Here is a 115,343-nt window from a genome sequence, read left to right on the forward strand (position 1 = left end):
ATTCATGAAAAAAAATGATTTTTTAAATATTGAAACTCCTTTATTAACTAAATCTACTCCAGAAGGAGCTCGTGATTATTTAGTTCCTAGCCGTATTCATGTAGGAAAATTTTATGCTTTACCTCAATCTCCTCAAATATTTAAGCAATTATTAATGATTTCACATTTTGATCGATACTATCAAATTGCAAGATGTTTTCGAGATGAAGATTTACGATCAGATAGACAGCCAGAATTTACACAATTAGATATGGAATTGTCTTTTGTAAATGAAACTGCAATACGTCAATTAACAGAAAGAATGATAATTGAATTATGGTGGTATATCAAAAAAATTAAATTAGACGCTTTTCCAACTATTTCATTTAAAAATGCAATTAAAACTTATGGAACAGATAAACCTGATTTAAGAAATCCATTAAAATTAATTGATGTAAGTAATATTTTTATTTCGTTATTAGAAAAAAAACAATTAAAAAATAAACCAAAAAATAAAAATGTTATTACTGCCATTCAAGTTCATGACTATATTTCAATTAGTCATAAAAAAATAGAATCATATGCTAGATGGTTACAAAATAAAAATATTGATATTTTTTTTTATGTTCAAATAAAAAAAATATCAATTGATCATATACAATTCGCTACAAACCTCAAAGAAAAAATTTCTAAAAAAATGATACATGATTTAGTTATTACAAATAAATCTAAAGAAGGTAATATATTTTTTTGTAGTTATGGGGAAAAAAATACAGTTATTAATACTATGGGGATATTAAGAAATATTTTAGGAAAAGATTTTAATCTTATTAATATGTTAGAATATAAACCGTTATGGATAGTAGATTTTCCTTTATTTTTTAAAGATTCTAAAGAAAAAAATTATTCTAGTATGCATCATCCTTTTACTTCTCCTAAAGAATCTACGATTCAGCAAATTGAATCAAATCCATTAAAAATATTAAGTAGTGCGTTTGATTTGGTGATTAATGGATACGAAGTAGGAGGAGGTTCGTTAAGAATTCATGATGTTAAGATTCAAAAATTAATTTTAAAAATTATTGGAATAAATAAGGATAAACAAGAGAAACAATTCGGTTTCTTCTTAAAAGCATTAGAATATGCACCTCCTCCTCATGGTGGAATAGCATTTGGAATAGATCGTATTATTATGCTATTAACATCTAGTAAAACTATTAAAGATGTTATAGCTTTTCCAAAAACTACTAAAGCTATTTGTACTACAACTAATGCTCCTAATACAATTGATGATGTTACATTAAATAATTTATCTCTTCAAATCTTTAAATAAAATATTGAATCTATCAATTTTTATAATTAAATAGTATATATATTTATAAAAAAATTGTATTTTTTTATAAATATAATTCTTGAAATTGAATTTAATAAGGTAAGATATATGGCAGGTCATAGTAAATGGTCTAATACTAAACATAGGAAAAATATACAAGATACAAAACGCAGTAAAATATTTTGTAAATTAATAAAAGAATTAACTGCTGCTGTTAAGTTAGGAGGTAGCAATCCTTTATATAATTCACATTTAAAAGCCGCAATTACTAAATCGCTTAGTTATAATATGCCTAAATTAACAATTAAGAAAGTTATTACTAGATGTTCAAATAAAAAAAATAAAAAATAATTAAAATTTTTCTTTATTTAATTATTTTTATTAAAATAACTAATATAATATACAAATGATAAACATAAGACAATTACAGGAGTCATTAAAAAATTAAAATAATTTGAAATAATTACTCCAATCATAATTGAAAAAATACTAATTATTATAGATACATACACAGTTTCTTCGGGTGATTTGGTTAGATTAATCGCAGTAGAACTAGGTATTGTTAGTAAAGAACTAATTATTAATCCTCCTACTAATTTAATTGATACGCCTATTATAAAAGCAGCTACTAAAACTATTTTTAATCGCGTTTGTTTGACATTAATACCATATACTTTTGCTAATTTAGGATTAATAGACATAAATATAATATCGTTCCACCAATAATAAACCATTATTAAAAATAAAATCATAATTAAAAATAAAATTTCTATATCGGAAATAGTAACACTGTTAAAATTTCCAAAAAAATATTTTTCTACACTATCTTCATTAACATTATTATTATAATGCAAAAGAATCGCTCCAATAGAAAAAAAAGTGCTAGTCATAACATTAAGAATTGTATCTAATGATAATGAAGAATTATTTTCTAACCAAACAATAATATAACCTAACAATAATACTAAAATAGTAATAGAAATTAAAGAATTAATATTTAATATTAAGCTAAATGATAAACCTAATAATGACGTATGTACTAATGTATCTCCAAAAGAAGACATTTTCCGCCATACAATAAGTACCCCTAAAGGACCAGTAATACAAGATAATATAATTCCAGCCATCCAGCTCACAAAAGGTAAATTGTTCATTTTTTTTATTTTTATTATTTGAATTATTTATATTAGAGTTAATTTTTAAAATTTATGATAATGGTTATGATCATGATTATATAATGTTAATTCAGGATGAATAACATCTCTAAACATTTTATTGAATTCTGCATTTTTAGAGATCACTTTTGGAGTTCCAAAACAACAAATATGATTATTTAAACAAATTACTCGATCTGTTTTTGACATTACTAAATTTATATCATGAGAAACAATAAGTACAGTACATTTCAATTCGTTTTTAATTATACGAATCAAATTATATAAATAAATTTGACCAGCAAGATCGATTCCTTGTGTTAATTCATCTAAAATTAAGAAATCTGGAGAAATAATCAATGCTTTAGCTAATAGTACTTTTTGCATTTCTCCTCCTGATAAAGTAGTCATTTGTTTTTCTTTTAAATGTAATATATTTATTCTATTTAAAATATGGTTTACAATTTTATTAGACATATTTTTAGATAAAAATAAAAAACGATTAACTGTAATTTTAAAATAGTTGTCAATGAAAAATTTTTGAGGTACGTATCCTATACGAATATTTTTTTTTAAAAAAATAACTCCTTTTTGTGGTTTAATCAATCCTAAAATAACTTCAACTAAAGTTGATTTTCCAGCTCCATTAGGACCGATTAAAGTTACAATTTCATTTTTAAATAATTGAATAGAAATATTAGTTAAAATAGTTTTGTTTGATATTTTAACAAAAACATTTTTTAATCGAACAATAGATTTCATAATAGTGAATACTTTTTTGAATAAAAAAATTATAATTTATATATAAAATGTGTATATTAAATTCTTTGAATAATAAAATTATTTTTGTTGCATAAATAAAAATATTTTTTATAAAAATAAAACGACTAAATTATATTAATTTTTGATAAAATGGTTTTTTCTAATTTAATTTTATTGAAATTAATAATTTTAATACAAATAAAAAACGTATTATTAATAATTTATATTATTAATAATACTAAATATATAACAACTAATTTTAAATATTTAATAATTAATTTAATAAACATTAAAATTTATATTTTTATAAAAAATGCAAATTTTTTGTTTCAAAATAACATAATAAATAATTAAAGTAAAAAAATATTTTTATTAAAATAAAATATTTATTTTATTTGTAATATACGACTAGAATTTGTTTTTCCTTGAGTTCCCATTATATCTCCCTGAGTAATAATCACTAAATCCCCCTTAGATAAAAAGTGTTTTAATAGTAATGTTTTAACTGCTTCCTGAGCTGCTTGCAATCCTGACAATTTTGTATTGAAATAAATAGGGGTAACACCTCGATATAAAGAAGATAGATTTAACGTTTTATAATTTTTTGATAATGCAAAAATAGGTAATCCAGAAGTAATGCGTGATGTTAATAAAGCAGTTCTCCCTGATTCTGTCATTGTTATAATAGCTTTTATACCTTTTAAATGATTTGCAGTATACATTGCAGACATTGCAACTGCTTCTTCTATTGTATTAAATATAATATCTAACCTATGTCTTGAAACATTTATGCTCGGCATTTTTTCAGCCCCAATACAAACTTTTTTCATTGATGAAACAGTTTCTAATGGAAATTTACCTGTAGCAGTTTCAGATGATAACATTACTGCATCAGTGCCATCTAATACAGCATTAGCTACATCCATTACTTCAGCTCTTGTTGGAAATGGATTAAAGTTCATAGATTCCATCATTTGAGTAGCCGTAATAACAATCCGATTTAACTGTCTTGCTTTTCTAATTAGTTTTTTTTGCATACCTACTAATTCTGGATCACCTATTTCTACGCCTAAATCTCCTCTTGCCACCATAATTCCATCGGAAGATAAAATAATTTTTTCCATAATAACATCGTTATAAACTGCTTCTGCTCGTTCTATTTTTGCAATAATTTTTGCATTACTATTCGATTCTTTAATTAATTTTTTTGCATAATCGATATCTTTATGAGATCTCGGAAAAGATATTGCTAAGTAATCTAAATCCATATTAGATGCTAATTTAATATCTTGTTTATCTTTTTCAGTAATAGCTTTAGCAGACAATCCTCCTCCTAATTTATTTATACCTTTGTTGTTAGATAACCATCCTCCAATTAAGACTTCAGTAATAATTTTTAATTCTTTTGTTACTTCATTTACTTTTAATTGAATTCTTCCGTCATCTAACAAGATGATATCATGATTTTTCACATCTTGAGGTAATTTTTGATAATCAACTCCGACTACATTAATGTTTCCGTTGTCAGGATCATGGTTGATATCTAAAATAAAAATATCATTTTTTTTTAGAAAAATTGATGAATTTTCAAATTTAGTTATACGAATTTTAGGTCCTTGTAAATCTCCTAGTAATCCAATATGCACTCCTAATTTTTCTCTTAATATTTTAATTTTTTGTATTCTTTCTTTATGTTCCTTTATTGTCCCATGTGAAAAATTTAATCGAAATACATTTACTCCTAATTGAATCATTTTTTCTAATATATAATTATCATCTGTAGATGGACCTAAAGTTGCAACAATTTTTGTTCTTCGATAGCGTTTTTCCATATTTTTATTCCAAAAAAAAAGTTAATTAGAATTTAATTTTTTAATTTTAATAATAAAGAAATTATTTTTTATAAATTTTATTCATATTTTAATTTTTTTTTAATATAAAATAAAAAATATATTTTAATAAAAAATAGTATTTATTATAATTTTAATTGTTTTATTATAACACTTTATATATATGAAAATTGAAAATATTTTTATATAAGTAATTGCAACCATATAATTAAAATTTTTTATTAATAAAATAATTTTATTATTTATTATTATTTTAAATAAATGTTCATTTTTTACCAAATGTTTTATTTAAATAAGTTTTTATTACTAATTAAATAAAATTTAGTTGTTTTTTTATAACATTCTATCGTAAAAAATAATTATACTATTTGACTTATTATTATAAATGTTTAAAATACATACCAATTAAGAGAAAAATATATGAAAATTAAAAAATCAGTTACATGTTGTCTAATTATTTTTGGTGCTAAAGGAGATCTTACTCGAAGAAAACTATTACCAGCATTATATAATTTAGAAAAAATTGGGCAATTAAATAAAAATTTCCGAATTATTAGTGTTGGTCGTGCATCGTGGAATAATCAAGACTATTTAAAAATAGTAAAAAAATCATTAGTAAATTTTTTAAATAGTGAGATAGATATAAATATATGGAAGAAACTAAAAATAAGATTTAATTTTTGTAATTTAGATGTAAATAAAATTTATGATTTTGTAAATTTAAAAACTTTTTTGACAAATTCTGATGAATTAATTATTAATTATTTTGCTACTCCATCGAGTCTTTTTGAATCAATTTGTAGAGGATTAGCATATATATCATTAAACTCTGATAATTCTAAAATTGTTATAGAAAAACCAATAGGAAATTCATTAATAACTTCTAAATTAATTAATAACAATATAGGAAAATATTTTAAAGAGCATCAAATTTTTAGAATCGATCATTATTTAGGAAAAGAAACAATATTAAATCTTTTATCATTACGGTTCGCTAATAGCATTTTTTGTAATATTTGGAATAAAAACTATATAGACAATATTCAAATTACTTTGTCTGAAGAAGTGGGTATAGAAGGAAGATGGAATTATTTTAATCAAACTGGTCAGATTCGTGATATGATTCAAAATCATTTACTGCAAATTTTAACTATTATTACTATGGAAAATCCTAATAATTTAGAATCGAATAGTATTCGTAATGAAAAAATAAAGATTTTAAAATCTTTAAGATTTCTCAATAAAAAAAATATTAATAATAATATTATATTAGGGCAATATGGTACAGGTTTATTAAAGGGAAAAAAAATTCCTGCTTATAGAGAAGAAGATGTGTCAATATCATCTAGTAATATAGAAACTTTTGCAGCGATGAAGATATTTATTGATAATGAATCATGGAAGAATGTTCCTTTTTATATACGTACAGGTAAGCGTTTAAATAAAAAATATTCAAAAATAGTAATAGTATTTAAAAAATCAATAAATCATTTAAATTTTGATGATTTTCATCATGTTATTAATAATAAATTAATTATTCATTTAGAACCTAACGAAGGATGGGATTTAGAAATATTTAATAAAATACCTAATATAGGTAGTCAATACGAATTAAAAAGATGCAAATTAAGTTTGTCTTATAATCATGAATTTAGTAATTACAATATAATTGATGCATATACACGTTTATTATCAGAATGTATTCAAGATAATCAATCATTATTTGTTTGTAGAGATGAGATTGAACAATCATGGAAGTGGATTGATACTATTATTAATTTATGCAAGGAACAAAATGTTCCAATACACCAATATCAACCAGGTAGTTATGGCCCAATAGAATCAAAAAATTTGTTATTACAAGACAACAGAAATTGGATTTAGTTTTTAATGATATAGTAATTATTATACATAAATAAGATATATATTTTTATTTTTAAAATACTTTAAATCTGATTTAATTTAATTTTTATTAATCACATTTATGCTTTTAATACATTAGTACAGGATTTATATATGTTAAGAACTCTTTTATTCTCATTAACTAATATTTCAATTGTATTTATGCTAGGTGTAATATTAACTATTACTGGAATAAAATCACAAAGTTTATATGGGATATTAATTTATGCATTAATATTTGGATTTTTCAGTTCTATAATATCATTATTTATATCTAAATGGGTTGCTATGCATTCAGTAAATGCGCAAATTATTCAACCTCAAAGGAGTGCAATAGAAGAATGGCTATTAGAAACTGTACGTAAACAATCTAAAAAAGCAAAAATTAATCTTCCAGAAATAGCTATTTACTCATCCTTAGATATGAATGCTTTTGCAACTGGAGCAACAAAAAATTCTTCTTTAATTGCTGTTTCAACAGGTTTAATTAAAAATATGTCAAAAAATGAAATTGAAGCAGTATTAGCTCATGAAATTAGTCATATTTCTAATGGTGATATGGTAACTATGACTATGTTACAAGGGGTTATTAATACTTTTGTCATTTTTGTATCTAAATTAATAGCTCAATTTGTTAGTAAAATATTTTCTTCTAATAATAATGAAGAAGAAAATAATTTTTTTTCCATAGATCATATTCATAATTTTATTTATTCAATTTTATCTATGATTTTAGAGTTAACATTAGGTTTAATAGCAAGTATGATTATTTTATGGTTTTCAAGAAAAAGAGAATTTTGTGCTGACAAAGATGCTATTTACTTATCAAGTAAAGATAACATGATTGCTGCTTTAGAAAAATTAAAAAAAAGTCATGAAATAGAAATAAGTAGTGCTATGTCTGCTTTTTGTATTAACAATAAACAAAATAATAATTTTTTTTCTTCAAAACTTTTTATGAGTCATCCTTCTCTTTCTGAGCGTATTCAAGCTTTAAAAGAGTTATTATAAAAAATTTTTATATAAACTAATTTTTATTATGGGGTTTGTAATATTCTTGTATATTTAATACACATAATGTTGTATATACCAAAATATTTACATGCTTATATCGATTTAAAATTTTTAATTTTAAATTAGGATTTTTATTAAAATAATTATTTTTTAATAAAAAATTTTACTTGTAAAAATTAAAAATTCGATATAAAGTTATGATAACTGAATATTTTTATATTGAAACAACATACACTAACAAATTCAGCCCTATTTTTAACGGAGTTTCTAATGGCTTTTTTTTTAGACCCGTCGTTTTGGGTTGGGCTATTAACACTAGTATTATTAGAAATTATTTTAGGATTAGACAATTTACTATTTATAGCGATTTTAGTAGCAAAATTACCTCCAACACAACGCGATAAAGCTCGCATTTTAGGGTTAATATCAGCTCTTTGTATGCGATTAGTATTGTTATTTACATTTTCACATTTATTGAAAATGCAAACTATAGTCATAAAAAATTATTTTTTTTCTATTTCTTCGCGAAGTTTGATTCTTTTAGTAGGAGGGATATTCTTACTATTTAAAGCTACAATGGAATTACATGAGCGAATAGGAGCAAAAGAAAAAAATCCTGCATCAAAAAAAAAAAATTATGCTAGCTTTTGGATAGTAGTACTACAAATAATAATATTAGATGCAATTTTTTCTCTTGATTCAATCATTACAGCATTAGGTATGGTTAACAAATTATTTGTAATGATAGCTTCTATTATTATCGCTACATCTATTATGTTATTAATTTCTAAAGAATTGACTAAATTTATTAATTTACATCAAACTGTTGTTGTATTATGTTTAAGTTTTTTATTAATAGTAGGGTTAAGCTTAATAGCAGAATCTTTTGGATTTTTTATTCCTAAAGAATATTTGTATGCAGCTGTTACTTTTTCTATCTTCATTGAATTTATTAATCAAATGTCTCATCGTAATTTAATGAAACATCAAAATCGCATACCGTTAAGAGAAAGAACTGCAAGTATGGTTCTTAGATTTATATCTAGACAATCTAAATTTAGACCAAATTTAAAGAAAAAAAATAATCAATATATATTATTAGAAAAACCAGATGCTGCATTAGACGCTTTTCAAGATGAAGAAAAATATATGATAACTGCAGTATTAACTTTATCAGGAAGATCTATTCGAAGTATGATGACCCCAAGAGGTGATATATCATGGGTAAACGCAAATCATTCTAATACAGAAATTAAATCTCAATTATTAAAAAGTCCACATAGTTTATTCCCTGTATGTCAGGGTGAATTAGATGAAATAATTGGTGTTGTCAGAGCAAAGGAACTATTAGTAACAATAGAAGAGAATAATGATATTGTAGAATTTGCAAAAAAAATACCTCCTATTATTATTCCTGATACAATAGATCCTATTAATTTACTAAATTTATTACGTACAGCAAGAGGTAATTTTGTAATTGTTACTAATGAATTTGGGATAGTTCAAGGATTAGTTACGCCTTTAGATATATTAGAAGCTATAGCAGGTGAATTTCCTGATGCTGACGAAACTCCAGATATTATATTTGAAGGTAATAATAGTTGGTTGGTTAAGGGATCTACAGATTTACATTCTTTAGAACAACATTTAAAGAATGATTTATTTCTTAATAAAAACAAAATTTTTACATCACTTGCTGGTTTATTAATAGCTCAAAAAGGTCGGTTACCAGTAACCGGAGAAGTAATTCATATTTCTCCTTTTTCTTTTCATATTATTGCAGCAACAACATATCGTATTAATTTAGTACGAATCATAAAAAATAATTTTTAAAAAAATAATTATTTTGTTTAATCAAATAGAATCTTGTTTGAATTATAAAATTTAATTAATTTCATGAGATATAACTTAATTTGAAAAGTAAAATCAAAATTCTTACAATAGATGCTTCTTTTGAAGAATGTTCAGTTGCATTATTTAATTGTGGAATATATCAACAAATTAATCAAATATGTATAAAAAATCATACTAAAATTTTAATTCCTATGATTGATACTATTTTAAAAAACAATACAGTTACAGTAAATCAATTAAATTTAATTGCTTTTTCAAGAGGACCTGGAAATTTTTCCAGTATAAGAATTGTAAATAGCATTGTTCAAGGGTTATCCATAGCTTATGATATTCCTATATTAGGAGTATCAACATTAAAAATTATAGCAGAACATTATTGGAAAAAAAAAAATCAAACAGTAAGAAAATTTATTGTTTGCATGCACGCAAATTCTACAACAGCTTATTTAGGAAAATATATTCGATCAGAATCAAATGTATGGAACACATGTTATTCCGATCGATTAATAAAAAAATGTGATATTAAATCAATTATTATCAATAATAACGCAAATTTTTTTTATATCGGAAATGTATGGAGTAATAATTTTTCTGACATACATTCCATGAATAAAGAAGTATATACAATTAAACCTTATGCAATTGACATTATTCCAATTGCATTATTATATTTTCAAAATAATATAACATCATTGATGTCAAAAAATATATTCCCTAATTATATAAATAATTTCATTTAAAATATTTTATTATTAATGATTACATTATTCTGGTAATACTATATTTAATTCTAATATAAAAATATCTTTATTTTTTTTATCAAATTGTATTTTTACCATATTGGAATCAATTTTTACATACTTACATATCACTTTCATTATTTCATGTTTTAATTGAGGAAGGTATTTTGGTTCAATATTATTTTTTCTATTTTCTGCGACAATAATTTGTAATCTTTTTTTAGCTATACTTGCAGCTGTAGTTTTTTTTCTTGATATAAAAAAATCTAACAATGACATAAATTATCCTCCAAATAATCGCCTTAAAAAACTTTTTTTTTCTTCTTTAATAAATCTAAGAGGGCAATTTTTTCCCAATAATCTATTAACAGTATCAGAATAAGCTTGCCCTGATTGAGATGTCTTGTCTAAAATTATAGGTATACCCTGATTGGAAGATTTTAAAATAAAATTATCTTCTGGAATTACTCCGATTATTGGAGTATGTAAAATATCTGATACATCTTCTATACTTAACATTTCTCCTTTTGCTACTCTAGTAGGATTATATCTTGTTATTAGAATATTTTCTTTAACTGGTAATTCATTATTTTTTGCACGCTTTGTTTTAGAAGAAAGCATTCCTAATATTCGATCTGAATCACGTACAGAAGAAACTTCAGGATTAGTAGTAATAATTGCTTCATCTGCAAAATAAATAGCTGATAATGCTCCATTTTCAATTCCTGCCGGAGAATCACATATTATAAATTCAAAACCTTTATCTAATAATTCTTGTAATACAAAATATACTCCAGACTGTGTTAAAGATTCTTTATCTCGAGTCTGAGATGCTGGTAATATAAATAAATTTTCTGTTCTTTTATCCTTAATCAATGCTTGATTTAAAGTAGCTTCTTTTTGTATAACATTGACAAAATCATATACTACTCTACGTTCACACCCCATTATTAAATCTAAATTACGCAAACCTATATCAAAATCAATTACAACTGTCTTTTTTCCCTTTAAAGCTAGACCTGTTGCAATAGATGCGCTAGAAGTTGTTTTTCCTACTCCTCCTTTACCTGAAGTAATCACTATAATACGAGATGAATCCATAAACTGTTCCTCTTACTTATGCATCTATTTTAATGAAGTTTCGCAATATTTAATATTTTACTATTTAAAAAAAAACGAACACCTTTACCAATTAATTCTAATGGTATTTTATCCATTAACCAATATTCTCCGGCAATAGAAACTAATTCTGCGAAAATTTTTGTACAAAAAATTTGACAGTTTTGATTTCCGTCAGCTCCTGCTAATACTCTACCTCTCAACGCCCCATATATATGAACATTGCCATTAGAAACAATTTCAGCGCCAGCACTAACATTATTTATAATAACTAAATCAGAATCAGGGGCATAAATTTTTTGACCTGATCGTATTGGAGTATTAATGATGCATTGTTTTTTTTTTATTTTAATATTATCGGTTGTGTTGTTTAAATGATAGAAATCAGTTTTTTTTTTTTCGTTATAAAATGAAAAAAAATTATTTTGATAATATTTTTTTAATTTATTTATTTCAGAAAATATCGGAATTCCTGAATTGATAATTTTTTTTGTTAAATTATCGTCAGTAGAACCTAAAAATCCTATTATTTTTAACTGAAACGATTGAAGTATTTTTTTTATTTTTAGCCAATTCACTGTATGAGATAAATAATTTACATTCAATACAACAGCAGAAGAATTAAAGAAATATGGAAATTTTTTAATTTTCTTCTTTAATTCTATATTTACTAATTCGGTATTTTCACTGTATATACACAATACTAACAAAGTAAAATTTTGTCCTTTAAATTCAATAATTTTATTATTCATAATTTATTAACTCAAAAATTTTTAAAAATATTTAAATTTAATTTTTAAAATATTAAATATATTGTACAGGAATATTTTTTATTAATAAAAATAATTATTTTTAAAATAATTCATTTTTATTACAATTGATATATTATTATTAAATAATATTATTATAAATTTTTTATTATTAAATTATAAACTTTTTTTATGAATTGTTAAATCTGCTATTATATGATTATTTAATAAAAAAGATAAGGGTAAGTGCGTGATTTTTAATTTAAATAGTACTAGTGAAGTGATTTTTCATGTAAAAAAATATTTTTTTAATAAAAATATTTTAATAACTGGTTTTATAGAAGATGATATTAGTAATTATTTAACAGCAAATAACATAACAATTTCTGTTGCAAAGTATGATTTATGGCTGTTTCATAAAAATAATTCTACAGGATCAATTTATTTTAGAACAAAATTACATAAAAATTTTTTAAAAAAAAAAAATGTTGTAATCTATTTTTGGAATAAAAATAAAAAAGAATCTATTTTTGATTTAATGTACTTATTATCTAATTTATCAATTAATACACAAATATTTTTAATAGGAAAAAATACTAGCGGTATTAATACTTCAATTAATATTTTCAATAAATGGATGACGTTAAAAAAAATTAAATTTATGCGGAAATGCTCTCTTTTTTATGGAAAAAATTTTAAAAAATACGAGTTCCATTTACATAATTTTTATAGTAAATATTGCTGGAAAAATATTTTTATTTATTCACTTCCAGGAGTTTTTGGATATAGCAAAGTAGATGAAGGAACAAAATTATTAATTGATTCATTACAAAATATTAAAAAGAAAAAAGTATTAGATTTATGTTGCGGATCTGGAATAGTTTCTATTTTTATTTTAAAAAATTTTAATAATATACAATTAACAGCTTGTGATAATCATAAAAATGCTATAATAAGTTGTAGAATAAATTTTTGTATTAATAAAGTTTATGGGAAGATTATATCTAGTGATCTATATTCAAATATTAAAAGTAAATTTGACTTAATTATTACTAACCCTCCTTATCATACAGATTTATCATATAATTTGTTAATGATTCGTAAAATTATTTTAAAATCTAGTAATTATTTAACATCTACTGGTCAATTAATGGTTGTTTTAAACAAAAGCATAAATATAAAACCAATACTACATACATTTATTCAAAACTATGTAATAACAAAACATAATAATAATTATATAGTATATACTATACAAAAAAAATTTTTTTTATACCCAGAGCGGGAATTGAACCCGCAAAGCTGTTAAGCCGAGGGATTTTAAGTCCCTTGTGTTTACCAATTTCACCATCCGGGCATATATCATAAATACAATTATTATAGTTTGTAACAAGGCGCATCCCGGAATTGAACCGGGTTAAACGGATTTGCAATCCGCTGCATAACCATTCTGCCAAAGCGCCAATAATACTTTAAATTAATATTATAATTATAAAATTTTTTTATAAAATTATCAATAAATTTATTACTACTTTATAAAAAAAAATTATGTTTTATGTAAAAGTTTATATATTACTTAAGAATAAAAATTATTTCTTGTTTTTTGATATTATATATATTATTATTTAAATATAATATTTAGAATTTCCTAAATATAAAGGAGGAGTGGCCGAGTGGTTTAAGGCAGCGGTCTTGAAAACCGCCGATGATAACATCATCCGAGAGTTCGAATCCCTCCTCCTCCAATAAACTTTAATCTTAAATAAATTTTTTATTAATAATTTTATTTAATTATATTATTTTATAATAAATTTTTTTCATTTAAATTAAAATTAAAGCTCTTTTTCCAATAATTACTTCTCCTATAAATGTTTTACCATTTTTTAAAGTTACAACCACTTTTTCTCCTAATTTTGCATTATTTAAAGCTTTTCCTTCTAAAACAATGCTAAATGAAGATCCTTTTATTACACATAATAATTGTTGATTTTTGTGAACTGATTGATCTTTCCCCATAATTTTATTAAAAATTGGAGCGAAAATATCAGGTATATAATTACTTATTTTATTTTCAATAATACTTTTATCTAAATTTAATTTAGAATCCAAAAATTTATAATTTGTGTGCTTATCAATACCAATTTTTTTTAAATCACTTTCTTCTGTTAATTTACTGGTATTCAAAAAATCATATTGTTTAAAGTGATTAAATGCAATTTGTGCATTCTCATTAAAATAATAAAAATTATGTGTTTTTTTATAGAAATTATCATAGTGCAGATTTTGATTTATTACAGAATCATTTGAATGATAAGAATTTTTCCATTTATGAACCAATGAATGAAACATTGATTTCATATTTTGTACATAATTAATAGTTTTATCCTGTGAAGGAATTAATGCTTTTTTATTAATTACGTTAAATCCTACAATTAATGTAATTATTATAATTAAAAATAAGAATACTTTTTTATATTTCATACGTTAAACTCGATTTAGTCTTTATATTAAGAATAAAAAAATGTGTTTTAATGATGTAAAATATGCACTATTAATAATACCAATTATTATATCTAAAAACTAGTAATGTACACAGACTTATTATTTTAATAGAAAATTATTTTTTATTTTTTTATAAATAAAAATAAAAATATAAAAAAAATTAATTTTTTTGTTTACAAAATAGTTTGTTAATGTTAAATAAAAAAATAATATTTATTAATTATGTATAAATTACATACGTTTATTACTGCTATTTTATTTTAAAATAAAAAAAAATAAAAATAAAATTTTATAAAAATTTAAATTGAAAGAGGTGAATATGTCATTATTTGGTATTGAAAAAGAACTAAATTTTTTACAACAAAAATTAAATTTAAGAAGTTTACAAGAAGAACTAATTGCTTCAAACATAGCTAATGTCAATACTCCAGGTTATAAAGCACGTAGAATAGATTTTAAGCATGAATTAAAAAAAATTATTAATAATAATATTAAATTTAACAAACCCTTAAATACAATAAAACCAAAAAAATACTGTAATTTGAAAAATATTCATGATTTAATAAAACCCGATATATATTTTTCAAATCAAAATAAAAATCAAATAGGAAATACAGTTAATATGGATGAAGAACGTATAAATTTTGTTAAAAATAGTTTAAAATATCAAGAAGAAATTGCTATTCTAAATAAAAAAATAAAAAATATACAGTTAGTATTAACATAAAATAAATTTTTAATTAAAATAAAATAAGTAGAATAATTTTATACTTTGTTAAAAAGGTAATTAACTTTATGTCTTTATTTAATGTAATGAATATTGCAAGCTCTGCATTAAAAACACAATCTAATATTATGAAAATTACTGCAGAAAACTTGGCTAATGTTAATACTATTATTCAACAACATGGAAGAAAAATACCATATAGATCAAAAAAAATAATTATTAAGTTTAACCCTAGTTACGAAGCAAAAATAATTCAAAACAATTATAAAAATATAGGAGGTATAAAATCACACATAGTAGAAAATCCATTATCGAAAAAATTAGTATATAATCCTCATCATCCATTATCAGATGCAAAAGGATATGTTCTTAGTTCTGACGTAGATATTATAGCTGAAAACATTAATGCTATGGAAGCAGCTCGTAATTATGAATCAAATATAGAAATGTTAAATACAGTAAAAACAATGATACTTAAAACTTTAACCATAGGTCAGTAAAAACACGGAGTAAAGTAATATATGGTTATTAATATAGCAGATTATTTTCCCCTATTAAGCTCTTTCCCTATACCTCAAAACCCTTATTCTAAAAATTATAATTTTGGTATTCCTTTTATTGACAATAGTAATATTGTTGTAAAATCGTTATTTGGTTTTATAAATGGAGGAGGAAGTAGGCTTCCTAATCCTACTTCGCCATATTTTGTATTAAATAACCGAGAAACATCATTTAAAAAAAAACATCGTGATATAAAAAAAACGTTACAAAATGTAAAAGATTCTATTAAAGTTATGGAACAATATATAAAAGTACGAGATAGTCAAAATATTAATACAAAAGCTACGCTTCCTATATATAATAATTTTTCAACAAATACAAAAATTATAATGATGCCTAGTGACGAGGTCATATTCAAAAAAGCTGCTAATTTTTTAAAAATAGGATACCAATTATCAGATTCAGTAGATTCTATTTTTATTAGAATAGCAAAAAAAAATAATGAAGCTATAGTTTACAAAAAGATAAAACCACTATATATTGGAATGCATTTTTTTAATTGGGATGGAAAAGATGCATCAGGAAACGTCGTCAATCCAGGGTTATATAATATAAAAATTTTTGCTAAAAAAGGTGACAATATTTATTCAATACAACCCCTTGTATCAAAAGACGCAATGCGATTAAATTAATTATTGTTATTTTAAACCAAACATTATTATAAAAAATTTTGTGTTGTATGTTTAATAAATCATTTAAATTTTTTTTTAAAAAAGGATAATATATGTCATATTTGTCAAATGCAAGCGGCATAAATGCTGCCATGTCTAGTATAGATACGATTGGTAAAAATTTATCCAACATTGACATTCCTGGATTTAAAAGTGAAGTATTGCCATTTTATGATCTTGTTCCGAATGATTATGAGCATAATTCATCGGTTGGAATGGGTTCTATGACTGGAGAAAAAACTTATAATTTTGATACAGGTCCGCATTTTAAAACAAATAGAGCATTGGATTCTGCTATTGTTTCAAACGGTTTTTTTAGATTAAAAGATGCAAATAACAAGTTGTTTTATAGTAAAAATGGACACTTTTTATTAGATAAAAAACAAAATCTAGTCAATTCAAATGGTTTATATGTCACTGGATATGATTTAACTACTCCAGTATTAAATTTTAAAAAAACAAATCCTATTAACTTAAGTAAAATGATCAAACTTCCTGGTGAGCCTACAAACGTTATTGCAGTAAAAACCCAGATTAATGCTTCTGATCCTATAAAATTTACTGATAAATTTGATCCCTTTGATTCGACAACGTTCAATAGAATGTTGCCTATGTCTGCTTATGATGAAAATGGAGAAAAATATGATTTTAATTTATATTTAATAAAAAAAACTCCAACAATATGGAAAATACATTCTGTATTAAAAAATCATCGTGTTTATAATAAGGAATTTATAGTACAATTTAACCCAAAAGATGGAAAAATTATTTCTAAACCTTATGATACAATTTTATTTAATAAATTTGGATCGCCAAAAACTCAACAAATTGTTGTTGACTTAAGACAATTAATTTGTGAATCATTTGATGATGATGCTGTAAATTTTCCAGTTTCTTTTAAAATTAATGGAAAACCTTCTACTATAATCAAAAAATTATCTTTAGATCAATACGGTATTTTATATGGAATTTATAGTGATGGATCAAGAAAAATGTTAAACCAATTAGCATTATCTGATTTTACAAAAACATCAACTTTAGTAGAAAGCGAACCTGGATTGTGGATAAATGCTGAAACTGCTAATGATATTAATCCAGAAATTATTGGACCTCCAGGTTTAGGTATTTTTGGAACGATAACTCCAGGAGAAATAGAAGGTTCAAATGTTAATCCTGAAAGAGAAATCATTAACATGATTATGGCTCAAAAAAATTTTTTTGCTTCTAAAAAAGCATTAGATATACAAGATAAAATCAATCAAACACTAATTAATTTAAAATAAATTAACTATGAAAAATTTTAAATAATTAATTACTCATTTTAATAAGAAGAACCCTATGGATTATGCAATTTATAAAACTGGACAAACAATAAATAGAATATTAGAAAATCAAAATTTTATTGCTAATAATATTGCTAATATATCTACACCTGGATTTAAAGAAAAATTTATTTCGGTATTGTCCTGTACTAAACAAAAACAATCCAATCAGCAAGGTCAAAAAGATTTTCTAGTAACAAATAAAAAAGAGTATATCAATACATCTATAGGGTTTTTTAAAAATACTGGAAGATCTTTAGACCTTGCGATATCAAAAGAAAATTATTGGTTTATTGTTAAAAGAAAAAAAAATAGTAAAACAAAATATTTCACAAGAAATGGAGGAATTAAATTAAATAAAAATAATGAATTAACTATTTTAAATAACTTTCTAATAGGGACAAATAATAATATTATTACTATTCCAAAGGATAGTAATGTAACAGTCGAAAAAGATGGAACCATTTATTGTTGTAAAAATAAATCCTTATATACATTTAAAAAAAAAATAGGAAAGATAGCAATAAAATATATCAAAAATGATAATATTATTACTTCAAAATATGGAAATCTATATTTAGAAAACATACAAAAAAATAATACTAACAATAAAAAATTATTCTATTCTAATTCAAGAAATTTAATTCTATCTGGAACTATAGAAGAAAGTAATGTATCTCCAACAACAAGCATTATCAATATGATTAGTAATGCTAGAGAATTTGAAATGAATCTAAAATTAATAACATATTGTAATGAAAATCAAAAAATTGCTAATCATTTTATGAATATTAATTACTAAATTAAGGAATAAAAAATAAATATGTTTCCCTCTCTTTGGATTGCAAAAACAGGTTTGGATGCACAACAAACTAATATGAATGTTATTTCTAATAATTTAGCTAATGTAAGTACAAATGGATTTAAAAAGTCTCGTACTGTATTTGAAGATTTAATTTATCAAAATTCACGTTATTCTGGCTCTAATTCTTCTCAGGAAACTATTTTACCTTCCGGATTTCAAATAGGTACAGGAGTAAGACCTGTTGCAACAGAACGCATTCATATACAAGGAAATTTATTAAAAACAGACGCTAGTAAAGATATAGCAATCAATGGTAAGGGTTTTTTTCAAGTATTATTACCTAATGAAAAATTTGCATACACCAGAGATGGATCATTTCAAGTAGGTAAAGACGGAAAATTAGTTACAAATAGTGGATTTGCTGTTCAACCTGATATCATCATACCTCCTGATACAAAAAAAATTAGTATAGGACGAGATGGAACAGTTTCTGCAACAGTAAGAAATAACAACCAATCCAATGAAATTGGACAGTTAAATATTTTTACATTTTTTAATGATACAGGTCTAGAAAATTTAGGAGAAAATTTATATCAGGAAACTGATTCTTCAGGTACTCCAACAGAAAATATACCTGGAACTAATGGATCTGGATCATTATATCAAGGGTATGTGGAAACTTCTAATGTCAATGTAGCAGAAGAATTAATTAACATGATTCATACACAACGTGCATACGAAATAAATAGTAAAGCAATAAATACATCGGATCAAATGTTACAAAGATTATCTCAAATTTAATTAAATATGCATGTAAAAAACCATCTAAAGGAAGCAAATGTTATGATTTTACATTTTTTTTTAAAATGTAGAGAATTAACTGTTATTACAATATTAATGTTATCATTAAGCGGATGCCTTGTATCTAATCAGGAAGATATAGATCCTAATAAACATTTCGATAATTCTTCTATCATAGCTCCTATGATACCAGATTTATTAAAATTACAGAATTTAATGTCGACACATACAAAAACTAATAATTTTTCATTATTTGAAAATAAAGAAAAATATCAAGTAGGAGACGTGATTACAGTAATTTTAAAAGAAAACATTACCACTATGAACCATTCTTCAGATAAAATTAATACTAATAAATCAATTTATTTTAATTCAAGTATTATACCTAATATAATTAATAAAATTATAGGATTATATCAAAATAAATCTGTATTAGATGAATCGTCTAAATTTTTTTCTTCTAATAAAGGAGTTATTAATAATAAAGAAAATTTTGAAGGAGCTATTAGCGTTATAGTTACAAAAATTATGAATAACGGCAATTTAAAAGTAGTAGGAGAAAAACAAATAGGTGTTAACCAAAATGTTGAATTAATTCGATTTACAGGAATAATTAATCCAAAAAATGTTCACTTAAATAATTCTATTGAATCTAATAGAGTAGCAAATGTTTACATTCGTTATACTAATGTTAAAGACATGCATCATGATGATTCTTTATGGGATAAAAATTGGATAATGAGTTTATTACCATTTTAAAAAAAAAAAATAGTTTAATTAATATTAAATATTTTAAATTTAAAAATATCACTTCAACTAATAAACTTTTATTATAAAGGTATTTATGTATAAATTTTTATTATCCAGGATATGTTTAATAATATACATATTATTTGTTCCATTTTTTGCTCAAGCAGAAAAAATTGGAAAGATTTCTGATATTCGAGGAATTAAAGAATATCAATTAATAGGATACGGTTTAGTGATTGGTTTAAATGGAACAGGAGATCAAATGCCATCTAAATCTTCTTTTTCTACTAGTTCTTTACAATCCTTATTAAATAATTTAAATATAGATATTCCAGAAATACAAAATACTCGTATAAATAATATAGCGTCAGTAATTGTCATAGGAAAGATGAATGCACTATCTCAATTAGGAGAAACTATTGATATTACTGTTTCTTCTATAGGTAATGCAAAAAATTTAAATGGAGGGGTATTGCTTATGACTCCATTAAAAGGCGTTAATAATGAAACATATGCTACTGCACAAGGAATATTAGTTCCTCATAATCAACATAACATTGAAGATAATTATTATCTTCATAATAATATTAATCAAGATAAAAAATCTCTTGCGTTCAATACAGGATTTATTCCAGATGGAGCAGTAATACAGAAAGAAATTAACAATAATCAAAATGCACCTTTAGAAAATATTCGTTTAAATTTAAAAAAAAATGATTTTTCATTAAATCAAAAAATTGCTAATATTATCAATAACAATTTTCCCAATATTGCTAATCCAATTAATTCTCGGGTTATTCAAATTACAACTACATCTAAAAATATTGCAGATCAAATTAAATTAATTGCTAATATACAAAATTTAGATGTACCTTTATTCCAAAAAGATAATAAAATATTATCTGCTAATACAAATTTAAAAAACAATACTCCTATTAATTTAAATAAAGATAGCATAATACATCCATGTTTTATAAAATATAAAAATATTTTAATTATATTTAATAATCATAATTATTATCAAAATAATATAAATAAAAAAATGTTTTTATTAAAAAATAAAATCAAAAATCATAGATATGATAATAATTCTAAATCAAATGAATTATTATATATCTTAAATAAGATAGGTATGACAGATATTGATATATCTTCTATTATAGATTCTATGAGCCATGTAAAATGCACATTATTACCTATTGGAAATATTAAATAAATGAATGAAAATTATTTTTTATTGAAAAATAGTCAATTAAATAATTTATTTGAAATGGATTCATATCTAAAAAATAAAAATAAATTAATTAATGATAATATTTTATCAAAAAATATAGAAAGTATTTTTATTAAAATTTTAATAAAAAGTATGAATAATACATTAACAGAACAAAGTTTATTTGAAAACAATCAATCTAAAATGTATTCAGATATGTATAATGAATATCTATCTGATTCAATTAGTAATAAAGGAATTGGTTTATCTTCAATAATTGAAGCACAACTTAAATATAATAAAATAAAAAATATTTTTTAAATGACAATAATTTATTATTGTTAAAATTTATTTTATAAAATAATAAATATATATTTATTTAAATAATTATTCATAAATAATTTTTTTTAATAAAAAAGTTATTTATGATAATATTTTATTTATTTAATTCTATAAATTAGAAATATTTTTAAATAAAAAATATATTATATATACAATATTTTAAAAAAAAATAGAAATTTATTAAAATGATGACAAAATTTTTTTATAAATATACGTATAAATAAAGTATTTAATAATAGATGTTTATTTTATTTTTGCTTAAATTGATTACATATTGGGCATATTTCTTTATCGGAATCTAGTATATTTAAAGAAGTATTTAAATGTTGTCTAGACATTTCTAATAATCCAAATTTAGATATATTACCTATTTGAATACGCGCACGATCATTCTGTATTAATTTTTTTAATTTTTTTTCAATAATTTTTTGACATTCAATGGACTTCATATCAATAAAATCAATGACGATTAATCCACTTAAATCTCTTATTCTTAATTGTCGTGAAATTTCTTCTATTGCTTCTAAATTAGTATTAAATGCAGTTTCTTGCATCCCTATACCTGTTCTGTCTTTAGATGAATTAACATCAATAGCAATTAATGCTTCAGTGTTTTCTAAAATAATTGATCCTCCTGATGGTAATTTAATATATTTTTTAAATATAGACAAAATTTGTTCTTCTATATGAAAATAATTAAATAATGATTTGCTATTAGTAAAAAATTTTATTTTTTTTTTAAAGCTTATTTTTCCTAATCTAGTAAAATATTTATGAGCTTGTTCAAATATATAAAAATCATCAATAATAATTTCTTTTATTTCTTGATTTAAGTAATCTCTAAAACATTTTAAAATTATATTACTGTCTTTATAAATTAAAAAAGGAGCTTTTTTTGTTTGTGAATATGATTGTATAGCTTTCCAATGCTCTATTTTTCGATTTAATTCTTGTTCTAAACACGTTATTGATTGTTCTGAACTAGCGGTTCTAATAATTAAACCGATATTATGTAATATACTTAAATTAGATAAAAAATTTTTTAATTCAGTTCTACGTTTTCCATGAATTTTACGAGATATACCAATAATTCCAGGATTATTAGGCATTAAAACTAAATAATTGCTAGTTAAAGTAATAAAATTCGTAAGCGCAGCGCCTTTATTTTCTTTTTCTTCTTTTCTTATTTGTACAATAATTTCTTTATTTTGTTTTAAAAATTGTTTTATTTGTTTCAATTTTATAAGTTTTTTAACTTGGTTAAATAAATTATAATCTGAAATTTCTTTAAAAGGTAAAAATCCATGTTTTTTACCCCCATAATCAATGAATAAAGCTTCTAAACTAGGTTCAATACGATTAATTATTCCTTTATAAATATCAGATTTTTTCTTTTTATGTCCTATTTTTTCAATATATAAATCATATAATTTTTTATTATCTACAATTGCAATTCTGATTTCTTTTTTTTGATATACATGTATTAATATTTGTTTCATTAGGTATAACTCTTATATAAAATATGAAAAAAAATAAAAAACAGAAAAAACAAATTTATTAGTAAGTAATAAATTTTAAAAAATAGTTAATTAACTTATAAAATAAATAAAAAAAATTTATATATGAGTCATTTATTTTTTAATATATTGTAATTATTTTCTATTGTGTAGGAAAGTTTTTATAAAATATATTATCATGTATTGCATTCATGTTTATAAAAATAATTATTAATTTAATTAACAAATTTAATTAAAAATTTTATATATAAAATTTATTTTTATTTTTAAAATAAAATAAATAAATATATATATTATTTTTAGAGAAAATAAATGAAATCAACTAATGAAAGAATTATAAATTGTCCTTCATACATTACATCAATAATAAAAAACCAAAGAATTGATAACTTTTTGTTTAAAAAATTTAATAATATTCCAAAAAGTTTAATTTATAAAAAAATTAGAACAGGTAAAATAAGAGTTAATAAAAAAAGAATTAAGCCTAAATATAAGTTGAATAAAAATGATATAATTAAAATACCTTTTTTTCAACATCAAAAAAAAAATGATATTAAAGAAATTTTAAATAATGTTAATATAATTACAAAATTAAAAAAAAATATTTTATTTGAAGATAAAAATTTAATTATTTTAAATAAACCATCAGGTATAGCTGTACATGGTGGCAGTGGAATTCGATTTGGTATTATTGAAATTTTTAGAAAAATTTATTCTTCATTACAATTTTTAGATCTTGTTCATCGATTAGATCGTAATACATCTGGAATATTAATTCTTTCCAAAAAAAATTCTTCTTTAAGAAACCTACATGAACAAATTAGAAATCGAACAATAAAAAAAAAATATATCGCTTTAGTTCATGGAAAATGGAACGTAAAACATACAGTAGTTAAAGCCCCATTAATAAAAAAATTTTTATATAATGGAAAAAAAATTATGTCCGTACATCCTAAAGGAAAAGTATCAGAAACTCGATTTCAAGTAAAAAAACAATATAAAAACACTACTTTAATGAATATTTTCCCTATAACAGGTAGGACTCATCAAATTAGGATTCATGCATCATATGCTGGCCATCCTTTAATATTTGATCCAGATTATGGCGATAATATACTAGATTCACAATTGCCAGTTACTAATCATGTTAAAAAAATATTATTACATGCTAATGAAATTAGTTTTATACATCCTAACAATAAAAATAAAATAACTATTAAAGCGCCTTTAGAAGTTAGGTTTGAAAAATATCTAAATTTATTGGAAGATTGTAATTAAATTTATTTTTTAAACAAATATTAAATATCAATATAATTAATTATTAATAAGGAATTTAAAATGGCTGTTCAAAAAAGTAAACCATCTCGATCCAAAAGAGGAATGAGACGATCACATGATAGATGTTATATTCCAATGTTATCAAAAGATAAGCAAAGTCATGAATATCATATTCGTCATCATATTACTAAAAACGGGTATTATAAAGGAAAATTAGTTTTATTAAATAAAAAAAATAAATAATTTATATAAAAGATATGTTCTTATATTGAATGTATCTTTTAGATAAAATAAATAAATTAATTAAATAATTAAAATTATTTTAATTAAAATATTAAATTGATTTTATGATAAAATAAAAATATTAAAACATTTTTATAAATATACACAATATATATCACAATATGATTATTGCAATGATGTTTCCAGGGCAGGGATTTTATTCCCCTAAGTCTATTTATCAACTTAATTTATCTTTTCCTATAATTAAACAAACATTTATAGAAGCATCAGAATATGCTGGAATTAATTTGTGGAATTTAATACAAAATAATGTTAATAAAAATTTTAAAATTAATAATCCAGTCATGAATTTAACTATTTCAATTGCAATATATAACTTATGGAAAAAAATAAAAGGAATTATACCAACCTATATGATAGGACATAGTTTAGGAGAATATTCCGCTCTAGTTTGTGCTCAATCAATTAGTTTTGCAGATGCGATCAAAATAATTATAAAACGAAATGAATTAATGTTAAGTAGTGCAAAAAAAAAACCTGAAATGATGCAAGCAATTATTGGATTGAATAAAAAAAAAGTATTACAAGCATGTAATAAAATTAATAATCATAATAATGTTGTTTCTATTGCTAGTATTAATTCAAGTAAACAAATTATTATTTCAGGAAATAAATCAGCAGTAATACAAACGGTTAATTTATGTCAAAAATATGGATCATGTAATTCAATTCAACTACCTATAAAAATTGCTTCACATTCTATATTAATGTATAAAGCTGCTAAAAAATTTAAAATGTTTATCCATGACAAAAAAATTTGTACACCAATTTGTAAAGTTATTAACCCTCTAACTATATCGTGTTATTTAAATTCAACCGATATAAAAAATGCTTTAGTAAAGCAATTAATATCTAATATTAATTGGAAAAATAGTATTATTTATTTACAAGAAAAAAAAAAAGTATCATTATTTTTAGAAATAAGCTCAAATTGTGTTTTAACCCAATTAAATCGAAGTATTACAACAATAACAACATTACCTCTTAACAACTATTCGTTTTTTATTAAAGCTATGAACAATATTAAAATAAAAAAAAAATTGCTGTGATTACTGGAGCTAATACTGGCATCGGTAAAAATATTGCACAGTATTTTGTACAAAAAAATATTATAGTCATAGGAACTGCTACTTCTATGCAAGGTGTAACTATAATAAAAAAATATTTACACAAAAAAGGAACTGGTATTATTTTAAATTTAAAAGACTTAAAATCAATTAAATTAACAATAAAAAATATTTATAAAAAATATGGGTCAATAGATATATTGATTAATAATGCATCAGTTAAATTTGATAAATTATTATTTAATATGACCGAAAAAGAATGGATTGATACTTTAACAATTAATCTAACTTCTATTTTTTATACTTGTAAATCTGTAGTTAGATACATGATAAAAAAGAAATATGGCCGTATTATTAGTATTGGTTCTGTCATAGGAGACATCGGAAATATTGGACAAATAAATTATTCTACTACTAAAGCTGGTCTAATTGGATTTAATAAATCACTTGCATTAGAAATAGCACGGTTTGGAATTACTGCAAATATTATTTCTCCTGGTATTATTAATACAGGAATGTTACAAAAATTAAGTTTCAAACAAAAACAAGAATATTTATTTAAAATACCGTTAAAAAGATTTGGATCACCTCAAGATATTAGTAATGCTGCATTATTTTTGTCATCAAATAAGGCATCGTATATTACAGGTCAAACAATACATGTCAATGGAGGAATGTATTTAACATAAAATATTAAAAATAAATATTTTATAAATTTTTTAAGAGAAAATAATTATGACATCCATTGAAAAAAAAATAAAAACAATTATTTCTAAACAATTTGGAATAAAAATAGAAAATATTTTAAATGAATCTAATTTACGTACTGATTTAAAAGCAGATTCATTAGACAAAATTGAATTAATTATGGAAATAGAAGACATTTTTAATATTGAAATTCATGACAACGATGTTGATAAATTTATTAATGTGCAATCTATTATTGATTATGTAACAAAAAAATTAAATTTTATTGAATAAATATACTGTTGTAGCTATAAAAATAATTAATTTTTGTAATAAAGAAAATAAACAATTTTATTTTAATTTAAAACATCTCATACAATATGATAAATAATAAGTTTATTGCAATAGAAGGAATTGAAGGTTCAGGAAAAACAGAATCTTGTAAAATAATTTATAACATATTAAAAAATTATGGCATAAAAAATATATTAATAGTTAGAGAGCCAGGCGGAACATCTATAGCTGAAAAAATTAGAAAAATAATTATATCATTTAATAAAAATGAAAAATTAAATAAAAAAACTGAATTATTTCTTATTTATGCATCTAGGATTCAATTAGTAGAAACTATTATTAAACCCGCGCTAAAAAAAGGATATATAGTAATAGGAGATAGACATGATCTTTCTTCATTAGCATATCAAGGAGGAGGGTTAGGAATTGATTTAAATATCATTCGTACTTTAAAAAAAATAGCAATTGATAATTTTTCACCTAGTCTAACTATTTATTTAGATATTGATCCTATTATTGGATTGCAAAGAATAAAATCTAGAAAATACTTAGATAGAATAGAAAATAAAGATATTTCTTTTTTTATTAATACTAGGAATAGTTATTTAAAACTTATTAAAAATAATCCTAAAATAGTAACTATCAATACATCACAAAAAAAATCTATTGTACAAAACCATTTAGAGTTAATAATAAAAAAATGGATAAAAGAACAAACTGTATACAATGGTATCCGTGGTTAACTAACCACTATAAAAATATTATTAAAAGGTATAAAAATAATAAATTTCATCCAGTTTTGTTAGTGAAAGGGGTACAAGGGATAGGTATTTCTTCCTTAATATGGATAATTAGTCGTTGGTTATTTTGTTCTAATAAAATAGCTTTTAAAAGTTGTGGAATATGTTTAGATTGTTCCTTAATGCTTTCTCAAAATCACCCAGATTATTATTTTTTAAAAAAAAATAAAAAAGATATTGGAATTGAAGAAATTAGAACAATATTAGATGAAATTTTTAAAACATCAAAACAAGGAGGTTTAAAGATTGTATGGATTCATGAACCTACAAATTTAACAAATGCAGCAAATAATGCAATTTTAAAAACACTAGAAGAACCCCCAAACAATACTTTATTTTTTTTTACACATACTCATATTTTTAATATTATTAGTCATACACTATATAGTAGATGTTGTATTTATCAATTACATTCTCCTAATTATCAAGAAAGTATAGAGTGGATGATACGCAATACTAAATTTAAAAAAAAAAAGTGCGAAGTAGCTTTAAATATTAGTAATAATCTACCTATTCATGCATTAAAATTATTAAATAGTAATTTATGGAATGAAAGAGTTATTTTTTTTGAAAAAATATTGCTTGCATTAACACAAAAAAATTTTTTATTTTTACTTACTGAATTTCATGAAAATAATAAAAAAATAAAAATTGAATGGATATGTTCGATTTTGTTCGATGTTATTAAATATAATTTTAATGCATTTAACTTTATATGTAATCATGATCAGATAAAAATTATTAAAATATTTTCTCAATTAATTCCTAACGAATATATTGATGAAATAATTAGATCTTGGTTACATTGTAGAAAACTGTTGTTAACTGTTCCGGGTATTAACTTGGAATTAGTTATTGCAAAAGAATTAATAAAATGGACAGTGCGAGTATTTTAATTATATTAATTTACATAACACAAAAAAAAAAGGATAACTAATTAATGTTGCTAGTTGATTCCCATTGTCATTTACATCATTTTAAAAACAACCAACCAAGTAAACAAGTAATTAATGAAATCATTCACTCTGCTGAAAAAAAAAATGTTAAATATTTTTTAAATATTTCTGTTTCTATAGAAGACTTTAATACAATGATTAATGTTGTTCCTAAAAAAAACAATATATTTTATTCATGTGGCATACATCCATTATATGTAAAAAAAAACTGTTTTAAAGAAGATATAATTACAAATTTAATTTTAAAAAACACACAAGTTATTGGAATTGGTGAAACAGGATTAGATTTTGTTGATTCGAAAAGTGATCAAAATATTCAAAAAAAAATATTTGAAAAACATATTAAATTAGCTATAAAAGTTAATAAACCTATAATAATACATATGAGAAATGCTGGATTAGAAACAATACATTTGCTTAAAAAAAATAATGCAGAACAATGCTCAGGAGTATTACATTCGTTCACAGATAATATTAATATCGCTAAAATGATTCTTGATTTAGGTTTTTATATATCTTTTTCTGGAATTATAACGTTTAAAAATGCAGATATATTAAGAAAAGTAGTGAAATATGTTCCATTAGATCGTTTATTAATAGAAACAGATTCTCCTTATTTAGCTCCTGTCCCTTATAGGGGTAAATTAAACCAACCTGCTTATTTATATGAAATAGCTAAATGCGTTTCATATATAAAAAAAAATAATAATATAACACAAGTTATTGAAAACTTATTTTTTAATTTTAAAAATTTATTTAATATTAAAAACTAAAAATTGTATATATCTTATAAAAATAATTTTATATTAAAATAATTATATTAAATATATATAATTATATATTTTAATATTTTTTTATTTGAAAATTAATTAATACTCATTTAATTAATCATATTTGAAAAAGATATTATTTAGGAATGTTATATATGTTTAAATACACTTTTGCTAATCTTCAAAAAATGGGTAAATCTTTAATGCTTCCTGTTTCTGTTTTACCTATTGCTGGAATTTTATTAGGAATTGGATCAGCTCATTTTCATGCTATTCCAGAAATAATTTCGTTAATTATGGCTGAAGCAGGAGGTTCAATATTTGCAAATATGCCTTTAATTTTTGCTATTGGTGTAGCATTAGGATTTACTAAAAATGATGGAGTAGCAGCTTTAGCATCAGTAATTTCTTATGGAATTATGGTTAAAACATTATCTGTTATGACACCTGTATTTTTACATATACCAATTGTTGAAATACAGCATAAACATCTTGCTGATACTGGAATATTTGGAGGTATTATAGCTGGATTGACTACATCATATATGTTTAATATGTTTTATAAAATAGAAATGCCTGAATATTTAGGTTTTTTTGGAGGAAAACGATTTATACCAATAATATCAGGTTTATCTGCTATTTTTTTAGGAGTGATATTATCTTTTTTATGGCCACCTTTAGGAAGAATAATTCAATTATTTTCTGAATGGGCTGCATATCAAAATCCACTTCTTGCATTTGGTATTTACGGGTTAGTTGAAAGAAGCTTAGTACCATTTGGATTACATCATATTTGGAATGTTCCATTTCAAATGCAAATAGGAGAATATAGCAATTCTTTAGGTCAACTTTTTCATGGAGATATAGCTAGATATATGGCAGGAGATAATACAGCAGGAAAATTATCAGGAGGTTTTTTATTTAAAATGTATGGATTACCTGCAGCTGCTTTGGCGATATGGCATACTGCAAACAAGGAAAACAAAAAAAATATTGGTAGTATAATGATTTCAGGAGCTTTAACTTCATTTTTAACAGGTATTACTGAACCCATTGAATTTTCTTTTATAATGGTTGCACCAATATTATATGCTATTCATTCAGTTTTATCAGGTTTAGCGTTTGTTTTGTGCATTTTTTTAGATATGAAAGCTGGAACTAGCTTTTCGCACGGTTTTATAGATTTTATGATACTAAGTGGAAATGGTCATCGACTTTGGATGTTTCCTATAGTAGGTTGTTTTTATGGTTTAATTTATTATTCTTTATTTTATATATTTATTACAAAGTTAAATTTAAAAACTCCTGGAAGAGAAAAAATAGAATGTTATAATGGTGAAGAATTACAAGATGATCAATTTATACCTAACATTATTACAGCTTTAGGGGGGGGAGAAAATATACATAATTTAGATGCGTGCATAACACGTTTACGAATTACAGTTATATCTATAGAAAAAGTCGATACTATAGAATTAAAAAAATTAGGCGCTGCTGCAGTAGTGATATCAGGATTAGGAGTACAAGTAGTTTTTGGGACAAAATCAGACAATATTAAAACAAAAATAGATGATTATTTAAAAAAAACAAATCATAATTTAACATAAAAATATGAATATTAATACAAAAAATAAGGAAAGGGATGTAAAAATTTATCCCAACCTTGTTTTTTGAATTTATATAATCAAACAATAAATTTTTTATTTAATTAAGGTAAATTACATGGCAAAAAAAACTATTTTTTCTAAAATTATCAATAAAGAAATTAAATCAAAAATATTGTATCAAAGTAATAATGTAACAGTATTAAAAGATAACAATCCTCAAGCATTAGTTCATCTTTTAGTTATATCTAATAAAATTATTCCTTCATTAAATAACATAAAAGATGATGAAAATAAAAATATTTTAATAGAAATGTTCGAGACTGTTATCTTAATGGCAAAAAAAACAAAAATTTATAAAACAGGTTATAGAGTTGTTATTAATTGTAATAAAAATGGAGGACAAGAAATTCCTCATTTGCATATTCATTTATTGGGTGGAGAACAATTAGGTCCTATTTTAAACAAAAAATAACAATTTTAAAATTAATTTATAATCATAGTGAAATATGTATTATTTTACAATATTTTAATGATAAAATATTTTAAATATTTTAAGTAAAATAACTTTATGAAATAAAAATTTGCACAAACTAACTCCTTCTGGAGAAAATAGTAATTTTACAAAATTTATATGAAACATTTTAAATTATTCCTTAATGATGTTAATTCAAATAATGTTAGTAAATAATATATAAATAAAATAATTAATTATTAGATCTTTTTAAGATTATATAATTATTATTTTAAAAACTAATCAATTTATAAATAAATAAGTTTATTATATTATTTTTATTTAATTTTTTAAATAATAATTTAATTAAAATCTTAAAAATTTGCATTATTTACAGTTCTAGGAAATGGAATTACATCTCTTATATTATTCATTCCTGTTATATACATTAACAAACGTTCAAAACCAATACCTAAACCAGAGTGGGGAACTGTACCATATTTACGTAAATCACGATACCACCAATATTCTTTTTTGTTTAACTTCAATTCTATCATTCTTTTATCTAAATAATCTAATCGCTCTTCTCGTTGTGATCCCCCTATTATTTCTCCAATATATGGAAATATAATATCCATTGCAGCTACTGTTTTTGCATCTTTATTGATTCGCATATAAAACGCTTTTATCTTTTTAGGATAATTAATAATAGCAATAATATTATTGTTTCTAAAATGTTTTTCTACTAAGTATCGTTCTTGTTCCGAATTAAGATCATCTCCAAATGATATCTTATTTTCTTTTACATGTACAAAATTTTTGTTTAAAATTTTAATAGCTTCGCTATATTCTAAAACAATAAACTTATTATTTATAGCGCTTTTTATTCTTTTTAATAAATTTATATTTAAATTATCTGATAACCATTGTAATTCTAAATTAGCTATATTAATTACGGATTCAAAAACATATTTAATTAGTTTTTCTGAAAATAACAAAATTTTATTTAAATCAAAAAATGCCGCTTCTATTTCTAACATCCAAAATTCAGACAAATGCCTGCTAGTATTTGAATTTTCTGCTCTAAAAATAGGACCAAATGTATATACTCTAGAAAGAGCACTAGCATAAGATTCTAATGTTAACTGACCTGATACAGTTAAAAAAGATTCTTTATTAAAAAATTTTTCATAAATAAACTGTTCTTTCGAACCATTTCGATTATTTAATTTTTCTGTTTTTACATTGACACTAAACATTTCACCTGTTCCTTCAGCGTCTATGCTGGTAATAATAGGAGTAGGTATCCAATAAAATTTTTCTTTAAATAAAAAAGAATGAATGCTTTGAAATAAAATATTTCTAACTACAGAAACAGCAAGTATTAAATTAGTCCTAGGTCTTAAATGATTTACTTCTCTTAAATATTCTAAAGTATGTTTTTTAGAAGATATAGGATATGTATGCGGATTATCCACCCAACCTAAAATTTGTATTTTTTGTGCAACAATTTCGTATTTTTGTTCTTTTCTCTTTGAAAAAATTAATGTTCCATATACATCAATAGAACATCCAGTTGTAATTAATAATATTTCATTTGGATAATTATTTAATGAATCTGAAGCAACAATCTGTAGTGATCTAATACTAGATCCATCCATAAGATCTAAAAATGTAATTCCTAATTTTGATTTACGTCGATTTTTTATCCATCCCTGTATACGTATTTTATTATTAACAGGAATTAAATTATGATTTATATCAGATATTAAAGTAATTTGCACTTGTTTTATTTCCTATTAAAATAAAATATATATTAATGTTTATGATTAAATAAACACTACAAATATTTTAATGATATTATTTCTTTTTTATTTTTTTATAGAAAAATTAAATTCTTTACATAAGGTACGTATAAAATCTTTATTTAAACAAAAAGTTTTTTTAGGGTTATCGGATATCTTAGCAACTGGTTTAGAATTACATTCTATTAATTTAATTACTATATTTAACGGTCGAACATCAGGAATATCGCAAGTCAAATAAGTACCAATTCCGAATACTAAGTTAATAGCATGATTAAAATAATTATATAAAAATAATACTCGTTTAAAATTTAACGAATCAGAAAACACTAATATTTTTTTTTTTGGATTAATATTCAATAATTTATAATGATGAATAATTTTATTCCCCCATTGAATAGGATCTCCAGAATCATGACGAACGCCTTTATATGCATTAGCATAATAATAGCTAAAATCTTTTAAAAAAACATCAGTAGTAATACAATCTGTTAATGCAATGTTTAAAAATTTACCATATTGTTTTAACCACACATTTAATGCCATTTTTTGACTATCTTTTAAATTTGTACTAATTTGTTGATGCGCTTGAAACCATTCATGTGATTGGGTGCCTACACAAGGTAGATTTAATAATCTTGAAATATGTAAATTACTTGAACCACTAAACCATGGGACATATTTTTTTAGTAACTTAATAGTAAAAATATGAAATTCATATGAAAATCTTCTTCTTGTTCCAAAATCAACAATTTTTAAGTTAGATAAATCTAGATTTTTTGATGTATTTAAAAATAAAAATATTTTATTTTTTATGTATTGTTTAATTATTTTTTTTTTAATATTTTGATAACGTGTTGTATTAACTATTTCGCTAATCAAAGATAATAAAGGAACTTCCCATAAAATTACTTCTTTCCATAACCCAACAATTTTAATATAAAGTTTATCATTAATATTATTTATCTGAACTTGTTGTGTATTAAAACGAAAATTCTTTAACCAATCTAAATATTCTTTTTTAAAAAAAGAAAATGAAGACATATATTTATATTCTTTTTGCGTTAATTTTAATTCAGAAAGCATATCCACTTGAGTGCGTAAAATATTTGCATAAATACCTAAATTTTCATTATTTCTACATTTTAATTCTGCTACAACATGCACATTTTTATAATTAAAAAAAACCGCTTGTTGCATATAAAATTTGTATACATCAGTATCTAATAATGTTGTTATTATAGGAAATTTAAATAATGTCATTATTTTCTTCATTATAGTTACGATTTATATATAAATATATAAAAATTAAATTGCATTTTCATATTATCTATTTTTAAAAATCAGTTATTAATAATTATTAATTATTAATAAAATTATTTAAATACAAAAATAAATAATTTACATTGTTTTCTTTGAACATTTTATTGAACAAAAATAATTGTATTTTTTTTGACAATAATTACACTGAATAAAAAGCAAATTACATCTACTATTTTTACAATTTATATAATTATCACATAAATTTTGACAATGAAAACATGTACCTAAAACATCATCAGATATTCGTTCTATCATTCTATTATCAAAAACAAAATTTGCTCCTTTAAAGCGCAAACTAATATTATTTTTCTTTGCATTATGTACATAACCAATAATACCACCTTGAACTTGATATATCTTTTTAAAATTATTGAATTGTAACCATGCAGCAGCTTTTTCACAACGAATACCTCCTGTACAATATAAAAGTATTTTTTTATTCTTATATTCTTGTAAAGAAAAAACTAAATTTTTCATTTGTTGACTAAATGTTTTAGAAGGTATATTGATTGCATTATCAAATCGTCCTACATTAAATTCATATTTATTTCTTATATCCAAGATAATCGATTGATTATCATCAATCATGTGATTAACTGAATTTGCTTGTAAATAACAATTATTTTTATAAAAAGCAAAAAAAGGATAATTAATACCATCTGAAACAATTTTTTCACGTATTTTTACACATAAAACCCAAAAAGGAGTAACTAATGAATTTTCAATAGCAGTATTAAATGATATTAAATTTAATTTAGGGTTTAAATGACGTACAAATTTTTTGAACATTATATATTTTTTTAAGGGAACACTAATTTGTGCATTAATCCCTTCCCGTGCGATATAAACACGACCTAAAATATTTAGTTTCAAAAAAAATAAATATATTTTAGTTTTTAACCATACTGTATCTTCAATAAAAAAATACTTATAAAAAGAAACGATAATACGTTGTACAGAATCATTTTGTATTTTTTTTTTTAATATTTTTTTTGAAATAGTATTATGTAATATAATCATAATAAAGTTCCTAATTATATACGAAATTAACAGTAATAATCATTATTAATACGAACAATAAATTATGTATATATAAAATATTAAATTATTTTTATAACATAAAAATAAAAAAGTTTATAATTTCTTATTATTTTTTATATTTTAAAAAATTTTTTTCTGTAATTAATTTTGATTTTGTTTGAATATAATTTATAAATTTTTCTTTTTCTTTTTTTATTATATCAAATGGAGCTTTATTTATAAAATTTTTATTTAATAATTTTTTTTTAATAGAAAATATCAATACATCAATTTTTTTTATTTTGTTATTAATTTTTATTAAATACGCGTTATTATAATAAATTTTATCTATTTTTAAAAATATTTCAACTGTATCAATAGTTTTTTTAAGATAATGATTACTATTTCTTACATTTTTTATTATAATTTTTCTTACACAAACCATATAATTTAATACAATTGTTTGGTGAAAAATTAATTTCTTTAAGTGTTGTGTAATATTGTTTATATATATATTTATTAATTCTTTTTTATCAATTTGAGCTTCTAATCGCATTTGACGTATTGTAGTAATTAATTTTTTAAAAAAACACATATTTTCTATTATTACTGTATCTTGTAAATGTTTGTTAAACACGGGGTAAGAAGCGGTCATTATAGTAGAATATGAACTCTTTTTTATATTATTAATTTTTTGCCAAATTACTTCTGTTATAAACGGTATAATTGGGTGTATTAATCGTATTAATGATGACAATATTTTTAAAGCAGAATACCTCATACTTATTATAATTTTATTATTTTGATCTTTACTGAATACTTTAATAATTTCTATATACCAATCACAAAAATTATTTTTAAAAAAAACATTTAATAAACTAATTGCGCGATCTAAACGATATGTTGTTAACATTTTTGTAAATGATTTTATAAAATTGTTATATTCTATATATATCCATTGATCAAAGAAATGTAAATCAGTAAATTTAATAAATTTAAAATTATGTTGATGAATATTTAACATCAGTATTAATCGAGTTGCATTCCAAATTTTATTACAAAAATTACGATAGCTTCTCAATCTATTCATATCCCAATTAATATTGCGTGTAGGAGCTGATAAAGAAGCAAAAGTTAATCGTAAAGCATCTGAACCAGTCGGTTCAATACCATTTGGAAAAGATGTAATTGTGCGATGTTTAATTTCATTAATCAATTGTGGTTTAATTAAATTTTCAGTACGTTTTTTAATAAGATCTGATAAACTAATACCATCAATCATATCAATAGGATCCAAAACGTTTCCTTTTGATTTTGACATTTTTTGACCTTTATCATCTCTAATAAGACCAGTAATATAAGCTATTTTAAAAGGAATTTGAGGTGTTCCATCTTGGTTTTTTATAAAATACATTGTTAACATAATCATTCTAGAAATCCAAAAGAATATTATATCAAAACCGCTTACTAGTACATTGCTAGGATGAAAAATATTTAATAAATTATTTTCCCTAGGCCACCCTAAAGATGCAAAAGTCCACAAAGCAGATGAAAACCAAGTGTCTAAAACGTTTTTTTCTTGTATTAAAATAGTCGTATCAGATAAATAATATAATTCTTTGATTGATTTCTCGTTTTTACCGACATAATGATTACCTTGTTTATCATACCAAATAGGTAATCGATGACCCCAAACTACTTGTCGAGATATACACCAATCCTCAATATTATTCATCCAAGAATAATATAATTTTTCATAGTTCGAAGGAATAAATAAAATTTTTTTGTTTTTAACAGCTTCAATAGCAACTTTCGATAATGGTTTCATTTTTATGTACCATTGATTAGTTAAAATAGGTTCGATTACAGAACCACTTCGATCTCCATGAGGAACTAATGTTTCATATTTAATTACTTTTTCTAAAAATTGAAATTTTTTTAATAAAAAAACAATTTTTTTTCTAGCTTCTTCTTTATTTAAATTATGTAATTCAATAGGAATATCATTATCATATACATTAGTATTGTTTCCTTTCCATGTATATACTTTTAATTTTTTTTTAATTATTAAACTTTTTCCAAATATACTAATCATTGGTAGTTTATGTTTCATACCTATATTATAGTCATGAAAATCATGAGCTGGAGTGATTTTTACACACCCTGTCCCTTTTGTTTTATCAATGCTATTATCAAAAATAATAGGAATAATACGATTGATTATAGGAACAATAACTTTTTTTCCTTTTAAATATTGATATCTTTCATCTTCAGAGTGAATTGCTATTGCAGTATCACCTAATAATGTTTCAGGCCGAGTTGTAGCAACTGTTAAATATTGATTGTTTTTAATATTATTATTAGAATTTACGATTTTATATTTTATAAACCACATGCTACTATTAACAGTACGCATTTCTACTTCTAAATCAGAAATAACACTATTTAATTTGTGATCCCAATTAGTAATTTTTTTACCTTTATAAATTAATTTATCATTATATAATTTAATAAAAGCTTCTGTAACTGCATTAGAAATACTTTCATCTAATGTGAACTTTGTTGTGCTCCAATCTACAGAACTACCTAATCGACGCATTTGATAAAAAATAGTTGTTTCTGATTCTTTTTTCCATTGCCATATTTTTTTTAAAAAATCATATTTGGAGTAAGAAAATTTATTTTTTCGCTCTTCTTTAAATATTTTTTTTTCAACTAGTATCTGAGTAGCGATTCCAGCATGATCAAGACCCATTTGCCATAAAGTATTCTTCCCTAACATACGATTATAACGAATTAAAATATCCATAATAGTATATTGGAAAGCATGCCCCATATGTAAACCGCCAGTAATATTTGGAGGTGGAATGGCAATAAAAAAACTATCTTTACTAGTATCACCATGAGGTAAAAAATATCCATTTTTTTCCCAAATATTATAGGTCAAAAATTCAATTGCTTTAGGATTATATATTTTTTCCATATTTTTATAATAAAAGTTATTTAATGGCTACATTGCCGAACATAAAAAGGTTATAATTAATAAAATATAATTTTATTAATTATATATTATTTATTTTATAAACATTAATTATTTGATTTTATTTTTTTCTGCTTTGATTAAACAAAAATTGTGCTAATAATGGCATTGGTCTTCCAGTAGAAACCGCATTCTTCCCATCTTGTATTTCGTATGCAGTACCGGCTATATCTAAATGTGCCCAAGGAAACTTTGTAGTAAATAAAGATAAAAAACAAGCAGCTGTAATTGCTCCTGGATGCGACATCCCAACATTAGTAACATCAGCAGAATAAGACCTTAATTGTTTATAATATTCAGAAAACATTGGAAGTGGCCAAATTTTATCTCCAGATTCTATACTTGAATAAATTAATTCTTTTTGCAAAATTTTATTATTAGAAAATAATCCACTCGCAACATTTCCTAAAGAAGTAACGCAAGCTCCTGTTAGAGTAGCAATATCTATTACCATAGAAGGAGACAAAAATTTTTCTATATATGATAATACATCACATAAAATTAATCTTCCTTCAGCATCAGTATTTAATATTTCGACTGTTCTGCCAGACATAGTCGTAATGATATCTCCAGGTTTATATGATTCTCCACTAATCATATTTTCACCAGTAGCTAATATACCTATGACATGTAATGGCAAACTTAATTTTCCTAGGAATGACATAATTCCATAAACTACTGAAGCTCCACTCATATCAAATTTCATATGATGCATGTTATTGGCAGGTTTTATAGAAATACCTCCTGAATCAAAAGTAACACCTTTTCCTACTAAAATAATAGGTTTGTTGTTCTTACAATAAGTATTATTTTTATATTCTATTATTGACATGTAAGCGGATTGTTTCGAACCTTGACTGACAGATAAATATGCATTCATTTTTAATTTTTTTAAATCTGATTCATTTAATACTTTAATAGACATCGTATTTTTATGTGCTTCTACTAATTCTTTAGCTTTATTTGCTAAATACTTTGGAGTACATATATTAGAAGGTAAATTAGACAAATTTTTTGTATCGTTTAATGATTCAAAAAATGCTGTACTATATTTAATATCATTTTCAATAATTTTTTGTTCTTTATCATTACATATTGGAAAAATTAAATTTGTATTTTTGATATAATCACTATTTTTTTTTTGTTTAAAAAGGTCAAACTTATAATTTTTTCGAAAAATAGTTTCTATAATTAGTTTGATTTTCCAAGAAATATCTTTTTTCTGTACTTGAGAACGGAATAAATGATATTCAATATCACTATTATTACTTTTATAAAATACATCGATACTATATTCAATAATTTTTTTATAATTTTTACTATTTATTAATATATTTTTACCACATCCTATTAAAAATATTCGCGTATAATACAATTTAGGAACATTAAATAATAATAAATATTGACCGATTTTTGCTTGAAATTTAGCATTTAAACAATGTTGAACAATATATTCATAAGACGAATTATCTAATTTATATTCAATGATAAATTTTGATTCAATTTGCATAACCCCGATTATTATGCAATCTCTAGATTTTTTTACAACATTACTATATTCTGTGATAAAATTCATAAAATTCCTTTATTCAAATTTGTATATAAACATGTATTATATAAAGAAAATTCAATTCTTTATTGAAATAAAAATAAAAAATACATTAATAAAAAATTTATTACATTATTTATTAAAATTTTAATTTAATTTATAAATAAATCAAAATAAATTCAAAAAATTATTTATTCGCTAAAAGAGAAATAAGATGCAATCACTATATAAACGTCATTGTTTAACGATATCTAATTTTACTATATCAGAAATTGAAAAAATAATTAAATTTTCTCAATATTTAAAAAATCATAAAGCATTAAAAAAAGAAAAAAAATATTTAAAAAATAATAATATAGCTTTTATTTTTGAAAAAGCATCGACTCGTACTAAATGCGCAGCGACTGTTGCATGTTTTGATCAAGGAGCAAGTATTACTTATATAGACCCTGATCGTACTCATTTTAAATACAAAGAATCTATAAAAGATACAACACTATTTTTAAGTAAAATTTATGATGGAATTCTATATAGAGGAGGAACTCAAAAAGATTTAAATATAATAGCAAAAAATTCCTCAGTACCTGTTTGGAATGCTTTAACAGATGAATCACATCCCACTCAAATATTTGCAGACATACTGACAATGCAAGAACATAGTAATAATACACCGTGGAATCAAATACGATGTGTTTATATTGGCGACATTAACAATAATATTTGTACTTCTTTAATAGAAGCATCAAATATTATTGGTTTTAATCTAATATTAATTGCACCAAAAAAGTTATGGAAGAAATACAATACTAATAAAAATAACCAACAAATATTAGAAAAATGTATTAATAGAAAAATTACATATACCGATAATATAGAAATTGGAATTAAAAATGCTGACTTCATATATACAGATGTATGGGTTTCAATAAATGAACCAGAAAAATTATGGGATAAACGTATTAATTTATTAAAAAATTATCAAGTTAACAAAAAATTACTGGATATGTCTAATAATAATAGTGTCAAAATCATGCATTGTTTACCAGCTTTTCATGATAATAAAACTTATATAGGCAATAAAATAATGCAGCAACATAATTTAAACAATGGAATAGAAATTACTGATGATGTTTTTTTTTCAAAACATAGTATTATATTTGAACAAGCCGAAAATAAATTACATACATTAAAAGCATTAATAACAAGCTCTTTAAAAAAAATAAAATTTATTAAAAATAATTTATTTATTTTAGAATAAAAATATTTTATATGTTTTTAACATTTATATATAATTTTTGTTATAATATATTTTTATTATACAATTAAATTATAAAATAAAATCATGTCTATAAAAATCATACACACTAAAAAATCACCACATCCAATTGGACCTTATAATCAAGGAATACAAATTAATAATATTCTTTTTATATCTGGTCAAATACCAATTGATACAAAAAATAATACTATACCTGATGATATAGCTCATCAGACTAAAATAGTTTTATTAAATATTGAATCAATATTACATAAAGCTAATTTTTACGTTAAAAATATTGTTAAAACAACAATATTTTTAACAAATATTCAAAATATACAGCAAGTTAATAATATCTACACATCTTTTTTTGAAAAGCATAATAGTAATTTTCCTGCAAGATCTTGTGTTGAAGTGAGTAAATTACCAAAAAATGTAGAAATAGAAATTGAAGCAATAGCTATAAAATAATTATTTTTAATAATACAAAATAATTTGTATAAATATGCCACTAAGTGGCATAAAATTAAAAATAAATTCGATACATTTAATCCATTATATTTTAAATACATATTAAATATTTTTTTTACGAACAGTATTTTTATTGTCACTATTACGTCTAATATTAGACCGGCGTGTTATATATGTATTTCTATTTCTTATAGAAGAACGATAATCTTGCAATAATTTAATGTTAATAGGTTTATTAAAAATACGAGTTCGTTTACAACTTAATAGCAATGTTTTCGAAATTCCTTTAGGTAGCTCTATAGTAGAATAAGATGAAAATAATTTAATATTTCCTATTTTACGACTTGGTATATTTGCTTCATTTGCTATAGCACCTACAATATGTCTTACTTCTATTCCATCATCTCTTCCTACTTCAATTTTATATAAATCAATTGATTCTAAAAATTTTTTATCTCTTCGAGTGTGTCTAAATTTTTTTTGATCACTGCTATGAAATTTGTCTTTTAAATACGAATCTCTATAAATTTTTCTTTTTATATCAGGAGCGATAATTAAAGGCCTTTCTCCTTGAGCTATTCTTAATAATGCTGCTGATAAATTTAATAAATTCATTTCTTCTTCTATAGGATAAATTTTTGGTAGTAAACTTTTATATTTATCTAAATCAATACTATTAAGATGAATTTTTACTTTTTCAGAAAATTTTTTTAATCTTCGTTTTGTTAATAAATCTGAATTAGGAAGTTCAACTTCTTGAATTTTAGATTTAATAATACGTTCTATGTTTTTTAATAAACGTCGTTCTCTATTTTCTACAAACAACAAAGCGCGTCCAGTTCTTCCAGCACGTCCAGTTCTTCCAATTCTATGAACATATGATTCTGCATCCATAGGTATATCATAATTAATTACTAAACTTATTCTATCAACATCTAAACCTCTAGCTGCAACATCAGTAGCAATTAAAATATCTAATTTGCCATTTTTTAATCTATCTAAAGTTTGTTCTCTTAAAGATTGGTTCATATCTCCATTTAATGCAGCGCTATTATATCCATTTTTTTCTAATGCTTCAGAAACTTCCAACGTAGCATTTTTTGTTCTTACAAAAATAATAGTTGCAGAAAAATCTTCCGCTTCCAAAAAACGAATTAATGCGTCAGTTTTTCTTCCATATACAATCCAAAAACTCTGTTTAATATCAGGACAATTTTGTATATTTGTTTGAATTCTAATTTCTTTTGGAAATTTCATAAAACGACGTGTAATTCTACGAATGGCATCAGGCATAGTAGCAGAAAAAAGAGCTGTTTGGTGATTTTTTGGAATTTCACGCATAATAGTTTCAACATCTTCTATAAATCCCATTCTTAACATTTCATCCGCTTCATCTAGTACTAAACTACGTAAATAAGATAAATTTAATGTAGTTCTTTTTAAATGATCCAGTAAACGTCCAGGGGTTCCTACTACAATTTGAGGGCCTTGTTTTAAAGCTTTTAATTGTAATTCGTATCTTTGACCTCCATATAAAGCTAATACATGAATTCCTAACATATATTTTGCAAATAAAGAAAAAGATTCTGCAACCTGTACAGCTAATTCTCTTGTAGGAGCTAATACTAAAATTTGAGGTTGTTTCAATTCAATTTTTATATTTTGCAATAAAGGCAATGAAAAAGCAGCTGTTTTACCGCTACCTGTTTGAGCCATTCCCAAAACATCATTACCTTTTAATAATAAAGGAATGCATGCTTTTTGTATAGGAGACGGTTCAACGTAATTTAAATCATTTAAAGCTTGGATAATGTGATCAGTTAAACCAAATTGTAAAAAAGTAGTGTTTTCAATACGAGTCATGTAATACGAAAGCCTCTTAATTTAAAGAAGGGCCAGTTTACATAACTCATTATGATAATATTATTTATTTTCATTGAAAAATGTGAACTGGCTCAAAGAAAGATAATGTTACGAAAAAGTAATTCAACACATTAATAAGTATTAATAACAATAACACGTAAAAAATAAATATTTAAAAATATTAAAAACATAATAATTTTTATTTAAATAAATAATTTTATTTCATTTAATAATTATTTTAATTTTTTATTAAAATAATTATTTTAAAATATTATATATATAAATATACATTTATTTATTATTAAAAATAATAAATATTATATGATAAAAATTATAAATTTAAAATATATCTGTTTATTTTAAAAATAGCTAAACGCTCTAATACCTACTTATAATAAAGTATTAAATAATCAACATATGAATAATTAAATGAAATAAAATAATAAATAAATTTTATGAACTTTTTTTAGCCTCCTTAATACTTAATCGAATCCTTCCTTGACGATCTAACTCTAAAACTTTAACTGAAACAATCTGATTTAATTTTAAAAAATCTGTTACTTTATTAACTCTTTTTTCTGCAATTTGTGAAATATGAACTAAACCTTCTTTACCTGATCCTATGGATACAAAAGCTCCAAAATCAACAATACGAGTAATTCTTCCTGTATACATTTTTCCTATTTCAATTTCAGCTGTAAGCTCTTTAATTCTTCTAATAGCATGATTTGCTTTTTCTTCAATAGAAGAAGAAATTTTGATAGTACCATCATCTTCTATCTCAATAATAGTTCCTGTTTCTTCGGTCAGCATTCTTATAATAGAACCACCTTTTCCGATGACATCTTTTATTTTTTCAGGATTAATTTTAATGATATAAATACGAGGTGCAAATTCAGATATAGCGCTTCTAGGGGAGCTAATGGATTCCTTCATTGCTTGTAAAATATGTAATCTAGCTTGTTTTGCGTGATCAAGGGCAATTTGAATTATTTTACTAGTTATTCCTTCTATTTTTATATCCATCTGTAAAGCTGTTATACCCATATCAGTTCCTGATACCTTAAAATCCATATCTCCTAAATGATCTTCCTCTCCTAAAATATCTGTAAGAATAATATATTTATTATTTTCTTTAATTAAACCCATTGCAATTCCAGCAATAGAAGATTTAATAGGCACTCCCGCATCCATTAATGCTAAAGATGCCCCACAGACAGAAGCCATAGAAGAAGAACCATTTGATTCAGTAATTTCGGAAACAATACGAACAGTATAAGGAAAATCATTAATAGTTGGCATTACTGCTAATAAACTTCTTTTTGCTAATTTACCATGACCAATTTCTCTTCTTTTAGGAGAACCTACTATACCAGTTTCTCCAACTGAATATGGAGGAAAATTATAATGAAAAATAAAGTTATCAGTGCGATCTCCAAGTAATTCATCTAAATTTTGTGCATCACGAGCTGTTCCAAGCGTTACTGAAACCAATGCTTGCGTATCCCCTCTAGTAAATAGAGATGATCCATGCGTTCTAGGTAAAATTCCAGTACGTATATCTAATTTTCGTACTATATTTTTTTCTCTTCCATCTAATCTTAAATATCCTTGCATTAGTCGGTTTCTGATAGTATTTTTTTGAATTATGCACATAATGTTTTCTATTTCAAAAATACTATAATCATTTTCATCTTGAATAAAGTCAGTAATGATATCTTTTTTTATTTCTTCTAATCTTATATTTCTATTTTTTTTATTAGTTATTTCATAAGTATCTAAGATACGTTTTTTATATTTTTCTTTTATTTTTTGATATAAAATCAAATTGTATTGCGGAACTAATTGATATTCAAAAGCACATATAGTTACTTTATTAATAAATGAATGTATATTTTTAATAAGATCTTGTTGCGCATTATGGCCAAAAATAATAGCATTTAAAATTTCTGATTCAGTTAAAATATTTGCTTCCGCTTCAACCATTAAAATAGCTTCTTTTGTGCCTGAAACTATTAAATCAAGTGTACTGTTTTTTATATTATTAACAGAAGGATTTAAGATATATTTATTGTTAATATAACCTATTCTTGCAGCTCCAATAGGCCCATTAAATGGTAATCCTGAAATACTTAATGCAGCAGATACACCTATCATTGCTACAATGTCAGGATTAATTTGAGGATTGACCGAAACAACTGTGGCTATTATTTGCACTTCATATAAAAATCCAGGGGGGAATAATGGTCGAATAGGTCGATCTATCAACCTTCCTATTAGGATTTCATTTTCACTAGGGCGACCTTCTCTTCTAAAAAATCCACCAGGAATTCGTCCAGCTGCATAAGTTCGTTCTTGATAATTTATCGTTAAAGGGAAAAAATTTTTTTCTAAATCCTGAGATATTTTTTTTTGGGCGACTACTGTGACTAAAACAGAAGTATCGTTCATAGTTACCATAACAGAAGATGTTGCTTGACGAGCTATCATACCTGTTTCTAAAGTAACTGTATGTAATCCATATTGAAATGTATGAATAATGGGATTTATCAAAACAATATCCTTATATATACTTTTTATCAAAAAATAATAATAAAAAGCTATTAATTATAATTTAATTATTTTTATAATATTTATAATATTAAATTTTTTATAGTAAAATAACATTTATTTTCTTAATTCTAACTTTTTTACTAATAATGTATAACTTAACGGTTCTGTTGTTTTTAAATAATTTAATAATCTTCTTCTTTTAGCAACCATATTTAAAAGACCACGTCGACTACTATGATCTTTTTTATGCGTATGAAAATGCTCTTGTAATCTATTAATTTTAGAAGTTAAAAGAGCTATTTGTACTGAAGAATTTCCTGAATCTTTTAAATTTTTTCCAAATTGATTTATAATTAATTGTGTTTCAGAATGATTTAGAATCATTTTTATATTTCCTTTATAATTATTTTCTTAAACAGTATTTTATGCATAAATATATTGTATTAATATACATAATTATTACTGTTAAATAACAGATAAAAAATTTTTTAATAAATAATTTTTTTAGGATAAAGATAACCATCTTCTTTAATATTACCAATCCCGATAAATGATTTAGTAGTATTGTTGATAACCTTTACTATCCCTATATGTTTTACATTTATTGTCTTTATTTTGATACCATTTTTAAAGATAATCGATTGACTTATATTAATTACATATTCTGTTAAATAAGACAAGGGATGATCAATAGAAAGCAGCAAACTATCTAAAAATTTATATTTCTTTACTGTATTATCTCGATTTTGTTGTGAAATTATTTCTAATTTTCTTAATGTAACTGTGTGATTTAATGTATATTTTGAAAAACTAATTCTTCTTAAGAATACCACATGAGCACAACAACCTAACATATCTCCAATATCATCAATCAAAGAACGAATATAAGTGCCTTTTGAACAAGATATTTTTAATGTTACATAATTTTTATATTGATTAACTAAAATAATTTCTTTTATAAATATTTTTCTTATTTTTTGGGGAGGGGTAATATTATTTCTTGCATATTTATATAATGGTATACCTTGGTATTTAACTGCAGAATATATTGGAGGAATTTGATACACCTCTCCAATAAATTTTTGTAAAATCATATTTATGTTTTTTAATAAATTATATGTAACAGTACGTTCTTTTATGATATATCCTTCAGAATCTAATGTTGATGTTTTTTGTCCTAATTTCAATATTACTGAATAAGATTTATCAGATTGAATCAAATACTCAGCAATTTTAGTTGCTTTACCTAAACAAATAGGTAAAATGCCTGAGGCAAGAGGATCTAATGATCCTGTATGACCAGCTTTATTTGCATTAAACATTTTTTTTACAATTTGTAAAACAGCATTAGATGAAAATCCGGAAGGTTTATCTAATAATATAATGCCATTAATATTACGTTTTAAAAAAAAACTTTTCAAATATAGAACCTTTTATTATAAATTTTGATATTGATTATTTATTTTATTTTTATTAATAATATTGGATATTGTTTCTCCATATTTAAGAGAGTTATCAAAATAAAATTTTAAATTGGGAGAAATTCGAATATTAATTTTTTTAGCAATTAAACACCGTATATACCCTGATGCACAGTTTAATATTCTTAATATTTGATTCATTTTTTTATCAAATTGATTATTGTATTGAACATTCGTATTATTAAATAATGTAATAAATATTTTAGCATGAGATAAGTCTTTTGAAACATTTACTTCAGATACAGTAATCATATAATCAATACGAGGATCTCTTATATACCTTTGTACAATACACGATAATTCTTTTTTTAATAGAGATGATATACGATGAGATCGAAAATTTTTTATATTTTTTTGTGTATAATTTATATTTTTCAAAAAAATTAACCTTATTGAATAAATTTTATTTTAAGATATTTAATCTTGAATATTACGTTGTACTTCTTTCATTTCAAATACTTCAATTATATCTTTAACACATATATCTTGATAATTTTTTACACCTATTCCGCATTCTATTCCATGATGTACTTCAGATACATCTTCTTTATATCTTCGTAATGATTCTAATTCACCTTCATATATTACTACATTATCTCTTAACACTCTAATTGGATTATTACGCTTAACAATACCCTCTATAACCATACATCCTGCAATCGAATTAAATTTAGGAGATTTAAAAACGTTACGTACTTCTGCTAATCCTAAAATTTCTTGTTTATACTTAGGAGATATCATGCCGCTCATTGCATTTTTGACATCATTAATTAAATCATATATTACTGAATAGTACCTTAAATCTAAGTTTTCTGTTTCAATGATACGTTTAGAAGAAATATCAGCTCTTACATTAAAACCAATTATAATAGCATTTGAAGCTATTGCTAAAGATGTATCTGTTTCTGTTATTGCTCCAACTCCTGATCCAATAATTTTTATTTTTACTTCATTATTAGATAGTTTTTCTAAAGATTCACATATTGCTTCTAACGACCCCTTTACATCTGATTTTAAAATAATGTTTAATGATGAAAAAGCGCCTTCTTTTATGTTTTCAAAAATATTTTCCAAGTTTAATCGACGATTTTTTCCTAATTTAAACTCTCTATCTTTTGATAATTTATATATTGCAACTTCACGCGCTTTTTTTTCGTCATGTACAACATTTATTTCATTTCCAATTTCAGGTAAGGAAGAAAATCCTAAAATTGATACAGGAATAGAAGGCCCAGCTTTACTTACATTTTTTCCTAATTCATTCTTCATTGCTCGAATTTTACCATATGAACTTCCTGATAAAATTACATCGCCTTTTTTTAGAAGACCTTCTTTAATTAATATTGTTGCAATAGGACCTTTTCCTTTATCAAGATATGATTCAATAATAACACCATGAGCCATACCTTTATGAGCAGCTTTTAGCTCTAACATTTCTGCCTGTAATAAAATTGCATTTAATAAAATATCTATTCCTTTTCCTGTTTTTGCTGATATAAGAACAAAAATATTTTCTCCTCCCCATTCTTCTGTAACTACTCCATGCTGCATTAAAGTCTGTTTAATTTGATCAATATTCAAAACATTACGATCAATTTTATTGATTGCTACTATAATTGGTACTTTAGCTGCTTTTGCATGTTGTATTGCTTCTAATGTTTGTGGTTTTACTCCATCATCTGCTGCAATAATTAAAACTACAATATCTGTAATTTTAACCCCTCTAGATCTCATTGAAGTAAAAGCAGCATGACCAGGAGTATCTAAAAAAGTAATATTTCCCTTAGGTGTAGATACGTTATATGCCCCTATATGTTGAGTAATTCCACCTGCTTCGTTATAAGCAACTTTAGTTGATCTAATAAAATCTAATAAAGATGTTTTTCCGTGATCAACATGCCCCATAACAGTAACTATAGGAGCTCTTGTTTCCACCATTAAATTATGATTTATAATACGATTTTGCATTAATTTTTCTTCTAAATCATTATCATTGTGAATAATGACTTTATGACCCATTTCTTCTGCAACTAATTGAGCTGTATCTTGATCTAATATTTGATTAATTGTAGCTATTATACCTAAATCCATCATTTTTTTTATAACAATTGCACTTTTTACTGCCATTTTATTAGCTAATTCAAAAACTTTAATATTCTCTCCTATAAATATATCTTTATTAATAACATTAATAGGTTTTTTAAATGCTTGTTTTAATGATTTCAATTTACTGTTATTTCGATTTTTTTTATTTCTTCTAATGTTATTTTTTACCAATTCTTGACCTTTATTAAATTCTGTAAATTTGTTATTTTTTTTTGTTCGAAAATTATTAATATTACGTATACGTTGTGGTTTTATGGTTTGTGAATTTATATTTTTTTCATGATCATTATTTTTTTTTTTTATAAGAACGTTGTTTTTTTTGTGAAACAAATGATTTTGAAACACATTTGTACTATTTTCTTTTTTTTCATTAGTTAAATTTCTTTTTTTATCTAAAAATTTATCCGTTTTTTTTATAAAAACATCTTTTTTAATTATTTTTTTATCTAAATTTATAAGATGATTGTTATCATTTTTATTTTTGATGATGGAATTATTATTTTTTTTTATTTTTATATTATTATCAAATTTTGTATTTTGTAATTGATTATGTAAAATATTGTTTTTATCAATATCATTATTTTTATTAATTACTTTTTTATTTATAACCTTATTATTTTTAGTAGAACTACTATTTTCTATATTACAAAAAATTTTTTTACTTTTAAAATAAGTATGTTTTTTTCTTATTTCAATTAAAACTTCTTTACTTTTTCCTCCTGTACCAACTATATTCATAGTGCTTTTTATCGCACGTTTTAAACTTAATGTTTGTAACGTGCTGTCTTGATTATTTTTTAAATAATCTAATAAAATTTTTTTTTCTTCTTCTGTAACATAATCATTGTCTTGTTTAAAAATGCCTATTTTAGAAAACTGACTAATTAATTCAGATACTGAAATATTCATATTTTTAGACATTATTGTAATATTATTTTCTTTCATGAATTATTTTTCCTTATAATTAAAAGTTTTTACTAAACCAACATATATTACGTGCTTGCATAATTAAATCTCCTGCTTTTTCAGATGTCAAACCTTCAATATCAATTAAATCATCTATACTTTGATCAGCTAAATTTGATAAAGATTTAATTTTTTTTGATAATAATTGAAAAGCTAATTCTTTACTCATTCCATTTAAATGTAATAATTCTTGAATTGGTAATTCTTTTTCTAAATTTTGTATTCGTTCTTTTTCTAATATTTTTATATTTTCTTTTGCTTTTGTACGAATATTTTTTATTTGCTCTTCATTCATTCCATTAATGTTTAATAATTCTTTAAAAGGAACATAAGCAATTTCTTCTAACGAAGAAAAACCAGAATTGATTAATAAATCTGAAGTTTTATCATCTATTTCTAAATATTTATTAAATTTTTTTTTCGTAATTAATGTTTCTTTTTGATGTTTTTCATCCAAATCACTTGTAGTCATAACATTTAACTCCCATCCGCTTAATTGTGAAGCTAATCGCACATTTTGACCATTTCTTCCAATAGCTTGAGCTAAATTTAAAATATCTACTGCAATATCCATTGATTTGTGATCTTCATCTACAATAATTGACACTACTTCAGCAGGAGACATTGCATTAATTACAAATTGAGCTGGATTATCATCCCATAAAACAACATCAATTCGTTCTCCACATAGTTCACTAGACACAGCTTGTACTCTAGCTCCACGCATCCCTACACAAGCTCCAACTGGATCAATACGTTTATCATTAGTCATTACTGCTATTTTTGCTCTTGATCCTGGATCTCTTGCAGCAGCTTTAATCTTAATAATTTTTTCTCCAATCTCAGGAACTTCAATACGAAATAATTCAATTAACATCTCTGATTTAGATCTACTAATGAATAATTGAGCCCCTTTTAATTCAGGATTAACATCATACAAAAATCCCCGAATTCGATCTCCTGGACGAAAATTTTCTCTTGGCAACATATCTTCTCTAGGTATGATACCTTCAGCATTATTTCCTAAATCTAGAATTATACATTCTCTAGTATTCTTTTTTACTATTCCAGTAATTATTTCTCCTATTCGTGTTTTAAATTGTTCAATTACCATTAATCTTTCAGCTTCTCTTACTTTTTGTACTATAACTTGTTTAGCAGTTTGAGTTGTAATACGGTTAAAAGCGATAGAGTCAATCGTATATTCCATATAATCATATAACTTCAAAGAAGCATCTTCAAACTGAGCCGCTTCTAAAGTAATTTCTTTCGTAGGATGAACTACTTGTAAAACAATTTTCCATCTCCTAAAAGTATCAAATGTGCCATTTTTTCTATTTATACTAACCCTAATATCTATATCTTGATCATAATTTTTCTTAGTAGCTGTTGATAATGCAATTTCTAATGCTTCAAATATTTTTTCTCGAGGTAAGGATTTTTCATTAGAAACAGATTCGACTACAGATAAAATTTCCTTATTCATAACAAGCATCCTCCATCTAAATTGTTATATAAAAAATTTTTATAAATATTTTTTTTAAACTATAATTTAATTAATTATAAAAATATAATAATGATAAAAATTGCTTTAACGTATTAAATATATTAGTAAGTATATTTAGTATGTAATATAAACGTATTAAATACATTTTTATATAATAAAAGCCCCTAAACCGCAGGAGCTTATTATATGAATCAAATTTTTATAAAAAAATATTTTTATATATTTTATTTGATTATTAGTATCTTTAGATGTTTATTTAACAAAAAATTTTATAAAAATTATAAAAAATACAATATTCATACCGAGGATGGGATTTGAACCCACATGCTTCAATTGAAGCACTACCCCCTCAAGATAGCGTGTTTACCAATTTCACCACCTCGGCATTATTTTAATAAAAATATATAAAAAAAATAATTTTGTTATATTTGATCAATATTTTTACATATTATAAATAATAAAAATTACTTTTTTTTATTTTCATTTTCTTTTTTTTGCATTTGACTATAAATATTATCATTTTTTGATAATAAAATATTTTTTTCTTGTTGATAAATATTAATTCTACATAAAAATATTGTTGTTATAAAAAATATAAAAGCACATATTCCTGTAAAAATTACAACAAATTTATTTCTATTAGGGTTTATTTTTAATAGATTCATAGAAGCGTTAGCGCTACCATAAAATGTTGTATTTTCATCTTTTCCAGATTGCATAATAATTAAAAAAATTAACACTAATGATATAAAAATAAAAGAAATTAAAATTAAATGATTCATAAAAATACTCAATTTTTATAAATTATTAGATATTATATAAAATTTATCTATAAAAAATTAAATTTGTATATATTAATAAATTTGTTAAATTTTCTATTTTTAAAAAAAAATTTTGTTTATTAATTATAAAAAATTTTTAAATATAAATAATTATATATTTTATATATTAAATATAATTAAATTTGTTATTTACATATTATAACGATTTATATTTAGTATAACATTTGTATAATTATAATTAATGGTTTTAAATAATTATTAAATTTATAAATAAATAAAATCTAATTTATTATATAGATAATAATAAAAAATTTAAAACATATAAAATTAAAAATAAATATTATTTCATATTTTGTAAAATATTTAAAAAAAATTAAACATAGTACAAAAATACTAAAAAATAGGTAATGATTAATAACAATCCTTAATAATATATTGTCGTTATTAATCATCATCTACAATTACGTTACTATAATCGTAAATAAAAAGATATAATGAATAACCAATATTAAAAATATTTTTTTAAAATTATTTATATTTGTATTTGTTTTAAAACACATTATTAATCTAATTTATTTAAATTTTACAAAAAAATTTCTAGATAATTAAATTATCTCAATTAATATAATTCTTATATCTAACATCGCAAAAATTATAATAATTTTTTATTATTTTTCTTTATAATCAAAAGGGGGAGTAACATTTTTTTTATTCATTAATTCATCTATTTGTAGAGATTCAATTGTTTCATATTTTAATAAAGCATCTTTCATAGAATGTAAAATATCTAAATTTTTTGATAAAATATTCCTAGCTCTTTCATAATTTCGATCGATTATTACCTTAATTTCTTTATCAATAATTCTTGCTGTCTTATCAGAAATAGATTTATTACGAGAAACATCTCTTCCTAAAAAAATTTCTTCTTCGTCTTTAAAATATAATAAAGGGCCTAATTTTTCTGAAAAACCCCATTTAGTAACCATATTACGAGCTAAACTTGTTGCAATCTTTATATCATTTGAAGCTCCAGTAGAAACCAGTTTTTTACCATAAATTATTTCTTCCGCCAACCGACCTCCATATAATGTAGATATTTGACTTTCTAATTTATTACGGCTAATGCTTAAAGCATCTTCTGTAGGAAGAAAAAAAGTTACTCCTAAAGCTTTTCCTCGAGGAATAATCGTAACTTTATGAGCTGGATCATGTTCTGGAACTAATCTTCCTACAATAGCATGACCAGCTTCATGATAAGCTGTAGCTTCTTTTTGAAACTCACTCATAACCATGGATTTTCTTTCCGCACCTAATAATATTTTATCTTTTGCTTTTTCAAAAGCAAACATAGAAACAACTGTTTTTCCACAACGAGCAGAAAATAAAGCAGCTTCGTTAACTAAATTTGCTAAATCTGCACCAGAAAAACCAGGAGTACCTCTTGCAATAGTCATAGAATTAACATCCTTTTTGAAAGGAATTTTTTTCATATGCAAATCTAATATATTTTTTCTACCCCTGATATCAGGTAACGACACTACAACTTGTCTATCAAATCTACCAGGCCTTAATAATGCTGGATCTAATACATCAGGTCTATTAGTTGCAGCAATTAAAATTACCCCTTCATTTCCTTCAAACCCATCCATTTCAACAAGCATTTGATTTAAAGTTTGTTCTCTTTCATCATGCCCTCCTCCTAAACCAGCTCCTCTCTGTCTACCTACTGCGTCAATTTCATCAATAAATATAATACAAGGAGCAACTCGTCTAGATTGTTCAAACATATCTCGAACTCTAGATGCCCCAACTCCTACAAACATTTCTACAAAATCAGAACCCGAAATAGTAAAAAAAGGAACTTTAGCTTCTCCTGCAATAGCTTTAGCTAATAAAGTTTTACCAGTTCCAGGAGGTCCAATCATTAAAATTCCCTTTGGTATTTTAGCTCCTAATTTTTTAAATTTTTCAGGTTCTCTTAAGTATTCTACTAATTCTTCTACTTCTTCTTTAGCTTCATCACATCCTGCAACGTCATTAAAAGTAATTTTTATTTCATTCTCCATTAACATTTTAGCTTTACTTTTTCCAAAAGATAATGCTCCTTTTCCACCTCCATTAATTTGAATTTGTTTCATAAAAAAGAGCCAAATACCTATTAAAAACAACATTGGAAACCAAGAAAACATTAAAGAAATGAACCAATTAGGTTGTTCTGGAGCTATTCCTGTAATTTTAATATGATTTTTTAATAAATTATCTAATAGTCTAGGATCATTCATAGGAACATATGTACCATATTGACTACTATCTTTTTTAATGACTTTGATATAATTACTGTTAATTTGTACTTCATGAATTTGATCTTGGTTAATTTCTGTTTTAAAAGTAGAATAATCTACTTTTTTAAGTTTTATACTATTTACATTAATGCTTTGGAAAATAGACATCACTAAAATTGAAATTATCAACCAAAAGATCAAATTTTTAGTCGTATCATTCAAAAAAGTAACCTCATAATAATTACAAAATTTAAATAACAACAGATAATTTTATTTTTTTTTATTACCTGCAACAATGAAAACTTCACGTGAATACGATCGTGATGATTTCGGTTTTCTTATTTTAACAGACGAAAAATAGCTACGTATTGTTCTTAAATATGCATCGAATCCATCTCCCTGAAAAACTTTAACTAAAAAACAACCTGAATTAATCAAAACTATTTTCGCAATACTAAAAGCTAATTGAGCTAAATAAATAGATTTAGAAACATCTATTGATGCAATACCAGTAGTTTTAGGCGCCATATCTGATACTAATAAATCAATAGGTTTTTTTTTTAAATAACCTAAAAATGAATCCAAAAACTCTTGTTTCATTACATCTCCCTGAATGAATGATACCCCTTCTATTGGTTTCATAAAAGTAATATCAATGGCAATAATTTCTCTGTTTTTTTGTAATATTGTTTTTTTTGCAATGTACTGAGACCAACCTCCTGGATATGATCCTAAATCTACTATATGTTTTTTATTTGTAATAATATTATCAATACGATCAATTTCTTCTAATTTAAACCAAGATCGAGAGCGTATTTTTCTTTCATGTGCATCACGTGTGTATTTATCTTTAAAATAACACTTAAACCGATTTAAATAATTAATAGATCGATTTTTTTTATTCATAATATTTCTTCATAGTTTAATGTTTAAAAAAATAAATATTTTTGAATTATATAAAATCATAAATTGTAATATTTATTAATAATCAAAAAATATAAACAAAATATTTTTCTAATTAAATTTTATTGACTTAATTTCATATTTTAAAATAAATAAAAATATTTTATATCTTATGAATAAAAATTTAACTAAAAGAAGAATTTAAATATGTTCAATACTCAAAATTTTATATGATACTGAACCTCGAGGGGTTTTAACTGATACAATATCATTTATTTTTTTGCCTATTAAATAACGAGCAACAGGAGAATTAATTGAAATTAATTTTTTTTTAAAATTAGATTCATCATCTCCGACAATCCGATATGTACTAATTTTTTTTTGAAATATATTTAAAATTGTAATTGTAGATCCAAAAATAACTCGACCATTGCTATTAATTTTTTTAATATCTATAATATTTGCTTTTGATAATATCGTTTCAATATATCTAATTCTTCCTTCACAAAAACTCTGTTCTTCACGAGCTGCATGATATTCAGCATTTTCTTTTAAATCTCCATGATTTCTTGCTTCTTTTAAAGCATTAATAATTTGGGGTCTTTTAATTTTTTTTAATATGTTTAATTCTTTTATAAGTTTTTTTTCACCAGATATTGTAATAGGAATTTGATCTATCATACTATATTCTCCATAATCTATTCTATTAAATATATCTAAATTAAAATATTAGGATTTACAATGATTAACTTTTTAATAAAATAGTGATATAGATATTGTAATATTAAAAGTAAAAATAGAATTAAAATCAAAAATAGAAAAAAATTTTTATTTATATTTAAAATAATTAGTATAGTATTATATACTATATATAAATAATTTTTATTCACTATAATAAATACTATAATTGAATAAAATTCATTGGTTTTATTAATCTAACTACTTAATAATTATTAATTTTTATTATAATATACAGATCATTAATAAATCTAATAGTATTTTTATAATCAATTATTTGTTAAATATGATTTCACTATATAAAAATAAATCACATACATATGATCATAAAAAAAATAAAAAAAATAATTCAAGAAAAAATATCATTACAAGAAATCTATGTTGAAGGGGATGAAAATAATATAAAAATTATTGCAGTTGATAAAATATTTCATAATATGAATTCTTTGCAACGACAAAAAATTATATACGCCCCTCTAACAGTTTATATTACAAATAAAACTATTCACGCTATCAACATTTATACTTTTACACCTGAAGAATGGAAAAAAAAAAGTAAAAAAATTTCTTTTTAAATGAAATAATTTTATAAAATATATAAATTAAAAAATTAATTTTTAATTAATTAAATATTTTAAATAAAATATAAAATTTAAAATTTATGATATAAACATAAAATTTTCTATATTTTTTATTAAAAAATATAGAAAACAGATATTTAAGAAATTTTTTATTAATTTTAATTTTATAAAAGATTAAATATGTTTATAAAATATAATTTTATTAGATATATTTAATAAATTAAAAAAAATATTTTATACATATAATAAAAAATTTAATTAAAATACATATTTATATGTATTTTTAAATAAAAGTAAAAGTTTTTTTAAAAAAACAGAGTTTTAATTTTTATTGAAAAATTATTTATTTACATGATAATTTAAATACATATATGAATTAATAATTCAATAAATTAAAATAAAAAATTTTAAATTTTTAATAATAAGGAAAAAAATTTTATGTATGCCATTTTTATTAGTGGAGGTAAACAATATCGTGTTTCAGAAGGCGATATAATAAAAATAGAAAGATTAACAGAATCTATTGGATCTATAATAAAAATAAAAAAAATATTAATGATCAATAAAAATAATAAAAAAAAATTAGGTCAACCATATTTACAAAATTCATATATTGATGCTCAAATATCAGAACAAGGAAAATTAAAAAAAATTAATATTATTAAATTCAAAAGAAGAAAACACTATAAAAAAACACAAGGTCATAGACAGCTATTTACTTCAATAAAAATTATGAAAATCCACTACTAATAAAGAGAAAAAAAATGGCACATAAAAAAGCTGGAGGTTCAACTCGAAATGGTCGAGATTCAAACCCCAAAAAATTAGGAGTAAAAAAATTTGGGGGGGAACATGTCGTAGCAGGATGTATTTTAGTAAGACAAAGAGGAACAAAATTTCATCCCGGTTTAAATGTAAAATGTGGTAAAGATCACACTTTATTTGCTATAAAACATGGATTTGTTCAATTTATAAAAAAAGGAAAAAATAATCGTAATTATATTAATATTATTTAATTAATGTAGTAATTATTATCAATAATATAAAAAATTAAATATTAAACATATATTAATTTTTTTAGGAATATTATGAAATTTATTGACGAAGTAGATATTGAAGTTACAGCTGGAAACGGAGGTGATGGTTGTATTAGTTTTCGAAGAGAAAAATTTATCCCTAAAGGGGGGCCTGATGGAGGTAATGGAGGAAAAGGAGGTGATATTTGGATTGAAATTGATACAAATATAAATACCTTATCAGCATATCAATTTAAAAAAAAATTTCAAGCGGAACACGGATACCCTGGTAAACCAAAAAATTGCACCGGAAAAAATGGTAGTGATTTAATAATTACAGTTCCTGTAGGAACTCAAATAATTGATTCTATTAGTAATACATTAATTACAGACTTTGACAGTAAAGAAAAAAAAAAAATATTAATTGTAAAAGGAGGTTATAATGGATTAGGTAATCTTCGATTTAAATCTTCTACCAATAGATCCCCTTATAAAAAAACATTGGGAAAAAAAGGTGAATCAAGAAAAATTAAATTAAAATTAATAATATTAGCTGACGTTGGTACATTAGGATTACCTAATGCTGGAAAATCAACTTTAATTAATAGCATTTCAAAATCGTTGTCAAAAACAGCCTCTTATCCATTTACTACATTACATCCATATCTAGGAGTAGTTAAAGTTAGTTTAAAAAAAAAATTTGTTATTGCTGATATTCCTGGATTAATTAAAAACGCACATAAAGGAATCGGTTTAGGTATTCAATTTTTAAAACATTTAGAGCGATGTAAAATACTCATACATATTATTGATATTATGCCATCCGACGGTTCAGATTTATTGCAAAATATAAAAATAATATTAAATGAAATTAAAAATTATAGTAACGAATTATATTTAAAACCTAGATGGATTGTATTTAATAAAATTGACTTAATAAATAAAAAAAATGAAAATATACAAATATCTAAAATATTAAAAAAAATAGATTATCAAGACAAAATTTTTTTTATATCAGCAAAGGAAAAAATAGGAATTCAGAATTTATGTAAAAATTTATGGTTATTTTTAAATAAAAATAGTTAATTATTTTAAAAATATAGATATACATTTTATTTTTTTCAACTCGGATAAAATTATATCTCGTGTTGAAAAAAATATTCTAATTAACGTTTTGAAAATTGCGGTTTTTTTCTGGATTTTCTTAAACCTACTTTTTTTCTTTCTACTTCTCTAGAATCTCTAGTAACAAATCCTGATTTTTTTAATATAGATTTAAAAGTTTGATCATAATTAATTAAAGCACGAGTTATTCCGTGACGTATTGCTCCTGCTTGTCCAGAATTACCTCCTCCTTTTACAGTTATATATAAATCCATTTTATCATTCATATTAACTAAAAATAAAGGTTGCAAAATTATTTTTCTAGCATTTTCCCTTAAAAAATATTTTTCTATGGCAAATTTATTAATTATAATATTACCACTTCCTTTTTTTATAAAAACACGAGCTGAAGAACTTTTTCTTCTACCTGTCCCATAATTTTGCATAATTATAATTGCCTGATATTGTTAAAATCTAAATTTTTAATAATTGTGGATTTTGAGCTGCATGAGTATGTTCTGAATCCGAAAAAATTTTTAAGTTTTTTAATACGGATTTGCTTAATGTGTTTTTTGGTAACATACCTTTCACTGCAAGATAAATAACACGTTCTGGATTTTTAATAATCATGTCTTTAAAACTAATTTTTTTAATTCCACCTATATATCCTGTGTGATGGTAATACATTTTATCGCTATTTTTCTTTCCTGTTAATAATATTTTTTTAGCGTTAATAACAATTATATAATCACCAGTATCCATATGACTAGTATATTCTGGTTTATGTTTACCTCTTAGATATGTAGATAAAATAGTTGCTAATCTTCCTAATATTTTATTTTTGGCATCTATATAATACCATTTTTTTTCAATTTCATTTTTTTTTGCTGAAAAAGTTTTCATATTTATATAACCTATATGATTCAAAATTTTTGTATATAAAATATTTCATTTAAAGATACAATAATATTGTATATAAAAAAATTTTTTAAAATATACAGATTATTAAATTAAATAAATTTTAATTAAAATCTATTAAAAATAATAACACGATCAATTTAATAATTAAAGTATATTCATTATAATTAAAGTTCATAACTAAATTAAACAAAAATATTCATGTATTATATGAATAATATTATAATAAATATAATTAATGAATGAAAAATTATAATTTTAAATCATAGTCTAATTTAGATAAAAATTATATTGCAATCTAAAATTAAAAAGATTTATCATTATTTCATGTATGTAAATTACATAGTGGATTTTAAAATATGAAAAAAAAAAAAATAATAGAAAAAATTCGTATACAAATTAACGAAATCGATTATAAAATTATTTCTTTGCTTGCTAAAAGAAAAATGCTTGCTCAAGAAATAGCTAAAGAAAAAATTTTAAATAATTTAAATATCAAAGATAAACACAGAGAAAAAGAACTAATAGATAATATTCAAATACTTGCTAAAACTAAACAACTTAATACAGAGTTTGCGGTACAAATATTTAAATTAATTATTTCGAATTCAATTCAAGAGCAAACATATTTTATTCAAAATGAATTACATAAAAAAATAAAAAAAATTGCATTACTTGGACCTGAAGGCTCATATTCATACCTAGCATTTTTAGAATACCAAAAAAATCAAATAAATAATTATACGTTTAATATTATTAAAACTGATAATTTTAAAGAAATTATTAATTATGTTGAATCAAATAGTTCATATTATGGATTATTACCATTAGAAAATACTAGTTCAGGATCGATTCAAGAAGTATTTAATTTATTATTGAAACACAATGTTTTTATTATTAATGAGATATTTTTATTAATTAATCACTGTTTATTGTCTGTTAAACATGCTAATTATTCAACTATAAAAACTGTATATTCACATTATCAACCTTTAAAACAGTGTAGTAATTTTATTAAATTGTTTCCTCATTGGAAAATAAAAAATGTACATAGCAGTTCTAATGGTATGGAAAAAATATCGCAATATAATTCAATTGAAAAAGCGGTATTAGGAAGTCAAGAAGGAGGATCTTTATATAATTTAAAAGTTATTAAAGATAATATTGCTAATAAAAAAAATAATATTACTAGATTTATTATTATTTCTAATAAACCAAAAAAAAATAAAGAAAATGAAGTAGTTAAAATGTCTTTTATTTTTATTGTTCAAAATAAAATAAATAATTTATTAAAAATTATCAGAATAGTTCAAGAAAATGAAATTATTATTCATAAAATTCAAACGTTTCCTATTATCGAAGATCCAATAAAGCATTTTTTTTATTTTGAAATTAAACATAAACTAAGTAATAATAATATTATAAAAATTATTGATGATATAAAAAATTTAACCGATTTTTGTAAAACACTAGGATCTTATTCAATTAATAATTGTAATAATTTTTAAAAAAATAAATGTAAAATATTTTAATAATTAAAATTATAATATTTAATAATACTTATTAAAATATAAATATTTAAAAAAATAAAATTTTTGTTATTTAAATTGTCTATTTAGTATAGATTATATTAAAATTAATTTATTATAAAAGATAAAAAAAATTATATTATTTATACTAAGTTAACTTTATTTACTACCTATAGTAATCACATAAAATAATGTTTTATATATAATTATTTCATATAGAAAATTGAGAAAAAAATGTTTAACAATTTAACTGAACATTTACGTAAAATTTTAAATAAAGTATCTAATTCTGGTAGAATTACTCAAAAAAACATTTATGATACTTTAAGAGAAGTTAGAACAGCTTTATTAGAAGCAGATGTTTCTTTGCCAGTAGTAAAAAAATTTATTAAAAATGTTGAAATTAAAGCAATTGGAAAAGAACTAAATAATACTCTTACACCTGGACAAGAATTTATAAAAATTGTACAAAAAGAATTAATATTTTGTATGCAAAGTAAAAATCAAAATTTAAATTTATCATCATCTATTCCATCTATAATTTTATTAGTTGGATTACAAGGAATGGGAAAGACAACAACATCAGCAAAATTAGGTAAATATATTAAAGAAAAAAATAAAAAAAAAATATTAATAACTTCATTAGATATATATCGACCAGCAGCTATTGAACAATTACAAATTTTATCTAATCAAATTAAAATAGATTTTTTTCTTCCATTAAAAAATAAAAAACCGATAGAAATCGCACAATCAGCTATAAAATATAGTAAAAAAAATAATTATGAAGTTGTTATAATTGATACTGCTGGAAGACTTCATGATAATGTAGTAATGATGAATGAATTAAATGATATCTATCAATCTATTTCTCCTATTGAAACATTATTAATTATTGACGCAATGGTTGGTCAAGATGCTAATAATATTACTAACCAATTTAAGCAATACATTGATCTAACAGGAATAATAATAACAAAAACAGATGGAAATTCTCGAGCAGGAGTTGCTTTGTCAGTTAGAGAAATGACAGGAAAACCTATCAAATTTATCGGATCAGGTGAAAAAATAAATGCTATTGAATTGTTTGATCCTGAAAAAATTGCTAAAAGAATTTTAGGTATGGATGATGTTGTATCAATAATTGAAGAAATAGAAAATAAAATAACAGATAAACAATCAAAAAACTTATCTAAAACAATAAATTCAAATAAAAATTTTGATTTAAACGATTTTTTAATGCATATTCAAGAGTTAAAAAAAATAGGAGGTTTAAGTAGTTTTATTAATCGATTACCTAATAATAATTTTTTTAATAATTCTAATAAATCATCAATTGATGATAAAACATTAAAAAAATTTTCTGCAATTATTTATTCTATGAATGAAAAAGAAAAAAAAAATCCTAATATTATTAAATTTTCGCGAAAAAAAAGAATTGCATTAGGTTCAGGGGTACATATACAAGATATTAATATTATGTTAAAACAATTTTTATATTTACAAAAAATCATGAAAAAAGTAAAAAAAGGAAATATTAAGAGTATTTTTGAAAATCTAAAAAATATTTTTTTAAAATAAAAAAATATAACTATATAGGCAAAATAAAAATGATTAAAATAAGATTAGCACGTCACGGAGCTAAAAAAAAACCGTTTTATAAAATAGTTATTGCAAATAATAAATCACCAAGAGATGGAAAATTTATTGAAAAAATTGGGTTTTTTAGTCCTATATGTAAAAATAGAAAAGAAAAGATCTATATTAACGATGATAGATTACAATATTGGATTAAACAAGGCGCGCAATTTTCTGAAAAAACTAAATATTTAATAAAAAAACAAAAAAAATCATAAAAATATGAACAAAGAAAAAAAAAACATACTTTATGATCAAAGAAATTTAATAATAGTCGGTAAAATTAGTTCTCCATTTGGAGTATCAGGATGGTTGCATCTAATTTCTTTTACTGAAATAAAAAAAAAAATATTTTCATATAAACCTTGGATTATTCAAAATCATACTTATTTTGAAAAAATTCAATTAGAAAGTTGGAAAATTCATAATAAAAAATTTATTATAAAAATAGTTGATATAAATAATAGAAATGAATGCAATATTCTAATAAATAAAAAAATTTTAGTAAATCAAACTAATCTTTCATATTTACGCAAAGGAGAATATTATTGGAAAGATATTATTAATTGTAATGTTTATGATGAAATCGACAAACACTTAGGAATAGTTACGCATATCATTGAAAATAAATTTTATGATATACTTGTTATTCATAATAATGAAAAAAAAAAAGAAATATATATTCCTTTTATAGTATCAAAAATCATAATAAAAGTGAATATTAATATTAAAACAATTATTGTTAAAAACAATTTTTTATATTAAGTAAAATAAAAAATTTGAAGATAATTATGGATATAAAAATTATTAGCATTTTTCCTGAAATGTTTTTTCCAATTATGAAATATGGAATAATACATAAAGCAATTAAAAAAAACATAATTACAATAACATTATTACAACTAAGAAATTTTTCTGATCAAAAAAGAAAAAACATTGACGACAAGCCATATGGTGGAGGAGCTGGAATGATATTTACTGCACCTCCATTACAGAAAGCAATTAATAACGCAAAATTATTATGTAAAAATCCTATTAAAGTAATTTATTTATCTCCTCAAGGAAAACAAATAAATCAAAAAAACATAAATAAAATTATTAAAAATAAAACATTAATATTCGTATGTGGAAGATATGAAGGTATTGATGAAAGGGTTATTGAAAATGAAATTGATGAAGAATGGTCAATTGGCGATTATATTTTAAGTGGAGGTGAACTAGCTGCGATGGTATTAATTGATGTTATTACTAGATTTATTCCAGGAGTAATATCCAAAAAACAATCTTTAAAAGAAGAATCTTTTTTTACAGGAATTTTAGATCACGCTCATTATACACGACCAAAAACAGTTTCTGGAATTCAAGTTCCTCAAGTACTATTATCTGGAAATCATAATAAAATTAACGAATGGAGAATAAAAAATGCGATAAAAAAAACTTGGGAAAAAAGGCCTGACTTATTATATAACATTAAATTTAATAAAGATAAATAAATATAAAAAAATAATTTAAGACAGAAAAAATGAGCAAATTATGTATAATATAATTCAAAAAATTGAACAAAAACAAATGAAAAAAACATTTCCTATATTTAAAACAGGAGATACTATAGAAGTAAGTGTATGGATTGTAGAAGGGGAAAAAAAAAGAACTCAAAATTTTACAGGTGTTGTTATAAGTAAAAAAAATAGAAGCATAAATTCATCTTTTACTGTAAGAAAAATATCTAATGGAGAAGGAATAGAACGAGTATTTCAAAAATATTCTCCTATTATTGAAAAAATAATTATATTACGGAAAGGTCATGTAAGAAAATCTAAATTATATTTTTTAAGAGGAAGAACAGGAAAATCTGCTCGTATTAAAGAACGATTAAAATAACATTTAATAATAAATAATTGAAATAATCATGCAGTATATATTGCTGCATAATTATTTTATAAATTCTATGTGTATACTACATAACAATATTTTTATATATATAAAATTTATTTAGTACCACCTACAGTCAGAGAATCTATTCGCAAGGTAGGCTGCCCCACTCCAACTGGAATACTTTGGCCTTCCTTAACACATATTCCTACACCTGAATCTAAAGCTAAATCATTACCAACCATAGAAATTTTATTCATTACTTCAATTCCTGAGCCAATTAACATTGTTTTTTTTATTGGATGAATAATTTTTCCTTTACGTATTAAATATGCTTCTGATGTAGAAAATACAAATTCACCAGAAGTAATATCAACTTGACCTCCAGAAAAATTCTTAGCATAAATACCATTTTCTATACTTTTTATAATATCTTCAGGTTTATCTTTACCTGGTAACATATAAGTATTAGTCATTCTAGGCATAGGAAGATACGCATAAGATTGTCTGCGTGAATTTCCAGTAGAAAAATTATTCCCCATTAATCGAGCATTAAATTTATCTTGCATATAAGATTTTAATACCCCATTTTCAATCAATGTATTACACTGTGTTATAGTTCCTTCATCATCAATATTAAGTGATCCTCTTAATGAAGATAATGCTCCATTATCAACTATACTACATAAATTAGATGCTACTTTTTTACCTATTTTATCACTAAAAATAGAAGTTTTTTTTCTATTAAAATCTCCTTCTAAACCGTGACCTACTGCTTCATGTAATAAAACTCCTGGCCATCCTGAACCTAATACTACCGGCAATAATCCCGAAGGGGCTTCTTTAGCTGATAATTTTATTAATGCAATGCGTACAGCTTCTCGAGCCCATGATTCAAATAATTTTTCACTACTATTATGATTTTTTTCAAATAAAAAAGTAAATTCTTCTCTTTTCCCTCCTCCCATATTACCTATTTCACGTTTTCCTTTTTCTTCAACTAAAACTTGTATTGATAAACCAACTAATGGTCGAATATCCACTGATAAATTACCATCAGTAGAAGCAACTAAAACTTGTTCATACTTACTTGTTAATATTGCATTAACTTGCGTAACTCGAGAATCAATAGATCTCGCAATTTGATCAATTTTATATAAAATATTTATTTTTTCTTGATCTTTTAAGTTTTCTATAGGATTTTTAATACCATATACATCATTAATAAATTTCTGTGATATTCTATTTATCGTGCAAGGTATGATGGTATTAATATTTTTTTGTTTAATTTTATTTATTAGTTTATACAAAGAATCTAAATTAATAATATTAGAATAAGAAAATAAAGTAGTATAACCTGATATACAACGCATACCTACACCTTTATCTATACTATAATTTCCTTCTTTAACAATTCTATTTTCTAAAATCCAAGATTCTGATTCAACTTTTTGAAAATATAAATCAGAATATTGAACATCTTTTTTATATATCTCATGTAATATCGAAAAAACATCTTGTTCATTGAGTTTATTAATAGTTAATAAAGCATCAACCACCTTTTTTTTCATAAATATTTACTCGAAAACGTTAAATAAATAGTTTATTATTAACTTAATTTTTATTAACAATAAACAAATGGAATGTAATTCTAAATAATTATACATGTGTTATTCAATATAATAATAAAAAAAATTTTTTAATTAGATTATTTTTATAAAAAATTTTTATTGTAAAAATATTTTTATTATTTTTCTATTATCTAACAAACAATTTTAAAATTAATCTAATTAATTATTTTTTTATTATTTATAACATAATTTATTTTAATTACATAATACAATGTACAATAGGATAATATATGGAAAAAAAAAACAATGTTTTATTAATTAACGGACCTAATTTAAATTTATTAGGGGAAAGAGAACCAACAATATACGGATCATATACATTATCTAGTATTATTAAAAATTTAAAAAAAGAAGCTAATAAATATAATATACAATTATTTGATTTTCAATCAAATTCAGAACATTTGCTTATTGAAGAAATTCATAATGCAAAAAATAAATCCATTGTATATATTATTTTTAATCCTGCAGCTTTTACTCATACTAGTATTGCTTTAAGAGATGCATTATCAGCAATAAATATCCCATTTATTGAAGTTCATATTTCTAATATATATGCAAGAGAAAATTTTCGTACAAACTCTTGGTTTTCGGATATATCCCACGGAATAATTTCTGGATTAGGAAAAGATGGGTATTTATGGGCATTAAAAACTATAATTAATCGCATTAAAAAAAAATAAAAATTTATTTAATAAATATAAAAACACTTTTCTAATTACAGAAAGGTGTAAAATACATCACAAATAATATATAATTTTTAATAAAAATTAATGTATTTAATGATTATTAAAAATAAAATTATTTACAAATAAATAATTTTAATAAATGATTTTTATCAATTAATTTTTTTTAACTGTTTAATACAATCTCTCATATCTTTTGGTAATGGTATTTCTATATCCATTTTTTTTTGTGTAATAGGATGTACAAAAGAAATTTTTTTAGAATGTAAAAGTTGACGATCTATATTGTTAATTAATAATTTAACTTTGTTGTGTTTTAAAAAAATAATTTTATTAATTTTATTATGTTTAGAATATAACGTATCTCCTAGTACAGGATGCCCGATATATTCCATATGTACTCTTATTTGATGAGTTCTACCTGTTTCTAGTTTAACCCTCAAATGCGAAAAATATTTGTATCTTGCTAAAATTTTATAATAAGTAATAGCTTTTTTCCCTATTTTCTGAACACTCATTTTAATTCTTTTTTTAGGATGTTTAGCTACATTATTTTCTATAGTTTTATCCGTAAATAATAATCCATATACAATAGTTTCATATTCACGTGTAATCTTTTTATTTTTCATAATAGTATTAAACCAAAAATATGATTCTAATGTTTTTGCAATAATTACTAAACCTGTTGTATTTTTATCTAAACGATGAACTATACCAGCTCTAGGTATATAATTTAAATAAGCATATTTTTCTAATAATAAATGTAAAATAGTATCATGGTTATTTTTAATACCAGGATGCATAATAATGCCGCATTGCTTATTAAGTACCATTAAATAATCATCTTCATATACAATGTTTAAAAAAAAATTGTTTTTTATATGTAATTGTGTGTTTTCAATAATGGGTAATACTGTAATTTTATCTCCAATAATAATTTTTTTTTTGGTTGAACAACAATTGTTTGATTCACAATAACCTGTTTATTTTTAATACATTTTTTAAAAAAAGATCGTGAATACTGAGGAAAAAATATGGATAAAAATTTATCTAACCGTAAATAATTTTGATAAATATTAGAAACAATACATTTTAATTTTTTTTTTATCATAAAAAATACCTAAAATTATTATTTTTAATAAAAATATTAAAAACACTTATTTCAATTGACACATTATAAAGTTAATTTTGTTAATTTAATAAAATTAAATTAAAATTATTTTATTAAATTACAGATGTTAAAAATATATAAATTAATATACACAACAAAAATATTTAAATTGGAGATATATGAACTTTAAAACAAATGAAATACGTCATATTTTTTTAGATTTTTTTAAAAACAAAAATCATGAAATAATATCAGGTAACAATATTATACCAAAAAATGACGATACATTACTATTTATTAATGCAGGAATGAATCAATTTAAAAATATTTTTTTAGGAAAAGAAAAACCTGTTTTTAAACGCATAACTACATTACAAAATTGTTTAAGAACAGGAGGAAAACATAATGATTTTAATCATGTAGGATATACAAATTATCATCATACTTTTTTTGAAATGTTAGGAAACTTTAGCTTTAATGATTATTCTAAAGAAGAAGCTATTCTTTTTGCTTGGGAATTAATGACTAATAAAAAATGGTTTAATATAGATCCGCAAAAACTATGGATTACTGTGCATGTTGGTGATGTCGAAACATATCAAATATGGAAAAAAATTTTAAATAATAAATTAAAAAATAATATTTTTTTTCTTGGTAGTAATAATAATATATACGAAAATGAAAATTTTTGGCAAATGGGAGAAATAGGTCCATGTGGATTTTGTACAGAAATCTTTTATCAACATACAAAAAATCATGATTCTAATATATCACCATCAGTTTTTTTAAAAAAAAAATGTGTTGAAATATGGAATATTGTATTTATGCAATTTTATAAAAATAAAAATAACACGTTAAATCCTTTAACATCATTTTCTATTGATACTGGTATGGGATTAGAACGTATTAGTTCAGTACTACAAAAGGTAAAATCTAGTTATGAAATCGATATTTTTAAAGAAATTATCAACGAAATTTATAATACTTTTACAATAAAAAATAACAATCAAACTTCTATAAAAATAATCGCTGACCATATTAGATCCGCTTCATTTATTATCGCAAACGGAGTGCTACCTTCAAATGAAGGTAGAGGATATGTTGTAAGACGTATTATTCGTAGAGCGTTAAGACATGGTCATATTTTGGGAATAAAAGATTTATTTTTTTATAAAATTGTTCCTGTATTAATTCGATCTATGCAAGGAAACAATAAAATACTCATTAATAAACAAAAAGAAATAGAAAAAACAATATATGAAGAAGAAAAACAATTTTTTATAACATTAGAAAATGGAATAAAAGTATTAAATAAAGCATTAAATAAATTAAAAAATAATACATTAAATGGAGCAATAATCTTTCAATTATATGATACTTTTGGATTCCCTGTAGATTTAACTGAAGAAATATGTAAAGAAAAAAAAATTAAAATAGATCACGAAGGTTTTATACAATGCATGAATTTACAAAAATCTAGAAGTAAAAAATTTAAAAAAAATTATTTTACAAATATAGAGAATATTCCTCCTGTTATAAAATCTAAATTTATAGGATATAATAATTTATCTACAAATAGTAAAATTATTTATATTTCTTCACAAGGAAAACAAAAAAAAACAATTACATCTCCGGATCATGCTTCAATTATTCTAAATCAAACAACATTTTTTGGAGAATCATCAGGTCAAATAGGAGATAAAGGTACTATCTATAACAAAACCGGAATATTTGAAGTTTATACAACAACAAAACAATTATATTCCATAGTACATTTTGGAAAAATTATTAAAGGACATTTAAATACCGATGATAATGTCATTGCAAAAGTTCACTGTAAAACTCGAAGAAAAATTCAAGCGAATCATTCAGCTACTCATCTATTACATTCTTCATTGCGTTATATTATTAATGATCAAATTTTTCAAAAAGGATCGTTTATTGATCAAGATCATTTAAGATTTGATTTTAATTATTATAAAAAAATCTCTTTAAAGAAAATTTTTAATATAGAAAAATTAGTTAATAAATACATTCAAAAAAATATCTTAGTCGAAGAGACTTTTATGGAATTAAAACAAGCAAAAAAATTAGGAGTTTTATCTTTATTTGAATCAAAATATAGTAATCAAGTAAGAGTTTTATCTATTGGAAGTTATTCAAAAGAATTGTGTGGAGGAACTCATGTTCTAAGAACAGGAGAAATTGGTTATTTTAAAATTATTGCAGAACAAAATGTATCGTCTGGAATAAGAAGAATTGAAGCTGTAACAGGAGATGCTGCTATTCAATATAATCAGAAACAGGAATCAATGATACAAGAAATAAAAACAATATTTTGTACTAATACTGAAAACATTATAAAAAATATAAAATCTGTATTAAATAATAATGCTATACTAGAAAAAAAATTACAATATTTAAATAAAAAAAATGAATTAACGATTTATAAAGATATAGTTAATGAAATTAAAAAAATAGGAAAATATAAAATATTAATTAAAAATTTTACAGATAAAGATATTTTATTAAAAAATCAATTAATTCAATCATTACGTAATATCAAAAATAATTTCATTATGATTTTTACATATCTTAATCAAAATAAATTATCAATAACAGTTACTATTAGTAATAATTTATTAGATCAACAAAATGCATTAACAATATTTAAAAAAATTATTTGTGACACTACAATAAAAGGGGGGGGTTCTAAAAAAATAGCATGTGGTGGAGGAAAAAACACTAAAGATATAAAAAAAGTTTTATTTAATATACAACAATGGAAAGAAAAAATAATAAAAGAATAAACATTTTTAAAATTATTTGTTTTAATTAAATATTGTTTAGTTGATACGAAAACTTTTAAAAACGATATTTATTTTTTTCGAAAAAATAAAATATATTAATTTTATTTATTAATAAAAAGGATCTTAGAATGTTAATTCTAACGCGTCGAGTCGGAGAAACACTAATTATTGGTGATGAAATAACTGTTACAGTATTAGGAGTGAAAGGAAATCAAGTCAGAATTGGTGTTAATGCTCCAAAAAATGTTTCTGTTCATCGAGAAGAAATATACGAAAGAATTCAAGCCGAATACAATAAAAAAAATGCAAAAAAAAATATTTAAAAAAAATCGTGTTCTGCTAATATAAATAGCAAAGCACGTTTCATATAATATTATTGTTTTTATAATAAATTTAAATAAGAATTGAATTTAATTGGTATTAATAATACTGTAATGATATAAAAAATATTTTTTATCTAAATTAAAATATATTAAATCAAAATTTATATAAAATATATTTGACTTATTAATTAAACCACGTAATATATTAAAAAATATATAAATATATATATAAAAAATTATAAAAACAATAATAAAAAATAATAAAAACATTGGTGAGATGGCCGAGAGGCTGAAGGCTCTCCCCTGCTAAGGGAGTATACAAAAAAATTGTATCGAGGGTTCGAATCCCTCTCTCACCATAAAAATTTATGCACCCGTAGCTCAGTTGGATAGAGCACTCGGCTACGAACCGAGAGGCCAGAGGTTCGAATCCTCTCGGGTGCAAATAATTTTTAATTATAATTAAATATATTTAAAAATTATTTAATTATAATTAAAAATTTATAAATATCATTTATAGATATTACATTAAAAAATAATTATAGTTAAAATACTTTATTTTAAATACAGGAAAACTTAATTGATTTCAATAAATTCAAAAGCACTTAATTGGATAAATAATAATAAAAAGTTTTTTAACAAAATTATTAGAGGAATCGAACGCGAAGCATTAAGAGTAAATAAAAAAACAGGTTTATCAGTAACTACTTCTCATCCAAAAAAAATGGGTAAAACACTAACTCATAAATGGGTTACAACTGATTTTTCTGAAAACTTATTAGAATTAGTTACTCCAAAAAAAGAAAATATAGAATCATTAATAAAATTTTTAAAAGATTTATATATATATTCAATTCAAAATATTAATAATCAAGAAAGATTATGGCCTTTCAGTATTCCCTTTTATAATAATAAAAATAATAAAATAAAATTAGCGGATTATGGACAATCTAATAGTGGAAAAATAAAAAAATTATATAGAAAAGGATTACAAAAAAGATATGGTAATTTCATGAATACCATGTCTGGAATTCATTATAATTTTTCATTTCCTATAAGATTCTGGGAACAACAAGAAAATACTAATAACTCCACTACTATTTCAGAAGGGTATTTAAAAATAATTAGAAATTATTACCGTATAGGATGGATAATTCCTTACTTATTTGGAGCGTCTCCAGCTATACCTGTAAATTGCTTAAATAATTCTACAGTAGAGAAAAAATTAAAATATCATAAAAAAAAATTTTTGTATCTACCATGGTCTACTTCTTTACGTATTAGTCAGTTTGGACATAATAACAAATTAAATAAAAATATTCATATTTCTTATAACAGCTTAGAAGAATACACAGATTCAGTCCAATTAGTAATGAATACTACTTGTAAAAAATTTCAAGAAATCAAGTTAAAAGATAGTAAGGGAAATTTAAATCAACTTAACCATAATATTTTACAATTAGAAAATGAACTATATACACAAATACGACCAAAAATAGCGTTAAGCAAACATAGTAATTCTATTATCAATACAATAAAGAAAAATGGCATTCAATATATTGAAGTTCGTTCATTAGATATTAACCCCTTTCAAGACATAGGTATAAATAAAACACAAATATTGTTTTTAGATCTGTTGTTAATATTATGTTTTTTTTCTAAATCATTATCAATTCATAAGGCAGAATGGAAAAATATTAACAAAAATTGGGAAAATATTGCTTTATATGGAAGAAAACCAAACCAAACTATTTTTACAGGATCGAATAATACAAAAAAACCGTTAAAACAAATAGGAAAATCAATTTTTTTTGAATTAAAAAAAATTGCTAAAATATTAGACAGTTTAGCAAATAACAATACTTACTTTAACACATGTTTATATTTAGAAAAATTTTTTGAATACCCAGAATTAACATATTCATCTCGATTCTTAAAAAAAATAAAAAAAGAAGGTATACAAAACCAAGGAATAAAATATTCAAATTTTTATTATCAAAAAAATAAAAATATAAATTTTTTTACATTAAATGATTTAGATTTTTTTAAAGAAGCAGAAAAATCAAAAAAAAAACAATTAAAATTAGAAGAAAATGATAGAATAAAAAACATAGATTTTTTAGTCTATTTAAAAAATTTTTTGAATAATACAAAACATTAAAATAAATAACTTAAATAAAATAATTAAATATAAGGCACTCATGATTATAATATAAATTGAAAAATTATTTAATAAGTTAAATAACTATTTTTTTTAAAAAAATATGATTTGTTCACACTATTAAATATAAAATTTAAAATCTTTAATATTAAAAATATTTAACATTACTTTTATAAAATATAAATAAACAAAAAAATTTTGAATAAGAATTCGAATTATATTGAAATAAAATTGAAAATTTTTAATTTGTTAAAAAATATTTATTTTTATAAATTTATTAATATTTTACAATTTAAAAATGAAAAATGCTTATACAACGAATATATGAATCAAAAAAATTATATATGAATGAATTAATAGTAATTAATGATCATGATCGATATCATTATTTACATAACGTAATTCGTATTAAAAAAGGAGACAGTATTATTGTTTTTAACAATAGTAAATTTAATTTTTACTGTAAAGTTATTGCAATAATGCCTTATAAAATTATTTTACAAGTAAATCAAATAAAAGAAAATAAAAATGAATCTAATGTATATTTACATCTAGCACAAATAATATCTTTGAATAAAAAAAAAATGAATTTTATTATTCAAAAAAGTACTGAAATGGGAATTAATGAAATTACTCCAATTATAATTAAAAAAACACATATAATTACTTCAAATGTCATAAAAAAATGGAAAAAAATAAGTATTTCTTCTTGTCAACAATGTTGTAGAAGTATTATTCCTATAATTAATCCGCCTATTGAACTAAATAAATGGTTAAATCAAAACCATGAAACAGATCAAAAAATTATTTTTTACCCCCATACACAAAATAAATTAATTAATGTAAAACGTAAAGTAAAAAAAATTATTATTATGGTAGGTAATGAAAATGGATTTTCAAATCTTTCTATTAAAAAATTTAAAGAATATGGATTTCATGACATTTCTATAGGAAAGAGAATACTAAGAATGGAAACTGCAGTAATTGCAGCAATTTCAGTCATACAAGTGAGATATGGAGATTTTTAAAAAAAATATAAAGATTTTTTATTTGTTATTACTGAACCTAAGGGTATATCCCAGTTATTTACTATGAAATTATTATTATACTGTAATGCATAAGCAAAACCAATTAGATTATTTTTTTTATTAAAATTTTGTAATAATCGATCATAAAAACCACAACCCTGACCTAACCTATATCCATTTTTATTAAAAGCAACTAATGGAACTATAATTACATCTAAATTTGTATGATTAATAATTTTATTATAATGAAATATAGGTTCATATATATGATATTGATTAATTTCTAATTTATCGTTAATATTATATTGCAAAAAAATCATTGATCTATTTTTTAAAGAAGTAATTTTCGGAAGAAAAATGTTTTTATTTTGATGAAATAAACGATTAATCAAGGTAAGAGTGCTTATTTCTAAAGCAGTAGAATAAAATAAACCAATATTATTAGATTTTTGAATTAATATATTTTGTAACATTAAATTAGTAGCAATTAAAGAATATATTTTTTTTTTCTTGTTTTTTAATTCAATAATATTTTTTTTTATTTTTTTTCTTATTATTTTATTCATATAAACATATATATAAATTTCTTATAGTTCAAAAATATTTAGTATTTTAGTACTTCTTTTTCATTACTTAATAAAATTAAATCTGCCGGTTTTTTTGCAAATATACCTACAGTAACAACGCCTGTTATAGAATTAATTAACATTTCTGTATTAATTGGATCAATAATATTTAAATTAAATATATCAATAATAATATTACCATTGTCTGTAACAAAATTTTTTCTAATTATAGGTATTCCACCTAACTTAACTATTTCTTGCATCACAAAAGATTGCGCCATTGGTATAACTTCTATAGGAACTGGAAATTTTTTTCCTAAATATTGTACTTGTTTACTTTCATCGACGATACAAATAAAAATATCTGCCAATGCTGCTATTATTTTTTCTCCTGTTAAGGCTCCACCCCCTCCTTTAATCATTCTTTTTTTTAAATCTACTTCATCAGCACTATCAATATAAATTTGTAAAGAATTAATTGTATTAACATCAAAAACTTTAATACCATTTTTTCTTAAATATAAAGTAGAGTTATTAGAACTAGATACTGTACCATTGATTATATTTTTTATTTTCTTTAATTCATTTATAAAATAAATAACAGTACTACCTGTACCGACCCCAATAGTCATTCCAGGATGTATATATTTTATTACTTCTTTAGCTACCATTTTTTTTAACTTTTTTTTATTCATGAACGTATATAAAATATATATTAAAAATAATTGATTAATGAAAAATAGATTTTTTATTTATATAAAATTATATCTGGGGTACCTGGATTCGAACCAGGGATGTCGGTATCAAAAACCGATGCCTTAACCTCTTGGCTATACCCCATAAAATAAAAATATATAATAGTTATAAAAAGAATAATAAATAAATACGGAGAGCGAGATTCGAACTCGCAAACATTTCAGTGCCAGAACCTAAATCTGGTGCGTCTACCATTTTCGCCATCCCCGCATATTATCATGAAATATAAAACAAATTATTTATGGCTATGATGGGAATTGAACCCATGACCCCAGCGTTATGAGTGCTGTGCTCTAACCAGTCTGAGCTACATAGCCTAATATTATTATTATTAATATTATTTTATTTATATTTTGTAAAATAAATAAAAATAATTATGAAATTAATAATTTTTTATTAAATATAAAAAAATTTTTTAAAAAATAAAAAATTGTTTTATTATTTGAATATATTTAGATAATGAATTAACATTTACATTATACCGAATAAATAAAAAAAATAAAGAAAAATAAAATAGTTTTATTCAATCGTAATAATTTATCATTATATAAAACAAGTTAAATAAAACATGAAAAAAAAAATACATGGTTTTATAGAAAAAATTATTGAAAATGATATTAAAAAAAATAATCAAATGATATTAAGAACTAGATTTCCTCCTGAACCAAATGGATATTTACATATAGGTCATGTAAAATCTATATATTTAAATTTTACATTAGCTGAATATTATAATGGATTGTGCAATCTTCGATACGATGATACTAATCCAAAAAAAGAAAAAAAAAAATTTGTTAATGCAATTAAAAAAGACATTCTTTGGATGGGATTTAATATAAAAAATATTACTTTTACATCAGAATATTTTGATATTTTATATACATATGCTGTTGAATTAATAAAGAAAAAACTAGCTTATGTGGATCAATTAACAAAAAAAGAAATACATGATTATCGAGGAACATTAAAACAAAAAGGAATAAACAGTCCTTACAGAAATCAAAACGTTCAAAAAAATCTAGATTTATTTTCAAAAATGAAAAATGGTTTTTTTTCTGAAGGAACAGTATGCTTAAGAGCTAAAATTAATATGAGTTCTTCATCTATTATTATGAGAGATCCTGTATTATATCGAGTAATTGAAAGTAAACATTATCATACCCAGAACAAATGGTTCATATACCCTACTTATGATTTTGCACATTGTATATCAGATGCAATCGAAGGTATTACACATTCATTATGTACATTAGAGTTTCAAGAAAACAAAAAATTATACGAATGGATACTCACTAATATTTCTGTATCAAATTATCCACGTCAATATGAATATGCTAGATTAAAACTAGAATTTACCATTCTTTCTAAAAGAAAATTACAAATATTAATAGAAAAAAAGATAATTTCAGGTTGGGATGATCCAAGAATACCAACTATTTCGGGTTTAAGAAACAAAGGTTACACTCCAGAATCTTTACGAGATTTTGTTCAAAAAACAGGATTTAGTAAACAAGATAGTTTAATACCATTACATCTATTAGAATCATCAATTAGAAAAGATCTTAATATGAAATCAATAAGACGCATGGCTGTTATTGATCCTTTACTTATAATAATAGAAAATATTGATTTATTACATTGCGAAAATATTACCGTTCCTAACCATCCTAATGTACCTACTATGGGGTCAAGGAAAATCATTTTTAGTCGAGAAATATACATTAATCGTGATGATTTTAAAGAATATGCTGATGATAATTATACGAGACTAACATATAATAATGAAGTTCGATTACGTTACGCTTATACTATTAAAGTCACAAGAATTGAAAAAAATAAAAAAAACGAAATAATAAAACTGTTTTGCATATATGACAAAAATACTTTTAAAACACAACCAAAAAACAAAAAAATATCAGGTGTAATACATTGGATATCAAAGAAAAATGTTATTCCAACAAAATTTTATTTTTATTCTCCCTTGTTCACTATAAAAAATCCAGATTTAGAAAAAAACTTCTTAAATTATATATCTAAAAAATCTAAAATAAAAAAAAATGGTTTTATAGAAAAAGACTTACCTAACAATATCTCATGTATTCCTTATCAATTTGAAAGAATAGGTTACTTTATTATAAAAAAAGAAAAAAATAAATTAACTACTTGTCATCAAACAGTTAGCTTGAAGTGAATTAATATAATATATGTTATTCAATATTACTTGAATCAAAATTTAATTCTTATTTAATTGTATATAATAAAAACAAAAAATGTTTTTCTGTAATATTTATACTTTATATAGATATATTATTTTAAACAATATTAAATAACTTACAAAAAAAAATGATTACGATTATAATATATAAACATAAAATTAAAATTTTATTAAAACAAAAAAAATATTACCTATAATTTTCATAAAAAATAAATAACAGATATATTAATTAAAAAATTGATACAATTCTTTATTAATAAAAATAAAAAAAATGAGGTTCATATTATGAGTTCTAAAATAAATAGAATATTTGCTCGAGAAATTATTGATTCAAGAGGTAATCCTACTATAGAAGCTGAAGTGCGCTTAGAAAATGGATCATTTGGAGTTGCTTCTGTTCCTTCCGGAGCTTCGACTGGTATAAGAGAAGCTTTAGAATTAAGAGATAATAATCCAGAATATTTTGCAGGAAAAGGAGTGTCTAAAGCAATCAATTTTATTAATAAAAATATAAATAAAGAATTATTTCAAAAAGAAGCAACTGAACAAGAAATCATTGATTCAATGATGATTAAATTAGATGGAACAGAAAATAAATCACAATTAGGAGCTAATGCAATTCTAGCTGTTTCACTTGCTGTAGCAAAAGCTGCTGCTAATTATAAAAAAGAACCATTATTTAAACATATTGCACAATTATATAATAAACCTGATATATTCTCTATGCCGTTACCTATGATGAATATAATTAATGGCGGTAAACATGCTAATAATAATATTGATATTCAAGAATTTATGATTCAACCAGTTTCGGCTCAAAATATTAAACATGCTATCAAAATAGGATGTGATGTCTTTCATTCTTTATATCAAATTTTAAAGAAAAATAAATTAAATACATCAGTGGGAGATGAAGGAGGTTTCGCTCCAGATTTAAAATCTAATCAAGAAGCATTATTTTTTATCGAAAAAGCTATCACAATGGCAGGTTATTCATTAGGAAATGACATATTATTAGCAATAGATTGCGCAGCTTCAGAGTTATATAATAAAAAAAGTAAAAAATACGTCTTAAAAGGGGAAAACAAAACCTTTAACAGTAAAGAATTTACACACTATTTAATGAAGTTAAAAAATTCTTTTCCTATATCTTCTATAGAAGATGGTCAAGATGAATCAGACTGGGATGGATTTGCATATCAAACTAAAAAACTCGGAAAAACAACACAGCTAGTCGGAGATGATTTATTTGTTACTAATACCAAAATATTAAAAAAAGGAATTCAAAATAATATTGTTAATACAATTTTAATTAAACCTAATCAAATTGGAACGTTAACAGAAACACTAAATGCTATTAGAATGGCTCAAAATGCTAATTATGGTGTTATAATATCTCACAGATCAGGAGAAACAGAAGATACTACAATAGCTGATTTAGCAGTAGCAACATCCGCAGGTCAAATAAAAACAGGTTCATTATGTCGTACAGATCGAACATCAAAATATAACCAACTGATTCGCATTGAAGAATTTTTAGGTTATAATAAAGCTCCATTTCAAGGGAGAAAAGAGTTAAAAAATTTTATTTAAAAATTTGACTATATCATTAAAAAAAACAATTTTATGTAAGTAATTTTATATTAGTTGATATTAATTATCTAATTAGTACCAACTAGTACAATAACATAAAAAAATTTTTTATCTATTTTAGATGTTTATATAAATAAAACTTTAAGTAATAATTAAAAATTATTAATTAATAATATTATTTTTGATTAATATTTTTATTATTTTATTTACTATAGAATTTAAATCATCGGATCCGTTAATAGAAATATCAGGATAATCTGGAGGTTCGTATAATGAACTAATTCCAGTAAAATTTTGTATATTGCCTAATATTGCATTTTTATAAAGATTTTTAGGGTCTCTTTTTTGGCAAATCTCTAAAGGAGTATTTATAAAAATTTCAAAAAAATTTTTTTTTTGTAAAATATTTTTAATACGTAAACGATCTTTTTTATATGGAGAAATTAAACTAACTAAAACTATCAAACCAGCATCTATCATCAATTTTACAACTTCTGTAACTCTACGCATGTTTTCTATTCTATCTTTCTTACTAAAACTTAAATCGTTACACAATCCAGATCGAATGTTATCTCCATCTAATAAATATGTAGAAATACCTTTTTCATATAATTTTTTTTCCAAAAAACTAGCAATAGTTGATTTACCGGATCCTGATAAACCAGTAAACCATAATACTGCTGATTGATGTTTATTTTTTTTTTCTCTTAAATTTTGATTAACATAAAATTTATGTATAAAAAGATCTTTTAAATAATTATTATTCATTGGTATTAATACTCATTATTATAAAATTTATATATTCCAATGAGGAAAATGTTTTTTAATGATTTTTTTTAAATCATCTTCAAATGTAGATGTATGCGAAACATTTAATATGTTTTGATTTATAAGTATATTTTTTATCATTCCAGCTCCAATTGTCTCATTATTATTAGGATCTATTATAATAAAACCTCCTAAAGTTTTATTATTTTTATAAGTATCGCAAACAATAAGTTCATCAAAGTTAATTTCAACGACACCTATTTCGTTTAATGATAAACTATTAGCATTTTCTTTTTGCAAATTAGTAATATTTATCACATAATAAATTTGTCGAATTAAACCTCGAGTTTTTTTATGATTAATTTTAATATCATATAAACTATTTAAACGTAAATTACTACTAGACATCCATACAATCGTTGCTGTAATTTTTTTTGTGACAGATATAATTGATTTAGAGTCAACTAATACATCACCTCTACTGATGTCTAAATTATCTTTAAGAGTAATCGTAACTGGATGATTGCTTTCAACTTTTTTAAAATTTCTATCATATGTAATAATATTAGAAATTACAGAATAATGATTAGAAGGTAAAATTTTTACATGCTGCCCGATAGATAATGTACCTTGTGCTACTGTTCCCGCATACCCTCTAAAATCAGAAGTAAGACGATTAACATATTGTATAGGAAAACACATACATCTTTTATTTGTAATAGAATTATTTATTTCTATGTTTTCTATAAATTGTAATAACGTTTTTCCTTTATACCAATTTGCAAAATTATTAGAAAAAACAATGTTTTCTCCATTCAATGCAGATATTGGAATAAAATATACACTTATTTCTGAAGATAATCGCATAATAAATTCGCTGAATTTTTTTTTTATTGCATTAAAAATTTCTTGTTGATACCGAACTGTATCCATTTTATTAATTGCAACTAGTAAATACCGAATTCCTAATAATTTTGCGATAAAAGCATGACGAAAAGTTTGTTCTAATAATCCTTTTTTTGCATCTACTAATAATACAGCTAAATCACATGTAGATGCTCCAGTAACCATATTACACGTATATTGCGCATGACCAGGAGTGTCTGCTATAATAAATTTTCTTTTTTTTGTATAAAAATATCGATATGCAACATCAATAGTAATTCCTTGTTCTATTTCAGCTTGTAAACCATCTACTAATAACGCATAATCAACATTATTACCTTGAGTTCCATGGCGTTTGCTATCATTTTGTAATGAAATTAACTGATCACTATAAATTTGTTTTGTATCGTGCAATAACCGGCCAATTAAAGTACTTTTTCCATCATCCACACTACCGCAAGTTAAAAACCGTAATATATTTTTATTATGATTAAGATTTAAAAAATCTATACTCAATTGTTGCACTGTTTTATTATCATTAATCTTATTATTCATAATTTAATAAACCCTTAAAAATATCCTTTTCTTTTTTTTACTTCCATAGAATCAGATACATTATGATCGATTAAACGACCTGTTCTTTCACTAGTACTCGTTAATAGCATTTCTTCAATAATTTTAGGAAGTGTATCAGCATCAGATTTTATTGCGCTTGTTAAAGGCCAACATCCTAATGTTCTAAATCGTATTTTTCGTGATTTTATTTGTTCATTTTTCTGTAATTCTATTCTATCATCATCAATCATCAATATCATTTTATTTCTTTTAATCGTTGGTCTTTTTTTTGCAAAATAAAGTGAAACAATACTAATGTTTTCTAAATAAATATATTGCCAAATATCTAATTCAGTCCAATTTGATAATGGAAAAACTCGCATAGTTTCACCTGGAAATATTTGTCCATTATAAATATTCCATAATTCAGGCCGTTGTTTCTTTGGATCCCATTTATGATGACTATCTCTAAACGAATAAATTCTTTCCTTTGCTCGAGATTTTTCCTCATCTCTTCTTGCTCCACCAAAAGCAGCATCAAATTTATATTTTTCGATTGCTTTTTTTAATGATTCTGTTTTCATAATTTCAGTATATCTAGCAACATCGGATGATAAAAATGGATTGATTTTATCATCTTTTTTTTGTTGATTCGTATATATTATTAAATTTAAATTGTTTTCTCTCGCAGTTTTATCTCGAAAAGCATACATTTCACGAAATTTCCAATTAGTATCAATATGTAATAACGAAAAAGGAATCCTACCAGGATAAAAAGCTTTTTTTGCTAAATGCAACATTACAGAAGAATCTTTACCAATAGAATACAGCATGATAGGATTATTAAATTCAGATACTGCTTCTCTAATAATTGAAATACTTTCTGCTTCTAACTGTGATAAATGCTTAAACCCTTCCCGTTTCATTAATCAATACTCCTGTAAAAATAATTAAATATCAGTAAAACTACTATTTTTTTTTTCTATATATGTATTTTTTTGAAACCAATTAAATCTATAATGGTATTGAACAACATCTCCAATAATCAATAAAATAGGAGATTTAAGAGTAATTTTATAATATTGTAATGAATATAATGATTTTATTAGAATAGTTTGGTTAGATGTAGTGGCTGCGCTAATTATACCTACTTGCGTGTCCTTAGAAAGACCTTTTTTTATTAAATCTGAAGCGATTAAATTAGACATCAATTTAGCCATATAAAAAACAAACGTATATTTTTTTATATTTTTACTACAAAAATAGAAAGTTTCTGAATTATAATCATGACCAGAAAGAAATATTACACCTTGTGAAATATTACGATAAGTTAAAGGAATACCAGAAAAAGCAGCCGCTCCAATAGGAGCAGTGATTCCTGGAATTACTTCAAAATAAATTTTTTTTTCAAAAATATATTGTAACTCTTCTCCTCCTCGTCCAAATATAAAATTGTCACCTCCTTTTAATCGAACTACTTTTTTTCCTCTTTGAGCATATAAAACTAATAATTTGTGAATCGTATTTTGATTAATTAATACTTTACCTCTTTTTTTTCCAACACAAATACATTCAGCGTCTCTTCTAATTAATTCTAATACTTCTTTACCTACTAATCTATCATAAAAAACAATATCAGCTTCTTGAAGAGCTCGCAAAGCACTTAAAGTTAATAATCCTCCATTTCCTGGACCACTTCCTACTAAAGTAATCTTTCCCTTTTTAAAAGAGGATGCATTACATAAAATGCTTTTAAATGTACGATATGCATTACAGATATCATTATTTAACATTTGATCAAAAAAAATACTTGTAAATAATTTTTCCCAAAAAGTTTTACAATCATGAGATTTTTTTAAATAAAACTTTATTTTTTCTCTCCATTTTAATGCAAAACGTGCTATTTGACCTATTCCAAAAGGAAGAATAGATTCGATTTTTTCACGAAATAATTTTAATAAAACTGGTGAAGATCCAGATGAAGTTAAAGCAACTATAATTGGATTACGATCAATAATAGATGGAAAGATACATGAACATTTTTCAATATCATCAACTACATTTACAAATATACATTTTTTATTAGATAATAAAGAAATTTGTTTATTTAAAAAATTATTATTAGTAGCTACGATAACTAAAAAAATATTTTCAAGATATTTTTCATAAAATTCTGTATCTATCCATTCTATTTTTTTTTCTTTTAATAATATTTTTAAGTCAACACAAATCTTTCTGGCTACTACCTTAATATAAGGGTTAGACCGTAATAATAAAATTATTTTTCTAAACGCTACTTTTCCGCCCCCAACTACTAATACATTTTTTTGTTTTAATTTTAAAAAAAGAGGAAAATAATCCATAATGTTCCTAATACAATTTTAACAATTCAATAAAAAAATAAAAATATACATAATTTATCTAGTTATTATTTTAAATACATTCGTGTAATCCACATTCTCTTTTTAAACCAAAAAAACGAGTTTCTTTTTCAGACATACACTTATTTATTGGTTTAGTAGTATGAACATCTCCTACTGAAATATATCCTTTATTATATAAAGGATGAACAAATAAATCATTTTCCGTAATATATTCTTGAACCATTTTATCATCCCAATCAATAATTGGTAAAAATTTAAATACATTATTTTGAACATTTAAAATGGATAAAGAAGCGCGTAAATCAGATTGTTGATTTCTTAGACCAGCAAACCATGTTTGAGCTTGTAATTTTTTTAATGCTTCTTTCATAGGATCAATCTTGTTTATTTGATTATATAATTCTAATCCAGATATTCCTTGCTCCCATAATTTTCCATACCGAGCTTCTTGCCATGCTGGAGATAAGTTTGATCGAAATATTTTCAAATTAAATTTAAACTTATTAATTACTTTATCAACAAACAGGTAAGTTTCTTTAAATAAATAACCAGTATCAATAAAAATTACGGGAATATCTTTATAATACTTATTAATTAAATGTAGGGACACTAACGATTGAATGCCAAAACTAGAACTCATAATATGATTATGAGGTAAATTTTCTATTGCCCATAAGATTCTATTACTAATAGACATTTTTTGTAACTTAATATTAGTTAAATATAACAGTTCATTTTTTTTTTTTAAATTTAAGTTATTAAATTTTTTTATGTTAAACAAAAAATTTTCCTTAATATTCATTTTTTTGACCAAAATTCACTAGATGGATTAATAATTTCTTTTACAATACCAATTCTAATAACAAAATCTCCAAAAGATTCTTTTAAATTACGTTTTACTGACCACACTTGTATTAATTTACTTAATTTATTTAAAATTTCAGACTCTGTAACATTTTCTTCATATAATGTAGGAATACGCGTTCCAATACGATTACCACCTATATATAAATTATATTTTCCAGGAGATTTTCCCACTAATGCAATTTCTGCTAATAATGCACGCGCACAACCATTAGGACATCCAGTAACACGCACAACAATATATTCTTGAAACATTTTATTATCAATCAGTATTAGTTCTAATTTTGTAACAAAATTTTCTAACATTCTTTCTGCTTCAGCCATAGCAAGCGGGCAAGTAGGAAATGAAACGCAAGCCATAGAATTCTGTCTTATATATGATATAGAATTTGATAATCCATATTTTTTAATAATATTTATTATATTTTTTTTATATTTTTCTTTGACATCAGATATAATTAGATTTTGATTTGCAGTGATTTTGAAATTACCGTGATATGTTTGGGCAATCTCATATAAAGCTGATTGTAATTTAAAATTATGAGTATTTTTTATTCGACCATTAGGAATAAATAGAGTATAATTCCATTTTTGATTAGTACCTTTAATCCAATGAAATCGATCTCCTCTTGAAATAAAATGATATTTTTTTATCGGTAATAAAATAGTGTTAGATCGTTTCTCTATTTCTTTTTTAAAATATTTTAATCCTACTCTGTGTAAAGTATATCTTGTTTTTGCTTGTTTTCTGTTTGTTCGATCTCCCCAATCTCTTTGTATTGTTACAACTGATTCTACTACAGATATAATATCCTTATATAATACAAACCCTACTTCTTGACTAATACCTGGCCAAGTTAATTTATTATTGTGTTCAAAAGATAATCCACCTCCTACTAATAAATTAAATCCAATAATGTTATTTTTTGAGTCTAATATTGTAATTAAACTCATATCATTAGCATGAATATCAACGTCATTATAGGGAGGAACAACAATACTAATTTTAAATTTTCTAGGTAAGTAAAATTTACTTAATAACGGTTCATCGTCTTCAGTAGTAAAAATTTTTTTCTTATCTAACCATATTTCTGCGTATGCTTTTGTTTTAGGAAGTAAATGTTGTGATATTATTTTAGATAATTCATATACTTGATGAGAAACATTTGATTCATTAGGGTTAGAAGTACAAATAACATTACGATTGACATCATTAGCTGTAGCTAATGAATCCAAATTAATTTCATGCAACATTTGATGAGCTTGTTTTAAATTATGTTTGAATATTCCATGCAATTGAAAAGTTTGTCTATTAGTTAATCGAATTGTCTTATAAAAAGTATAATTAATTGCAAAGTCATTAATTTTTATCCATTGATCCGTGGTAATAACACCACCAGGTAATCTACACCTTAACATCATAGCATATTTTGGTTCTAATTTTTGTTCTAATCGTTCAGATCTAATATCGCGATCATCTTGTTGATACATTCCATGAAATCGAATAAGATAAAAATTATCCCCTGTAAATCCATTAGTTAATGTTTTTTTTAAATCTTGATCAATAGTACCACGAAGATAATTACTATCTCCTTTTATTCTTTCAAAATCAGTTAGATTACCTTCTACAACAAATTTGCTATTATTTTTTTTATCCATTAATATACATCTCTTTGATAACGTTTCTCTAATCTTAATGTATTTAATAAATTATTTGCTTCTTCTGTATTAACATGGTTATATTCGCAAATAATTTGAATTAAAGTATTTTCTACATCTTTTGCCATCTTTGATGCATTTCCACAAACATAAATATAAGCTTTGTCAGTATTGATCCATTTCCATATTTTTTTCCCATTTTTTAATAATTCATCTTGTACATATATTTTTTTGTCTTGATCTTGAGACCATGCTAAATTAATACGATTTAGTAATCCTTTTTTAAAAAATATTTGCCATTCCTGTTGATATAAAAAATCTTCACTAGAACTTTGATTACCAAAAAAAAGCCAATTTTTTCCATGCGCTTTTTTATTTTCTCTTTCTTGTAGAAATGAACGAAATGGAGCTATACCAGTTCCTGAAGCAATCATAATAATTGGAGAATTATCATTAATAGGTAATTTAAAATTATTATTTTTTTCTATAAATATTTTAACTTTATCTCCATAATTTACAAGTTTAGATAAATATCCAGATGCTCCACCTAAATATACTTTATTATAAAAATAATTCTGTACTATATTAACAGTGATATGAATTTCTTCATCATTTTCTAATTGTGATGAAGATATAGAATAAAATCTTGGCTTTAAAGGAACTAAGATTGAAACAAAATCTTGCGCACTTATTATAGAAGGAAATTGTTTTAACATACATACTAAAGAATTTTTTTTTACATATATAAGTCTTTTTTTTAAATCAGATGCTATTTTTAATAAATCAACATGATTATTAATTAAAGCATATTTTTTTAAAACATTAATATTATTTGTAGTTAATTCAAAATTATTTTCTAATACGTTAAATATACTTTCATATTTTTTATTAAACAATATTTTTTCATTTTGATTAATATTCAGTATTTCTAATATTTCTAAGATTAATTCAGCATCATTTTTATACCAAATACCAATTGAATCTCCTGGATAATATTTAATTCCTGAATTCATAATATTTAATTCAATATGTCTTACATCTTTTTTAGAATATCTACCTGTAATTTTTTGATTAACTATTAAAGTAGATGTAAAAGGTCGCATCTTGTTATAAGTATTTTGTACAAACTTATTATCACCAGTTTTTTTATTAAAATTATTATTACTTATTAACGATACAGTATTTTTTTTTTTAATAACATTAATTATATCATCACACCATTTTATTGAAAGACCATTATAATCAACATCGGCATCAATACGATTAATTAATTTTTTTGCCCCTAAAGAAGATAAAATATTGTCAAAATCTTTTCCTGCTTGACAAAAATATTCATATGAAGAATCCCCTAAACTAAAAATACTATATGTCAAATTATTTAAATTAGGAGCTTGTTTTGATTTCAAAAAATTATACATTGGTAAAGCTATTTCAGGAGGCTCTCCTTCTCCTTGTGTTGATATAACTAATATTAAAATCTTTTCTAAATGAATTTTTTTAAATTTATATTCATTAGCATCAAATAATTGATTTGGAATATTAAATTTTAATAAGTGTTTCTGAACATACTCTGATACTAACCGCGCGTTTCCTGTTTGTGAAGCTGAAATAATTGTTACATTTAATTGATTAATGTTTTCTTTTACAGGTGTATTAATCTCAGATGAAGTTAGTAATTTTTCTGAAATACTATTTTTTTGCGTTAAACCCCAAAAAAACCCAGATGTCCAAATACATTGATTAATAGTTAAATTTTCTGCAAAACTATTTAAAATATTCATTTGTTTTTCAGAAAATGGATGTATCAATTGCGTTTCATCTTTTTTTTTCATTACGTATATAACCTAAATTTTTTTATTAAAAATAAATTTAAAATTAAGAAAAAATAATTTATTTATTAAAAATCAATATTTTAATTTAATAAATTAATAATTGTTAATTATTGATATTTAATTTTTTATATAGAATAAAATATGTTAACATCTTTTAACCTATGTGTCACAATAAGTATAAATGATTTAAATTTTTAAAGATTGCAGAGTAAATTTATCAGAATTCTCTTAATATTTTATTGATATTCATTAAAATTAAAAATTTAAAATTATTTTTTTTACTATTTATGAAATATTTATAATTAAAATTATTATTTCTATTAATAATTATATTTAAACTATTTAATTTAGTATTAATCTACTTATTTTGTTAAAAAATTTATTTTATAGTTATACAATGAAAAAAATAAAAATATCTATATAATTAATACAATTTTATTACATAAAATTTTTTTTTCAAAAAGAGTGTAATTATGTTATACAATAGTCAATTAAATACAACATTAATAATTGATGGTAATACTTATTTATATCAATCTTTTTTTGCATATCCATTATTAAAAAACAAAAAAGGTGAACATTGTGGAGCAATATATGGATTTTTAAATAAAATAAAAAGTTTATTATTAAAAATAAATCCAAAAAAAATAATAATAGTATTTGATTCACCTTTATTAAACTTTAGACATAAACTATTTAAAGCATATAAAATTAATCGCCCATCAATGCCTAATTTATTAAAATTACAAATTACTCCGTTAAAAAAAATTATCAATGCCATGGGGATACCAATTATTACTATTCCATATATAGAAGGTGATGATATTATAGGAACATTATCAAAAATAGGAGAATCAAAAAAAGAAACTATATTGTTATGTAGTAACGATAAAGATATGGAGCAATTAATTAATAAAAATGTTTCTATTATAAATAATAAAATGGAAAATATTGGATTAAAAGAAATAAAAAAAAAATATGGTATATTGCCGCAATATTTAACACATCTTATGGCTTTAATGGGTGATCATTCTGATAATATACCTGGTGTATATGGAATTGGAAAGATTACCGCGATTGCTTTAATTAAAAAATTTAGTACTATATATAGAATATATGAAAATCTTGAAGAAGTAAAAAACACTAAAATACGCGGAATTCAAAATACAATAAATAAATTAAAAAATAATAAAGAAAATGCTTTTCTTTCATTAAAATTAGCAACAATTAAAACAAATATAAAAATTGAAATAGAATGGGAAAAAATAATATTCAATGAACCTAATATTGAAATATTATTTAATATGTTTCAAAAATATGAATTTAAAAAATGGATGTGTGATCTAAAAAAAAATTTTTGGTTAAAACAATATACAAAAAAAAAATGAATCTAAGAAATATAAAAAATGGATAAAAAAAATAAACAAGAAATTGAATATAAAAAACAACAGAGCAATAATATTGGTATTAATTTAACAAAAAATGTTTCTATTTTTTCTTTTATATTTTTTTTTAATAAAAAAAAAAAAAAATATACATTAATTTTGCAGTAAACGAACATGAATCTATTGAATTAAAAATACAAGAAAAATCATTGATATGTATTAATAATCAAAATAATGAATATTTGATTGCCATCAAAAAAATACTTGAAACCAATACAATTACTAAAGTAACTTATAATATAAAATCACAATATAAAATATTACAAAAATACGGTATTAAATTATCTGAAAATACTCATGATATTTTATTAGAAAATTATATCCTTAAAGGAATCATGCAATGTAATGAATTTATAAAAAAAATTAATCAAGATTTTCTATTAAAAGAAAGTAAATATTTTATCCATAAACAAACCAACGAGTTGTCTCCTTATTATGATATATACCACATTCCTCATTATATTTTAAAAATTCACTATAAAAATAAAAAATTTTTAAATAAAGAAATTAAACTAAAATCAATATTATACGATATTGATCGACCAATAGCAAAAATACTGTATGAAATGGAAAACAATGGAGTTTTATTAAATTGTATTAAACTAAAAAATCAATCACAAGAAATCGAAAAAAAATTAGCATGCTTACAACTTAAAGCTTATACATTAGCTAATGAACATTTTAATATTTTATCTAATGAACAAACAAGGCATATTTTATTTCATAAAATAGGTTTTAAAAATATTGATAAAACGCCAAAAGGAAAAAATTCTATCAATGAAACAGTATTAAAAATATTTTCACAAAATCATCGATTACCAAACATAATATTAAAGTATAGAAAATTATATAAATTAAAATCTAATTATTTAGATAAATTAACTAAAATGGTTAATATAAATACAGGAAGAATACATACTTCTTACTGTCAACATTCCACTTCTACAGGAAGATTAACATCTTATTATCCTAACCTACAAAACATACCCAAAAAAACATTAGAAGGAGAAAAAATTAGAGAAGCATTTATTGCTCCAGATAAATATTTAATTTTAACAGTAGATTATTCCCAAATTGAATTAAGAATTTTAGCACATTTTTCAGCAGATAAACTTTTAATTAAATCATTTTATAATAAAGATGATGTACATACTGCTACTGCATCAAATATTTTTGATATAGAAATTAATAAAATTACTATACAACAACGACAAATCGCAAAAATAATTAATTTTTCTGTAATATATGGTATTACTCCCTTTGGATTATCTAAAAAATTAAATATTACTATGAAAGAAGCTAAGCATTATATCGATATGTATTTTAAAAAACATTATGGTATCTTGAATTTTATTAAAAAAACATTAGTATCTACATCAAAAAAAGGATATACATCAACGTTATTTGGAAGAAAAATATATATACCTAATATCAATTCTGATAATACTAATATTAGAAAAGCAGCTCAAAGAGCTTGCGTGAATGCTCCTATGCAAGGAACTACCGCTGACATAATTAAAAAGGCCATGATTAAAGTTAATGAATATTTATCTTTAACTAATTTTCAATATGGAAAAATGATTATTCAAGTACACGATGAATTAATTTTTGAGATAAAAGAAAACAAAATTGATGAAATTACTAAAAATATTTGTTTTATTATGGAAAATATAACATTATTAAATGTTCCTTTAATGGTAAATATAGGAATTGGAAAAAATTGGAATCAAGCTAATAAAATTGCTTAGTAATTTAATTGTATTTATAAAGCTAAAATTTATAATATTTTTTTAAGAAAAGTTGTAAATAATTCATTCCTATTTTTAATGTACAAGAAAATAATATAACATTATTTTTTTTTATGATACTGGTTTCGTTTTTTTTAAAATAATTTAATGTTTGTTTTTGCATAGATTTAGATAACTTATCCGATTTTGATAATAAAATTAATATCGGAATATTCCGTTTAGTTAATAAATTTATTATTTTATAATCTTGGCATCTTAAACATCGTCGAATATCTACAATTAATATTACAGCTTTTAAAGATTTTCTATTATGTAAATATTTTAAGATTAATTCATCAATTTTTATTTTTAAATTTTTAGCAATATTTGCATATCCATAACCAGGTAAATCCACTAGATATTTTGTGTTTTGAATTTTAAAAAAATTAATAGTACGAGTATTTCCAGGGCTCTTACTAGTACGTGCAATTTTTTTTTTATTTATTATCGTATTAATAATACTAGATTTTCCAGAATTAGAATATCCTATAAATGCAATTTCATCATTATTATCAGTTTTTAACTGTTTAATATTAGTAATACTTTGATAAAAAAATGTTGATTGATAATAATCTATTACCATATAATTTCCTTTTTTAATAAAAAAATAAAAATTTTTTTTAAATGATATTAAAACATTAATTAAATTTAATTATTTGACAAAAATAATCTATAGAACATAAACAAATTTATACTATAATAACTTTAATCTTATACTTTAAGATAAAAATATTTTATTATTATTTAAATATATTAATATCTTGTTTTTAATTTAATCTAATAAATAATTAGTTAAGTTGCATTAAAATAAATTAGATAAAAAGTATATCATACAAGAGACTAAATACATGCATACAGAACTACGAAATATAGCTATTATTGCACATGTTGATCACGGTAAAACTACTTTAGTAGATAAATTATTAGAACAATCAAATAATTTAAAATATCAAAAAACACAATTAAATCGTGCTATGGATTCTAATATATTAGAAAAGGAGAGAGGTATTACAATAACTTCAAAACATGCAGCTTTGTTTTGGAAAAATTACAGAATTAATATCATTGATACTCCTGGCCATGCTGATTTTGGAGGGGAAGTTGAACGAGTAATGTCTATGGTTGATTCAGTACTATTAATTATTGATGCAATAGATGGACCCATGCCTCAAACGCGATTTGTTACACAAAAAGCTTTTAATTACAATATTCAACCAATTGTTGTAATTAATAAAATTGATAGAGAAAATGCACGACCTGAATGGGTTTTAGATCAAGTATTGGATTTATTTATTAACTTAAATGCAAACGATAATCAGCTTGACTTTCCAGTCGTATATACCTCAGCAATAAAAGGTATATCAGGATTTGATTTAAATAACATGAAAAGTAACATGGATTCACTGTTTGAAACAATAATCAAATTTTCACCCTCTCCTCAAGTTAATCCTAAGGGTGATTTTAAAATGCAAATTTCGCAACTAGATTATGACAATTATTTAGGAACGATAGGAATTGGAAAAATACAAGAAGGAAGTGTAAAAATTAATCAGCAAATTAATATTATTAATACAGAAAATTTCGTTTATCAAAGTAAAATTAACAAAATTTTAAATTATGTAGGATTAGAAAGACAGGAAAGTCAACTAGCACAAGCAGGAGATATTATTGGAATAACTGGTCCAAATATAATTAATGTTTCTGATACTATATGTGATATAAATAATGTTATTCCTTTTCCAAAACTAAAAGTTGATAAACCTACTGTTAAAATGTTTATGTCAGTTAATACCTCTCCATTTTGTGGAAAAGAAGGAAAATTTGTTACATCTAGACAAATTTATAAACGTTTGAAAAAAGAAGAAAAACATAATATTGCTTTAAAAGTTGAAGAAACTAATAATGCTAATGTATTCTGCGTTTCTGGAAGAGGTGAATTACATTTATCAATACTAATTGAAAATATGAGAAGAGAAGGATTTGAAATAGCAGTTTCTCGTCCAAATGTAATTTTTAAAAAAAAAAATGATATAGAAAAAGAACCGTACGAAAATGTTACATTAGATATAGAATCAATCCATCAAGGATTATTAATGCAATTATTAGGAGAAAGAAAGGGAAAAATTATAGACATCTCTCCTATAATCAATAATAGAATCAGATTAAATTACATACTTTCTAGTCGATCTTTAATAGGTTTTAGAAATGAATTTTTAACAATTACATCTGGTACTGGTTTATTTTATGCGGCTTTTAGTCATTATGATCTTGTTCAAGATAACAATATTGGACAAAGAAAAAATGGAGTATTAATTGCAAATAAAACGGGAATCGCGGTGTCATTTGCTTTATTTCATTTACAAGAAAGGGGGAAAATTTTTTTAAATCATGGTGAAAAAGTATACGAAGGTCAAATTATTGGAATACATAATAGAAATAATGATTTAACCGTTAATTGTTTGACTGGCAAAAAATTAACTAATATGCGAGCTTCCGGTTCTGATGAAGCTATTATGTTAGTTCCTCCAATAAAAATGAGTCTTGAACAAGCAATTGGTTTTATTAATGATGATGAATTAATAGAAGTCACACCTAATTCTATTCGATTACGGAAAAGATTTTTAACAGAAACTGAAAGAAAAAAATTTAGTAAAAAAAATAAATCGTGTTAAAATATTTGGATAGATAAAATCTATCCTTTATATATAAAAATATAAAAAATTTTAATTAATGTATTTATATAAAAAAAAATTATTTATTTTAAATATTTATTTAATACAACATAAAGATTTAATTAATTCATCAATATTATATTTTTGATAATATAATGATAATCGATGAGAAATAATAATACTTTTTAAATCAGATACTGCTTTTGTAAAATTGTCGTTAACAATTAAATAATCATATTCTTTGTAATGACTTATTTCAAAAACCGCTTTTTTTATTCTATGTTTAATATCAAGATCTGTATTTTGACCTCTTTTTTTCAAACGATTATATAATTCTAATTTAGAAGGGGGAAGTATAAAAATACTGATAGAATGAGAGAAATAATTTCTTATTTGTCGAGCTCCTTGCCAATCTATATCTAAAATTACATCATTTCCTTCTGATAACATTTTTTCAATTAAAATACGAGAAGTTCCATAATAATTATTAAAAACAACAGCATATTCTAAAAATATATTCTTATTAATCATTGTTTCAAATTTTTTTTTAGAAATAAAATAATAATGTTGTCCTTCTTTTTCTCCTGGACGCATACTACGAGTAGTATAAGAAATAGATGATCGTGCATTAAATCCCCATTTCGTTGATAAAAAAGAAGATATTAAGCTTGATTTTCCTGTTCCACTAGGTGCTGAAATTATAAAACATATTCCGGATTTTATCATTTTTCTAATAAATATTTTAAAAAGGGTTATATGAAATACGGAATAAAAATATTATAAAAAATAATATTATTAAAATATTTTATTTATTTTAAAATAAATTTTTTCTAAACCTTCTACTCTAAATATTTTTTTTTTATCTAAATTATTTTTTAAAATACATTGTATCCAAATTTTATTCTGTTTCGTAAAAGAAACAGCTAATACTTTACCAGCTATTAACCAATTAAAATTTTCTTGATATTCTACACATTTTCTTTGAAAATAAAAAAAATCTGTTGTCTGATGAACAGGTAATATGCATGTCATACTTTTTAACCAAAATAATGAATATTTTACTTTAGATTTAAATTTTAATCTGGCTATTGCTTCCTGTCCATAATAGCATCCCTTATCAAAATCAATACCTTTTAAAGATTCTAAATTAGTATGTAAAGCAATGATTTTAGAACAATTTTTTTTATCTATAATTGGGAATCCAGAATCAATTGCATAACTTAACCATATGTTATTTAATATTTTTTCGTTACATGATTTTATTTTTATATTAAAATTATATAATTTATTTTTTTTTATTAATATTAAAAATCGATTTTTTTTTCTTTCTAAACGTAAAATCATTCCATATTCAAAAATATTTATACTATCTTTTGTATTTGTAACTTTTATTTTAAAACAACTATAAATTTGTTGATCAGTATACCCTTGAATACCTAATATAAAATAATTAGTTTCTTCAGAAATATTAACTTTAGAAAACATTGCATATCTTTTTAATTCATTGATTTGATATTCTGTTACGCTTTTTCTTTGTATATAAGCATATCCTTTTTGGAAAGGAAAAATAATCAAAATACTGATTACTTTACCATAAATATTACAATGCGAACCAATCATATAAGTATTATTATGTATATTTTTTATATTGATAGATAACATATTTTGTAAAAAATTTTTTGATTCAATGCCTTGTACTGAAACACATGACCAATCAGTAAGATGAGTACAATCAACTACTGTATTATAATTTTTAATTTCATCAAATTTTTTTATCATATATAATTAATATTCTTATTAAATTAATAAATTTTTTATAAAAGACTATTATTAAAAATAAAATTTTAATTTTATTTTTAATAATAATATAAATACAATATTATACTATAAACAATGAGGCAAAACATTATGATAGAAAAAAAATTAATAAAAAAATTACAAGATTTGCAACAACAAGAAAAAATATTAAAGAGGCGTCTTTGAATATAATCATAAGAAAATAAGAATAGAAGAAATTAATATTAAATTATCTAATCCTAAATATTGGGATAATCCAAGTATTACCTATAATTTGTATAAAGAAAAGCAAAAAATAGAAAAAATAGTATTAAGCTTAAAAAAGATAAGTAGTATAATAAAAAAAAACATGGTTTTAATTCAAAAAAATGGTTCAATTAATAATATGCAAAAAAATAATAATATCATCGAATTAGATTTAGAAAAAGTAAATCGTATTATTAAAAAACTTGATTTGTATACTATGTTCCAAAAAAAAACCGATGTTTTAAATTGCTATCTTGATATTCAATCCGGATCAGGGGGGCTAGATGCTCAAAATTGGGCTAAAATACTATTACGCATGTACTTAAAATGGATAAATAAAAAGGGTTTTAAATCATTAATTATTGAAGAAACGGGAAGTGATAGTGATGGAATTAAATCAGCTACTATATATGTATCCGGACCATATGCTTATGGATGGTTGAGAACAGAAACTGGAATTCATCGATTAGTACGACAAAGCCCATTTAATTCTACTAAAAAAAGACACACTTCTTTTTGTTCTATTTTTGTTTATCCAGAAATACAAGATGACAAAAAAAAAATAAATATCAAAAATAATGAATTAAGAATAGATGTATACAGATCCTCAGGAGCAGGAGGTCAACATGTTAATAAGACCGAATCTGCGGTACGTATTACTCATATTCCTACCGGTATTGTGACACAATCTCAAAATGACCGATCTCAACATAAAAACAAAAATCAAGCATTAAAACAAATGATTTCTAAACTAAATCAATTAGACATACAAAACCAAAATATTAAAAAAAAAATATCAGAAAAATCAAAAGCAGATATCAGATGGGGTAATCAAATAAGATCATATATTTTAGATGACGCTCGCATTAAAGATATAAGAACAGGAATAGAAACAACAAATATTCAAGAAGTACTTAATGGAAATTTAGACCAATTTATTATAAGCAGTTTAAAAATTGGATTATGAGGATTAATATTATATGAAAGAAAAAAAAGTTATCTGCACTAATGATAAAGAAAATAAACATAAAGAAATGGAAATAAGGAAATTAAAATTATATAAAATGAAAAAAAAAGGATTTAATTTTCCTAATCATTTTAAACCTAATAATACCATTAAAAATATAAAAAAAAAATATAAAAAATTAACTAAAGAAATAATTAAAGAACTTGCAATTTTTGTACATTTAGCAGGTAGAATAATTTTTAAAAGAATTATGGGTAAAGCATCTTTTTTTACCATACAAGATGCATCTTATAATATACAAATATACTTAAAAAAAAACATATTGTTACATGATAATTATGAAGAACACATATATAATCTTGATATAGGAGATTTTATTGGAATACAAGGACAATTATTTAAAACAAAAACAGATGAATTAACCGTACGATGCACACATTTAATTCTTTTAAATAAATCGATACATCCATTACCAGATAAATTCCATGGTTTAATTAATAAAGAGATAAAATATCGAAAAAGATATATTGATCTAATATCAAGTGCAACACAATTTAGAATATTCGAAAAAAGATTTAAAATAATTGAATTAATTCGTAAATTTATGATAAAAAATAAATTTTTAGAAGTAGAAACTCCTATGTTACACAATATTCCCGGAGGTGCTAATGCTCGTCCATTTACTACGCATCATAATAATTTAAATTCTAAAATGTATTTAAGAATATCTCCAGAATTATATTTAAAAAAATTAATTATCGGAGGTTTTAATAAAATTTTTGAAATGAATAGAAATTTTAGAAATGAAGGAGTTTCAAGCAAACATAATCCTGAATTTACAATGATTGAAATATATCAAACTTATACATCATATAAAGATATGATGATATTAATAGAAAAATTATTTAAATATGTTACTTTAAAAGTATTAAAAAATAATATTATTACATTTAATAATAATAATTTTGATATAAGTAAAAATTTTGAAGTTTTAACAATGAAAAACGCAATTATTAAATTTAATTCTCAAATAACATTGCAAGATTTAACTAATTATGTAACATTAACAAACATTCTAAATCGATTTGAAATAAAAGTAAAAAAAGAATGGACATTAGAAAAAATACAATCAAAATTATTCGAAGTTGATACTGAAAAAAAAATTATTAATCCTACATTTATTACAGAATATCCTATAGATATATCTCCATTAGCAAGAAAATCTGATAGTAACAATCATTTAACTGATCGATTTGAATTATTTATTGGAGGAATGGAAATAGCAAATGGTTTTTCAGAATTAAATGACTATGAAGACCAAAAAAAAAGATTCGAGTCACAATTAAAAATAAAAAATTTTAAAGACGAAAATGCAAAATTTTTTTATGATCAAGAATATATTACAGCATTAGAATATGGATTACCTCCTACATCAGGATTAGGTATAGGAATTGATCGATTTGTCATGTTATTAACTAATAAAATAAACATTCGTGATGTAATATTATTCCCTACATTAAAAAAATCTGAATAAATTAACTAACTTAGTTTTAAATAATATAATTCATATTATATTTTAAATAAATTAAAGATAAGTAATTTATAGATTACAAAAGCAATTCATATAAAAAATATATAAGGAAATTATGCATAATTTAACACAAAATTATAAATATTCTTTTTCTTCTTGTGAATTATTAAATTTTATTAATAATAATGATACTCCTTTTTGGGTATATGATCACAATATTATTATAAAAAAAATTCAATTATTAAAAAAATTTGATACTATTCGATTTGCTCAAAAAGCTTGTTCCAATATACATATACTAAATATAATGAAGCAAAATGATGTCAAAGTTGATGCTGTTTCTTATGGAGAAATTAAAAGGGCAATATTAGCAGGATTTATTCCTAATAACAACGATATTATTTTTACTTCCGATATTATAGATAAAAAAACCTTATCACTTGTTACAAAACTCAATATACCTGTTAATATTGGGTCTATTGACATGCTACATCAGTTAGGAAAATGTTCTCCTAATCATAAAATATGGATTAGAATCAATCCAGGATTTGGATATGGTCATAATAAGAAAACAAATACAGGAGGAGATAATAGTAAACATGGTATTTTATTTCCTGAACAAACATTAGATATTATAAAGAAATATAATTTTGAATTAGTTGGTATTCATATGCATATAGGTTCTGGAGTAAATTATAAACATTTAAAAAAAGTATGTAATTCTATGTTTCATCAAATATGCACTTTAAATCAAAATATTCAATACATATCTGCAGGAGGAGGATTATCTATTCCCTATAAAACAAATGAAAAAGAAATAGATATAAATAATTATTTCCAAGAATGGAATGAAACAAAAAAAAAAATAGAAAAACGTTTAGGACATTCAATTACTCTGGAAATAGAGCCTGGAAGATTTTTAGTAGCAGAATCAGGAATTCTTGTATGTCAAGTTTATTCGATTAAAAAAACTAATTTATTTAAATTTGTACTAACTGATGCAGGATTTAATGACTTAATGAGGCCTGTAATGTATGGAAGCTATCATTATATTTCTATTATAGCAGGTGATAATAGAAAAATTAATCAAGAAAATTTATATGATACAGTTATTGGGGGGCCATTATGTGAATCTGGAGATATTTTTACTCAAGATAATAATGGTAATATTATGTCTAGAAAATTACCTAAAATTCATGTTGGAGATTATTTAATATTTCATCAAGTAGGAGCATATGGATCTTCAATGTCATCTAATTATAATAGCCGACCATTAATATCTGAATTTTTATTTACAGAAAAAAAATTCAAACAAATAAGAAGACCACAAAAAATTGAAGATTTAATTCAGCTCGAACAAAAAATATAATTAATTAATTAATATATTGTTTTAAATAAAATTTTAATTTTAAATTTAATTAAAATATTTCTAAATTTTTACATTAATTATTTCAAAAAAAAAAAAAAAAAAAAAAAAAAGATATAAAAAAATGAACATTAAATACTTATTTTTTCATAATATTAATCCTGTCTTTTTTTCTATTGGTTCTATAAAAATTTATTGGTATGGAGTGATGTATGTTATTAGTTTTTTATTTACTTTATACATTAGTAAATGTATAGCATACCGAACAAAAATACTAAAAAAAAAAGAAATAGATTCACTTTTTAATATCGGTTTTATTGGATTGTTAATAGGAGGGAGATTAGGACATGTTATTTTTTATGATAATGATTATTTTTATAAAAATTATTGGTCTATTTTAAAGATATGGGAAGGAGGCATGTCATTTCATGGAGCGTTAATAGGAATAATTATTTCTTTATTCTATTTTTCTAAAAAATACAATAAAAAATTTTTTGCAATTACTGATTTTATTGCTCCATTAGCTCCTTATGGAATTGCTAACGGTAGAATAGGCAATTTTATTAATGGAGAATTATGGGGAAAAGTTACAAATCATACCCCTTTTGCTGTGCTTTTTCCTCAATCACATAATGCAGACCTAATATTTATAAAAAGTCATCCTATTTTTCAAAATATTATGAATAAATGGCATTCGTTACCTCGTCATCCTTCTCAATTATATGAATTCTTTTTTGAAGGAATAATATTATTATTAATATTAAATTTATTAAAAAAAATAAAAACACCATATGGTTTTATTTCCTCATGTTTTTTAATATTTTATGGTATTTTTCGAATAATTATGGAATATTTTCGAGATCCTGATTATATTATATATTTTAATTCATTAGAAATTACTGCAGGTCAAATGTTATCTTTACCTATGATAATATTAGGTTTTTGTATCTTAATAAAAATTTTTTGTTTAAAAAATAAAAAATAGTCATAGATAGTTAAAAAAATTACATAAAAAAAAGAAAAACAAAAAAAATGAAAAAATTTTTTATAAAAACATGGGGATGTCAAATGAATGAATACGACTCCTCTATTATTATTAATTTACTGCATCAAAATAACAATTTTGTGCTTACAACATCAGAAAAAGAAGCTGACATTTTAATTTTGAATACATGTTCTATACGTAATAAATCACAAGAAAAAGTTTTTGACCAATTAGGTAGATGGAAAAAATTAAAAAAAAAAAAACCATACCTAATCATTGCTGTCGGAGGATGTGTTGCACAACAAGAAGGAGTGAATATCTATAAAAGAGCAAATTATGTAAATATTATTTTTGGGCCTAAAACTTTACATAGACTACCAAATATGATTTATAATTATACAAACAAATTAATTATTGATATAAATTGTAAAGAAATAAAAAAATTTGATTTTATTCAACCACAGCATATTTCTCCAATTACTAAATTAGTTTCAATAATGGAAGGATGTAATAAATTTTGTTCTTTTTGTATAGTTCCTTATACAAGAGGAAAAGAAATTAATCGTCCTTACAAAGATATTTTGAAAGAAATTAATGAAGCAAGTCAAACAGGATCCAAAGAAGTGATTTTACTAGGTCAAAATGTTAATGCTTATAAATATTATGTATCTGACAATAAAATTATAAATTTTGCAAAATTATTAAGATTAATTGCTAAAATAAATAATATAAAACGTATTCGATTTATTACTAGTTACCCAACTGATATGACTGATGAATTAATAGAAACTTATCGGGATATAAAAAAAATTGTTAGTTTTTTACATTTACCAGTACAAAGTGGTTCAAATCGTATATTAAAAATGATGAAAAGAAGATATAATATTAATGAATATAAAAAAATAATCAGCAAGCTTATCAAAGCAAGAAATAATATTCAAATAAGCTCTGATTTTATCATTGGTTTTCCTGGAGAAACAAATCAAGATTTTGAAGAAACAATAAATTTTATTCAAGATATTAATTTTGATATGAGTTTTAGTTTCTTATATTCTCCTAGACCTGGAACTCCAGCATCAAAATTACATGATTTAATTGATATTCAAGAAAAAAAGAAACGGCTTTTTATATTACAGCAACAAATTAATAAACAAACATTATATTGGAGTAATAAAATGCTTGATACTATTCAAATGGTATTAGTGCATGGGCCTTCTAAAAAAGATAAAACAAAATTATGTGGATATACAGAAAATAATAGAACTGTTCATTTTCATGGTTTTTATAATATGATTGGAAAAATAGTTCCCATTAAAATAAAAAAAATAAGTTGTTATAATCTAGAAGGTGAAATAATTAATTAATTATCACAATATATACACAAAAAAATAGTACCAAATAAGTTTAAAAAACATTATGATTATTCTTACACTACAAATTGTAAATTCTTCATGTTGTTATATTCCCTCTAAAAAAAAATTTGTGCAATGGATAAAAAAAATTTTTTTAGAAAATAAAAATTTTTTTATTACAGTTCGTATAGTTAATAAACGTGAAATTCAAAAATTAAATTTAAAATATAGGAAGATTAATAAACCAACAAACGTTCTTTCCTTCCCTTATAATATTGAATTAAATTATAATGAAACATTTATTGGGGATTTAGTACTATGTAGCGAAATTATTTTTGAGGAATCAAAAAAATTGAATGTAACGATATTATCGCATTGGGCTCACATAAGTATTCATGGAATATTACATTTAATCGGATATACTCATGATAATGAAATAAATCATAAAAAAATGAAAAATATCGAAAGTAAAATAATGATTGATTTAGGATATAAAAATCCTTATAAATAATAAAATTATATTTAAATGAACATATTTAATCATATAGTTAAAATCATTAATTCTTAATTATAATAAAAGGATAAAAAATAAAACCACAATGAGCAATGATCATGCAGAATATGAGAATAAAGAATCTAATAAAAAGGGTTTTTTTTCTTTTTTAAAAGAAAAATTTTTTAATAAAAAACCAAAAAATAAAAAAGATGTATTGTATGTAATACATAATTCTGAAAAAAAAGAATTAATAGACCCAACTATAAAAAATATGTTAACAGGAATTATGAGCATTACTAAACAGAAAGTTAAAGAAATTATGATTCCGCGTTCACAAATGATTACATTAGATATTAATCATAATCTTCAACAATGCTTAGATATTATCATCCAATCTGCTCATTCAAGATTTCCAGTCATGAACGCAGAAAAAAATGATGTAAAAGGCTTTTTAATGGCAAAAGATTTGCTTCCATTTATAAAAAATAAATCTGAAACATTTTCAATAAAGAAAATCTTAAGACCTGCTGTTATTGTTCCAGAAAGTAAAAATGTTGATAGTATGCTTAAAGAATTTCGATTAAGAAGATTTCATATAGCAATAGTTATAGATGAATTTGGAACTTTATCCGGTTTGATTACCATAGAAGATGTTTTAGAATTAATAGTAGGAGAAATCGAAGATGAATACGATAGAAAAAATGAGATAAACATTCAACCTATCGATAATAACACTTTTTCTATAAGCGCGCTAACTGAAACAAAAGAATTTAATGAAAAATTTAAAACATGTTTTGGTAATCATAAAGTAGATACTGTAGGAGGATTTATTATGCAAGCTTTTGGAAGAATACCAAAAAAAAACGAAATTATTAATATTAATCAATTTCAATTTAAGGTAATAAAAGTAAATAGTCGAAGAATTGTACAATTACAACTAAAAATAAATAAAAACAAAGAAACAAATACAAATATAATAAAAAATCTTTAAAAAACCCAATTTGTTAATAATAATATTAAAAATTTTATATCAATAAATTGATTTATAAAAATTTATTTAATTTTTAAAATTACATAAATTAAAATAACCATTATTCAAATAGATAAAAATTAAAAATGATAGAAGAAGTATATAATTATAAAAAAATAGAAAAATATGTTCAAAAATACTGGATAAACAGTAAAATATTCAATACTCAGATAAATAATAATAAAAAAAAATATTACTGTTTATCCATGCTGCCTTATCCTTCAGGCAATTTACATATGGGACATGTTCGAAATTATACTATTAGTGATGTTATAGCTCGTTATCAAAGAATGATAGGAAAAAATGTATTGCATCCTATAGGTTGGGATGCTTTTGGTTTACCAGCTGAAGAAGCTGCAATCAAGCATAAACTTGATCCCCAACAATGGACTCAAAAAAATATTCAATTAATGAAGAAACAGTTGTGTTCATTAGGATATAGTTATGATTGGAATAAAGAAATCAATACTTCCGATCCAAAATACTATAAATGGGAACAGTGGTTTTTTATACAACTATATAAAAAAAAACTTGTTTATAAAAAAAAAGAAGAAGTCTTTTGGTGTTCTTATGACCAAACGGTATTGGCAAATGAACAAGTCATTAATGGAACATGTTGGCGTTGTCAAAATACTGTATCTAAAAAATATATATCCCAATGGTTTTTAAAAATTACTAATTATGCAGAAGAGCTACTAAACGAATTAAAAAATCTACATGAATGGCCTAAAAAAGTAATTCGTATGCAAGAAAAATGGATTGGTAAATCTCAAGGTATAGAAATTTTATTTAACATAGAAGATTACAATAATGAAAAAATTAAAATATTTACTACAAAACCCGAAACTATAATGGAAGTAACATTTCTTTCATTATCACCTTTGCATAATTTTATTAAAAAAATATCTAAAAAACACGATTTTATTAACAAATTTTTAAAAAAAATTAAAAAAATTAATATTTTAAAATCTACAAAAGAAGAACATAACTACATAGGTTTAAACACTAATATTTTTGCAATACACCCAATAACAAATAAAAAAATACCTATATGGATAGCAAATTTTGTTAAACAAGATTTCGGAACCGGAGCTGTAATGTCTGTTCCTAATGATAATTATAGTAAAATTGATTATTTATTTGCTTTAAAAAATAACATAAGTATTAAAACAAATACGGTTTTAAGCAAAGGAAATGAAATAAATATAAATCATAATATTGTATCTAAAAAAAGTCTATTTAATAATGATAAAAATTCAGATAGTTTAACATGTACCAAAAATAATGAAAATGCAATAAAAATTTTATTAGAAAAAAAAATCGCTAAAAAGAAAACTTTTTTTAGAATTAAAGATTGGAATATTTCTAGACAAAGATATTGGGGAACTCCAATTCCAATTGCAACTACAAATACAGGTGAAAAAATAACTATTCCTGAAAATCAACTACCTGTTTTACTACCTTATGACGATAGATTTGAAGAAAATAATAGCTTTAATTTACTTAAAGAAAATAAATCATGGATAAATATTGAAATTAATGGAGTGAAAGCAAAAAGAGAAACTGATACTTTCGATACATTTATGGAATCTTCTTGGTACTATATAAGATATACTAACCCTCATTTTGAAAAAAATATGGTCGATTCTGAAGCAGTACAATATTGGTTGCCTGTAGATCAATATATTGGAGGAATAGAACATGCAACCATGCATTTATTATATTTTCGTTTTTTTCATAAATTATTACGTGATTTCAAATTAATACAATGTAATGAACCAGTAAAAAAATTAATATGCCAAGGTATGGTACTATCTGATACTTTTTACTATATTGATACAAATAAAAGAAAACACTGGGTTCACTTTAACAAGGTAAAAAAAATACAATGTAATGAATTACAAACAAAATACGTACTTAAAAAAAATAATATTGAAGTAAAATATATCGGTAAAACAAAAATGTCAAAATCAAAAAATAATGGTGTTGATCCTGCGTTAATGATTAAAAAATATGGAGCCGATACAATACGATTATTTATGATGTTTGCATCACCTGTAGAAAACGCATTAGAATGGAAAGAAAATGGAGTACAAGGCATTTTTCGATTTTTAAATAGACTTTGGAAATTAGTTTATTTAAATCAAAATTTAAAAATAAAATTATATGAATTAAAATATAATCAACTTACTTTATATGAAAAAGAATTATTATCAGATATGCATCTTACTATTATGAAAGTATCTGAAAATATGCATAATTCGAAATGTTTTAATACTACTATTTCTAGTATTATGGTTTTAGTAAAAAAAATAGAATCTTTTAATATTAATAGTAAGTATAGTCTATCAATAAAATATCTATGTTTAACTAATATAGTTAAAATGTTATATCCATTTACCCCCCATATTTGTTTTGTTATGTGGGAAAAATTTTTAACACAAACGCAATCAAAAAATATAGATTTTGAACAATGGCCTCGTTATAATACTAAATATATTATTAAATCATCAATACTAGTTATTCAAATTAATGGTAAAAAAAAAGCTGAATTAAAATTAACAACAAATCTTTCAAAAAATGAAATTTTGAAAGAATTACAAAATAACCCTAAATTAAAAATATATTTAAAAGAAAAAAAAATAAATAAAATTGTCTTTATTAGAGATAAAATATTTAATATAGTTATAAAAAAATAATATTTTATTGTATATAAAATACATACAGAAACGTGATAAAATATCAACAATTAATTTTATATACATCTAATTAAATACTTTAATAGTAAACAGGTAAAAATATTAATGAAAAATATTGAATATTCTGATATACAAAATTTTTCTTTTGAAAAAAAAAAATATTTTTATTATTTTATATTTGGAAATAATAAATTTTTAACATATGAATGTAAGCAACATATTTTAAAAAAATATAAAAAATATTATTTTACCAAAAAATTATGTATTTCTTATAAACAAACAAAAGATCTAGATAAAGTATTAGAAAAATTACAAGAAGATGACTTTTTTAATAAAGTTAAAATAATAATGATTGATATTCATGTTTATTCTTATTCTCATAAAGAACATGAAAAAATAAAAAAAATTTTCTGTTACATAAATAAAAACAATATTTTAATCGCGTATTCTTCAATTAGTAATATAGGAATAAAAAATATATGGATACAAGATAAGGATCAAATAAATGGTATAATTATTAATTGTAATACTTTTAATCAAGTAAAAACATTAAAATGGTTAGATTATATTGCTAAAAAAAACGAAAAAATAATTACAAAAACAGCAAAAAATTTTTTGTATTATGCTTATAAAGGAAATCTATTATTTTTAAAAAAACACTTAGAAATTATTTTTTTAGTATATTTTCAAAAACAGCAAAAAATTACATATTTTAACTTAAAAAAAATAACTCAAGAAAATATTGAATCAAACGCTTTTGAATGGATAGATTGTTTATTTAAAGGCAATAAAATAGATAGTTTTAATCTTTTAAAAAAATTAAATAATAATAATTTTTATCCATTATATATTATTCGTAATTTACAAAAAGATTTATTAATTTTATTTGAAATGAAACAAAAAAATATAATTAATAGTAATTTTTTGTTGCAAAAAAAAATATGGAAAATAAGACATCAAGAATTTTTCCGAGTACTCAAGCATAACGATATAAATAATTTATTAAAAATTATAAATTTGTTGTATATTGCAGAAATATCAGAAAAACGAAATAAAAAAAAATATACTTGGGATGCTTTACAGCGTATTATTTTATACTTAAATTAAATTTAATATTTCCTGTGTTTATAAAAAAATTTTTATTTTTAAATTAAACGTTAAATTATGAATAAATTATATGCAATTTTAGGCGGAACTTTTGATCCAATTCATTACGGTCATATTTTGTTATCAAAAGAAATAATTAAAAAACTTTCATTAAAAAAATTATTTTTATTACCTAATGAAAACCCACCTCATAAAAACCATATTATTACCCCAATATTACATCGCATAAATATGATAAAATTAGCAATATTAGACATTCCACATATTGAAATTAATTACACTGAAATAAATCAGAATAATAATAAACATTATAGCATTAATACATTAAAAAAAATACGTAAACAAATTGGTTATACACTTCCTATAGCTCTTATTATAGGAAATGATAACTTAATTAATTTTAAAAAATGGAATCAATGGAACAAAATATTAAAATTTAGTCATATTATTGTATTACAAAGAAATAATGAACAAGTAAAAACAATAGATAATGAAATTAATACCTTCATTACTAATAATACTGTAAAAAATATAAATTTTTTACAACAACAACCACAAGGACATATATTTTTTTTTAAAAATACGATTATCAATATATCTTCTACAAAAATTAGAAAAAATATTAAAATTAGAAAAAAATATTCGCATTTAATACCAAAATCTGTTAATGATTACATAAAAAAAAATAAATTATACATAAATTCTCGTTTTAATATAAATAATAAAATTATAATTACAAATAATGAATAACAATAAAAATTTTATCAATTATACTATTTTTTTAAATTTAATTAGTTTAAAATGCCCTATGCCAATTATAAAATTAAAATTTGTATTAAGAGCAATGAAAAAAAAAGAAAAATTACTTGTTTTATCTGATGATATATATAGTAAAAGAGAAATTTTATTTTTTTGTAATTGTATGGATTATAAAATTATTTATTTATTAGAAAAAAATAATTTTTTACAATATTTAATAAAAAAATAAAATTAACAAAATACTAAGCTAATATTTTGTTAAAGATATAATATATGTAAATTATATTAATAATTTTAACATACGTCTTAAGGGTTCCGCAGCCCCCCATAATAATTGATCTCCTACAGAAAAAATAGAAATATGTTTATTGCTAATGCTTAATTTTCTTATTCTTCCAGTAGGAATAAATAAAGTTCCAGAAACATGAACAGGAGATAAATATTTCTTACTATTTTTTTCATTATTTCTAATAATTTGAATCCACTTATTGTTATTTAACAATATTTCTTCTATATTTTTTATAGTAATATTTTTTTTTAATTTTATCGTAAAAGATTGACTGTGACATCTTAAAACTCCTATTCGCACACATATCCCATCAATTGGTATAAATACAGAAGTATTTAATATTTTATTTGTTTCTACTCCTATTTTCCATTCTTCTCGAGTTTGACCATGTTCCATTGGAATATCAATCCACGGAATTAAACTTCCTATCAATGGAACTTTAAAATTTTCTCTGGGAAAAGTGTTACTTTTAGTAATATGTGTAACTTTTTTTTCTATATCCAATATAGACAAAGATGTATTTAATAAATCCTTTTGAATAAAATCAGATACTGTTTTCATCTGATGGAGCATTTCTAATATATATTTAGATCCTGCTCCAGAAGCAGCTTGATATGTTGAAACATTAATCGAGTCTATTAAATTCTCTTTAAATAATCCTCCTAATGCTAATAACATTAAGCTAACAGTACAATTACCACCAACAAAAGTTTTGATACCACAATTAATAGACTGAATAATATAATCCTTGTTAATTGGATCTAAAACTATTACAGAATCAGTATGCATTCTTAAAGTAGAAGCAGCATCAATCCAAAAACCTTTCCATCCTGATTTTCTTAAATCAAAGTACATTTTTTCTGTATAAGATCCTCCTTGACAACTTATTATAATATTCATTTCTTTTAAATGATCTAAAGAATATGCGTCTTGTAAAACTTGATTTTCCAATACATTTAATAATGAAACTTTTTTACCGGATTGAGAAGTTGAAAAAAAAACTGGTTTTATCTTTTCTAAATCCTTCTCTTCATACATACGATTTAATAAAACAGATCCTACCATACCTCTCCATCCAATAAATCCAACAGATTGTTTCATGTAATAGATCCTTTTTTTATACTATTATTAAATATTAAAAACATTTTTTGTAAAAAAAATTATTAATAATATATCTCATCAAATAATTTTTAAAATTATTAAAAAAATTTTAAAATTCATGTTAATAAAAAAAATCATTGTAATGTACAAAACACGTACTAAATAAAAAGTTAATTTTAAAATAAAAACATTTTTATCATGTTATTATTTAAAAATATAAAAATTTATTAAATACTAATTATAGTAAATATACTAATAATCTAATAGACATATTGTCAATTATAAAATTATAGGAAATCGTGATGAAAGAAATAATTTCTAATACTATATTATTAATTCTAATTATGGATCCTTTAGGTAATTTACCAGTTTTTATGTCCACATTAAAACATTTTCATCCTAAAAGACAACGTTTTATTTTAATAAGAGAAATGTTTTTAGCTTTAATTATAATGTTTTTATTTTTATTTGCAGGAGAAAGAATACTTAATATTTTAAATTTAAAAACAGAAACAGTATCTATATCAGGAGGATTAATTTTATTTCTAATAGCTATAAAAATGATTTTTCCATCAGAAGAAATAAAAAAAAACGAAATTATAAAAGAAGAGCCATTCCTTGTTCCATTAGCAGTACCATTAGTAGCAGGGCCGTCTTTATTAGCTACTTTAATGCTGTTAGCTCATCAAAACCACTATAATACTTTATATTTAATTATTGCTTTATTAGTAGCTTGGACTTTTACAGTAATTGTATTATTGCTATCTGAAATATTTTTAAAAATGATGGGACCAGGAAGTATAATTGCTTTAGAGAGATTAATGGGATTAATTTTAATTATGCTAGCAACTCAAATGTTTTTAGATGGAATACAAAATTGGTTTAATTTCTAAAAAAATAAATTATTTTTTTTAAAATTTAATGCTTTATATTGATTTTAAAAAAATATTATTTTTTTAAAATATTAAATATGATACATTAAAATTTATAAAAACTTTATCACAGGTAAACAACTATTATGCTAACAATGAATGAATTAAATTTAAATAATAAACGAGTATTAATTCGATTAGATTTAAATGTTCCAATTCATAATGGAAAAATAACTTCTAATGCTCGTATAAAATCAGTATTACCTACTATACGAATGGCTTCACAAAAAAATGCAAAAGTTATTTTAATGTCTCATTTAGGTCAACCAAAAAAAGAACAATACGAAAAAAAATTTTCATTATGGCCAGTTTTTCAAGAACTACAAAACCAACTAAGTGAACTAAAATTACGTTTTACAGATAATTTTGATGATGTTAATCATCTCGATAATGGAGAGATTTGTTTATTAGAAAATGTAAGATTTAATAAAGGGGAAACAAAAAATAGCACATCATTATCAAAGTTATATGCTAATTTATGTGATATTTTTGTTATGGATGCTTTTGGAAGTGCTCATAGAATACATTCTTCAACATATGGAGTAGCTATGTTTGCACGAATAAAATGTGCCGGTCCTTTATTAATTAATGAAATTAATATTTTAGAAAAAGCTTTAACAAACCCAAAAAGACCTATGGTTGCTATTGTAGGAGGCGCAAAAATTTCTACCAAATTTAATATTTTACATTCTCTAAAAAATATTGCAGATACAATTATTGTAGGAGGTGGTATAGCCAATACATTTATCGCTGTTAATAATGAAGTAGGAAAATCACTTTGTGAAAAAGAATATATTACAGAAGCGAAAAAAATTTTAATGACAAATAAAATCATTATTCCAATCGATTCACGTGTCAGCACTAGCTTTAATAAAGATTCTGTTGCAATATTAAAAAATATCGATGATATTAATCTTAACGAAGAAATTATGGATATCGGAATACAATCAGAAAAAAACATAACTAAAATAATTCTCAACGCAAAAACAATTCTTTGGAATGGACCTTTGGGTGTATTTGAATTTCCTAATTTTTCTCATGGAACAAAAGCTTTAGCTAAAGCTGTATCTAAAAGCGCAGGTTTTTCGATAGCTGGAGGAGGTGATACTATTAATGCAATTGAAAAATTTCAAGTTAAAAAAAATATATCTTATATATCAACTGGAGGTGGATCGTTTTTAAAATTTTTAGAAAAAAAAACTTTACCATGCATCGATATTTTAAAATAAACTAATTAAAATTGTTATTAATTGTTTTTTTTACAAACATAAAAATAGGAAAATAATTGATATGAGTAATATTCTAAAACATATAAATCCTGGCATAATTTTTGGAAAAGATATAAAAAAAATTTTTTATTTAGCAAAAAAAAATAAATTTGCTATACCAGCTGTTAACTGTATAGGAACTGATTCTATTAACGCTGTATTGTCTGCAGCATATGAAGCTCAATCTCCTGTAATCATTCAATTTTCATACAGCGGAGCTGGTTTTATGGCTGGAAATAAGATTAATAATATTTATCATCATAATGAACATAAAAATTCTATTACAGGAGCAATAGCAGCCGCAGAATACGTTAACCATTTAGCTAGTCATTATAAAATACCAGTGATATTACATACCGATCATTGTCATAAAGAAATTTTACCTTGGATCGATCATTTAATCATAGAAGGAAATAAAAAATTTCAAAAAACGGGTAAACCTCTTTTTTCTTCACATATGATTGATTTATCCAAAGAAAAGATAAAAGATAACATATCTGTATGTAAAAAATACATTAAAAAAATGTCCAAAATAGACATGTTACTTGAAATAGAACTAGGTTGTACTGGTGGAGAAGAAGATGGTATAGATAATACATCTATGAATAAAGAATTGCTATATACTTCTCCTGAAGAAGTGAATTATGCTTATGAAAATCTTATCTCTATAAGTAATAACTTTACTATCGCAGCAGCATTTGGAAATGTTCATGGTGTTTATAAAACAGGTAGCATTTGTTTGAAACCAGAAATATTAAAAAAATCTCAATTATATATTAGTCAAAAACATCATTTAAAGAAAAATCCAATTGATTTTGTTTTTCATGGAAGTTCTGGATCTTATCATGATGATATTAAAAAATCTATTTCTTACGGAGTTGTTAAAATAAATATTGATACTGACATACAATGGGCTTCTTGGTCAGGTGTATTACAATTTTATAAAAAAAATCAGGATTATTTGCATAGTCAATTAGGTAATAAAAAAGGACAAGATATACCTAATAAAAAATACTACGATCCTAGATCGTGGATTACCTATTCTCAACAATCTATAAAAAAACGCTTAATTCAATCTTTTAAAGATTTTAATTCTTTTAATACATTATAAATATAAATATTTTAAATATTTATTATTTAATAAATTAATAATAATTAATTAATAATTTTATTATACTTACACAATAGGAAGAACAATGGAAGAACTTAATATTGTAGAAGACATTGGATTTATAAGTAGTTGGTTTAGTAAAAATCAGTCTGTTGTTTTAAGTTATTTTGTACACTTTACTACCGCAATGACTGTTTTAATTACTGGAAGTTTTTTATCCGGATCTTGTTCAGAAGGCATTAATAATATTTTTTCTGATAAACAAATTGATAGCACTATAACCGGATTTGTTTCTACTTTATCTAAATATGTAATTATCACTATTACATTAATTATTACTTTAGGGTGTTTAGGAGTACAAACTAATTCTGTAATTGCAATACTTGGAGCA

106 protein-coding genes and 9 tRNA genes (2 of these 115 cut by a window edge) are annotated in these 115,343 nt (G+C 22.8%); 67 read left to right on the forward strand and 48 right to left on the reverse strand.

Annotated features, from left to right (window positions below; genetic code table 11):
* On the forward strand, nt 1-1,312 hold the 3' portion of the coding sequence (aspS, locus tag AB4W61_RS01270; protein ID WP_367678725.1) for an aspartate--tRNA ligase. Its footprint begins 449 nt before the window's first position; only the last 1,312 of its 1,761 coding nucleotides appear in the window; its start codon lies off the left edge, out of view; its stop codon occupies nt 1,310-1,312.
* Between the two features lie 108 nt (nt 1,313-1,420).
* On the forward strand, nt 1,421-1,663 hold the full coding sequence (locus AB4W61_RS01275) for a hypothetical protein (protein ID WP_367678726.1): 243 nt from the start codon (nt 1,421-1,423) through the stop codon (nt 1,661-1,663).
* Nucleotides 1,664-1,680: 17 nt separating this feature from the next.
* Here AB4W61_RS01275 and AB4W61_RS01280 read toward each other — a convergent pair whose 3' ends face one another.
* From AB4W61_RS01280 to pyk, 3 genes are all read right to left on the reverse strand, one after another.
* Complete coding sequence (locus tag AB4W61_RS01280; protein WP_367678727.1) at nt 1,681-2,466, reverse strand: iron chelate uptake ABC transporter family permease subunit; 786 nt, start codon at nt 2,464-2,466, stop codon at nt 1,681-1,683.
* A gap of 45 nt (nt 2,467-2,511) precedes the next feature.
* Entirely contained in the window at nt 2,512-3,228 is a 717-nt protein-coding gene (locus tag AB4W61_RS01285) for an ATP-binding cassette domain-containing protein (protein WP_367678728.1), read from the reverse strand.
* A gap of 386 nt (nt 3,229-3,614) precedes the next feature.
* Nucleotides 3,615-5,060 (reverse strand): pyruvate kinase, encoded by a 1,446-nt coding sequence (pyk, locus tag AB4W61_RS01290; protein ID WP_367678729.1) that lies wholly within the window; start codon nt 5,058-5,060, stop codon nt 3,615-3,617.
* A 438-nt stretch (nt 5,061-5,498) separates the two neighbouring features.
* On the opposite strand from pyk, the gene zwf reads away from it, so the two are divergent.
* The 4 genes from zwf (at nt 5,499) to tsaB (ending at nt 10,588) form a co-directional block, all read left to right on the forward strand.
* Nucleotides 5,499-6,962 (forward strand): glucose-6-phosphate dehydrogenase, encoded by a 1,464-nt coding sequence (zwf, locus tag AB4W61_RS01295; RefSeq protein WP_367678730.1) that lies wholly within the window; start codon nt 5,499-5,501, stop codon nt 6,960-6,962.
* 132 nt (nt 6,963-7,094) lie between these two features.
* Entirely contained in the window at nt 7,095-7,991 is an 897-nt protein-coding gene (htpX, locus tag AB4W61_RS01300; RefSeq protein ID WP_367678731.1) for a protease HtpX, read from the forward strand.
* Between the two features lie 273 nt (nt 7,992-8,264).
* On the forward strand, nt 8,265-9,827 hold the full coding sequence (locus AB4W61_RS01305) for a TerC family protein (RefSeq protein ID WP_367678732.1): 1,563 nt from the start codon (nt 8,265-8,267) through the stop codon (nt 9,825-9,827).
* Between the two features lie 80 nt (nt 9,828-9,907).
* Nucleotides 9,908-10,588, forward strand: coding sequence for a tRNA (adenosine(37)-N6)-threonylcarbamoyltransferase complex dimerization subunit type 1 TsaB (gene tsaB / locus AB4W61_RS01310; RefSeq protein WP_367678733.1), 681 nt, complete (start codon nt 9,908-9,910; stop codon nt 10,586-10,588).
* A 24-nt stretch (nt 10,589-10,612) separates the two neighbouring features.
* On the opposite strand, the gene minE is transcribed toward tsaB, so the two are convergent.
* Genes minE through minC form a run of 3 tightly spaced genes read right to left on the reverse strand, consistent with a single transcriptional unit; the run spans nt 10,613 to nt 12,459 of the window.
* Entirely contained in the window at nt 10,613-10,867 is a 255-nt protein-coding gene (gene minE / locus AB4W61_RS01315) for a cell division topological specificity factor MinE (RefSeq protein WP_367678734.1), read from the reverse strand.
* A gap of 3 nt (nt 10,868-10,870) precedes the next feature.
* Complete coding sequence (gene minD, locus AB4W61_RS01320) at nt 10,871-11,689, reverse strand: septum site-determining protein MinD (protein ID WP_367678735.1); 819 nt, start codon at nt 11,687-11,689, stop codon at nt 10,871-10,873.
* Nucleotides 11,690-11,718: 29 nt separating this feature from the next.
* The gene (gene minC, locus AB4W61_RS01325; protein ID WP_367678736.1) at nt 11,719-12,459 is read right to left on the reverse strand and encodes a septum site-determining protein MinC; all 741 of its coding nucleotides are present in this window, start codon (nt 12,457-12,459) and stop codon (nt 11,719-11,721) included.
* 247 nt (nt 12,460-12,706) lie between these two features.
* Between minC and AB4W61_RS01330 the strand changes: the two genes are divergently transcribed.
* Nucleotides 12,707-13,765, forward strand: a complete 1,059-nt coding sequence (locus AB4W61_RS01330) for a methyltransferase (protein WP_367678737.1) — start codon at nt 12,707-12,709, stop codon at nt 13,763-13,765.
* Here the strand turns inward: AB4W61_RS01330 and AB4W61_RS01335 are convergent.
* Together AB4W61_RS01335 and AB4W61_RS01340 are read right to left on the reverse strand one after the other, a co-directional pair.
* Nucleotides 13,730-13,813 (reverse strand) — tRNA-Leu (locus tag AB4W61_RS01335). The two genes, AB4W61_RS01330 and AB4W61_RS01335, sit on opposite strands and share 36 nt — an antisense overlap.
* 35 nt (nt 13,814-13,848) lie before the next feature.
* Nucleotides 13,849-13,919: transfer RNA gene (locus AB4W61_RS01340), tRNA-Cys, on the reverse strand.
* Between the two features lie 196 nt (nt 13,920-14,115).
* Here AB4W61_RS01340 and AB4W61_RS01345 point away from each other — a divergent pair.
* A tRNA-Ser gene (locus tag AB4W61_RS01345) sits at nt 14,116-14,201 on the forward strand.
* Between the two features lie 76 nt (nt 14,202-14,277).
* On the opposite strand, the gene AB4W61_RS01350 is transcribed toward AB4W61_RS01345, so the two are convergent.
* Nucleotides 14,278-14,937 (reverse strand): flagella basal body P-ring formation protein FlgA, encoded by a 660-nt coding sequence (locus AB4W61_RS01350; RefSeq protein WP_367678738.1) that lies wholly within the window; start codon nt 14,935-14,937, stop codon nt 14,278-14,280.
* A gap of 340 nt (nt 14,938-15,277) precedes the next feature.
* Between AB4W61_RS01350 and flgB the strand changes: the two genes are divergently transcribed.
* The 9 genes from flgB (at nt 15,278) to AB4W61_RS01395 (ending at nt 22,129) form a co-directional block, all read left to right on the forward strand.
* Entirely contained in the window at nt 15,278-15,685 is a 408-nt protein-coding gene (flgB, locus tag AB4W61_RS01355; RefSeq protein WP_367678739.1) for a flagellar basal body rod protein FlgB, read from the forward strand.
* Between the two features lie 68 nt (nt 15,686-15,753).
* Entirely contained in the window at nt 15,754-16,185 is a 432-nt protein-coding gene (gene flgC / locus AB4W61_RS01360) for a flagellar basal body rod protein FlgC (RefSeq protein WP_367678740.1), read from the forward strand.
* Between the two features lie 21 nt (nt 16,186-16,206).
* Nucleotides 16,207-16,878 carry a FlgD immunoglobulin-like domain containing protein gene (locus AB4W61_RS01365; RefSeq protein ID WP_367678741.1) on the forward strand — a complete coding sequence of 224 codons (672 nt, stop codon included), beginning with the start codon at nt 16,207-16,209 and terminating at the stop codon, nt 16,876-16,878.
* A 92-nt stretch (nt 16,879-16,970) separates the two neighbouring features.
* A complete protein-coding gene (locus tag AB4W61_RS01370) occupies nt 16,971-18,200 on the forward strand; it encodes a flagellar hook-basal body complex protein (protein ID WP_367678742.1) in 1,230 nt (409 codons plus the stop codon).
* A 55-nt stretch (nt 18,201-18,255) separates the two neighbouring features.
* Nucleotides 18,256-19,041 (forward strand): flagellar hook-basal body complex protein, encoded by a 786-nt coding sequence (locus tag AB4W61_RS01375; RefSeq protein WP_367678743.1) that lies wholly within the window; start codon nt 18,256-18,258, stop codon nt 19,039-19,041.
* A gap of 21 nt (nt 19,042-19,062) precedes the next feature.
* Entirely contained in the window at nt 19,063-19,845 is a 783-nt protein-coding gene (gene flgG / locus AB4W61_RS01380; RefSeq protein ID WP_367678744.1) for a flagellar basal-body rod protein FlgG, read from the forward strand.
* A gap of 42 nt (nt 19,846-19,887) precedes the next feature.
* Complete coding sequence (locus AB4W61_RS01385; protein WP_367678745.1) at nt 19,888-20,604, forward strand: flagellar basal body L-ring protein FlgH; 717 nt, start codon at nt 19,888-19,890, stop codon at nt 20,602-20,604.
* Nucleotides 20,605-20,689: 85 nt separating this feature from the next.
* Nucleotides 20,690-21,811, forward strand: a complete 1,122-nt coding sequence (locus AB4W61_RS01390; RefSeq protein WP_367678746.1) for a flagellar basal body P-ring protein FlgI — start codon at nt 20,690-20,692, stop codon at nt 21,809-21,811.
* Nucleotides 21,812-22,129, forward strand: coding sequence for a rod-binding protein (locus AB4W61_RS01395; RefSeq protein ID WP_367678747.1), 318 nt, complete (start codon nt 21,812-21,814; stop codon nt 22,127-22,129). It begins immediately after the preceding gene.
* A gap of 269 nt (nt 22,130-22,398) precedes the next feature.
* On the opposite strand, the gene AB4W61_RS01400 is transcribed toward AB4W61_RS01395, so the two are convergent.
* The gene (locus tag AB4W61_RS01400) at nt 22,399-23,649 is read right to left on the reverse strand and encodes an Rne/Rng family ribonuclease (protein WP_367678748.1); all 1,251 of its coding nucleotides are present in this window, start codon (nt 23,647-23,649) and stop codon (nt 22,399-22,401) included.
* A gap of 330 nt (nt 23,650-23,979) precedes the next feature.
* Between AB4W61_RS01400 and AB4W61_RS01405 the strand changes: the two genes are divergently transcribed.
* From AB4W61_RS01405 to AB4W61_RS01450, 10 genes are all read left to right on the forward strand, one after another.
* The gene (locus tag AB4W61_RS01405; RefSeq protein ID WP_367678749.1) at nt 23,980-24,945 is read left to right on the forward strand and encodes an RluA family pseudouridine synthase; all 966 of its coding nucleotides are present in this window, start codon (nt 23,980-23,982) and stop codon (nt 24,943-24,945) included.
* A 60-nt stretch (nt 24,946-25,005) separates the two neighbouring features.
* The gene (rpmF, locus tag AB4W61_RS01410) at nt 25,006-25,188 is read left to right on the forward strand and encodes a 50S ribosomal protein L32 (RefSeq protein ID WP_367678750.1); all 183 of its coding nucleotides are present in this window, start codon (nt 25,006-25,008) and stop codon (nt 25,186-25,188) included.
* 161 nt (nt 25,189-25,349) lie between these two features.
* Nucleotides 25,350-26,297 carry an acyltransferase domain-containing protein gene (locus tag AB4W61_RS01415; RefSeq protein WP_367678751.1) on the forward strand — a complete coding sequence of 316 codons (948 nt, stop codon included), beginning with the start codon at nt 25,350-25,352 and terminating at the stop codon, nt 26,295-26,297.
* Entirely contained in the window at nt 26,294-27,004 is a 711-nt protein-coding gene (fabG, locus tag AB4W61_RS01420; RefSeq protein ID WP_367678752.1) for a 3-oxoacyl-ACP reductase FabG, read from the forward strand. Before AB4W61_RS01415 ends, fabG begins: the two co-directional genes overlap by 4 nt.
* Nucleotides 27,005-27,050: 46 nt before the next feature.
* Entirely contained in the window at nt 27,051-27,296 is a 246-nt protein-coding gene (gene acpP / locus AB4W61_RS01425; RefSeq protein WP_367678753.1) for an acyl carrier protein, read from the forward strand.
* 86 nt (nt 27,297-27,382) lie between these two features.
* Complete coding sequence (tmk, locus tag AB4W61_RS01430; RefSeq protein ID WP_367678754.1) at nt 27,383-28,039, forward strand: dTMP kinase; 657 nt, start codon at nt 27,383-27,385, stop codon at nt 28,037-28,039.
* Nucleotides 27,997-28,992, forward strand: a complete 996-nt coding sequence (locus AB4W61_RS01435) for a DNA polymerase III subunit delta' C-terminal domain-containing protein (RefSeq protein ID WP_367678755.1) — start codon at nt 27,997-27,999, stop codon at nt 28,990-28,992. Before tmk ends, AB4W61_RS01435 begins: the two co-directional genes overlap by 43 nt.
* A gap of 44 nt (nt 28,993-29,036) precedes the next feature.
* Nucleotides 29,037-29,825 carry a TatD family hydrolase gene (locus tag AB4W61_RS01440; protein WP_367678756.1) on the forward strand — a complete coding sequence of 263 codons (789 nt, stop codon included), beginning with the start codon at nt 29,037-29,039 and terminating at the stop codon, nt 29,823-29,825.
* A gap of 152 nt (nt 29,826-29,977) precedes the next feature.
* Complete coding sequence (ptsG, locus tag AB4W61_RS01445) at nt 29,978-31,429, forward strand: PTS glucose transporter subunit IIBC (RefSeq protein WP_367678757.1); 1,452 nt, start codon at nt 29,978-29,980, stop codon at nt 31,427-31,429.
* A 115-nt stretch (nt 31,430-31,544) separates the two neighbouring features.
* On the forward strand, nt 31,545-31,901 hold the full coding sequence (locus tag AB4W61_RS01450) for an HIT domain-containing protein (RefSeq protein WP_367678758.1): 357 nt from the start codon (nt 31,545-31,547) through the stop codon (nt 31,899-31,901).
* 353 nt (nt 31,902-32,254) lie between these two features.
* On the opposite strand, the gene asnS is transcribed toward AB4W61_RS01450, so the two are convergent.
* The 5 genes from asnS to AB4W61_RS01475 all read right to left on the reverse strand — a co-directional run bounded on the left by asnS (nt 32,255) and on the right by AB4W61_RS01475 (nt 40,644).
* On the reverse strand, nt 32,255-33,664 hold the full coding sequence (asnS, locus tag AB4W61_RS01455; protein WP_367678759.1) for an asparagine--tRNA ligase: 1,410 nt from the start codon (nt 33,662-33,664) through the stop codon (nt 32,255-32,257).
* An 87-nt stretch (nt 33,665-33,751) separates the two neighbouring features.
* The gene (gene pncB, locus AB4W61_RS01460; RefSeq protein ID WP_367678760.1) at nt 33,752-34,948 is read right to left on the reverse strand and encodes a nicotinate phosphoribosyltransferase; all 1,197 of its coding nucleotides are present in this window, start codon (nt 34,946-34,948) and stop codon (nt 33,752-33,754) included.
* 138 nt (nt 34,949-35,086) lie between these two features.
* A complete protein-coding gene (locus AB4W61_RS01465) occupies nt 35,087-36,028 on the reverse strand; it encodes a rhodanese-related sulfurtransferase (protein WP_367678761.1) in 942 nt (313 codons plus the stop codon).
* 127 nt (nt 36,029-36,155) lie between these two features.
* Nucleotides 36,156-39,011: a valine--tRNA ligase gene (locus AB4W61_RS01470; RefSeq protein WP_367678762.1), complete on the reverse strand. Its 2,856-nt coding sequence runs from the start codon at nt 39,009-39,011 to the stop codon at nt 36,156-36,158.
* A gap of 118 nt (nt 39,012-39,129) precedes the next feature.
* Nucleotides 39,130-40,644 carry a leucyl aminopeptidase gene (locus tag AB4W61_RS01475; protein WP_367678763.1) on the reverse strand — a complete coding sequence of 505 codons (1,515 nt, stop codon included), beginning with the start codon at nt 40,642-40,644 and terminating at the stop codon, nt 39,130-39,132.
* A gap of 187 nt (nt 40,645-40,831) precedes the next feature.
* On the opposite strand from AB4W61_RS01475, the gene argF reads away from it, so the two are divergent.
* Nucleotides 40,832-41,875, forward strand: coding sequence for an ornithine carbamoyltransferase (gene argF / locus AB4W61_RS01480; RefSeq protein ID WP_367678764.1), 1,044 nt, complete (start codon nt 40,832-40,834; stop codon nt 41,873-41,875).
* An 84-nt stretch (nt 41,876-41,959) separates the two neighbouring features.
* The gene (locus AB4W61_RS01485) at nt 41,960-42,346 is read left to right on the forward strand and encodes a Rid family detoxifying hydrolase (protein ID WP_367678765.1); all 387 of its coding nucleotides are present in this window, start codon (nt 41,960-41,962) and stop codon (nt 42,344-42,346) included.
* A gap of 102 nt (nt 42,347-42,448) precedes the next feature.
* On the opposite strand, the gene AB4W61_RS01490 is transcribed toward AB4W61_RS01485, so the two are convergent.
* From AB4W61_RS01490 to greA, 12 genes are all read right to left on the reverse strand, one after another.
* Nucleotides 42,449-44,209 carry a DEAD/DEAH box helicase gene (locus AB4W61_RS01490; RefSeq protein ID WP_367678766.1) on the reverse strand — a complete coding sequence of 587 codons (1,761 nt, stop codon included), beginning with the start codon at nt 44,207-44,209 and terminating at the stop codon, nt 42,449-42,451.
* 453 nt (nt 44,210-44,662) lie between these two features.
* Nucleotides 44,663-46,762, reverse strand: coding sequence for a polyribonucleotide nucleotidyltransferase (gene pnp, locus AB4W61_RS01495; RefSeq protein ID WP_367678767.1), 2,100 nt, complete (start codon nt 46,760-46,762; stop codon nt 44,663-44,665).
* A gap of 114 nt (nt 46,763-46,876) precedes the next feature.
* Nucleotides 46,877-47,146 carry a 30S ribosomal protein S15 gene (gene rpsO, locus AB4W61_RS01500; protein WP_367678768.1) on the reverse strand — a complete coding sequence of 90 codons (270 nt, stop codon included), beginning with the start codon at nt 47,144-47,146 and terminating at the stop codon, nt 46,877-46,879.
* Between the two features lie 104 nt (nt 47,147-47,250).
* On the reverse strand, nt 47,251-48,183 hold the full coding sequence (truB, locus tag AB4W61_RS01505; protein WP_367678769.1) for a tRNA pseudouridine(55) synthase TruB: 933 nt from the start codon (nt 48,181-48,183) through the stop codon (nt 47,251-47,253).
* A 15-nt stretch (nt 48,184-48,198) separates the two neighbouring features.
* Complete coding sequence (gene rbfA, locus AB4W61_RS01510; RefSeq protein WP_367678770.1) at nt 48,199-48,621, reverse strand: 30S ribosome-binding factor RbfA; 423 nt, start codon at nt 48,619-48,621, stop codon at nt 48,199-48,201.
* 39 nt (nt 48,622-48,660) lie between these two features.
* Entirely contained in the window at nt 48,661-51,294 is a 2,634-nt protein-coding gene (gene infB / locus AB4W61_RS01515; RefSeq protein ID WP_367678771.1) for a translation initiation factor IF-2, read from the reverse strand.
* A gap of 19 nt (nt 51,295-51,313) precedes the next feature.
* Nucleotides 51,314-52,801 carry a transcription termination factor NusA gene (nusA, locus tag AB4W61_RS01520; RefSeq protein WP_367678772.1) on the reverse strand — a complete coding sequence of 496 codons (1,488 nt, stop codon included), beginning with the start codon at nt 52,799-52,801 and terminating at the stop codon, nt 51,314-51,316.
* Between the two features lie 320 nt (nt 52,802-53,121).
* Nucleotides 53,122-53,207, reverse strand: a tRNA-Leu gene (locus AB4W61_RS01525).
* Between the two features lie 79 nt (nt 53,208-53,286).
* On the reverse strand, nt 53,287-53,604 hold the full coding sequence (gene secG, locus AB4W61_RS01530) for a preprotein translocase subunit SecG (RefSeq protein WP_367678773.1): 318 nt from the start codon (nt 53,602-53,604) through the stop codon (nt 53,287-53,289).
* Between the two features lie 668 nt (nt 53,605-54,272).
* Nucleotides 54,273-56,108, reverse strand: a complete 1,836-nt coding sequence (gene ftsH / locus AB4W61_RS01535) for an ATP-dependent zinc metalloprotease FtsH (protein WP_367678774.1) — start codon at nt 56,106-56,108, stop codon at nt 54,273-54,275.
* A 48-nt stretch (nt 56,109-56,156) separates the two neighbouring features.
* Entirely contained in the window at nt 56,157-56,792 is a 636-nt protein-coding gene (locus tag AB4W61_RS01540) for an RlmE family RNA methyltransferase (RefSeq protein ID WP_367678775.1), read from the reverse strand.
* Between the two features lie 198 nt (nt 56,793-56,990).
* Entirely contained in the window at nt 56,991-57,470 is a 480-nt protein-coding gene (greA, locus tag AB4W61_RS01545) for a transcription elongation factor GreA (protein WP_367678776.1), read from the reverse strand.
* A gap of 377 nt (nt 57,471-57,847) precedes the next feature.
* Between greA and AB4W61_RS01550 the strand changes: the two genes are divergently transcribed.
* The 4 genes from AB4W61_RS01550 to cgtA all read left to right on the forward strand — a co-directional run bounded on the left by AB4W61_RS01550 (nt 57,848) and on the right by cgtA (nt 60,210).
* Nucleotides 57,848-58,102: a BolA/IbaG family iron-sulfur metabolism protein gene (locus AB4W61_RS01550; RefSeq protein ID WP_367678777.1), complete on the forward strand. Its 255-nt coding sequence runs from the start codon at nt 57,848-57,850 to the stop codon at nt 58,100-58,102.
* A 444-nt stretch (nt 58,103-58,546) separates the two neighbouring features.
* Nucleotides 58,547-58,858 (forward strand): 50S ribosomal protein L21, encoded by a 312-nt coding sequence (gene rplU / locus AB4W61_RS01555; RefSeq protein ID WP_367678778.1) that lies wholly within the window; start codon nt 58,547-58,549, stop codon nt 58,856-58,858.
* A gap of 14 nt (nt 58,859-58,872) precedes the next feature.
* On the forward strand, nt 58,873-59,124 hold the full coding sequence (gene rpmA, locus AB4W61_RS01560; protein ID WP_367678779.1) for a 50S ribosomal protein L27: 252 nt from the start codon (nt 58,873-58,875) through the stop codon (nt 59,122-59,124).
* Nucleotides 59,125-59,196: 72 nt separating this feature from the next.
* On the forward strand, nt 59,197-60,210 hold the full coding sequence (gene cgtA, locus AB4W61_RS01565) for an Obg family GTPase CgtA (protein WP_367678780.1): 1,014 nt from the start codon (nt 59,197-59,199) through the stop codon (nt 60,208-60,210).
* 80 nt (nt 60,211-60,290) lie between these two features.
* On the opposite strand, the gene rpsI is transcribed toward cgtA, so the two are convergent.
* Entirely contained in the window at nt 60,291-60,683 is a 393-nt protein-coding gene (gene rpsI / locus AB4W61_RS01570) for a 30S ribosomal protein S9 (protein ID WP_367679160.1), read from the reverse strand.
* A gap of 19 nt (nt 60,684-60,702) precedes the next feature.
* Nucleotides 60,703-61,131, reverse strand: a complete 429-nt coding sequence (gene rplM, locus AB4W61_RS01575) for a 50S ribosomal protein L13 (RefSeq protein ID WP_367678781.1) — start codon at nt 61,129-61,131, stop codon at nt 60,703-60,705.
* 374 nt (nt 61,132-61,505) lie between these two features.
* Between rplM and AB4W61_RS01580 the strand changes: the two genes are divergently transcribed.
* The 6 genes from AB4W61_RS01580 (at nt 61,506) to rplS (ending at nt 66,194) form a co-directional block, all read left to right on the forward strand.
* Nucleotides 61,506-62,654: a prephenate dehydratase domain-containing protein gene (locus AB4W61_RS01580; protein WP_367678782.1), complete on the forward strand. Its 1,149-nt coding sequence runs from the start codon at nt 61,506-61,508 to the stop codon at nt 62,652-62,654.
* 255 nt (nt 62,655-62,909) lie between these two features.
* Nucleotides 62,910-64,256 carry a signal recognition particle protein gene (gene ffh, locus AB4W61_RS01585; protein ID WP_367678783.1) on the forward strand — a complete coding sequence of 449 codons (1,347 nt, stop codon included), beginning with the start codon at nt 62,910-62,912 and terminating at the stop codon, nt 64,254-64,256.
* A gap of 29 nt (nt 64,257-64,285) precedes the next feature.
* A complete protein-coding gene (gene rpsP / locus AB4W61_RS01590) occupies nt 64,286-64,531 on the forward strand; it encodes a 30S ribosomal protein S16 (protein ID WP_367678784.1) in 246 nt (81 codons plus the stop codon).
* 4 nt (nt 64,532-64,535) lie between these two features.
* Nucleotides 64,536-65,078, forward strand: coding sequence for a ribosome maturation factor RimM (rimM, locus tag AB4W61_RS01595; protein WP_367678785.1), 543 nt, complete (start codon nt 64,536-64,538; stop codon nt 65,076-65,078).
* A 26-nt stretch (nt 65,079-65,104) separates the two neighbouring features.
* Entirely contained in the window at nt 65,105-65,806 is a 702-nt protein-coding gene (trmD, locus tag AB4W61_RS01600) for a tRNA (guanosine(37)-N1)-methyltransferase TrmD (RefSeq protein ID WP_367678786.1), read from the forward strand.
* Nucleotides 65,807-65,846: 40 nt separating this feature from the next.
* Nucleotides 65,847-66,194 (forward strand): 50S ribosomal protein L19, encoded by a 348-nt coding sequence (gene rplS, locus AB4W61_RS01605; RefSeq protein ID WP_367678787.1) that lies wholly within the window; start codon nt 65,847-65,849, stop codon nt 66,192-66,194.
* Between the two features lie 107 nt (nt 66,195-66,301).
* Here the strand turns inward: rplS and tldD are convergent, their stop codons facing one another.
* Complete coding sequence (gene tldD / locus AB4W61_RS01610; protein ID WP_367678788.1) at nt 66,302-67,756, reverse strand: metalloprotease TldD; 1,455 nt, start codon at nt 67,754-67,756, stop codon at nt 66,302-66,304.
* Nucleotides 67,757-68,046: 290 nt separating this feature from the next.
* Between tldD and aroQ the strand changes: the two genes are divergently transcribed.
* Nucleotides 68,047-68,499: a type II 3-dehydroquinate dehydratase gene (gene aroQ, locus AB4W61_RS01615; protein ID WP_367678789.1), complete on the forward strand. Its 453-nt coding sequence runs from the start codon at nt 68,047-68,049 to the stop codon at nt 68,497-68,499.
* A gap of 155 nt (nt 68,500-68,654) precedes the next feature.
* Here the strand turns inward: aroQ and AB4W61_RS01620 are convergent, their stop codons facing one another.
* Both AB4W61_RS01620 and AB4W61_RS01625 read right to left on the reverse strand, forming a co-directional pair.
* Nucleotides 68,655-69,440 (reverse strand): RluA family pseudouridine synthase, encoded by a 786-nt coding sequence (locus AB4W61_RS01620; RefSeq protein ID WP_367679161.1) that lies wholly within the window; start codon nt 69,438-69,440, stop codon nt 68,655-68,657.
* The gene (locus AB4W61_RS01625) at nt 69,380-69,613 is read right to left on the reverse strand and encodes a S4 domain-containing protein (protein WP_367678790.1); all 234 of its coding nucleotides are present in this window, start codon (nt 69,611-69,613) and stop codon (nt 69,380-69,382) included. The genes AB4W61_RS01620 and AB4W61_RS01625 overlap by 61 nt, the downstream gene beginning before the upstream one ends.
* Before the next feature lie 179 nt (nt 69,614-69,792).
* On the opposite strand from AB4W61_RS01625, the gene alaS reads away from it, so the two are divergent.
* From alaS to AB4W61_RS01655, 6 genes are all read left to right on the forward strand, one after another.
* Nucleotides 69,793-72,423, forward strand: a complete 2,631-nt coding sequence (gene alaS, locus AB4W61_RS01630) for an alanine--tRNA ligase (protein WP_367678791.1) — start codon at nt 69,793-69,795, stop codon at nt 72,421-72,423.
* A 128-nt stretch (nt 72,424-72,551) separates the two neighbouring features.
* A complete protein-coding gene (gene csrA / locus AB4W61_RS01635; RefSeq protein ID WP_367678792.1) occupies nt 72,552-72,746 on the forward strand; it encodes a carbon storage regulator CsrA in 195 nt (64 codons plus the stop codon).
* Between the two features lie 271 nt (nt 72,747-73,017).
* A tRNA-Ser gene (locus AB4W61_RS01640) sits at nt 73,018-73,105 on the forward strand.
* Nucleotides 73,106-73,116: 11 nt separating this feature from the next.
* Nucleotides 73,117-73,190: transfer RNA gene (locus AB4W61_RS01645), tRNA-Arg, on the forward strand.
* A 136-nt stretch (nt 73,191-73,326) separates the two neighbouring features.
* A complete protein-coding gene (gshA, locus tag AB4W61_RS01650) occupies nt 73,327-74,907 on the forward strand; it encodes a glutamate--cysteine ligase (protein ID WP_367678793.1) in 1,581 nt (526 codons plus the stop codon).
* Nucleotides 74,908-75,212: 305 nt separating this feature from the next.
* Nucleotides 75,213-75,935 carry a 16S rRNA (uracil(1498)-N(3))-methyltransferase gene (locus AB4W61_RS01655; RefSeq protein WP_367678794.1) on the forward strand — a complete coding sequence of 241 codons (723 nt, stop codon included), beginning with the start codon at nt 75,213-75,215 and terminating at the stop codon, nt 75,933-75,935.
* Here the strand turns inward: AB4W61_RS01655 and AB4W61_RS01660 are convergent.
* From AB4W61_RS01660 to AB4W61_RS01680, 5 genes are all read right to left on the reverse strand, one after another.
* On the reverse strand, nt 75,932-76,501 hold the full coding sequence (locus AB4W61_RS01660) for a 5-formyltetrahydrofolate cyclo-ligase (protein ID WP_367678795.1): 570 nt from the start codon (nt 76,499-76,501) through the stop codon (nt 75,932-75,934). The genes AB4W61_RS01655 and AB4W61_RS01660 overlap by 4 nt on opposite strands.
* Nucleotides 76,502-76,539: 38 nt before the next feature.
* On the reverse strand, nt 76,540-77,196 hold the full coding sequence (gene rpiA / locus AB4W61_RS01665) for a ribose-5-phosphate isomerase RpiA (protein ID WP_367678796.1): 657 nt from the start codon (nt 77,194-77,196) through the stop codon (nt 76,540-76,542).
* A gap of 73 nt (nt 77,197-77,269) precedes the next feature.
* Nucleotides 77,270-77,341 (reverse strand) — tRNA-Gln (locus tag AB4W61_RS01670).
* A gap of 44 nt (nt 77,342-77,385) precedes the next feature.
* Nucleotides 77,386-77,467: transfer RNA gene (locus AB4W61_RS01675), tRNA-Leu, on the reverse strand.
* A 32-nt stretch (nt 77,468-77,499) separates the two neighbouring features.
* A tRNA-Met gene (locus tag AB4W61_RS01680) sits at nt 77,500-77,574 on the reverse strand.
* Nucleotides 77,575-77,825: 251 nt separating this feature from the next.
* Here AB4W61_RS01680 and glnS point away from each other — a divergent pair.
* Both glnS and eno read left to right on the forward strand, forming a co-directional pair.
* Nucleotides 77,826-79,448 carry a glutamine--tRNA ligase gene (glnS, locus tag AB4W61_RS01685; RefSeq protein ID WP_367678797.1) on the forward strand — a complete coding sequence of 541 codons (1,623 nt, stop codon included), beginning with the start codon at nt 77,826-77,828 and terminating at the stop codon, nt 79,446-79,448.
* 309 nt (nt 79,449-79,757) lie between these two features.
* Entirely contained in the window at nt 79,758-81,065 is a 1,308-nt protein-coding gene (gene eno, locus AB4W61_RS01690; RefSeq protein ID WP_367678798.1) for a phosphopyruvate hydratase, read from the forward strand.
* Nucleotides 81,066-81,227: 162 nt separating this feature from the next.
* On the opposite strand, the gene cysC is transcribed toward eno, so the two are convergent.
* The 7 genes from cysC to AB4W61_RS01725 all read right to left on the reverse strand — a co-directional run bounded on the left by cysC (nt 81,228) and on the right by AB4W61_RS01725 (nt 90,012).
* Nucleotides 81,228-81,833, reverse strand: a complete 606-nt coding sequence (gene cysC / locus AB4W61_RS01695; RefSeq protein WP_367678799.1) for an adenylyl-sulfate kinase — start codon at nt 81,831-81,833, stop codon at nt 81,228-81,230.
* A 27-nt stretch (nt 81,834-81,860) separates the two neighbouring features.
* A complete protein-coding gene (cysN, locus tag AB4W61_RS01700; protein ID WP_367678800.1) occupies nt 81,861-83,273 on the reverse strand; it encodes a sulfate adenylyltransferase subunit CysN in 1,413 nt (470 codons plus the stop codon).
* Between the two features lie 14 nt (nt 83,274-83,287).
* On the reverse strand, nt 83,288-84,199 hold the full coding sequence (gene cysD / locus AB4W61_RS01705) for a sulfate adenylyltransferase subunit CysD (RefSeq protein ID WP_367678801.1): 912 nt from the start codon (nt 84,197-84,199) through the stop codon (nt 83,288-83,290).
* A gap of 24 nt (nt 84,200-84,223) precedes the next feature.
* Complete coding sequence (cysG, locus tag AB4W61_RS01710; RefSeq protein WP_367678802.1) at nt 84,224-85,636, reverse strand: siroheme synthase CysG; 1,413 nt, start codon at nt 85,634-85,636, stop codon at nt 84,224-84,226.
* Between the two features lie 70 nt (nt 85,637-85,706).
* Entirely contained in the window at nt 85,707-86,429 is a 723-nt protein-coding gene (locus AB4W61_RS01715; RefSeq protein ID WP_367679162.1) for a phosphoadenylyl-sulfate reductase, read from the reverse strand.
* Nucleotides 86,430-86,455: 26 nt separating this feature from the next.
* A complete protein-coding gene (gene cysI / locus AB4W61_RS01720) occupies nt 86,456-88,180 on the reverse strand; it encodes an assimilatory sulfite reductase (NADPH) hemoprotein subunit (protein ID WP_367678803.1) in 1,725 nt (574 codons plus the stop codon).
* Nucleotides 88,180-90,012, reverse strand: a complete 1,833-nt coding sequence (locus AB4W61_RS01725) for an assimilatory sulfite reductase (NADPH) flavoprotein subunit (protein WP_367678804.1) — start codon at nt 90,010-90,012, stop codon at nt 88,180-88,182. The genes cysI and AB4W61_RS01725 overlap by 1 nt, the downstream gene beginning before the upstream one ends.
* 473 nt (nt 90,013-90,485) lie before the next feature.
* Here AB4W61_RS01725 and AB4W61_RS01730 point away from each other — a divergent pair, with 473 nt between their 5' ends.
* The 3 genes from AB4W61_RS01730 (at nt 90,486) to AB4W61_RS01740 (ending at nt 93,205) form a co-directional block, all read left to right on the forward strand.
* On the forward strand, nt 90,486-91,400 hold the full coding sequence (locus AB4W61_RS01730; RefSeq protein ID WP_367678805.1) for a 5'-3' exonuclease H3TH domain-containing protein: 915 nt from the start codon (nt 90,486-90,488) through the stop codon (nt 91,398-91,400).
* Nucleotides 91,401-91,418: 18 nt separating this feature from the next.
* Nucleotides 91,419-91,565, forward strand: coding sequence for a hypothetical protein (locus AB4W61_RS01735; protein WP_367678806.1), 147 nt, complete (start codon nt 91,419-91,421; stop codon nt 91,563-91,565).
* A gap of 74 nt (nt 91,566-91,639) precedes the next feature.
* On the forward strand, nt 91,640-93,205 hold the full coding sequence (locus tag AB4W61_RS01740; protein ID WP_367678807.1) for a DNA polymerase: 1,566 nt from the start codon (nt 91,640-91,642) through the stop codon (nt 93,203-93,205).
* A 22-nt stretch (nt 93,206-93,227) separates the two neighbouring features.
* On the opposite strand, the gene yihA is transcribed toward AB4W61_RS01740, so the two are convergent.
* Nucleotides 93,228-93,827 carry a ribosome biogenesis GTP-binding protein YihA/YsxC gene (yihA, locus tag AB4W61_RS01745; RefSeq protein WP_367678808.1) on the reverse strand — a complete coding sequence of 200 codons (600 nt, stop codon included), beginning with the start codon at nt 93,825-93,827 and terminating at the stop codon, nt 93,228-93,230.
* A 265-nt stretch (nt 93,828-94,092) separates the two neighbouring features.
* Here yihA and typA point away from each other — a divergent pair, with 265 nt between their 5' ends.
* Nucleotides 94,093-95,916: a translational GTPase TypA gene (gene typA / locus AB4W61_RS01750; protein WP_367678809.1), complete on the forward strand. Its 1,824-nt coding sequence runs from the start codon at nt 94,093-94,095 to the stop codon at nt 95,914-95,916.
* A 96-nt stretch (nt 95,917-96,012) separates the two neighbouring features.
* Here the strand turns inward: typA and gmk are convergent, their stop codons facing one another.
* Complete coding sequence (gene gmk / locus AB4W61_RS01755) at nt 96,013-96,639, reverse strand: guanylate kinase (protein ID WP_367679163.1); 627 nt, start codon at nt 96,637-96,639, stop codon at nt 96,013-96,015.
* Nucleotides 96,640-96,711: 72 nt separating this feature from the next.
* Nucleotides 96,712-97,695 carry a hypothetical protein gene (locus tag AB4W61_RS01760; RefSeq protein ID WP_367678810.1) on the reverse strand — a complete coding sequence of 328 codons (984 nt, stop codon included), beginning with the start codon at nt 97,693-97,695 and terminating at the stop codon, nt 96,712-96,714.
* Between the two features lie 129 nt (nt 97,696-97,824).
* Here AB4W61_RS01760 and prfB point away from each other — a divergent pair.
* The 11 genes from prfB (at nt 97,825) to AB4W61_RS01815 (ending at nt 110,480) form a co-directional block, all read left to right on the forward strand.
* Nucleotides 97,825-98,926 (forward strand): peptide chain release factor 2 gene (gene prfB / locus AB4W61_RS01765; RefSeq protein WP_367678811.1). Its coding sequence is split into 2 segments (ribosomal slippage): nt 97,825-97,896 and nt 97,898-98,926, totalling 1,101 coding nucleotides; the frame shifts between segments, so codons are not numbered across the junction.
* A 13-nt stretch (nt 98,927-98,939) separates the two neighbouring features.
* Entirely contained in the window at nt 98,940-100,460 is a 1,521-nt protein-coding gene (gene lysS, locus AB4W61_RS01770; RefSeq protein WP_367678812.1) for a lysine--tRNA ligase, read from the forward strand.
* A gap of 112 nt (nt 100,461-100,572) precedes the next feature.
* Entirely contained in the window at nt 100,573-101,826 is a 1,254-nt protein-coding gene (lysA, locus tag AB4W61_RS01775; protein WP_367678813.1) for a diaminopimelate decarboxylase, read from the forward strand.
* A gap of 121 nt (nt 101,827-101,947) precedes the next feature.
* Nucleotides 101,948-102,808 (forward strand): prolipoprotein diacylglyceryl transferase, encoded by an 861-nt coding sequence (gene lgt, locus AB4W61_RS01780; protein ID WP_367678814.1) that lies wholly within the window; start codon nt 101,948-101,950, stop codon nt 102,806-102,808.
* 47 nt (nt 102,809-102,855) lie between these two features.
* The gene (miaB, locus tag AB4W61_RS01785) at nt 102,856-104,172 is read left to right on the forward strand and encodes a tRNA (N6-isopentenyl adenosine(37)-C2)-methylthiotransferase MiaB (protein WP_367678815.1); all 1,317 of its coding nucleotides are present in this window, start codon (nt 102,856-102,858) and stop codon (nt 104,170-104,172) included.
* A 52-nt stretch (nt 104,173-104,224) separates the two neighbouring features.
* Entirely contained in the window at nt 104,225-104,671 is a 447-nt protein-coding gene (ybeY, locus tag AB4W61_RS01790; RefSeq protein WP_367678816.1) for an rRNA maturation RNase YbeY, read from the forward strand.
* An 88-nt stretch (nt 104,672-104,759) separates the two neighbouring features.
* Nucleotides 104,760-105,647, forward strand: coding sequence for a CNNM family magnesium/cobalt transport protein CorC (gene corC, locus AB4W61_RS01795; protein WP_367678817.1), 888 nt, complete (start codon nt 104,760-104,762; stop codon nt 105,645-105,647).
* Nucleotides 105,648-105,772: 125 nt separating this feature from the next.
* Complete coding sequence (gene leuS / locus AB4W61_RS01800) at nt 105,773-108,385, forward strand: leucine--tRNA ligase (RefSeq protein ID WP_367678818.1); 2,613 nt, start codon at nt 105,773-105,775, stop codon at nt 108,383-108,385.
* Between the two features lie 105 nt (nt 108,386-108,490).
* Nucleotides 108,491-109,492: a DNA polymerase III subunit delta gene (holA, locus tag AB4W61_RS01805; protein WP_367678819.1), complete on the forward strand. Its 1,002-nt coding sequence runs from the start codon at nt 108,491-108,493 to the stop codon at nt 109,490-109,492.
* Between the two features lie 57 nt (nt 109,493-109,549).
* The gene (gene nadD, locus AB4W61_RS01810; RefSeq protein ID WP_367678820.1) at nt 109,550-110,242 is read left to right on the forward strand and encodes a nicotinate-nucleotide adenylyltransferase; all 693 of its coding nucleotides are present in this window, start codon (nt 109,550-109,552) and stop codon (nt 110,240-110,242) included.
* On the forward strand, nt 110,235-110,480 hold the full coding sequence (locus AB4W61_RS01815; protein ID WP_367678821.1) for a sulfurtransferase TusA family protein: 246 nt from the start codon (nt 110,235-110,237) through the stop codon (nt 110,478-110,480). Before nadD ends, AB4W61_RS01815 begins: the two co-directional genes overlap by 8 nt.
* Before the next feature lie 51 nt (nt 110,481-110,531).
* Here AB4W61_RS01815 and asd read toward each other — a convergent pair whose 3' ends face one another.
* Nucleotides 110,532-111,641: an aspartate-semialdehyde dehydrogenase gene (gene asd / locus AB4W61_RS01820; RefSeq protein ID WP_367678822.1), complete on the reverse strand. Its 1,110-nt coding sequence runs from the start codon at nt 111,639-111,641 to the stop codon at nt 110,532-110,534.
* Nucleotides 111,642-111,943: 302 nt separating this feature from the next.
* On the opposite strand from asd, the gene AB4W61_RS01825 reads away from it, so the two are divergent.
* From AB4W61_RS01825 to mscS, 4 genes are all read left to right on the forward strand, one after another.
* Entirely contained in the window at nt 111,944-112,534 is a 591-nt protein-coding gene (locus tag AB4W61_RS01825) for a YhgN family NAAT transporter (RefSeq protein WP_367678823.1), read from the forward strand.
* A gap of 125 nt (nt 112,535-112,659) precedes the next feature.
* Nucleotides 112,660-113,802, forward strand: coding sequence for a phosphoglycerate kinase (locus tag AB4W61_RS01830; RefSeq protein WP_367678824.1), 1,143 nt, complete (start codon nt 112,660-112,662; stop codon nt 113,800-113,802).
* Between the two features lie 61 nt (nt 113,803-113,863).
* Nucleotides 113,864-114,952 (forward strand): class II fructose-bisphosphate aldolase, encoded by a 1,089-nt coding sequence (gene fbaA / locus AB4W61_RS01835; protein ID WP_367678825.1) that lies wholly within the window; start codon nt 113,864-113,866, stop codon nt 114,950-114,952.
* Between the two features lie 85 nt (nt 114,953-115,037).
* Nucleotides 115,038-115,343, forward strand: the beginning of a protein-coding gene (mscS, locus tag AB4W61_RS01840; RefSeq protein ID WP_367678826.1) for a small-conductance mechanosensitive channel MscS. The gene runs 555 nt beyond the window's last position; the window shows 306 of its 861 coding nt (coding positions 1-306); its start codon is at nt 115,038-115,040; its stop codon lies off the right edge, out of view.

The organism is Buchnera aphidicola (Thelaxes suberi) (genome assembly GCF_964059005.1).
Classification (GTDB): domain Bacteria; phylum Pseudomonadota; class Gammaproteobacteria; order Enterobacterales; family Enterobacteriaceae; genus Buchnera_I; species Buchnera_I aphidicola_C.

Bases quoted from the DNA above. Each gene is read 5' to 3' on its own strand.
- AB4W61_RS01275 (WP_367678726.1), top strand. From the start codon at position 1,421: ATGGCAGGTCATAGTAAATGGTCTAATACTAAACATAGGAAAAATATA.
- AB4W61_RS01280 (WP_367678727.1), bottom strand. From the start codon at position 2,466: ATGAACAATTTACCTTTTGTGAGCTGGATGGCTGGAATTATATTATCT.
- AB4W61_RS01285 (WP_367678728.1), bottom strand. From the start codon at position 3,228: ATGAAATCTATTGTTCGATTAAAAAATGTTTTTGTTAAAATATCAAAC.
- pyk (WP_367678729.1), bottom strand. From the start codon at position 5,060: ATGGAAAAACGCTATCGAAGAACAAAAATTGTTGCAACTTTAGGTCCA.
- zwf (WP_367678730.1), top strand. From the start codon at position 5,499: ATGAAAATTAAAAAATCAGTTACATGTTGTCTAATTATTTTTGGTGCT.
- htpX (WP_367678731.1), top strand. From the start codon at position 7,095: ATGTTAAGAACTCTTTTATTCTCATTAACTAATATTTCAATTGTATTT.
- AB4W61_RS01305 (WP_367678732.1), top strand. From the start codon at position 8,265: ATGGCTTTTTTTTTAGACCCGTCGTTTTGGGTTGGGCTATTAACACTA.
- minE (WP_367678734.1), bottom strand. From the start codon at position 10,867: ATGTCATTGTTAGATTTTTTTATATCAAGAAAAAAAACTACAGCTGCA.
- minD (WP_367678735.1), bottom strand. From the start codon at position 11,689: ATGGATTCATCTCGTATTATAGTGATTACTTCAGGTAAAGGAGGAGTA.
- minC (WP_367678736.1), bottom strand. From the start codon at position 12,459: ATGAATAATAAAATTATTGAATTTAAAGGACAAAATTTTACTTTGTTA.
- AB4W61_RS01350 (WP_367678738.1), bottom strand. From the start codon at position 14,937: ATGAAATATAAAAAAGTATTCTTATTTTTAATTATAATAATTACATTA.
- flgB (WP_367678739.1), top strand. From the start codon at position 15,278: ATGTCATTATTTGGTATTGAAAAAGAACTAAATTTTTTACAACAAAAA.
- flgC (WP_367678740.1), top strand. From the start codon at position 15,754: ATGTCTTTATTTAATGTAATGAATATTGCAAGCTCTGCATTAAAAACA.
- AB4W61_RS01365 (WP_367678741.1), top strand. From the start codon at position 16,207: ATGGTTATTAATATAGCAGATTATTTTCCCCTATTAAGCTCTTTCCCT.
- AB4W61_RS01370 (WP_367678742.1), top strand. From the start codon at position 16,971: ATGTCATATTTGTCAAATGCAAGCGGCATAAATGCTGCCATGTCTAGT.
- AB4W61_RS01375 (WP_367678743.1), top strand. From the start codon at position 18,256: ATGGATTATGCAATTTATAAAACTGGACAAACAATAAATAGAATATTA.
- flgG (WP_367678744.1), top strand. From the start codon at position 19,063: ATGTTTCCCTCTCTTTGGATTGCAAAAACAGGTTTGGATGCACAACAA.
- AB4W61_RS01385 (WP_367678745.1), top strand. From the start codon at position 19,888: ATGATTTTACATTTTTTTTTAAAATGTAGAGAATTAACTGTTATTACA.
- AB4W61_RS01390 (WP_367678746.1), top strand. From the start codon at position 20,690: ATGTATAAATTTTTATTATCCAGGATATGTTTAATAATATACATATTA.
- AB4W61_RS01395 (WP_367678747.1), top strand. From the start codon at position 21,812: ATGAATGAAAATTATTTTTTATTGAAAAATAGTCAATTAAATAATTTA.
- AB4W61_RS01400 (WP_367678748.1), bottom strand. From the start codon at position 23,649: ATGAAACAAATATTAATACATGTATATCAAAAAAAAGAAATCAGAATT.
- AB4W61_RS01405 (WP_367678749.1), top strand. From the start codon at position 23,980: ATGAAATCAACTAATGAAAGAATTATAAATTGTCCTTCATACATTACA.
- rpmF (WP_367678750.1), top strand. From the start codon at position 25,006: ATGGCTGTTCAAAAAAGTAAACCATCTCGATCCAAAAGAGGAATGAGA.
- AB4W61_RS01415 (WP_367678751.1), top strand. From the start codon at position 25,350: ATGATTATTGCAATGATGTTTCCAGGGCAGGGATTTTATTCCCCTAAG.
- acpP (WP_367678753.1), top strand. From the start codon at position 27,051: ATGACATCCATTGAAAAAAAAATAAAAACAATTATTTCTAAACAATTT.
- tmk (WP_367678754.1), top strand. From the start codon at position 27,383: ATGATAAATAATAAGTTTATTGCAATAGAAGGAATTGAAGGTTCAGGA.
- AB4W61_RS01435 (WP_367678755.1), top strand. From the start codon at position 27,997: ATGGATAAAAGAACAAACTGTATACAATGGTATCCGTGGTTAACTAAC.
- AB4W61_RS01440 (WP_367678756.1), top strand. From the start codon at position 29,037: ATGTTGCTAGTTGATTCCCATTGTCATTTACATCATTTTAAAAACAAC.
- ptsG (WP_367678757.1), top strand. From the start codon at position 29,978: ATGTTTAAATACACTTTTGCTAATCTTCAAAAAATGGGTAAATCTTTA.
- AB4W61_RS01450 (WP_367678758.1), top strand. From the start codon at position 31,545: ATGGCAAAAAAAACTATTTTTTCTAAAATTATCAATAAAGAAATTAAA.
- pncB (WP_367678760.1), bottom strand. From the start codon at position 34,948: ATGACATTATTTAAATTTCCTATAATAACAACATTATTAGATACTGAT.
- AB4W61_RS01465 (WP_367678761.1), bottom strand. From the start codon at position 36,028: ATGATTATATTACATAATACTATTTCAAAAAAAATATTAAAAAAAAAA.
- AB4W61_RS01470 (WP_367678762.1), bottom strand. From the start codon at position 39,011: ATGGAAAAAATATATAATCCTAAAGCAATTGAATTTTTGACCTATAAT.
- AB4W61_RS01475 (WP_367678763.1), bottom strand. From the start codon at position 40,644: ATGAATTTTATCACAGAATATAGTAATGTTGTAAAAAAATCTAGAGAT.
- argF (WP_367678764.1), top strand. From the start codon at position 40,832: ATGCAATCACTATATAAACGTCATTGTTTAACGATATCTAATTTTACT.
- AB4W61_RS01485 (WP_367678765.1), top strand. From the start codon at position 41,960: ATGTCTATAAAAATCATACACACTAAAAAATCACCACATCCAATTGGA.
- AB4W61_RS01490 (WP_367678766.1), bottom strand. From the start codon at position 44,209: ATGACTCGTATTGAAAACACTACTTTTTTACAATTTGGTTTAACTGAT.
- rpsO (WP_367678768.1), bottom strand. From the start codon at position 47,146: ATGATTCTAAATCATTCTGAAACACAATTAATTATAAATCAATTTGGA.
- infB (WP_367678771.1), bottom strand. From the start codon at position 51,294: ATGAAAGAAAATAATATTACAATAATGTCTAAAAATATGAATATTTCA.
- nusA (WP_367678772.1), bottom strand. From the start codon at position 52,801: ATGAATAAGGAAATTTTATCTGTAGTCGAATCTGTTTCTAATGAAAAA.
- secG (WP_367678773.1), bottom strand. From the start codon at position 53,604: ATGAATCATTTAATTTTAATTTCTTTTATTTTTATATCATTAGTGTTA.
- AB4W61_RS01540 (WP_367678775.1), bottom strand. From the start codon at position 56,792: ATGAATAAAAAAAATCGATCTATTAATTATTTAAATCGGTTTAAGTGT.
- greA (WP_367678776.1), bottom strand. From the start codon at position 57,470: ATGATAGATCAAATTCCTATTACAATATCTGGTGAAAAAAAACTTATA.
- AB4W61_RS01550 (WP_367678777.1), top strand. From the start codon at position 57,848: ATGATCATAAAAAAAATAAAAAAAATAATTCAAGAAAAAATATCATTA.
- rplU (WP_367678778.1), top strand. From the start codon at position 58,547: ATGTATGCCATTTTTATTAGTGGAGGTAAACAATATCGTGTTTCAGAA.
- rpmA (WP_367678779.1), top strand. From the start codon at position 58,873: ATGGCACATAAAAAAGCTGGAGGTTCAACTCGAAATGGTCGAGATTCA.
- cgtA (WP_367678780.1), top strand. From the start codon at position 59,197: ATGAAATTTATTGACGAAGTAGATATTGAAGTTACAGCTGGAAACGGA.
- rplM (WP_367678781.1), bottom strand. From the start codon at position 61,131: ATGAAAACTTTTTCAGCAAAAAAAAATGAAATTGAAAAAAAATGGTAT.
- AB4W61_RS01580 (WP_367678782.1), top strand. From the start codon at position 61,506: ATGAAAAAAAAAAAAATAATAGAAAAAATTCGTATACAAATTAACGAA.
- ffh (WP_367678783.1), top strand. From the start codon at position 62,910: ATGTTTAACAATTTAACTGAACATTTACGTAAAATTTTAAATAAAGTA.
- rpsP (WP_367678784.1), top strand. From the start codon at position 64,286: ATGATTAAAATAAGATTAGCACGTCACGGAGCTAAAAAAAAACCGTTT.
- rimM (WP_367678785.1), top strand. From the start codon at position 64,536: ATGAACAAAGAAAAAAAAAACATACTTTATGATCAAAGAAATTTAATA.
- trmD (WP_367678786.1), top strand. From the start codon at position 65,105: ATGGATATAAAAATTATTAGCATTTTTCCTGAAATGTTTTTTCCAATT.
- rplS (WP_367678787.1), top strand. From the start codon at position 65,847: ATGTATAATATAATTCAAAAAATTGAACAAAAACAAATGAAAAAAACA.
- tldD (WP_367678788.1), bottom strand. From the start codon at position 67,756: ATGAAAAAAAAGGTGGTTGATGCTTTATTAACTATTAATAAACTCAAT.
- aroQ (WP_367678789.1), top strand. From the start codon at position 68,047: ATGGAAAAAAAAAACAATGTTTTATTAATTAACGGACCTAATTTAAAT.
- AB4W61_RS01625 (WP_367678790.1), bottom strand. From the start codon at position 69,613: ATGATAAAAAAAAAATTAAAATGTATTGTTTCTAATATTTATCAAAAT.
- alaS (WP_367678791.1), top strand. From the start codon at position 69,793: ATGAACTTTAAAACAAATGAAATACGTCATATTTTTTTAGATTTTTTT.
- csrA (WP_367678792.1), top strand. From the start codon at position 72,552: ATGTTAATTCTAACGCGTCGAGTCGGAGAAACACTAATTATTGGTGAT.
- AB4W61_RS01655 (WP_367678794.1), top strand. From the start codon at position 75,213: ATGCTTATACAACGAATATATGAATCAAAAAAATTATATATGAATGAA.
- AB4W61_RS01660 (WP_367678795.1), bottom strand. From the start codon at position 76,501: ATGAATAAAATAATAAGAAAAAAAATAAAAAAAAATATTATTGAATTA.
- rpiA (WP_367678796.1), bottom strand. From the start codon at position 77,196: ATGAATAAAAAAAAGTTAAAAAAAATGGTAGCTAAAGAAGTAATAAAA.
- glnS (WP_367678797.1), top strand. From the start codon at position 77,826: ATGAAAAAAAAAATACATGGTTTTATAGAAAAAATTATTGAAAATGAT.
- eno (WP_367678798.1), top strand. From the start codon at position 79,758: ATGAGTTCTAAAATAAATAGAATATTTGCTCGAGAAATTATTGATTCA.
- cysC (WP_367678799.1), bottom strand. From the start codon at position 81,833: ATGAATAATAATTATTTAAAAGATCTTTTTATACATAAATTTTATGTT.
- cysN (WP_367678800.1), bottom strand. From the start codon at position 83,273: ATGAATAATAAGATTAATGATAATAAAACAGTGCAACAATTGAGTATA.
- cysD (WP_367678801.1), bottom strand. From the start codon at position 84,199: ATGAAACGGGAAGGGTTTAAGCATTTATCACAGTTAGAAGCAGAAAGT.
- cysG (WP_367678802.1), bottom strand. From the start codon at position 85,636: ATGGATTATTTTCCTCTTTTTTTAAAATTAAAACAAAAAAATGTATTA.
- cysI (WP_367678803.1), bottom strand. From the start codon at position 88,180: ATGGATAAAAAAAATAATAGCAAATTTGTTGTAGAAGGTAATCTAACT.
- AB4W61_RS01725 (WP_367678804.1), bottom strand. From the start codon at position 90,012: ATGAAAAAAAAAGATGAAACGCAATTGATACATCCATTTTCTGAAAAA.
- AB4W61_RS01730 (WP_367678805.1), top strand. From the start codon at position 90,486: ATGTTATACAATAGTCAATTAAATACAACATTAATAATTGATGGTAAT.
- AB4W61_RS01735 (WP_367678806.1), top strand. From the start codon at position 91,419: ATGGATAAAAAAAATAAACAAGAAATTGAATATAAAAAACAACAGAGC.
- yihA (WP_367678808.1), bottom strand. From the start codon at position 93,827: ATGGTAATAGATTATTATCAATCAACATTTTTTTATCAAAGTATTACT.
- typA (WP_367678809.1), top strand. From the start codon at position 94,093: ATGCATACAGAACTACGAAATATAGCTATTATTGCACATGTTGATCAC.
- AB4W61_RS01760 (WP_367678810.1), bottom strand. From the start codon at position 97,695: ATGATAAAAAAATTTGATGAAATTAAAAATTATAATACAGTAGTTGAT.
- lysS (WP_367678812.1), top strand. From the start codon at position 98,940: ATGAAAGAAAAAAAAGTTATCTGCACTAATGATAAAGAAAATAAACAT.
- lysA (WP_367678813.1), top strand. From the start codon at position 100,573: ATGCATAATTTAACACAAAATTATAAATATTCTTTTTCTTCTTGTGAA.
- lgt (WP_367678814.1), top strand. From the start codon at position 101,948: ATGAACATTAAATACTTATTTTTTCATAATATTAATCCTGTCTTTTTT.
- miaB (WP_367678815.1), top strand. From the start codon at position 102,856: ATGAAAAAATTTTTTATAAAAACATGGGGATGTCAAATGAATGAATAC.
- ybeY (WP_367678816.1), top strand. From the start codon at position 104,225: ATGATTATTCTTACACTACAAATTGTAAATTCTTCATGTTGTTATATT.
- corC (WP_367678817.1), top strand. From the start codon at position 104,760: ATGAGCAATGATCATGCAGAATATGAGAATAAAGAATCTAATAAAAAG.
- leuS (WP_367678818.1), top strand. From the start codon at position 105,773: ATGATAGAAGAAGTATATAATTATAAAAAAATAGAAAAATATGTTCAA.
- holA (WP_367678819.1), top strand. From the start codon at position 108,491: ATGAAAAATATTGAATATTCTGATATACAAAATTTTTCTTTTGAAAAA.
- nadD (WP_367678820.1), top strand. From the start codon at position 109,550: ATGAATAAATTATATGCAATTTTAGGCGGAACTTTTGATCCAATTCAT.
- AB4W61_RS01815 (WP_367678821.1), top strand. From the start codon at position 110,235: ATGAATAACAATAAAAATTTTATCAATTATACTATTTTTTTAAATTTA.
- asd (WP_367678822.1), bottom strand. From the start codon at position 111,641: ATGAAACAATCTGTTGGATTTATTGGATGGAGAGGTATGGTAGGATCT.
- AB4W61_RS01825 (WP_367678823.1), top strand. From the start codon at position 111,944: ATGAAAGAAATAATTTCTAATACTATATTATTAATTCTAATTATGGAT.
- AB4W61_RS01830 (WP_367678824.1), top strand. From the start codon at position 112,660: ATGCTAACAATGAATGAATTAAATTTAAATAATAAACGAGTATTAATT.
- fbaA (WP_367678825.1), top strand. From the start codon at position 113,864: ATGAGTAATATTCTAAAACATATAAATCCTGGCATAATTTTTGGAAAA.